The sequence below is a fragment of the Longimicrobium sp. genome (genome assembly GCF_035474595.1).
In the GTDB taxonomy this organism is placed as follows: Bacteria; Gemmatimonadota; Gemmatimonadetes; order Longimicrobiales; family Longimicrobiaceae; genus Longimicrobium.
In genome coordinates this window covers 114,977-227,198 of the sequence record NZ_DATIND010000155.1, presented here as the reverse complement: position 1 = coordinate 227,198, position 112,222 = coordinate 114,977, and the positions used below count along the sequence as shown (strand labels likewise).

Here is a 112,222-nt window from a genome sequence, read left to right as displayed (position 1 = left end):
GGTTCGTTGCTTCATACGAGATCCGGGAGAAGGATCGGTGCATCCGTCCAGCTCACGTGCTGCCGCGCCCACAGATCCTTCGGCCTGCAAGGTGTTGTGTTGGTGCAGGTTGCAGGGTGGCCGGCCTCAGGATGACGTCGGGTGGGTGCGGTGCGGATGCACGAGCTGATCTCCAGGATCTGGTATCATATCAGACGAAGAGGTCAGGAGATGGAGATCGGGAGCACACAGCGCATCGGTCAGCAGGCAGCGGCGAACGGATGGGGGATCCGTCGGAAGATGAAAACCCCGCGGCGGGACATCTTCATCCCCCTCCGATCCTGACGCTCCTATGCCGCCACGGGTGCGGGCGCGGCCTTGAGCGAGCGCTTCCACTCGAACCACCCCATCGTCGCCAGCACCAGGTAGACGGCGTAGAGAAAGGTCGTCGGGTACAGGCCCTTGTAGACGTACATGGCGATGGAGCCCACGTCCACGGCCACCCAGATCGCCCAGTTCTCCAGCACCTTGCGCGTCATCAGGTACTGCGCGATCAGGCTGGCGACGGCCAGGGCCGAATCGGCCCACGGGATCGCGGCCTGGGTGTACGTCCCCAGCACGTGCGAGAGCGCGGCGGTCGCGATGATGCCGATCCCGGTCAGCATCACCGCGGAGCGCGTGGAGATGCGGGTGACGTGCAGCTCCGTGTGGTTGGCGCCACCGTACAGCCAGTTCCACCACCCGTAGAAGGAGATGGCGAGGAAGTAGACCTGCAGCCCCATGTCGGCGTACAGCCTGACGCCGAAGAACACGTAGATGTAGAGGCTGACGCTGACGATGGCCGTGGGCCAGCTCCAGATCTTCTCGCGGACGCTGAGGTAGACGCTCACGATCCCGAACACGACCGCGATCCACTCCAGCGGCCCGCTCCCCGCCGCGGCCTTCAGGAAATCGACGAAGCTCATGCGGAAGCGGCCTCCGCGCCGGCGGCCCATTCGCGCCACCCGGCCGGGAGGTCGGCGGCCTCGTCGACGTCCGCCAGCGTCTCCAGCATCGCCACGGACGCGCCTGCGTCCCGGAGACGGGCGAGCGTCGCGTCCAGCACCCGCGGCGTGCTCCACGGCACCCCGTCGAAGATCCCGCCGATCATCTCGAGCATCCCCAGAAGGTAGTAGCCGCCGTCGCGGGCGGGCCCCAGCACGGCGTCGTGCGTATCCATCTCCTCGAACGCCCTCTGCAGGACGGAGCGGGAGAGGCCGGGGAGGTCGGAGCCGATGATGACGACGCGCCGGAACCCGGCCGCGAACGCCGCCTCGAACGCCGCCTGCATCCGCTCGCCCAGATCTCCCTCGGCCTGCGGGAGATACTCCGCCCCGCCGCCGAGCCACGCGCGCACCTCATTCCCCTCGTCCGCCGGGGTGAAGTGGATGCGCACCGCCACCACCGGCCCGAGCGCCCGCGCCTCCGCCGCCGCGTGCTGCGCCAGGCGCCGGTACACGCGCAGCGCCGCGTCCGCGCCGATCTCGGCCGCGAGCCGCGTCTTCACCCGCCCCGCCACCGGCGCCCGCACGAAGATCAGTACCGCGTTGGAGATGACTGTGCTCCGCGTTCGATCACCGTTGTCGAAGCGTGTCACTCGAGCATCAGACGCGCTCCGAGTGCGGCCTCGATCCTCGAAAGGGTGCCGGAATCGACCGATGCTGGCAAGACACGGGCGATCTGGGCTTTCAGCCAGCGGCTCCGGTCGCGCGCGCTGGCCCATCGCTCGCTGAAGGTGATCAGCCGGGCCGTGTCGATCACGGGCTGCTGCCAGCCTCCGGGCAGCACATCCCACCAGTCGGCCCGCTCCGGCACCACGTCCCACGTTTCCGGCAGGAACTGCAGGGTGTCCGCGTTCTCGGGCATCACGTCCCGGACGTCCAGGATAGGTACGACGAGCTGCCATCGCCGCTGTGCAGAATAGCGGTGCTGGGTAACCACCACACCATGCTCGAACTCGAATGCATCCGCCACCTCGCGCGTGAGCGCCACGATGCGTCCGCGAATGCTCACCGCATTCGCGGCGGCCGCTCCCGTTCCCATACCCAGCGCTTCCGCCGTGACGGCGCGGACAGCCGGCACCGCGCTGGTGTAGCTCGCGTCGGACCGCGCAAGCTCCGATGCATCCGCGAAGAGAAGACGCACGGGAGACACGAAGCAACCTGCCTGGCCAAGGTACTTCAACGTGCGGCTGCACTCCACGATCTCGTGAACGGGCGCGCCGAACGCACGTTCCTCGGACGATTTCGTGGTCATGTGCGCCAGAGTGCCGAACTCGGACGCGGAACAGCGATGGAGAAGGAAGTGAGGACGGCGCTTGGGATCGTCCCCGAAGCGCTGTTCCGGCGGGAGAGTGAACACGTGGCCTGCGGCCCGATCGTCACTGTCGCGGAAGAGCATCGGTCCTCGTCCGGAAAATGGGGTCGGAACAAAAGAAAGCCGGGGTCACAGGACCCCGGCTCTAGACCATTCGCCGGCGCGCGGTCAGGAAGCTGCTTTTCGGCGCCGCGCCTGGTAAGCGCGGCTGGCTTGCGCGGAAACTTCCTGCGCTGCGTAGAACGCCTGCGCCTCGGCGTCGGATACCTCGCGGTCTTCTCGCCTGAGCTTCGCCGCCATCCATCGATGACGCAGCCCTTCCAGGCCAAGGCGCTTGCGCATAATTCGCAGCATTGGTCCCTCCTCTCGATGCGCGCAGACTTGATTAAAGTCTACACTCCCTCCGCTTGTTCCGTCAAGCGGAAAGTAAACATGTCACCCGACGGGCGAGGCCATGTACGCAACGTAGGCCAGCATCGGGAGGACGACGACGAGCTGGACCGACGTCCACGTGATGGCGCGGCGCAGGTCGCGGCGGCGGAAGGCGCGCCATGCGGCGGCCGAGCAGACCAGCGGCAGCACCGGGTATCCCCAGAGCACCCACAGCACCGACCTGGGGACGAGCACGCCGTCGGCGCTGCCGGGCCCTGAGGCGATGAACGAGAACCCGGCCACGAGCAGCCAGGCGGCCAGCGAGGCGAGCGCCAGCGCCTGCGTGGCGACCAGCCAGAGCGCGGGCCCGGTGCGCGAAGCACGCGGCGGAGCGGCGGCGACGGTGTTCACGGGATCGGCGACGAATGCGGGTGAACGGCGGCGACGGGGAAAAAGTTCGCGACGCGCCGCGCGGCACGCAAGCGGTTCAGGCGTGGCAGCAAGAAGATGCGTGCCGCGCGAGGCACCGGCCTTGCGAACCCGGCCGCGGCGCGTACTGTGGGGCGGCGCTTCGCCCCCGACCCCGTCCCCCCTCGAGAGTGGTGCATGCAGGCGAACACGATCGGCCTTCCCATCGACGAGCTGGCGGCGCGGCTCGACCCCGCGCGGCTGGAGCGCGGCGTCGTCCTCGCGCCGTACACCACGTTCAAGATCGGCGGCCCGGCGGACCTGCTCTACCGCGCCCGCACGCCGGACGAGCTGGCCGGCGCGGTGCTGGCCGCGCGCGAGCTGGAGATCCCGTTCTTCCTCCTGGGCCTGGGCGCCAACATCCTGGTCGGCGACGGCGGCTTCCGCGGGCTGGTGATCCGCAACGAGGTGGAGGAGATCGAGTTCCTGGACGACGTGCGGGTGCGCGCCGGGTCGGGCGCGAAGACGTATCCCGACCTGATCCAGGCCACCGTCGGGCGCGGGCTGGGCGGGCTGCACCACTACGTGGGCATCCCCAGCACGGTGGGCGGGGCGATCTGGCAGAACCTGCACTTCCTGTCGCCGCCGCCCGAGCGCGAGCGGACGATGTTCATCGAGGAGGTGGTGGAGAGCGCGCGCATCCTGACCGAGGAGGGCGAGGTGCGCGAGGTGGGGCACGACTACTTCCAGTTCGGCTACGACTTCAGCGTGCTGCACGTGCGCCGCGACATCGTTCTCGACGTCACCTTCCGCCTGGAGCCGGCGGACGAGCACGAACTGCGCTCCGTGATCCGCGAGAACCTGCAGTGGCGCGACGACCGCCACCCGGACCTGTGGCTGTACCCCAGCGCCGGCTCCATCTTCCAGAAGCTCGAGGGCATCGGCGCCGGCCGGCTGGTCGACCAGTGCGGCCTGAAGGGCCACGTCCACGAAAGCGGCCGCGCCGGCATCTTCCATCGCCACGCCAACATCATCGTCAACTACGGCGGCGCGACCGCTCGCGATATCCGCGAGCTCATCGAGCTAGCCCAGACGACGGTCAGGCGCGAACTCGGCCACGAGCTGAAGCCCGAGATCGGGTTCATCGGCGAGTTCTGACCGATTCTCCAACAGAAAACGGCGCGCCACCCGGAAACCGGGCGGCGCGCCGTCTTTCACTCACGCGATGTGGCCTACGCCTCGACGCGCTCGACGTTCTCGGCGGCCGGGCCCTTGGCGCTGTCGACCAGGTCGAACGCCACCTTGTCGCCTTCGGCCAGGGAGCGGAAGCCGTTCCCCTTGATGGCCGAGTAGTGCACGAAGCAATCCTTGCCGCCGTCCTCGGGGGTGATGAACCCGAAGCCCTTGGCGTCGTTGAACCACTTCACGGTACCGGTGCTGCGCATGCGGTGCTCCCAGATGGTGCGGTGCGGCGTGGGACCCTGTCTGCCCCCCACGCATGGGCATTTACGCGCGCCCCAGGCCTGCGGGCGAAGAACGGATCAGGCCGCAAAACGACCCTTGTCGCTGGATCTGGATCGGTCGCGAAGTGTGATTCCGGAACTGGGATGGAGATGACGAGCGCGGTGGACGCGCGGTGTGGCTGCGGGTGCATCACGGGAAGTTCGGTCAACCTAATGACAGGTACTTAACCCGTCAAGCTTTTCGCATCCCCCTCCGCACCGTTTCTGCCGCAGCGTTCTGTATCCGACGAGCACCGGCGCCAACCGAGGAGATGAATCGCGCCTAATCGGTCTTTACCGTTGAGTCTTGGCGGTCGAACCAGTGGTTCGCGCCGCTTCGGCGGGCATGCTTTCGCGGGTGCCCGCCGGTTGTTATCTTTCGGAATGTGTTCGGTGGGTGCACCTAGCTGGCCTGCAGGTAGGCGCTGGCGGTGAGGTCGTAGATGGCGCCGCAGCCGCGGCGCTGGCACTGGTAGGTGCCCACCCGCTCGTCGCCGGGGTGCCCGGCCAGCGCGCCGATGATGGCGTCGGTCACGCGCATGGCGGGACGCGCGCCGCAGCGCGGGCAGGTGGCGGCGGGCCGCAGCAGGCGCGGCTCCTGCGGCTCGGGGGCGGGCGGCAGTGCAGGCGCGGCGGGCCGCCGCAGCACGCGGCGGACGACGCGGCGGGGGTGGACACCCGGTTCCGGCAGGGCCGGCACAGCGATCATGAACACCTCCCGAAGTACGGTGTTTGTCGGAGCAATTTGACAGGGTGAGCGCGCGCACTTAACACTTATCACAACATACACACCGCGGGTCCCGCGGTCAACGGTTTCTTCGGGTAAATTTCGGGTCCAATGCCAACGAACGACCGCAGGGCCATCGGCCACCGCATCCGCATCGCGCGCGAGCGGCGGGGGATGAGCCGCGACGAGCTGGCCGCGCGCGTGGGCGTGCACGCGGGCTCCATCGCGCGCTGGGAAACGGGGGGATCGGTGCCGCACGCGTTCACGCTGGAGCGCATCGCCGAGGCGTGCGGGAGCACCGCGGAGTGGATCCGCACGGGCCGCCGCGAAGAGGGCGAGGTCGCCGCGGCCGAGGCCGATCCGGGCGAGGACGCGGGCGACGTGTTCGCCTCGCTGGACGCGGTGGCGAAGTTCGTGGAGGGGATTGCGCCGCCCGGGCAGGAGCGGCTGCGCAAGACCGACGCGCTGGAGGGGCTGCGGCGGATGCTCACCGCGCGCGGGCTGCTTCCGGACTGGTGGTACAAGCTGAAGGAGCGGGTGGACCATGGCGAGCTGTGACGACGACGCGGTGCTGGCCTCCGCGTGCAGGCTGGTGGCGCGCGCGCGGGAAACGGTGGGCGCCTACGCGGGAACCCTTTCGCCCGCGCGCACCGACCAGGTGAGCGACCTGCTGGGCGCGGCGGGGTGCCACGTGGAGATCTTTCCCTTCCACTCCGACACGGTGGCCATGGTGCTGCCGCCGTGCGGCGGCGTGTACCCCATCTTCATCAACCGCTCGGCCGAGGAGACGGACCGCCTGTTCGCGCTGCGCCACGAGCTGGGGCACGTGCTGGCCGGCGACGTGGACGGGCCGGTGTTCCTGGCCGACGAGGGATACATGTCGCCCGCCGAGCGCACGGCGGACCTCTTCGCGCTGGCCGACCTGGTGCCCGGGTGGTGGGTCGCCGAGGTGCGGCGCGGGCGCACCGCGTGGCGCGAGGTGAAGCGGCAGATCGCGATGGCGGTCGCGCAGTACGCCGAAAACTGGCCCGCGCAGCGCTTCGGCGACCGCGCGGAGCTGCGGCTGAGGCTTTATCGGGAGTGCGGGATTTAGGAGAAGAAGTCCTAAGTCCCAAGTCCTAAGTCCTAAGTAGAAAACGAAGTCCCAGGTGACGGCTGGACGCCGTCCACCTGGGACTTGGCACTTAGGACTTAGGACTCAGGACTTCCGTTTACTTCACCAGTTGCAACCGCCGCGGCGGATTCGTCCCCCCGGCCCAGGTGCCCTCGGCGTAGACCTTTTCGCCCGCGTCGTCGGTGACGCGGAACCAGCGCACGCCGATGCCGTCGCCCACCAGCAGGCGCGCGGACGCGGGGAGCGGGAGGGGCGCACGGAAGGCGATGCGGAGGCGGCGGAGCGCGGCGGGGTCGCCGGCCAGGCGGTGCTCGATCAGCGCGTGCGCCACCATGGCCTCGGTGCAGAAGCCGTGCAGGATGGGGCGGCGGAAGCCGAACGGGCGCGCCGTCCACCCCCACAGGTGGATGGGGTTCCAGTCGCCCGAGACGGCGGCGTAGCGGCGGCCGGCGTCGCCGCGCAGGCGCCAGCGCGCGACCTCGTCCCACGCGGTGGGGGGCTCGCCGCGCGGGTCGCCCTCGTCGCGGCCGGTGGGGCGCGCGGCGTGGTGCGGCGCCTCTTCCTCCGTCCGTCCCCGCGCCAGGAAGACGGCGGTGCTCTGCGTGCAGAGTTGGCCGCTGGCGGTCCAGTTGCGCGCGGAAAGCGTCAGCCGGATCCCCTTCCGCACCCGCTCGGCGCGCTCCAGCTCCACCCGGCAGCGCAGCTGCTCGTCCGGCGCGATGGGGCGCAGGCTCACCAGCTCGCCCTCCACGTGCACCACGCCGGCGGCGGGAAGCGCGCGGTCCAGCCCGGCCAGCAGCTCCAGCGCCTGTGCCGTCTCCCACGTCGCCGGGAAGACGGGGGAGAGGACGGCGCCCGCGCCGCGCAACTTCGCGATGCCCTCGCCCGCGGTGGCGCGGAGGTAGCGCTCGTGCAGGCGCGGGTCCACGCCGCGCACCACGCGCTCGCTGGACGGCTTGCGGCGCGGCACGTCGGGCAGCGGCTCGCCCGCCCCGCCGCGCGTGACCACGCCGCGTGCGACCAGGCGCAGCATCGACCCGATTTGCTGGAGCCGCGGCATCGTCACCCCGCGGCGGCGGCGAGGAGCTGCACCGCGACCTGCCGCTCGCGCGGGCCGTCGAACTCGCAGAAGTACACGCCCTGCCATCGCCCCAGGACCAGTCGCCCCTCGCTCACGATCACCGTCACCGAAGGGCCGAAGAAGCTGGTCTTCAGGTGGCTGTCGCTGTTCCCCTCGCCGTGGCGATAGAAAGGCTCCTCGTGCGGGACCAGCCGCTCGAGCTTGGCGAGGAGATCGTGCCGCACGTCGGGGTTGGCGTTCTCGTTGATGGTGAGCCCCGCCGTGGTGTGCAGCGACTGCGCGACCAGCACGCCCTCGCGCACGCCGGAGCGCTCAAGCACCGACTGCAGGCGGTCGGTGATGTCGAGCATCTCGGCGCGGCGGCCGGTGCGCAGGCGGACGATCTCCATCTCCCCTACCGCCCGCGGTAGACGATGCGCCAGATGCGCCCGCCCGCGTCGTCGGTCAGGAAGAGCGCGCCGTCGGGGGCCACGGCCAGCCCCATCGGCCGGTGCGCGGGCTCGGCGGCGTTCCCCGCATTGGTGTCGGCGAAGGTCTCCGGCGTTCCCGCGTGGCCGCCCGTCATGGGAACGAAGGAGACGCGGAAGCCGGCCTGCGGGAGCGGCGCGCGGTTCCACGAACCGTGGAAGGCGATGAAGGCGCCGCCGCGGTAGCGCGCGGGGAACTGCGTGCCCGTGTAGAAGACCAGCGACTCCGGCGCCCAGTGGCCGGGGAAGGCCACGAGCGGCGCCTTGGCCTGCGCACAGCGGCCGGTCTCCGTCCCCCGTCCGCCGTATTCCGGCGCCAGCACGAGCTTGTGCTGGTCGACGTCGTAGAAGCAGTACGGCCAGCCGAAGTCGTCGCCCTGGTTCACGGCGAAGAACTCCTCGGCCGGGTTCTCGGCGCTTTTCCGGTCGTCGAACAGGTCGGGCCAGTTGTCGTGCAGCTGGTCGCGGCCGTGCTGCGTGGCGTACAGCTGTCCGCCCGGCGCGAAGGCCAGCCCCATGCCGTTGCGGATGCCGCGCGCCCAGTGCTGCCCGTCCCCCTGCCGCTGGTTGGGGCGGTTGGCGTCGAAGCGCCAGATGCCGGCGCGCTGCTCGGTCTCGGTGCACGGGTCGATGCCGCGCGAGCCGCGCTGGCGGTCGGCCTGCTGGCAGGCGTTGGTGCGCGAGCCCAGGTTCACGAACAGCCCTCCGCGGCCGTCGAGCGCCACGTTCTTGGCCGTGTGCCCGCCGGTGGGCAGCCCGGTGACGATGGTCTGCGGCTCCCCCGTGGGCGCCAGACGGCCCGGTGCCAGGCGCCAGCGCACCACGCCGTCGTTCGGCGCGAAGTACAGCCAGCCGCCGCTCACCGCCACGCCGGTGCCGCCCTGCGAGCCGAAGCTCTCGCGCTGGTCCGCCTTGCCGTCGCGGTTCGTGTCGCGCAGCGCCATCACCCCCCCGCCGCCGTTGCGGCCGCCGCCCACCGCCACGAACACGTCGCCGTTCGGGGCCACGGCGATGTGGCGGGGGCCGCCCTGCACGTCGGCGAACACCGTGGCGCAGAAGCCCGCGGGAAGCGTGAGGCCGCCGTTCCCCGCGTCGCACGCCTGCGCGGCGGCATCGGGGGATGCGGCGGGCTCCGACGGCTGCGCGCTGGCCGCCGGGGCGGGGGCGGCGGGCTTCGCGTCGGCCTCGCGGACGGACGGACGGTCGCCGCACGCGGCCAGCAGGGCGGCCAGCGCGAGCGGAACGATGGTGGTCGATCGAGTCATGTCCTCACCGGGGATTGGGCGTGGTGGTGGTGACGGACGGAACTGCAACAAGCGCGCGAACGCGCGGTCAGCCTTCCGCGCGGAGGAGGTTCAGCACGCCGGCCGCGGTCGGGCGGAAGCCGCATTCGCGGTAGAAGGCGTCCAGATGCGGCTCGTAGTCCACGTGCACCCACTCCACGCCGGCGGCGCGGGCGGCGTCCAGCGCGCTGCGCACCAGCCCGGTGCCGATCCCCCGCCGCTTGCGGTCGGGGGCTACGACGGTGTCGAGGATGAACGCGTGCGCGCCGCCGTCCCACGCCAGGTTCACGAACCCCACCAGCCGATGGCCGTCGTACGCGCACACCCACGCCAGGCTGCGGCGCAGCACGGGCGCCACGTCGTAGTCTCCGTACCCCTCCCACGCCGTCGCGAAGAGCGCGTTCAACGCCGCGCCGTCCACCGGCTCCGAAACGCGGAAGTCGATGCCCTCCATCGCCCTACTGCCGGACCAGCTTCAGCGTGGCGTTGGTGAAGCCGGAGCCGATCAGCGGGCCGGCCAGCGTGTCGGGGTTCTCCTGCGGCGTGAACTGCGCGTTGTACTGCAGGTCCGCGAACTCCGGCGCGCTGAGCCGCAGGCTCACGCGCGGATAGTCCCACGTGCCGGTGACGTCCGTGCGCACCGAGTCGGTGCCGGCGCGCACGGTGGCGGTGCCGGTGACCGCGCGCCGGTTCTGGTCCAGGTCCATGACCACGGAGTACGCGACGCTGTCGGCGCCCACCAGCTGCTTCGCCGTTCCCGCCCACTGGCCGGAGACGGAGAAGCCGCCGATGTCCAGCGGCTCCCGGCACGCGAGCGTCGTCAGCAGCACGGCGAGCGCCGCGGCAGGGAGCAGGGCCTTCTTCTTCATTCGATATCTCGATCCATCGGGAAATCACGCCATCCGCGCGCGAGCGGATGAGTGTACCGCCGCGCGCGCGCCCCAGCAAACCCATCTACATCTCCCATCCCCACTTGGGTCCGGATCCGCGAGGCAAGGCGCGGAGAAATCATCATCTCCCACCTCCCTGCCCTCCGTGTTCTCCGTGAGAGCTCGCCCGATCGAATTTTAGAGGAAGTATTCACGCAAACGGTTGACTATTCACTTATTTGGATATAGATTCGACCCAATGAATGGATTCTCTCGCGCCCGGGTCGGAGTGCTGGGCGCCTCGGGATACGCGGGCCGGGAGGCGATCCGGCTCCTGGCGAAGCACGGAAACGCGGACGTCGCCCTCGCGAGCTCGGAAAGCGAAGCGGGGGCGAAGCTGTCTGCCCTCGTTCGCGGCGCGCCGGAGCTGGCGCTGACGCGGATCGCCGATGCCGGCCTGGCCGCGTGCGACGCGGTGCTCTGCTGCCTCCCGCACGGCGAGGCCAGCCGGTGGACGGAAGCGGCGCTGGACGCGGGCGCGAAGGTGGTGGACCTGTCCAACGACCTGCGCGTGGTGACGGACGCGACGCCCGCATGGGCGCGCGAGGCGGTGTACGGGCTTCCCGAGCTGCACCGCGGCTGCATCGCCGGCGCGCGGGTGGTGGCCAACCCGGGGTGCTACCCCACCGCCGCCATCCTGGCCCTCGCGCCGCTGCTGCGCCGGGGACTGGTCGCCGGGCCGGTGATCGTGGACGCGGCGTCGGGGGTGAGCGGCGCCGGGCGGGCCCCGAAGCGCAACCTGATGTTCGCGGAGCTGGCGGAGGACTTCAGCGCGTACGGCGTGGGCAACGTGCACCGGCACCTGGCCGAGATGCGCGACCAGGCGGCGCGGCTGAACGGCGGGGCGACGCCGGAGCTCGTCTTCACCCCGCACCTGCTGCCGGTGAAGCGCGGGATCCTGGAGACGATCTACGTCCCGCTCGCCGCGCCGCTGGGCGAGCCGCTGCGCCCCTGGCTGGATGATTATGCGGGCGAGCCGTTCGTGGAGGTGAGGGCGGACCGCCTGCCCGCGCTGGCCGACGTGGTGGGAACCAACCTGGTCTCCATCGGCGTGCAGACGGTGGCGGGCGTGACGCAGCCCATGCTGATCGTGGTCGCCGCGATCGACAACCTGGTGAAGGGCGCCGCCGGGCAGGCCGTGCAGAACCTGAACCTGATGTTCGGCTTCGCCGAGACCGAGGGACTGACGTGAAGCCGGACGTGACGGTGGTGAAGGTGGGCGGCAACGAGGTGGACGACCCCTGCTGGGTCCAGCGCCTCGCCCGCGCGATCGCCGGACGCGGCGGCCACGTGGTGGTCGTCCACGGCGGCGGCAAGGAAGTGTCCACGCTGCAGCGCGCGATGGGCGCCGAGCCGGAGTGGAAGGACGGGCTGCGCGTCACCAGCCCGGAGGCCATGAAGGCGGTGTCGATGGTCCTCAGCGGGCTGGTGAACAAGCGCCTGGTCTCCGCCCTGGTCTCGGCGGGGGCGGAGGCGGTGGGGATCAGCGGCGAGGACGGCGGGCTGCTGCGCGCGCGGGTGGCCCGCGGCGGCGCGCTGGGGCGGATCGGCGAGGTGGAGCAGGTGCGCGTGGAGCTGCTGCGCGCGTGGCTGGGGCAGGGGCTCACCCCCGTGGTCTCGCCCGTCTCGCGCGGGCCCGGCGGCGAGCCGCTGAACGTGAACGCCGACGACGCGGCAGCCGCCGTGGCCGCGGCGATGGAGGCCACGGAGCTGCTCTTCGTCTCCAACGTTCCCGGGGTGATGGCGGGGAGCGCCACGCTGGAGACGGTCGGCGCCGACGAGGTGGAGGCGCTGATCGCGGACGGCACGGCGCAGGGGGGGATGGCGCCCAAGCTCCGCGCCGCCGCCCGCGCGGCCCAGACGGCCGGCGCGGTGCGGATCGGCGGGGTGGAGATGCTGAAGAACCACACGGCGGGCACGCGCATCTGCGCGGCCGCGGCACGAGAGGCCTGAGGATGACGACTGCCACGTTGGAAGCGACCGGCGCGCTGCTGGAGATCTACAAGCGCTCGGGGCCCGTGTTCACCGCGGGCGAGGGGTGCCGGCTGATCAGCGAGGACGGCGCGCGCTACCTGGACTTCACCGCGGGGATCGCGGTGAACGCGCTGGGCTACGGCTCGCCCGTGGTGGCCGACGCCATCCGCGAGGCGCTGGAGGCGGGGCTGGTGCACACCTCCAACCTCTTCCACACCCGCCCGGCCGCCGAGCTGGCCGAGTGGCTGGCCGGGCACTCGTTCGCCGACCGCGTGTTCTTCTGCAACAGCGGCGCCGAGGCCAACGAGGGCGCCTTCAAGTTCGCGCGCCGCTGGGCGGGCGTGCAGGGCGGCGAGCACAAGACCGAGATCGTGTCGTTCCACGGCTCGTTCCACGGGCGCACCATGGGCGCGCTGGCCGCCACCGACCGCCCCGCCTACCAGGCGCCGTTCCGGCCGCTGATGCCGGGCGTGCGCTTCGGCCAGGTGGGCGACACCGCCGGGGCCGACCAGCTGATCCGGCCCGACCGCACCGCGGCGGTCATCATCGAGCCGCTGCAGGCCGAGGGAGGGGTGCTTCCCGTTCCGCCCGCCTTCCTGAAGGCGCTGCGCTACCTGTGCGACGAGGCCGGCGCGCTGCTGATCTTCGACGAGGTGCAGGTGGGCCTCGGGCGGACGGGGATGCTGTGGGCGCACGAGCAGGCGGGGGTCACGCCGGACCTGATGACGGTGGCCAAGCCGCTGGCCGGCGGCCTCCCGATGGGCGCCGTGCTGATGACGGAGAAGGTCGCCGAGACGATCCAGCCGGGCGACCACGCGACGACCTTCGGCGGCGGGCCTCTCGTCGCCAGCGCCGCGCTGGCCACGGTGCGGACGATCGGCGAGCCGGCCTTCCTGGCCGAGGTGCAGCGCAAGGGCCACCTGCTGGCCAACCTGCTCCAGAAGCTGGTGCTGAATCACCCGACCAAGGTGACGGCGGTGCGGGGAACGGGGCTGATCTGGGGAGTGGAGATCGAGGGATCCGCGGGCGAGGTGGCCGCGCGGGCGCTGGACGCCGGGCTGCTGGTGTGCACGGCGGGGCCGAACGTGGTCCGCATCGTCCCCCCGCTGGTGATCGGCGATGCCGAGCTGGCGGAAGGCGTGGGAATTCTGGACGAGGTGCTCTAGATGCTGCTCGACACCTACGGGGATACCTCCGGCACCGCGGTCCTGGACCCGGTCGAAAAGAAGGCGCCGCGCTCGGGCGGGGTGGTGGTGCGCCCCGCGCGCGTGGCCGACATGCTCCAGGTGGAGCCGCTCATCAACGGCTTCGCCCGGCAGGACCTGATGCTCCCCAAGACGGTGGAGCAGCTTTCCCGCAACTTCCGCGAGTTCGTGGTCGCGGAGCTGGACGGCCGCATCCTGGGGTGCGCCGCGCTGCGCGTGTACACCCCGCAGCTGGCCGAGCTGGGCTCGCTGGCCGTCTCCGAGGCGGCGCAGGGCCTCGGCGTGGGGGCGAAGCTGGTCGCGGCCGTCGAGGTCGAGGCGGAGAAGCACGGGATCGGGACGGTGTTCGCGCTCACGCTGAAGGACATCTTCTTCCACAAGCAGGGCTACCGCACGGTGCCCAAGGAGATGTTCCCGCAGAAGGTGTGGTCGGACTGCCGCGCATGCCCCAAGCTGCACGCGTGCGACGAGATCGCGGTGGTGAAAGAACTGTAGTGCCAAGTGCCGAGTGCCAAGTGCCAAGTGGGTCTGGCGCGCGGCACGGGCATTCGGCCGGGACCGGACCACCAGGCACTTGGCACTAGGAACTTGGCACTGTTTCCAGGGAGACTGAGATGAACAACAACACCATCGTCCTGGCCTACTCGGGCGGGCTCGACACCTCGATCATCGTCCCCTGGCTGAAGGAGAACTACGGGGCCGAGGTGGTCTGCGTGGCGGCGGACGTGGGGCAGGGCGACGAGCTGAGCGGGCTGGAGGCGAAGGCGCTGGCCAGCGGCGCGAAGGCCTGCTACGTGGAGGACCTGCGCGAGGCGTTCCTCACCGAGTTCGTGTGGCCCACGCTGCGCGCCGGCGCCACCTACGGGCGCAAGTACCTGCTGGGCACCTCGATGGCGCGCCCCATCATCGCCCGCCGCCAGGTGGACGTGGCGAAGATGATCGGCTCGTCGGTCCTGGCGCACGGCTGCACCGGCAAGGGGAACGACCAGGTGCGCTTCGAGCTCACCTACGCCTCGCTGGCGCCGGAGATGAAGGTGATCGCCCCCTGGCGCGAGTGGGACATCCGCTCCCGCGAGGACGCGCTGGACTACGCGGCCGCGCACCAGGTGCCCGTGGCGGCCACCAAGGAGAAGATCTACTCCCGCGACCGCAACATCTGGCACGTGTCGCACGAGGGCGGCCCGCTCGAGGACCCGAATTTCGAGCCGACCGAGGACCTCTTCCTCCTCACCAAGGCGCCGTGGGACGCGCCGGCGCGGCCGGAGTACGTCACCATCACCTTCCACGCGGGCGACCCCGTGGCGGTGGACGGCGAGGCGCTGTCGCCGGTGGATCTGCTGGCGCGGCTGAACGAGATCGGCGGGCTGCACGGCGTGGGCCGCGTGGACCTGGTGGAAGACCGCATGGTGGGGATGAAGTCGCGCGGGATCTACGAGACCCCCGGCGGCACCCTTCTCTACCAGGCGCACAGCGAGCTGGAGCAGCTGGTGATGGACCGCCGCACGCTGGCGCTGAAGGACGCCATCGCCCCCCGCTACGCCGACCTCGTCTACGAGGGCCGCTGGTGGACCACCGAGCGCGAGGCCATGGACGCGCTGGTGAACGTCACGCAGCAGCGCGTGACCGGCGACGTGCGGCTGAAGCTGTACCGCGGCACGTCCAGCATCGCCGGGCGCACCAGCCCGTTCTCGCTGTACGACGAGCGCTTTGTCACCTTCGGCGAGGACGACGTCTACGACCAGGCCGACGCGGCGGGCTACATCCGCCTCTTCGCCCTGCCCATGCGCGTGGCGGCGCTCAAGGACCAGGAGCGCGCCCCGGCGCTGGTGCACGACCTGGCGGCGGACTGAGGAAACTGAGAAGTCCTAAGTCCTGAGTCCCAAGTCCCAAGTGAACTGCGTTGCTCAGGACTCAGGACTCAGGACTCAGGACTTAGGACTTGGCACTTGGCACTTAAGACTCAGGAATTGGGACTTTCCGTCAGCAGGTCCCGTTGCAGCTGATCTCGCAGGTGATGCGGTGCGAGGCGATGCACTCCACGACCGTGCACTGCGCGGAGTAGGCGGCAACGGTGCCGCGGAGCGCGGCGATCTCGGACGTCGTGGCGAAGGTGTCCACGCGCAGGGTGTCCAGGCTCAGCTTCTTCATGTCGGCTCCTCGAGGTCGAATGGGGTCGGGCGGGGCGCGTCAGGGACAGGCCGGCCCGTCGGTGCAGGGACAGGTCTCGAAGCAGCTGATCCAGCAGGTGCCGCCGTAGCTGTCGGGGCAGTGCAGGGTCGTGTCGATCTCCTCCTCGCGCGCGGCCACCGTGCCGCGGAGGGCGCGCATCGCGGACGCGGGGGAAAAGCTTTCGACGGCCAGGTCGTCCAGGCGGAGCTTCTTCATCGGGCTCTCCGTGCAGCTCGCGGGAAGGCGGTGGGAGGATGATGGATCGTAACAATTCGTCGGGAAATGCACAACGGCGCGAGACGCACGCGCCCGCGGTGGCTCTGGACCGAGTGGAGGGAACGATGACCGATACCGCGCTGCAGCTCGAAACGGGCACCGAAGCCCCGGCCATCCGCCTCTGGGGCGGGCGCTTCGCCGCCGAGCCCTCGGTGGAGATGGACCGGCTGAACCGCTCGCTTCCGGTGGACCACCGCCTCTGGCGCGAGGACATCGCCGGGAGCCAGGCGTGGGCCGGAGCCATCGCCTCGGCCGGGGTGCTCACGCACGCCGAGTGGCTGGCGCTGACCGCGGGGCTGGACCGCGTGGCCGCGCGCCTGGAGGCGTGGGGCGAGGACGAGTGGACGTCAGCGCCGGACGAAGACATCCACTCCCTGGTCGAGCGCCTGCTGTACGAGGAGGCGGGCGACGTAGCCGGGAAGCTGCACACCGGCCGCTCGCGCAACGACCAGGTGGCCACAGACTCGCGGCTCTGGGCCTTCGGCGCCGTCTCGCGGCTCGACACGCTGCTGCGCGACCTGCAGCGCGCCCTGCTGGAGCAGGCCGAGGCGCACCGGACCACCGTGATGCCCAGCTACACGCATCTCCAGCGCGCGCAGCCGGTCTCTGCCGCGCACTGGCTGCTGTCGCACGCGTGGCCGCTGGCGCGCGACCGCGAGCGGCTGGCGCAGGCGCGCGAGCGGGTGGCGGTGCTTCCACTGGGTTCCGGCGCCATCGCCGGGTGCCCGTTCCCGGTCGACCGCGTGCTGCTGAAGGAGACGCTGGGCTTCCACGCCGTCTCGGCCAACTCCATGGACGCCGTGGCCGACCGCGACTGGGTGGCCGAGCTCCTGTTCGTGATGGCGATGGTGGGGGTGCACCTCTCCCGGCTGGCCGAGGACCTGGTCCTCTTCTCGTCGGCCGAGTGGTCGTTCGTGAAGATGTCGGACCGCTTCAGCACCGGCTCGTCGCTGATGCCGCAGAAGCGCAACCCCGACGCGATGGAGCTGGCGCGCGGCAAGGCCGGCCGGCTGATCGGCGGGTTGACGGGGATCCTGGCCACGCTGAAGGGGCTCCCGTCGGGCTACAACAAGGACCTGCAGGAAGACAAGGACGCGCTGTTCAGCGCCTTCGACACCCTGGAGTCGCTCCTTCCCGCCGTCGCCGGAAGCGTGCGGACGATGGAGATCGACACCGCGCGCTGCCGCGCCGCGGTGGACGCGGCCATGCTGGCGACGGACCTGGCCGACTTCCTGGTGAAGCGCGGCGTTCCCTTCCGCGAGGCGCACGGCACGGTGGGCCGCCTGGTGCGCGCGGCCGAGGAGCTGGGGTGCGGGCTCGACGAGCTGGACGAGCGCTTCTTCACCCACCTGTCGCCGCACTTCGAGGGCGCGGACTTCGGGGCGCTCTTCTCCGCCGAGCAGGCGCTGGCCGCCCGCGCCGGCATCGGCGGCACCGCGCCGGACGCAGTCGGCGAGCAGATCTCCGGTCTCCGCGCGCTGCTGTAGATCATCCGGGTTCGGCGCACGAAAAGGGCCGGGAGAACCTCTCCCGGCCCTTTGCCGTGCTACGCGACAAGGCCGCAGCGGATCGGCCTCGGGCGCATCAGCAGCAGAACGTGCCGCTCTGGCAGCTCGCGGCGTCCGTCGGCGCCGGGCACGCGATGGGATTCGTCGGGCACCTCAGCACGGTTGCCATGTTCCCCTGCACCGTCCCCTTCTCCTGCGCGACGGTCTCGGTCGTGTAGGAATCCACCTGAATCTCTTCGAGCCGGAGCTTCTTCACGATACCCTCCAGGAACGGGTGTGGAACTCCGCGCGTGGAAACGGCGCGTGCTGCAAGCCTAGCGGCGTCCGTTTCCAAGCGCAAGATATCGTCCGGAAAGGTAATTTTCTTGATCTCTCACAGAGGGCACGGAGGCCACGGAGAAGTGCAATCTTCCTCCGCGGCCTCCGTGCCTTCCGTGGAGACTTTCCGTTGTCCCGATCTACTGCACGCAGTTGCCGTGCGGGTCAGGCTTCGGGTGGTCGACGACCGGGCGGTGGTCGAGGTTGGCGACGTGGGTGGCCAGGTCCGCCACGAAATTCGCCACCTGCGCCATGCGGCCATAGTCGATGTACTGCGGCTCGTCGGTCACCTGGTGGTAGTCCGCGTGCCCGCCGGTGGTGAAGAAGATGATGGGGATGCCGTAGCGCGCGTACTCGTAGTGGTCGCTGCGGCAGTAGATGTTCTGCGGGTGCCCGTTCGCGTCCATCGCGTAGTCGAAGTTGAGGCCGTGGTTCCCCGTGCGGTTCACCGTCTCCGCCAGGTCGCCCAGCTCCGTCGACAGCCGCCGCGAGCCGACGAGCTGCACGTATCCCGGCCCGCCGTGCAGCATCGCGCCGTCCTTGCTCGTCCCCGTCACGTCGTTCGCGCCGCCGCGCCCGATCATGTCCATGTTCAGCTGCGCCACGATGCTCTCGCGGGGCACGGTGGGGTGGTCGGTGTAGTATTCCGAGCCGAACAATCCCTCCTCCTCGCCCACGTGCCAGACGAACAGGAGCGAGCGCTTCGGCCGTGGCCGGCTGGCGAACCACTGCGCGATCTCCAGCACCCCCATCGACCCCGAACCGTCGTCGTCCGCGCCGTTGTAGATGCTGTCCACCCGCGCCGACGCGCCGCCGGTGCGCCGCCGGACCTGGGCCAGCGCGGCGTTCACCTGCGCCTGCTGCGCCTCGGTGAGGTGCGGATCGTCGTCGTCCGCGCCCTGCGCGCGGAAGAGGTGGTTCACGATGTACATCGAGTCGCTCGCCGTCGCCTCGCCCGAGGTGCCGATGTGGTCGTTGTGCGCGCCGATGGCCACGTACTCGCTCCGGAGCGCCGGGTCGCTCCCGCGCAGGATGGCCACCACGTTGCGCGCCGGCGCGGCGGTCGGCCGCTCGGCGAAGCGCGGGCTGCCGGTGACGGTGGCCCCCGCGGCGCCCGGCTGCAGCGTCTCGGGGTCGGCGCCCATCAGCAGCGCCGCCGCGCGCTTCGTGACGTACATGTACGACGGCAGCTCGGGGCCGGGCGCGCCCTGCATCAGCTGCAGCGGCTGGCGGTACAGCGCCAGCGACGCGGGGGTGAGGGCATCCATCCCCACGAACGCGATCCCCGCCGCGCGCCGGTAGCGCCGCGTCAGCTGGATGCGGTTCGCCGTCCCCGGCGGGTCGCCCGCGTACCCCGGGCCCATCCCGATCACCACCAGCTTCCCGGCCACGGCGGCCGAGTCGATCATGTGCGCCGAATCCGTCATCGTCCCGCCCCACACCGCCTGCGCGCCGTCGACCGAGCGCGCGCCGGGGCCGTTGTCGCGCGGCACGTAGTCGGTCCACGCACGCAGCGCGGTGCCGTTCACCCCGAAAGCGGCGCTCTCGTCGATCCCCCGCTCCACCAGGTGGATGTCCTGGAAGAACGTGCCGTTGTCGCCCGCGGGCTCCAGCCCCATCCGCCGCAGCTCGCCCGCGATGTACTCCACCCCCTTGGAGTTTCCGGGCGTGGCGATCAATCGCCCCTGCATCGAGTCGTCGGCGAAGATGTACAGCCGCGTCATCAGGTCCGCCGGTGTGATGGCGGGCGTGGTGGGCCGCGGCGCGTGGGTGCGCGGGCGCGCGAGCACGGCCCAGGGGTCCGCCATCTGCGCGCGCGCGGCAAGGGGTGTCGCGGCCAGCGCCAGGAGCGGAAGGAGCTTCGGCAGGGTGCGTTGCATGGGGATGGAAGATTCGAGGGTTGGGCGCCACGGCGGCGCGACTGGGGAATGGTCGCAACGGCGTACCCGTCCACCCGGCGAAAGATGCGGCGATGGGACGAACCGTTTCTTCGCGGTGCGAACGGCGGGTGCGGCGGGATGAATCGCAGTTAAGATGCGCATCGTCACCCAATCGTTGCGATGAATCGGATGCCGCTCTCCGCAACCCGTCCCCCGATCCGCACAGCCTCGCGCGGTTTGCGAGGCTTCCCGGGGTTGTTGCCGCGATTTCAGTCGCCGGTGTCGCCCGACCCGAAGTCCTTCGGGGGGATGAAGATGCCGAAGCCGCGCGGGCCTGAATCCTGCTCCCCCGTCCCACCGTGTGAACCTGATGACGAGGAGGCGCGAGATGGCACGGCATCCCTACGATCGAGACCACCGCCGCGGGTACGACGGGCACAGCTTCGGGCTGCGGGGCTACCAGATGGACCCGGGGTGGAACTGGGACGAGGGCGGCGACCCCAACTATCGCGGCGGCGAGTACCGCGGCAACCGCATGCAGGGCGACGGGCGGCACATCGCCGCGTACGGCGATCACCGCTTCTTCCACCAGACCGACCTGGGCGGCTACGGCGGGTTCGACGGGCGCTACGACCTGCCGGAAGGATGGTACGACGCCGACGGCTACTACCGCGAGGCGTACGAGCAGCGCGGCGCGCCCCCCGTGGCCGGGCACTGGGTCCCGCGGCCGCCGCCGCAGGGCGGCCCGCGGGGCGGCGGCGTGCGCTACGACCGCGAGTACCTGCGCCAGTACAACGCCTGCTCACCGGGGCTGGAGCACGGCGGGCCGCGGCGCTCCTGGGGCTTCAGCGAGGGCCCCGAGGCCCCGCCGATGCAGGGCCGGGACGCGCGCCACCGCCGCACCGAAGAGCGCCGCTACCCCGGCTATAACGAGGGCGGCTTCGCCGAGGGCAAGTACCCCGGCCCCGGCACCCGCCAGTCCATCCCCACGCAAAAGGGTGGACGGTAGATGAAGAAAGGCCCGCGACTCGATCCAAGTCGCGGGCCTTCTCTCTGGCGGACGATGAGCCGACGCGAGAAAAGACGTCATCCTGAGGCCGGCCACACTGTCCTCTTCCCCCGGACGATGCATGCAGGCCGAAGGATCCATACCGTCCTCGCACGTGAGCCTGTCGTTGGCGCGAACGGCAGGCTCACGCTCATGTTCCGGCGATAGATCCTTCGGCCTGCCGTCGATTGCGCGGCGACGGCTTCAGCATGGCCGGCCTCAGGATGACGATGGCAGGGCCGCAGTCCCGGAGGGACTTGGTGCTGTGGTTGCCCGCCAATTCATTGGCGGGTCAGCGGCGGCCGGCCTCATCGGTTTGCGCGCGACGAGCGGACTCCGGCGCGATCAGCCGTCACCCGACGATCAGTCGTCGCCCATCGTCCGCACCACGGCGGGCGTGGACGCGGCCACCTCTTCGCTGCGGAGAACGGTCGTTTCGCCCTGCTCGCGGCGGGTCTGGAGGAGGTTCTCCAGTTCGCGCTCGCGCAGGTTCAGCGTGTAGCCGGCGCCCACGATCCCCACGCGCAGGTAGCTGAGGGTGAGCGGCGTCCCCGTCTCGCACTCGTCGGCGTTGTCGAAGCGCACGCCGCGCCCGTCCACGAAGGTCACCGACCCGCGCCCGACGACCTCGCCCAGGTGCCCGCGCACCACCATGGCGGTGTCCTCGTCGATCCCCAGCCCCATCAGCTCGGCGTTGCGGGCGATGACCATGAACAGGCGCTGCAGCCGCCGCCGCTGCGTGAAGTGCGTGTCGATCACCGCGCGGAACCCCAGCAGCCCGAAGCCGGGGCCCAGGTGAAGGTCCTGCATCTGCCCGTACTGGTCGGGCTCGCCACCGGCCAGGATGGTCTCGGTGAGCGCCGCCGCCCCCGCGCTGGTGCCGCAGATCACCGCCCCCGCGGTGTACGCCTCGGCCAGCGCGCGCCCCACCTTCGATCCCCCCAGCGTGGTCACCAGGTGCACCTGGTCGCCGCCGCCCAGGAAGATGCCGTCGGCGTCGCGCAGCATCTCCGCCACCTTGGCGTCCTGCGCGCGGTCGCGGCTGTCCACGATGGGGAACTCCACGTGCGTGGCGCCCGCATCGGAAAAGTCCTTCATCCACGCGCGCGCGGACTTCAGCGGGTGCGCCGAGGCGGTGGTCAGCCCCACGATCCGCCCGCCGTCGCGCCCGCCGGCCAGCTCCACGAAGCGGCCGAACGCCTCGCCCGCCGGGTCGCAGGCGCCGCCGATCAGCACCAGCGTGCCGCCGTGCCGGTCGCTCCGCCGCCGGTTGGGCGTGTCCTCACCGCCGCCCGTGCCGTTGCTCCGCTGCCGCTCCATCACGCCTCAACCCCCGTCTCCAGTTCCTGCAGCGAGCGCACGGCCAGCGCCGCCGCCACCTGCGCCGCGGGCGAGGCCTGGCCGTCCAGCTCGCCCCCGTCTTCCGTAGACCCCGCAATCTCCATCACGATCCGCCCGTCGCGCACGAACGCCACCGCGTGCGCCACCCGCATGTCGCGATCCCGCAGGTCGTCGCGGGTGGAGAACACGGCCACGCGGCACCCCGCGTCGCGCGCCATGTCCTGCACCTCCCACTCCCTGGCCGGGCAGATGAAGACGCCGTCGCGCATCACCGCGTCGGCGGGGATGGCCACCAGCCGCCGCGCCAAGTCGTCCTCGCGGTAGCGCTCGGGAACGTCGCCCGGCTCCGCGTCCAGCACCACGGCGATGTGCGAGCGCGAGTACGGCAGCCCCGCGTTCAGGAGATAGGACGGCGCCAGGTCCACCACCAGCTCGTGCTGGCTCAATCCCCGCCGCACCATCTCGTCGCGCGCGCCCGCGCGGTCGCCGCCGCCGGCGATGCCGCACAGCACCGTCTGGTGCAGCGCCGGCACGTCGGGCGACTCGGCGAGCGATGCCAGCTCGGCGAGCGCGAAGTCCACCGCGGCGCGGTCCAGCTCCCCCGCGAAGCCGCGCTGCACCAGCTCCAGCGCCAGCGCGGCGGCGCGCATCCCCACCTCGGCGTGCAGGTGCTCGAAAACCACGGTGTACTCGCCGGGGCGGTCGCCGCCGCGGGCGCGGCCGTAGCCCACGTCGTGCCCGGCCATGGACTGCAGCTCCAGCCCCACGTGCTCGATGATGTGCGGCGCGTAGGTTCCCCGCCGCAGCCGCGTGACGAACCCGCCGCGCTCGCCGATGCTGCAGCGGTGCTCCCACAGCCCGGGAAGTGCGGCCACCAGCGCCTCGGTGAACCCCGCCACGTGCGCCGACGAGATCTCGTCGTACTCGCCCGGGTGCAGGTCGATGCGCGTGACCGGCCGGCGCGACCACAGGTTCGCGCCGCGCACGGAGCGCAGCGACAGCAGGCGGATCTCGGTGTACGGATCGGGACGGCTCATCGGCTTGAGATACGGGCGCGCGGGCGAGTGCGCAAAGGGTGGGCCTCTCCACGCCGGCCATCGACCGGATGGAAAGGGCGAATGGAATTCGCGGCAACAACGGCCCGAAGTCCGCCTTCGCGGACTCGACGCCGCACCATCGTGGCGGCTCCGGGGCGTTGCTGTCTCCTCGATGAGATCTCCCCTCCCCCGATACCGCCTCACCTCACTGAAACCTCGCCGCACCAAACTCCGTTCTTCTCATCTCCCTCGATCCGGGAGATGCGGGTCGAGGGGATGGGGGATGACGGAACAGTGTACGGCGTCCGAGGTTACGATGTATGCGCGATGGACGTCCGTCCTGCTGCATCTGGACGCCTCCCGTGCTCGCACGCAGATTGTCGACAGCGTTTCGCTTCACCGCCTCCCGGTGCCCGCCTTCCGGAGTATCCTGCCATGCCTTCACGCTCCATCAAGACCGTCCCGGTCGTGCTCGCGCTCGCGCTGCTTCCCGCCGCCCGCGCGGCGGCGCAGAACGACGTGGTGAACATCACCCGGCGCGCCAACCCGGCCGTCATCACCCTCCACGCCTTCAACACCTCGGGGCGCGAGATGAGCCTGGGGAGCGGCTTCTACCTCCCCGACGGCCGCATCGCCACCAACCGCCACGTGGTCGAGGGCGCCTCGCGCATCGAGGCGACGACGGCCGACGAGCGGCGCGTGGGCACCGCGCAGTATGCCGAGGCGGTGGGCGGCGTCACCGCCGACCTGGCCATCCTGCCGCGGATCAACACCCCGCCGGCCACCCTGCCGCTGGCGCGCGCCCTTCCCGAGGTGGGCGAGGCCATCGTGGTCATCGGCGCGCCCGAGGGGCTGTCGAACACGGTGTCCACCGGCATCGTCAGCGCCGTGCGGCGGGTGGAGGGGCGCACGTTGCTGCAGATCAGCGCGCCCATCAGCCACGGCTCGTCGGGCGGCCCCGTGCTGAACATGCGCGGCGAGGTGGTGGGCGTGAGCGTGGCCGTGCTGGCCGAGGGGCAGAACCTGAACTTCGCCGTCCCGGTCACCGAGCTCACGCGGCTCACCCAGAACACCCCCGGGCGCATCGCCTTCAACGGCGACCTGCGCTTCGGCGGCGGCGATACCGGCGGCCGCGGCACCACCGGCCGGCGCGACATCAGCGACCTGAACACCGCCTCGCTCCCGCGCATCACCACCGGGCAGTCGGCCGAGGGGCGGCTGACGGCCGCGGACTTCCGCCGGCCGGACGGCTCGTTCGCCGACGCCTACGTCTACACGGGCCGCGCCGGCGAGCGCATCACCGTCACGCTGACCTCCGACGACTTCGACACCTGGCTGGTGGTGGACGACCCCAACGGCCCGATGCGCGAGTACGACGACGACAGCGCCGGTGAGCTGAACTCCACGCTCACCGTCACCCTGCCGCACTCCGGGCAGTTCCTGATCGTGGCCAACTCGGCCACCGAGAACGCCACCGGGCGCTACCGGCTGACGGTGCGCGGCGCGGGCCGCGGCGACGTCGTGGCGGACGACGACGGGGGGCAGGGCGGCCGCGGCGGCTTCGAGGACATCGACATGAGCCGCGCCACCCGCATCACGGCGGGGCAGACGATGAGCGGGCGCCTGACCAGCGCCGACTTCCTGCTGAACGACAACACCTACGTTCACCCGTACGTGTACCAGGGCCGCGCGGGCGAGCGCATCACCGTCACGCTGCGCTCCAACTCGTTCGACTCGTGGCTGGTCGTCCGCGGCCCCGGCGGGTTCGACCAGCACAACGACGACGGCGCGGGCGGCAACGACTCGCAGCTCACGGTCACGCTCCCGCGCAGCGGCCCGTACCTGATCGCCGCCAACACGGTGGGGCAGCGCGACACCGGCCCGTACACCCTCTCGGTGCAGAGCGGCGGCGCCCGCCCCGCCCCGGGGCAGGACGACACCGGCGGGCGCGGCGTCGCCATCACCGACCTGGACTGGCGGCGGCTTCCCGCCATCCAGGCGGGGCAGTCGGTCGCCGGCCGCCTGAGCAGCACCGACGTGCTGCGCGACGACAACACGTACATGGACGGCTACGTGTACCAGGGCCGCGCCGGCGAGCGCATCACCATCACCCTGCAGTCCAGCGCCTTCGACGCGTGGCTGGTGGTGAACGACCCCAACGGCCCGCTGTACGAGCACGACGACGATTCGGGCGGCGGGAACAACTCCTCGCTGACGCTCACGCTGCCGCACTCGGGCCCGTACGTGATCGTGGCGAACTCGGTCTCGCAGGACACCGGCAACTACCTCCTCCGCATCCAGAGCAGCCGCCGGTAGCCCGCGCTCCGGCGCGGAGTACGAGTGTACGGAAGTACGGAATACGATGAACATCGCGCCCGCGGCCGCTCCGGCCGCGGGCGCGATGCTGTCTGCCACTCGGCACTCAGCACTCAGCACTCAGCACTCAGCACTCAGCACTCAGCACTTAGGACTTAGGACTTAGGACTTCCTGCCCCACTTCCGCACTTCCGTACTCCGGCGTGGTACACCCGTTGCTCTACCGCCAAGGCTTACCGACGGGTCAGGAGACAGAACAGACAATGGCATCCGCACCCCCGCTGCCGGCGGTCGACGAGCGCACCGTGGCCGCCGCCCGCGCCGCGCACGAGCTGCCCGTGCAGCGCTTCGTGCAGCCCGACGACGTGACCTGCGGCCCCACCTGCCTGCGGAAGGTCTACTCCTTCTACGGGCTGGACGTGGGGCTCGACGAGGTCATCGCCTCGCTCGAGCGCAACGAGGACGGCGGCACGCTTGCCGTGTTCCTCGGCATCTCCGCGCTGAAGCGGGGACTGCGCGCCCGCATCTACTCGTACGACCTGCGCATCTTCGACCCCACCTGGGCCCGGCTCCCGCACGCCCAGCTGGCGGAGAAGATCCACGCGCGCTTCCCGTACCTGAACGACGCCAAGCGCCTCCGCGCGGCGCAGGCCTATCTCCACTTCCTGGAGCTGGGCGGCGACCTGGCCTTCGAGGAGCTCACCCCGGCGCTGCTGAAGTCCATCATCGACCGCGAGCACCCGATCCTGGCGGGGCTGAGCGCCACCTATCTCTACCGCTACGCCCGCGAGCGCTGGGACCCCATGATCAACCGCCTGGTGGACGACGACGTGCGCGGCGAGCCCACCGGCCACTTCGTGGTGATCAGCGGCTACGAGCAGTGGGGGCGCCGCCTGATCGTCCTCGACCCCTTCGAGCAGATCCCCCCCGAACCGGGCGACGAGGAGAAGCTGGTGGTCGACGCCGACCGGCTGACCAACGCCATCCTGCTGGGCGACGTGACCTACGACGCGGTGCTTCTCGAGGTGTGGCCTGCGGAGGAGCCCCGCGCGTGAGCAGCCGCAGGCGGGTGCTGGTGGTGGTCTCGGACGCGCGCGACGCGGACGGGCTGCCGGGCGAGATGGTGGTGGACGCCGACCGCTACCTGGAAGGCGCGGGCGAGCTCTCCGATCCGCGCGCCACGGTGGTGAACCTCTGCCGCACCACGCGCTACGGGAGCCGCGGCTACTACGTCTCGCTGCTGGCCGACGCGCGCCGCCAGCAGGTGATCCCCACCGTCGACACCAGCGAGGGGCTGCACGAGCCGTACGGGCGCTTCCGCGCGCTCCAGGAGGCGGGCGTGGCCACGATCGACGCGGGGGAGATGAGCGTCCGCCGCCGCGAGCTGGGCCACGTCCACCCCATCCCCTCCGCCCGGCCGGGAGAGGGAGACGAGGAGCCGCGGCACCCCTTCCCCATTCCCGTGATCCGCGGCGGGGACGGGAGATGCCGCCCCGCCGCGCCCGAAGAGCTGGTGGAGACGCTGGTCTACCTGGGCACCTGCGCCGATCCCCGCTTCCAGCGCGCGGCGCTCGCCGTTTACCGCGAGTGGCCGGCGCCGGTGCTGCGGCTGCAGCTGGTGGAGGAAGACGAGGAGTGGAAGGTCACGCAGGTGGCCGCCGTCCCCCCGCACCACCTGGACGTCGACGAGAGAAAGCACCTGGTGCGCGCGCTGGCCGACGAGCAGCGCGTCCTCCGCCGCGGCCGCGAGGCGCCGCGCGAGACGGTGCGCGCCTCCATCGCCGTCCTCGTCGACCCGGGCGACCCGTTCAGCCCCTCGTCGCCCGAGACCATCGATCGGCTGGAGCGGGTGGCGTCGCGGCTGAACGTGCACGTGGCCCGCATCGGGCCGGGCGACATGCGCAAGCTGCCCGAGTACGACGCGCTCTTCATCCGCTCGCTCACCGGCGTCTCCGAGCCCGCCTTCCAGTTCGCCCTGCGGGCCGAGGCGCTGGACATGCCCGTGGTCGACGACCCGCAGTCCATCATCCGCTGCGGCAACAAGGTCTTCCTGGAAGAGCTGCTGCGCCGCGAGGGGATCCCCACGCCGCGCACCCTCATCGTCACCCAGACCACGCCGTGGGCCACGCTGCAGTCGCTCGGCCTCCCCTTCGTCATCAAGCTCCCCGACGGCTCCTTCTCCGCCGCGGTGCACAAGATCACCAGCCGCGACGAGTTCCGGCGCCGCTCGAAGGAGATGTTCGCGCGCTCGCCGCTCCTCATCGCCCAGGAGTTCCTTCCCACCGACTTCGACTGGCGGGTGACGGTGCTGGGCGGGCGGCTCCTCTTCGCCTCGCGCTACTTCATGGCGCGCGGGCACTGGCAGATCCGCACCGAGGTGAAGGGCACCGAGCGCTACGGAAAGGTCGAGGCCGTCCCCCGCGGCCAGGCCCCCGCCGCCGTGGTGGAGACCGCGCTCCGGGCCGCCTCGCTCATCGGCCGGGGGCTGTACGGGGTCGACTTGAAGGAGACGGAGCGCGGGCCGGTGGTGATCGAGATCAACGACAACCCCAACCTCGACGTCGGCTACGAGGACGCGGTGGACGGGAACGTCATCTACGAAGACATCGTGAGCTTCTTCGTGCAGCGCATCGAGGAGGGATCTCCGTCACCGGCGGCGAACGGGGATGGAGACGGAGCCGGGCTGGCTTCCATCCGCCGCCCCGTGCAGGTGAAGGCGCAGGGCGACGGCGGCGCCAGGGGATACCGCGCCTTCGAGGTGGCGGGGATGGAGCTGGAGTACCCCACAGTGGACCGCGACCTGAACGTCGTCTCCCTGGTCGAGCCCGCCTTCCGCATCCTGGCCGGGCGGGGAACGAGCGACGTGCACCTGGGCGCCCTGGGCTTCAGCAACGAGATCGCCGACCACGTCTTCGAGGTGAAGACCACCGCGCCCGTCCGCTCCCTGCGCCAGGCCGAGGAGGTGCTGTACGAGGGCGTGCAGCGCTTCACCGCCGTGCTCCGCGACGAGTTCGACGCGCGGCTGATGCCCACGGGGATGCACCCCTGGTTCGACCCGCGAAAGGGGCGGCTCTGGGCGCGCTCGGGCGGCCGCATCTACGGCACCTACGAGCGCCTGTTCGACGTCCGCACGCACGGCTGGATGAACGTGCAGGCGTCGCACCTCAACCTCCCCTTCGGCAGCGAGCGGGAGACGCTGGCGATGCACACGGCCGCGGCGCTCCTCATCCCCTACCTTCCCGCGCTGGCGGCCAGCACGCCCATGTTCGAGGGCGACCTGCGGCCGCACGCCGACTCGCGGCTGGCGTGGATCCTGGAGCACCAGGCGCGCATCCCCGAGAGCTGCGGCCAGCTCGTTCCCGAATACGTGGAGAGCTTCGGGGATTACCGGAAGAACGTCCTCGGCCCGATGTACGCCGCGCTCGACCGGCTCCCCGGCGACACCTCGGCCATCCGCCACGAGTTCCTGAACGCCCGCGGCGCCGTCTTCAAGTTCTCGCGCCGGGCGATGGAGGTGCGCGTGCTGGACACGCAGGAGTGCGTGCGGATGGACGCCGCCATCGCCGCCTTCGTCCGCGCCGCGCTGAAGGAGATGACCAGGCGGGTGCTGGCGGGGCGCATCGTCCTCCCCCCGCACGAGCTGCTGGTGGAGGACTTCCGCGCCACCATCCGCGACGGCAGCGCCGCCGTGGTGACCGCCCCGCACGTCCCCGTGGAGCGCGACGAGACCGGCCGCACCGACGTCCGCGCCGTCCTGCGCGAGCTCCTGGCCGTCGCGCGCAAGGGCGCGCGCAAGGACGAAGCGCCGTACCTGGAGCTCGTCGCCGGTGTCATCGAGCGCGGCTCCCTCTCCGAGTGCATCCGCTCCGCCCTGCGCCCGTACGAGGAAGGGCCGGACGAAGACTTCACCGAAGCCGCCCGCCGCATCTACATCGAGCTGATGGACTGCCTCGAGGCCAACGAGCCCTGGCGCGGCCGGGGGCTCTGAAATCGGACAAGAATGGACGAGCTTGACACGAAGCTCAACCTCCATCAAGTTTACTTCATCCGACCGCCGGTAGGCCGGCATGCATGCCCGGTCCCTCCCCAAACGTGACATCCCGGGGAGGGATCTCTGTTTTTTCCGCAACCGATCCGGATCAGTCAGAATCGCCCGCGGCGAGTCGTTCCGATGGCGAGCCGCCGCGCGGACCGCGTGACGGCCCGTCATCGCCCTTTCATCCGAATCACCTCCACCGCGGAGGTTCTCCCGATGCAGCAACGACTCGTCCGCATCCTCCCGCTCCTCCTGCTCGCCGCGGCGGTTCCGCCGGCGGCGCGTGCGCAGCAGGCCGCGGCCGACCTCACCGTCATCGTCGCCGACACCACCACGGGGCAGCCGATCGCGGGAGCGAGCGTCACCGCCGGCCGCGCGCGCGGCGAGACCAACGCCCGCGGCGAGGCCGTCTTCCGTGCCGTTCCCGCCGGGCCGGTCACGGTCGAGGCGCGGCGGCTGGGCTACCTTGCCGGCCGCACGCAGGCCACCGTGCAGCCCGGCGCGGCACAGACCGTCTCCGTGGCGCTGGGGCTGGACCCGGTGGTGCTGCGGCGGCTGAACGTCACGGCCGCCACGCTCCCGCGCTCGCCGCTCCTGCGCGACTTCTACATCCGCAAGGCCACCTGGGGAAGCGGCCGCTTCCTCACCCGCGACGACTTCGGCCCCGACGGGCGCGGGCGGATGTCCGACGCCATGCGCCGCATCCCCGGCGTGTACATCACCAGCGACGGCGGGCGGCCGCTGCTGCGCTTCGGCAAGAACGTCCCCGAGATCGTGGGCGGCGAGTGCGAGCCCATCTTCTACCTCGACGGCACCCGCTACGGCCCCGTGAACGACCTGGACCACGAGTTCCAGGGGCTGCTGATCGAGGGCGTGGAGATTTACAACGGCGCGCGCATCCCGCCGCAGTTCAACGGCGCCAACAGCGGGTGCGGGGTGGTGGTGGTCTGGACCCGGCGCACCCTCGCGTCGTAGGCGGAAACGGCGAACGGCGGGATGCGGGCGTGTTGGGCGCCGGGGCGCCCAAACGGGCTGCGCGCGCCGTAGGCAACGATACGGCTGTTGCCAACGGCGCCGGGCCCCCGGCGGGTTCGTCTCCGCCGGGGGCCCGTCTCGTCTTCCGAAGCATTCGCGCCGCCGCCCCGCCGGGTTCCCGGCCCTGCGGGCGCGCATCCCTCACGCAATGGGGCATTTACGCGCACCTCTCGCGTCCGGCGGTGGGCGAACGCGTCCGCGGCCCCTTCCCTCTGCGGCGTATAACGTTACATTCTGTCCCGGAGAGGTTCCCTAACCAGACGGTTTGTATAAGATTGTCTCCACGTCCGCGCACTTGCCCATCCGGTGTGGCGTAACAGGAACATTTCGCTTGCGCCCGGTTATCTTGCGCCGTACGCTTCCGGGATCTGTGCAACCGGCCCTGCCGACCCCGCCCGAACCCGACATGCAGCTCACCTCACGCAGCCGCACACGCAAACCGGCTCCCAACCGGCGGCAGCGCGTCCCTCCGGCCCTCACGCGCGGCATCGAGCGCGTGGACGCCATCTCCATTCTCGACGAAATCCCCGGCGACCTGGGCCTCGTGCTCTGGCGGTCGGTTCGCAACGTGCTGCTCTGGGCCGAGACTCCGCCCACGGGCCGCGCGTCGCTTTTCGCGGGTGACGCCGCCCGCACGCGCCAGCAGGAGCTGGGCGTGATGGACGCCGACCCCGAGCTGCAGGCCCCGCTCTCCATCTTCGCCGACCTCCTCCGCCACCCCGCGCGGGCCGACATGCTGCGCCTGGTGAACGCCTGCCGGCGCGTGGCCGTGTGGGCCGAGTGGCGCGGCGCGCTCCGCACCTCGCTCGAGTTCTCGCAGGCCGCCGCGCTGGTCTCGCCGGACTCGGCGTCGCTCGCGTACGCGGTCGGCCGCGTGGCCCGCCGCCTGGCCGACTACGACCGCGCGGAGAGCTGGTACACGCGCGCGGTGGTGCAGGCGCGCGAGAGCCGCGAGTGGCGCTCGTACGCGTCGGCGCTGGCGGGCATGGGCAACCTGCACATGCAGCGGGGCAACTACCCCGCCGCCAAGCGCGCGCACCTGCGCTGCCTGAACGCCGCCGAGCGCCACCACGTCCCCGACCTCGTCGGCGCCGCCTACCACAACCTGTTCAGCGCGGAAGTGGAAATGCAGGCGGGGCTGGAGGTCGACACCCTCGCAGCCCGCGCGCTGGAAGCATATGGATCGAACACCACGGCCATTCAGCGACTGGCGCACGACGTGGCGCACCACTGGAACCTTCGGGGTCAGTTCCAGGGCGCGTTGAATGTGGCGCTCGCATTGGAGCCGGTGGTAGACGACCCCTCCGTCCGACCCATCATTCAGAGTCTGATCGCCCGCGCCGCGGGGGGGGTTGGCGACCGGACGAAGTACGATGCCGCGGTCAGCCATGCGGATGAGCTGCTCAGCAACCCCGCCGTTCCCGAAGAGCTGGCGGCGCGCACGCTCCTGGGACTCGCGCATGGCGCGCTGAACCTGGGCGACATGCGCGCCGCGGCCGGTTATGCCGACGAGGCGGTGTCGATCGCCCGCAAGCGGGCGGAGGGGCGTGTCGTCCTTGAAGCCGAAGCCGTGCTCGAAGCGGCCACCCGGCATGCGGCCGCTCGGCGGATGGCAGCCACAGCAAAGGTGCCGGCGGCGCCCGCGCTCGCGGCCGATATTGTCCGGGTGCTCACCTCTGGCAAACTGGAGATGGTGGCCGCCTGAAGCGTCAGTGACCGCTGCCGATGGTTCCCCCGCTGCGGCTCGTCGTATCGGTGGCATCCCCGTCGCGGGCGGTGGTAGCCGGGGTCCGGCGGCTGGAATCCACGGAGGTCGGGCTCTGGCTGCAGGCAACGGCGCTGGCGAGGACAAGCGCGAACAGAACGGCGAACCGGATCTTCATCTGTACTTCCTGTAGTGATTTGGGGGAGGCGTCGCGGGAGATGACCGCGCATGCGGCGGAAACTATCCCCCAGATGGACGGAGAGGTCGGACATCAGCACCCGTAAATCGATATTTTCCCGCCACATTGGTCCATCTGCACCACTCTGGTGCTGCAGTTCATCCCGCAATTCCAGCTTTTCATCCCACTGAGCCATCCTTGAAGGCGTCTTAGGCCCGGACCGGTTCTCTCCGGGCTGGCGCGGACGCGGGTGCGCGCGGCAGCTTTTCGCCTTTCGCCGCGAGCTTCGCGCGCGCAGGACCAACCCTCCGCCCCCGCGACCATGTCCACCCGCCCTGGCACCGCTCCGAACGTCGCGCAGATCGAGGCCGCCTTCACCCGCAAGCGCGAGGAGCTGGGCGTCCGCGCCGCGTTCCCGCCGGAGGTGCTGGCCGCGGCCGAAGCAGCCGCGCGACGCGATCCATCGGGCGCGCCGGGGCGCGCGGACCTCACCGGCATCCCCTTCGTCACCATCGACCCGCCGGGGAGCCGCGACCTGGACCAGGCGCTGCGGCTGGAGCGCGCGGGCGACGGGTTCCGCGTCTGGTACGCCATCGCCGACGTGGGCTTCTGGGTGGAGCGCGGCGGCCCCATCGAGCGCGAGGCGTGGCTGCGCGGGGTGACCTTCTATGCGCCCGACTGCCGGCAGCCGCTGTACCCCTCGATGCTCAGCGAGGGCGCGGCCAGCCTGCTGCCGGACGCGGTGAAGCCCGCCTTCGTCTTCGCCTTCGAGCTGGACGCGCGCGCCGAGATCGTGTCGTGGACGATGGAGCGGGCGCTGGTGCGGAGCCGCGCGCAGCTCACCTACCAGCAGGCGCTGGAGCACGTGGAGGGCGGCGGGGCGAAGTTCCGCGGCCAGCCGTGGGCCGACTCGCTCACCACGCTGAAGGCGTTCGGCGAGCAGCGGCGCCAGCGCGAGGTGGAGCGCGGCGGCGTGTCGCTCCCCATCCTCACGCAGCACGTGGAGCGCGCGGCGGCCGCGCGGCTGGGCTACGAGCTGGAGTACGAGCAGCCCAGCGCGTCGGAGGACTGGAACTCGCACGTTTCCCTGCTCACCGGGCACGCGGCGGCACTGAGGATGGTCGAGGGGAAGGTCGGCCTCCTCCGCGTCCTTCCGCCCGCCGAGGAGGGCGCGATCGCCGCCTTCCGGCGCGCGGCGCGGGCGCTGCGCTTCCCCTGGCCGCCGACGATGTCGTACGCCGAGTTCATCCGCTCCATCGACCTGAAGAACCCGCTCGCGGCCCCGCTCGTCTGGCAGGCCAAGCGGGTGATGCGCGGCGCGGACTACCTCGCGTTCGACGGCGAGGTGCCCGCCGACGCCGAGCATCACGCGCTGGCGATGCTGTACGCGCACTGCACGGCCCCGCTCCGCCGTCTGGCCGACCGCTACGTGCTGGAGCTCGTCGCCGACCTGTCTGCCGGGCGCGCCCCGGACGCGGAGAACCGCGCGCGGCTTCCCGAGCTGGCCAGGGTGATGAACGAGACGGAGACGCGCGGCGGCAAGCTGGAGCGCGCCGTGGTCGACATCGCCGAGGCGTGGATGCTGAGCGGGCGCGTGGGCGAGAGCTTCGGGTCCACCGTGCTGGGGATGCACGACGGCAAGGTCGAGGTGCAGATCGAGGATCCCCCCGTGCGCGCCATCGCCGCGCGCGGCGAGCACACGAAGTGGCTGGACCTCGGCGAGCACGTGCAGGTGAAGCTGACCGACGTCTCCGTGGACGAGGGGGAGAGCCACTTCGAGGTGGTATAGCCGATCGCGACGCGCATCGACTTCCAGTGTGCGGCGTCCTCGCGACGACCTTGAGGTGATGCGGCGGAACCGGGGGAGAAAGCGACGCGGCGGCCGGAGGAAAATCCCCCGGCCGCCGTGCTTTTATCGTGATGGAGATCCGTCGCCCCGCTATCCCGCCGCGGGCTTCCCGCCCTCCTTCGAAGAGCCGCCGCCGAAGAGGCGCTTCGCGGCCGCGGCCAGGGCGATCACGCCGGCGACGATCGCCTTCTTGGCCGCGAGCAGCCCCAGCAGCAGCACCTTGAAGAAGCCCGCCTTGGCCGCCACCGTTCCCGCCACCAGCGCGCCGATGCCGTACGCCGCCACCTTGTCGCCGCCGGTGAAGTCGGCGTAGCGGTGGCCCTCGTTGAAGTCCACGAAGCCCAGCACGCCCTGCATGTCGCGCTCGATCTCCGGCAGCTGCGACATCCCGGCCACCGCGTTCAGCGAGAGCACGCCGCGGCGCCCCAGCACGCGCACGTCGTAGTTCAGCGCGTGCTCGCCATCCGCCGCGCCCACCTCGGCCAGCTCGCGCGCCCAGTACAGCTTGTGCGTGGCCACGTCGTAGCGCGGGCGCGCCGCCCACCCCACCAGGTCCAGCGTGGCGTATCCCTGCCGCGCGCGCTCGGCGTTGTCCTCGCGCGTCTCCTGCTGCATCTGCCGCAGCATCTCGTCGTAGTCGATCTTTTCCGCCTCGTCGTCCTTCACGTAGCCGTCGTCGCGGTACGTCACCACCACGCCCCACCCGGCGCTGTCCACCGGGCTCCGCGCGGGCACGATCATCCCGAGCGGGTGCGAGGTGCCGGGCGGGTTCCCCCATCCCTGCACGATCACCCGCTCGGCGTTCTCGCCGTCCAGGAAGCGGTAGCCCTCCGGCAGACGGATCGTGGCGATTCCGCCCGGCAGGCTGATGGTCCCGGTCTGGTAGTGCAGCGTGGCGTCGAACTCCGCGGGGGTGAACGAGTCCTGCGCGGCCGGCTGCGGCGGCGCCTGCCCGTGCAGCGCGGCGGGAACGAGAACGGCGGTGAGAAGGACAATGCTCCTGCGCATCGGGGTGGGCTCCGGTGGGATGGTGGGATGGACCGGCGGGAGGGAACCAGCAGTCGCTCCAAATTGTCCGTTCGTGACATTCTCCGCAATCCCCGCGATCGCCTCCGCGGGATGTCCGGTCCACCGCGAAGTTCGACACCGAAACGAAGCGGGGGGACGATGCGCATCTGCATCGTCCCCCGCTCCCGTTGCGTCCCGGCGAGGCTCAGTAGTACGGGTTGGCCCCGGAGTCGTGGTCGGTGACGTCGATGATCTCGTGGATCTCCGGCACCTCCTCCTTCACCATCCGCTCCACGCCCATCCGCAGCGTGGCGGCGCTGGCGCTGCATCCCTGGCACCCGCCGCTCATCCGCACCCAGATGGTGTCGTCGCTCACGTCCACCAGCTCCACCGCGCCGCCGTGCGCCGCGATGCGCGGGTTCACCAGCGTGTCCAGCACCCGCTGCACGCGGTCGGCCAGCGGGCCGCTGACCCCGGGGTTGCCGGAAAGCGTGGGCGGGGGGATGAAGCGCGGTTTCGGCGTGTCCACGCTGAACCCGCCGTCACCTTCGTTCCAGTCGATGGTGGCGCCGCTCAGCAGGTTGCTGGTGTCCAGGTTCAGCAGCACGCGGATGCCGTCCAGGTTGATGGCGATCTCCGTCTTCTGCTTGTCCTCGCGTTCCACCAGCGAGATGGCGTACTCGCGCTCCAGCGGGCTGCGCGGCTCGTCGCCGGCCGCCACGCCGATGCGCAGCGCGGGGTCGCGCACCACCTCGGCGTCCACCAGCGACTGGATCTTGGCGCGCGCGGTGTCGGTGAGCTCGATCATGTCGGTGCTTTCCACGGCCGCGGCGCGGCCGCCAGTCTCATGAAACCACGGGGTTGGGGCGTGTTCCGCGCCCGAGGCGCGGAACCGGGCTGCGCGCGCCGTAGGGCACGGTACCACTGTGCCCAACGGCGCCGGGCCGGCTGCGGCGAAACTGCCCGCCTCCGCCGTCCCGGCCCTGCGGGCGCGCATCCCTCACGCAGAGCCGGGAGCGCCGCGTCGAAGCCGCGCGGAACGGTTGCACGGCATACACCCCGCGTGCGGGTGCGTTCGGCCGTGGCGTGAAAGATATCGCGCGCCGCCCCCCAGCGGGAGCGGCGCGCGATTTCATCGTGCAATCGGCGGCGACGATCAGGGCTTTCTGCCCTTCCCGTGCCCCCGGCCGTTGTCGCCCGGCGCGGGAACGGAGGCGGGCGGGCCGCCGCCGTTGGCGCGCCCCCCGTGCGCCGCCGCGTTCGCCGGGCCGCGCACGTCCGGCGGGCCGCGGCGGGCGGCGGCGTTGCCGGAGTTCCCGCGCGTGTCGCCGGGAAGGCGGCGCAGCGCCTCGGGGCCGCGCGCCAGCGCCGCCGTCACCCGCTGCAGCGCCTGCTCCGATGCCACCCCTTCCCTCACCAGCTCCGTCAGCACGGCGATGGCCACGGCGCGGCGGTCGGGCGCCGCCTGGCGCGCCAGGCGGCCCAGCACGCCGGCATCCACCCCGGCCTCCACCGCGTCGGCTCCCACGCTCAGGTCCGCGGCGGTGAGCGCGGGCGCGGGCTGCTGGCCGCCCATGGCGCCGCGGGCGCGCTGCAGCGAAGTCAGCCGCCGCTCCACCGCCATGGCGATGCGGTCGTCCGGCACCCCCTTGGCGTGCCCCTCGGCCACCTTCGAGTCCAGCAGCGCCACCGGGATCCCCGCCTGCGCCGCGTGCTGCCGCGCCGCCTGGATCCGCTGCGCGGGCGTCTGGGCGCCCGCCCACGAGAGCGGCACCAGAAGCAGGGCGGCAGTAAGGATCAGGCGTCTCATCATCCAGGCTCCGAGGGATCCGGGCGTCCGCCCGTCTGCCCTGTACGACGAACAGATGTCCCGCCGCGTCACAACCTGATACGCATTCACGGGACCACCAGCACGGCCGAGGTCCCGCCGAACCCGTCGTCCACCGCGGGAACGCCCGGCGGGGTGAAGAAGGTCCCGTCCGCCGCCCGGAACCCGTAGTGGTGCGCGCCGGAATCCAGGCGGACGCTGGCCGTCCACTCGTCTCCCTCGGCCGTCATCGCCACCGGCTTCCACGCCGTGAAGTCGCCGATCACCGACGGCGCCTCGGGATAGTCCTTCCGCGGCAGCCGGAACACCGCCAGGCCGTTCGCCAGCGCCGGGAGATACGCCGGCGCGGCGGGCCCGGCCGGCCGCGGCGCCCGGCCGATGCGGTGGCTCACCTGCACCGTCCACGTGCGCCGCGGCGTGCTGAGGTAGACCGGGTCCATCGGCTCCTGCCGGATCCCCACCTCCAGCCGCGCATCTCCACAGCGGACGCTGCCGCCGACGCCGTACGCCAGCCGGGGAGACGGGAAGTCGGCGCCCGCCCACTCCCCCGCGTACGCCCAGCCGCCGTACCGCCCGCGCTCCACCTGCGCGGCCGCGCCCAGGTAGGGCCAGTCGCCGTCGCCCGCGTGCAGGAAGCGTCCCTCCGCGGTCAGCTCCACCCCCTCCGCCGCCGTGGCGATCAGCCGCGCCGACGACTCGCCGACCGCGCGCGAGCGGCCGGAGTCCACGCCCACGCCGGTGTTGTAGATCACCCCGCTGGCCAGCTCGCCGCGCAGCACGCCGCGCGCCCAGGTCAGCGTGGGCAGCGCCTCCAGCGTCACCCCGCCGCCCGACCTCACGCTGTCCGCCGCGCCGTAGCCGAAGACGTGCGCCCCCAGCGACGCCCCCGCCGTGAATTCTCCCCGGTCAACGCCCAGCCACGTTCCCGCGCCCGCCGCGCCCCACGCCGGCCCGTCGCCGCCGAGCGGGGTTCCCGCCTGGGCGTACAGCCAGCGCGCCGTGGCGCTGTCGCCGTACTCCACGCCGAGCGAGGCCACGGCGCCGCTCACGCGCGACGACACGGGGTCGCTCACGGCACGGCCGGCCGCGGCCTGCACCCACCACCCCTGCGCGGCCAGGGCGCAGGGGGGGAGCGAGGCGAGCAATGTGGTGAGGGGGATTGCGAAACGGCGGATCACGAAGCTCCGAGCGGGGGGAGCGAGATGCGGCTGTTGGTGCCTCCGAAGCTGTCGTCCACCTGCGGCGCGTTGGGATCGGGCATCCAGCGCTGCCCGTCGACCACGAAGGCGTAGTCGTGCACGCCGGGGCGCAGCGGCACCAGCGCGGTCCACTCGCCCGGCGCCGTCTCGCGCAGCGAAACCGCGGGCTTCCACCCGGTGAACGTTCCCGCGATGGCCACGGACCGGGCGTCCGGCACGCGGATGCGGAATTGGACGTACACCGGCGGCGCGTCCGGAGCGGCGGCCACGGCCGGGCCCACGCCGCGGAGCACCTCCGCCGGCCGCGCGTGCGGCCGCGCCAGCACCAGCGCGAGCAGCGCCACCATCGCGAACGCGAAGCCGTACGCCGGCCGCAGCATGAGCCGCACCGGCGTGGGCGACCAGAGCCAGCCGAGCAGCGCCGCGAGCGGGGAGCGGGCACGGCCGCGCGGCGCATCCGCCGGCAGCGCGGCCATCACCCGCGCCGTCAGGTCCGGCGCCGGCATCGCGCGCAGCCGCGCCGCCGCCGCGTCGATGCCCGTCGACAGGCGCACGGCTTCCGCGCGCTCCGCAGGGCTGAGCGCGTCCAGGGGCAGATCGCCATCCAGGAAGGCGTTGATTCGCTCGTTCATCGTCGTCGTGGCCGCCCCGTGGCGACGTGGGAACTCCCGATCAGCATCACGAAGCAGACGATTTGCGCCCCTGCCGCGTCACCGAAAAGGGGATGTGCGTACGAATCTAGCACCGCCGCCCGTTGAAATCCACGAGCCCGGATCGCCGTCCGCGCGGGGCGCGCGTAGCTTCACTCCCTCACGCATCTACCGATTACGGAAGTGATGGAAGACATGTTCCTGCAGGTGATCTCGGTCCTGGACGCGCTGCTGATCCTGGGCGCGTACTTCGGCTACCAGCGCGGGTGGCTGGGCAAGGAGCAGCGCCTCTACTCGGCCATGAACGCGCTCGGCGGCGCGATCCTCACGTGGGTGGCGCTGGCCGACGGCCGCTGGGGGTTTGTGCTGGTCGAGGGCGCATGGACGCTGCTGTCCATCCCCGCCCTCATCCGCCCGCCGAAACCCGCGCCCCGGTGAAGCACGGGCCAGCCGGCACGTCGTCCGCGATGCCGAACAGTGAGAAGCAGAGAGGCGCGGCACCCCGCCGGGGTGCCGCGCCCTGTCGATCGCTGCGCCGGGCGATGCCGCTACTGCATCACCGGCAGCGCCTTCCCGTTGCCGTTGCCGCCGCCGGAGTGGCCGGCGCCCAGCGGCACCTTGATGCAGGCGACGAAGTGGCCGCCGCCCTTGTCGGCCAGCGGCGGAACGATCTCCGCGCAGTCCTGGTCCTTCAGCGGGTGCTGGCAGCGCGGGTGGAAGGGGCACCCGCTGGGCGGGTTCGCCGGCGAGGGAACGTCACCCTCCAGCACGATGCGGCTGCGCTTGGCCCGCGGGTCGGGGATCGGCACCGCGGAAAGGAGCGCCTGCGTGTACGGCATCAGCGGGTTGCGGTACAGCTCGTCGCTGTCGCACAGCTCCACGATGCGCCCCAGGTACATCACCGCCACCCGGTCGGCGATGTGCTCCACCACGCTCAGGTCGTGGGCGATGAACAGGTAGCTGAGGCCGAACTGGTCCTGCAGGTCCTGCAGCAGGTTGATCACCTGCGCCTGCACCGACACGTCCAGCGCCGACACCGGCTCGTCGCACACGATCAGCTCCGGCTCCACCGCCAGCGCCCGCGCGATCCCCAGCCGCTGCCGCTGCCCGCCCGAGAACTCGTGCGGGTAGCGCACCGCGTGCTCCGGCCTCAGGCCCACCACCCGCAGCAGCTCGGCCACGCGGTCGGCCGCCTTCTGCCCCTTCGCCAGGTTGTGGATGGCCAGCACCTCGCGGATCATGTCGCCCACCGTCATCCGCGGGTTCAGCGAGCTGTACGGGTCCTGGAAGACGATCTGCGCCTTGCGCCGCAGCCGCCGCAGCTCGCCGCGGTCCATCTGGTAGATGTTCTTCCCCCCGAAGCTCGCCTCGCCCTCCGTCGGCTCGATCAGCTTCAGGATGGTGCGCCCGGTGGTGCTCTTGCCGCACCCCGACTCGCCCACCATCCCCAGCGTCTCGCCCTTGCGCAGGAAGAAGGAGACGCCGTCCACGGCCTTCACGTCGCCCACGTGGCGGTTGAACAAACCCTTGCGGATGGGGAAGTACTTCTTCAGCCGGCGCACGACCAGGAGCGCGTCGGGCGGCGGCTCCATCTCGTCGGGCGTCTGGCCGCGCAGGTCGCTGTCGCCCTTGGCCGGCGGCAGCTCGCGCCGCTCCGGCCGCTCGGGAACCAGGTCGATGCCGTCGCCCTGGCGGGTGTGCGCCTCGGCCGTGTGCGGATGCGTGACGCCCTCGCCCACCAGCCCCTCGGCGGGCGGGCGGCCCACCGGCGGGTCGCCGCCGGGGCCGCGGTTGCCGTCGCCCGCGCCCGCGCCGCCGGCGGGGGTGCGTCCCTCGGGCGTGCTCACGAGCCCACCTCCCCGGCTTCGCCCGCCACGGGCGTGTCGGCGCCGGTCCCCGTCACCGCGCCCGCGGGGGTGAAGCCGCCGCCCGCGCGCCGTACCTCCTCGCGCCTCTCGGGATACTTCACCAGCCAGCACTTGTTGCGTCGCCCGGGGCCGATCTCGAACAGCGGCGGCTCCTCGCGCTCCGTCTTCTCCCACCCGTACGGGCAGCGGTCGCGGAAGCGGCACCCCGCCGGCCAGTTCGTCGGCGACGGCACCACGCCCGGGATCACCGCCAGCCGCTCCACCTCCTCGCCCAGCTTGGGCATGGAGCGCAGCAGCCCCTCGGTGTAGGGGTTCTGGGGGTCGTGGAAGACGTCGTCCACCGGCCCCTCCTCGAACACCTGGCCGGCGTACATCACGATCACCCGGTCGCAGGTCTCGGCCACCACGCCCAGGTCGTGGGTGATCAGGATGATGCTCATCCCCAGCTCTTCCTGCAGCCGGTTCAGCAGCTCCAGGATCTGCGCCTGGATGGTCACGTCCAGCGCGGTCGTCGGCTCGTCGGCGATCAGCAGCTTGGGGTTGCATGCCAGCGCCATGGCGATCATCACCCGCTGCCGCATCCCGCCCGAGAGCTGGTGCGGGTACTCGTCCACCCGCTGGTGCGGGATGGGGATCCCCACCAGCTGCAGCATCTCGATGGCGCGGTCGCGCGCGTCGCGCTTGTTCAGGTTCTGGTGCAGCCGGAGCGACTCCACGATCTGCTCGCCCACCTTGAACACGGGGTTCAGCGAGGTCATGGGCTCCTGGAAGATCATGGCGATGTCGTTGCCGCGGATCTGGCGCATCCGCCGCTCCGGGGCCTTCACCAGGTCCTCCATCTCTCCCGCCTCGTTGCGGAAGAGGATGCGCGAATCCGGCTGGATCTGCCCCGGCGGCTGCGGGATCAGGCGCATGACGGAGAGCGAGGTCACGGACTTGCCGCTCCCGCTCTCGCCCACGATCCCCAGCGTCTCGCCCGGATTGACGTGGAAGCTCACCCCGTCCACCGCGCGCGCCAGCCCGGCGTCGGTCTTGAACCAGGTCCGCAGGTTCTCCACCTGCAGGATCGGCCCCGCCCCCGCCCCGGCCGGCCGCACCACCCGCGCTTCGTCGATCTGCGTCAAATCAGCCCCCACGCTTCATACGCCATCCATTCATCGGGCTCGGCAAGCCAGAGCCAGGCGACCTCGATCCAGAACCCGGGAATTGCCTCGCACGTAAGCCGCGCCGGCGATCCGGGCTCCACCGGCTCGTACGCCCCGGCCGACAGGCGGTACGCTTCGGCCGTGCGCAGCACCGGGTCGAGCAGCCAGTAGTCGCGAACACCCGCCCGCTCGTACTCCCGCAGCTTCTCGATGCGATCACGCGCGCGGCTCTCGGGGCTCACGACCTCGACGGCGAGATCGGCGGGTCCATTCAGAAACGTCCCCTGGATCCGGGAGATGTGCTCCGGTGCCACGTACGCCACGTCGGGCACGCGGCTGGACATTCCGGGCCCGAGCTTCATCTGGAACTCGCCGTGGAACACGCGGCCGCCGATCTTCCTGCGGCGCAGAAAGCCGCGGAGGACCGCGTAGATGAACCCCGAGACCGCGTCGTGCCGCTCGGAGACGGGGCTCATCGGCACCACCTGCCCATCCACCCATTCCGCATGCGTATCCTCGTCGAGCGTGGCGAGGAAATCCTCGAATGAGATGCTTCCCGGATGCTCCATCGCAGGCAGGCTCATGGCCGCCTCCCGTTCGTGCAGATCGATCGTGTCCATGGCCTCGGCATCGAGCGCCGCGGCTGCTTCCAATCCACCCACCTCGTTCGCCGTCACGTCCTGAGCCGCGGGTCCAGGGCATCGCGGAGACCGTCGCCCAGCAGGTAAAGGCGACCAGCGTTACCACTCTGCCATCTCGCCGGGGTTCGCGTGGAAGCTCACCCCGTCCACCGCGCGCGCCAGCCCGGCGTCGGTCGTGAACCAGGGCCGCAGGTTCTCCACCTTCAGGATCGGCCCCGCCCCCGCCCGGGCGCCGCGCCACCCGCGCTTCGCCGATCTGCGTCAAATCAGCCCCCACGCTTTGAACGCGCCCCATTCATCGGAGCCCTGTCGCCAGAGCCGCGCCACGCGGATCCGGAAGCCGCGGCGCGGACGTCCACGGTGCACCCCCCGGATACGGCATCAAGCCAGCCCCCACGCCTCGAATGCCTTCGCTTCGTCCGGCAGCTCCGCCCACAGCCACGCGGGATCGATCCAGATGCCGGGAAGAACCACGCTGCGCATGCGAGGCGGGTCGCCCGCGGGCACGGGCTCGTACGCGCCGCTGGCCGCCAGAGTGTGGACCTCCGCCGTGCGCCGCGCCGGGTCCACCCACCAGCACTCGGCCACCTCTTCCAGCGCGTACTCGCGGAGCTTCTCCTGCCTGTCTCCGGCCTGGCTCCCGGGGCCCACCACCTCCACCACCAGGTCGGCCGGCCCGTGCTCGAACCGCACGCCCCAGTGCTGCACGGTCGCGGGGCCCAGGTAGACCACGTCGGGCTCGCGGCGGCCGCCTTCCCGCTGCATCGGTTCCGGCGCGTGGAGCAGCACCCCTCCCAGCTTCTGGTGGTTGATCCAGCCGCGCAGCGCCGCCGCGAGGAAGGCGGTGATGCGCGCTCGCTCCTCCTCTAGCGCCGCAACCGCGCCCTCCGCGTCTCCGGCCTGCGTCAGATCAGCCCCCACTCCTCAAAGGCCGCCCACTCGTCGGGCGCCTCCGACCACAACCACGCGGGATCGATCCACAGCCCGGGCAGCACCACGCTGTTCAGGCGGGGAGGATCGCCCGGATCCACTCGCTCGTACACGCCGCCCGGCGAGAGCGCGTACACGTCCGCCGTCCTCTGCGCCGGGTCGATCAGCCAGTACTCCCGCACCCCCGCGGCCTCGTACTCGCGGAACTTCTCCCGGCGGTCGCGCGTGCGGCTCTCCGGGCTCACCACCTCGATCACCAGGTCGGCGGGCCCTTCCACGTAGCGCTCGCCCCACCGCGCCATCGTCGCCGGGCTCAGGTAGATCACGTCGGGCTCGCGCCCGCTGCGCGCCAGCTTCATCTGCGCGGGGGCGTGCAGCACGATCCCGCCCAGCCGCTTCCGGTTCGCGTACCCCCGGAGCGCGGCGAGAAGGAATGCCGTGATCGTCAGATGCTCCTTCGACGGCGGAGTCACCGGCACCACCTGCCCGTCCACCCATTCCGCATGCGTCCCCTCGTCCACCGTTGCGAGGAAGTCCTCGTACGAGATGCCGTTCGGGTACTGCAGCGCAGGCAGGCTCATGGCCGCTTCCTGTTCGTGCGATCGATCGTGTCCATGGCCTCGGCATCGAGCGCCGCGGCTGCTTCCAATCCACCCACCTCGTTCGCCGTCACGTCCTCAGCCGCGGGTCCAGGGCGTCGCGGAGGCCGTCGCCCAGCAGGTTGAAGGCGACCACCGTCACCACGATGGCGATGCCGGGGAAGGTGGCGATCCACCACGCGTTGATCAGCGCGTCGCGCCCGTCGCTGACCATGTTCCCCCAGCTGGGCGTGGGCGGCTGCACGCCCAGCCCCAGGAACGACAGCGACGCCTCGGTCAAAATCGTCTGCCCGATCCCCAGCGTGGCCGACACGATCACCGGCGCCATGGTGTTGGGGATCACGTGCCGGAAGATGATGCGCCAGTCGCCCATCCCCAGCGCCCGCGCGGCCTGCACGAACTCCCGTTCTCGCAGCGACAGCACTTCCCCTCGAACCAGACGCGCCGTTCCCATCCACCCCGTCAGCCCCAGGACGATGACCACCAGGTAGATGTTGGGCTCGAAGAGCGCGATCACCACGATCAGCAGCACTAGTCGCGGGAACGACAGCATCATGTCGGTGAAGCGCATGAGGATGCTGTCCACGATCCCGCCGAAGTACCCGGCGAAGGCGCCGATCAGCGTTCCCAGGGTGATGCTGATGGCGACGGCGATGAAGCCGATGGAGAGCGAGATCCGCGACCCGTACAGCACCCGCGAGAAGATGTCGCGCCCGAACTTGTCGGTGCCCATCAGGTGCTCGAGCGACGGGGCCAGGTAGCGCGACAGGATGATGTTCCCCTGCTCGGCCGGATCGTACGGCGCGATCAGCGGGGTGATGAGGGTGATGACGTACAGCAGGACCATCACCGCCAGCCCCGCCATCGCCAAACGGTTCTTCCTGAAGTGGCGCGCGGCGATGGACCACTGCCCGTCGCCGTGCAGCCGCCGCTGCTTGCGCGAGCGCACCGCCAGGTCGTAGAAGGCCCATCCCCACACCGCCGCGCCCAGCGCCACCAGCGCCACGATGGCCACCACGCCGTCCACCGGCATGCGGCGGCCGGTGAACACCGCGGCGATCTTGCCGCGCGCCAGGTAGGCCAGCGAGAGCGTGAAGGCCCAGGCGAAGAACAGCGTCATCCCGGCGATCCACTCGCCGCGGGCGAAGTGCCCCAGCCCGGGGACGACCGACATGGCCACCTGCGCGGGGGTGGCGGGCACGCGCCCGGTGCGCCCGGCGGCGGGGGTGGCCGTCTGCGCGATGGGCTCGGGCGGCATCTGCTCGGGAGTCACGGTCGCCGGCATGGGGCTACTCCGCGCGGATGCGGGGGTCGACCACCGCGTAGAGGACGTCGGAGACCAGGTTCCCCAGCACCACCATCGCCGCGATCACGAAGCTCGTGGCCATCACCATGGGGTAGTCGCGCTGCAGGATGGCGTCGACGATGGCGCGCCCCATCCCCGGCCACCCGAAGATCGTCTCCACCAGCACCGCGCCGGAAAGGAGGAAGGGAAGGTACAGCCCCAGCAGGGTGATGATGGGGATCAGCGCGTTCCTGAGCGCGTGCTTGAAGATGACCGTGCGCTCGGAGAGCCCCTTCGCCCGCGCGGTGCGGATGAAGTCCTGGTGGATGACCTCGAGCATGGAGCCGCGCATGTAGCGGGCGACGCCGGCCGCGTTCCCGATCCCCAGCGCCAGCGCGGGAAGGAAGAGGTGCTTGAAGCGGTCGGCGAACTTGCCGCCGGCGCTCATGTACTCGTATCCCACGCTGGTCATCCCGCTGGCGGGAAACTGCAGCCACCCGAAGTACGGCGCCCACCCGGGGTGCGCGCCCAGGATCTGGTTGGCCTTCATCGAGAAGAGCAGGATCAGCATCAGCGCGAACCAGAACGAGGGCATCGAATAGAAGAAGAGCGCCAGGAACGAGAGCACGTTGTCGGCCACCGAGTACTGCCGCACCGCCTGCACGATCCCGATCAGCATCCCCACCACGAAGATCAGCACCAGCGACAGCAGGGTCAGCTGCAGCGTGTTCCACAGCACCCCCGGCAGGATCTGGCTGATGGGCTGCTGCTGCCCGAACGAGTAGCCGAAGTTGCCGCGCAGGAAGCTCCACATCCACTTCAGGTACTGGATGTGGAGCGGCTGGTCGAGCCCCAGGTTGTGCCGCATCTGCTCGATCACCCGCGGGCTCACGTTCGGGTTCACGAACCTGGCCGTCGGGTCGCCCGGGGCGATGTGGATGATGAAGAAGATCAGCGTGAGGATCCCCAGCAGCAGCGGGATGGCCCCCAGGATCCGGCGCAGCAGGTACCCGATCATTCCTTCACCGCTTTCCCTTTGCCGTGTCGTTTCCGCCGCCCGCGGGCGCCGCTCCGCCCCGCGCCGGGCCCTGCAGGCTGCGCGGGATCCACCACTCCCACACGTTCTGGTACGCCCCGTAGGTGTTGATCCGCACCCCGCGGAGCCGGTTCCGCACCGCCGAGATGGCGTCGTAGTAATACAGCCAGGTATACGGCTGATCCTGCACGATTCGCTCCGCGGCGGCCCGCCAGAGCGGGTACGACTGCTCGTAGGTGGGCCTGGCCAGCGCCTCCTGCATCAGCCGCACCACCTCGGGGTTGTTGTACTGCACGATGTTGAACTGCGCCCCCGGCATGAACTCGGGGGTGATGTCGGGCGAGAGCTGCACGCCCCAGCTCCCCAGCGCCGCCTGGTACCTGTGCTCCGAGAGCGAGTTCTGGAAGGTGTTGAACTCCAGCGCGCGGAGCTGCGCGTCGACGCCCACCTTCTTCCACTGCTGCTGCACGATCTGGGTGACGTCGGCGCGGCGCGCGTTCCCCGAGTTGGTCTGCAGGGTAAAGGAAAGTGCGCGTCCGTCCCTGTCGCGGATGCCGTCGCCGTTGGTGTCCTTCCACCCCCGCGCGTCCAGGATGCTGTCGGCGCGCGCGGTGTCGTACGGGAGCGGGCGCACCGCCGGGTTGTCGCCCAGCCCCTTGAAGATGGGCGAGTAGGGCCCGGCGGCCGGCGTGGTCCAGTCCTGCATCTGCAGCGCCCGGATGATCCCCGGCACGTCGATGGCCAAACCCAGCGCGCGCCGCACCGCGGGGTCGGCGAAGGCGGGGTGCGCGCTGGGGAGGTAGGCGATGTATTCCCAGAAGCGCCCCTGCTCGCGCTCGATCCGGATCTGGTGCTGCGGGTCGCCCGCGCGGATCTGCGGCACCTGGTCGAAGCTGATCCCGCGCACCATGTCGGCGGTGCCGTTGCGCAGCTCCACCAGGCGCGTGGTGGGCTCGCCGATGATGCGGATGACGATGCGGTCCAGCCGGGGCTGCACCGGGAAGTACGGGTTGGGAACCAGGGTGATGCTCTCGCCGCGCCGCCACGCGCCCACCTTGAACGGTCCGCTCACCACCAGCCGGTTGGCCGGATCGTTCAGCGCCGGGTGCGTGCGGATGCTTCCCGGCGCCGCGTCCTGGTACACGTGCCGGGGGACGATGTTGGACGCGGTGGAGAACATCATGTCGGCGTAGCGGCGCTTGTAGTGGATCACCACGGTGCTGTCGTTCTCGGCCGTCACCGAGTCGATCTGCTCCACGTCGCCCTGGCGCGGCGACGCCACGGCGGGGTTGCCCATCATCTGGTAGGTGTACACGACGTCGGCCGCCGTCAGCGGCTGGCCGTCGCTCCACTTCAGCCCCGAGCGCAGGCGGAAGCGCATGGCGGTGGAGTCCGGGCCGGTGTACTCCCAGTGGTACGCCGCCGCCATGGGGTTGTCGTTGCTGGTGAGGTACTGGAGTCTCCCGTCGCGCCACTCGGGGCGGGTGAGCCCCATGTACATCACGTCCATCAGGTCGCTGTCCAGCGACGTCTGCCAGACCAGCGGCATGGGCTTCTCCATGTCGGCTGCCTCGACCAGCACGGCGGTGCCGCCGCGCTCGGGGGTGCCGCCGGGCTCCTGCGTGGTGTCGCGCTGGGCGGTGCCGCCGCCGCCGGAACGGTCACCGCCGCAGGCCGCGGCGAGCGCCGCCAGGAGGAGCGTGGCGGCGCGCGTAGTGAGGAGGGACCCGCCTGGGGTGTTCCGCATGGTCGTGTGGGGGTGGTGTGTGTGTCGGTTCGGGCCCTACCGTCCCGGGCGCCGCATCCGCGGGTCCAGGTACCACCGTGCCGCGCCCACCCAGTCGCCGCGGGCGTCGGGATGTACGTTGCGCAGCCGCTCGTGCACCCCCTCCAGACGCCGCGTGAAGAACAGGAAGGTGAACGGCTGGTCGTGCGAGATCTTGCGCTGATACTCGATCCACAGCGGCCTGGCCGCCGCGCGGTCGGCGATCTTGGGCAGCGTGTCCAGGTAGCGGTCGGTCTGCGGGTCGCAGTACCCCACCCACTGGAACGGCTCCTTCATCTTCCTGCACGAGAACAGGTCCGAGTCGTCGATACGGAACTCGGTCACCCACCCCACCACCGCGGCGTCGTAGTCGCGCGGCTCGCGCTGCAGCCGGTCGAGCAGCGACCCCCACTCCGCGAGGCGAGGCTGCACCGCGATCCCCACCGCCTTCAGCTGCGACTGCACGATCTCGGTGATGTCCTGCCGCTCGCGGTTGCCGCTGTTGGTATAGAGCGTGAAGGAGAACGGCTTCCCGTCCTTGTCCAGGATCCCGTCGCCGTTCGTGTCGCGCCATCCCGCCTCGGCGAGCAGGCGCTTCGCCCCCTCGGGGTCGTACTTCAGGTCCGCCCCCGCCTGGGGATCGTAGTTCCAGTAGAACGGGGGGACGGTGCTGTTGGCCAGCTGCCCGTATCCCCGGCGCACCCCCTGCACGATCGACTCGCGGTCGATGGCCATGGTCAGCGCGCGGCGGACGTTCACGTCCCTGAACAGCGGCTTGCGCTCGTTCCAAGAGATCACCGCGAACTGCCGGTCGGGGAAGGTGGCCAGGCGCGTGTTGGGGTTCTGCTCGATCTGCCCCGCCTGGTCGCTCGTGGGGGCGATGTAGTAGTCGATGTTCCCGTTCAGCAGCTCGGTGAGCAGCGTGGTGGGCTCGGGGATCGGGCGGAAGACGATGCGGTCGGCATACGGGCGCCCGCCCAGCTCGGCCGGCCAGCGGTCGTTGGCCTCGAACACCCAGCTCTGCCCCTCGGTGTGCGAGACGAACCGGAAGGGCCCGTTGCCGACGACGGCGCGGGTGGAGAAGGGCTGGTTGCGCATCTGCGCCGGCGCGACCCCCTTCAGGATGTGCTGCGGCGCCGGGGCGAACGAGCGCCACGGGTCCATGAAGTCGGCGTGCGGGGTCATCTTCACCTTGAAGGTGAACGAGTCCGGCACCGTCGCGTCGCCGTAGTGCGTCCAGAACGCCAGGTTGGGGAAGCCGGTGTCGGGGTTGCGGGCCAGGTCGTACGAGAACTTCACGTCGTACGCGGTGGTCTTCACCCCGTCCTGCCAGTAGATGTCGTTGCGCAGGTGGAAGGTGAGCTCGGTGGTGTCGGCGTTCACCTCCCAGCTCCGCGCCAGGTACGGCACCGGCTCCAGCTTCTCGTTGTAGGTGATGAGCGGGGTGAAGAGCACGAACTGCCGGACGTTGTCCGACGTCTGGTCGGTGGCCGTCAGCGGGTTCATGTCGGGGATCTCGCCGATCGCGGCCACCACGATGGTTCCCCCGCGGCGCTGGGCCTCGGGGACCTGCGCGTCGCGGTCCGCGGCGCCGCCTTTCGCCGCGCCGCTGCCCGCGTCCTGGCCACCCCCGCCGCACGCCGCCAGCAGCCCCACCGCCAGCGCGCCGGCGGCGCGCCTGTACACGTTCATCGGCATCGAAGTCTTTCCCTGCCTCGGTCCGTCCCGCGCCCTTGAGGGGGGACGGGCCCCGCACGGGGCCCGAACGTGCTACTTGCCTTTCCTGCTTGGAGTTCCGGGCATCAGCGGCGGCGGTCGGCGGGGATCCACCAGTCCTTCACGTTGGCCAGCTTGCTGCGCGCGTCCATGGTCACCCCCTGCACCCGCGGCCCCACTCCGGCCATGTCCTCGCTCCAGAACAGGAACGTCAGCGGCTGGTCCTGCTGGATGAGCTGGAAATACTGCTGCCAGGTCTGCTTCGCCTGCGCCGGGTCGGTCGACCTCAGCCCCCGCTCCATCAGCGCGTCCGCCTGCGGGTTGCAGTAGCCGGTGCGGTTGCTGGAGTTGGGCACCCGCGCCTGCGCGCAGGAGAAGAGCGGCGTGGGGTCCACCTTGAAGGTGTCGAGCGACCAGTTGGCGATCACCGCGTCGTAGTCGCGCGCCTTGTACTGGCGCAGCATGGTCTGGAACTCCTGCGCGCGCACCTCCACCTGCGCGCCCACCGCCTTCATCGCCTGCTGGATCACCTGCGCCATGTCCTGGTGCAGCCGGTTGGCGCTGTTCACCATCAGCACGAAGCGCAGCGGCTTCCCGTCCTTCTCCACGATCCCGTCGCCGTTCGTGTCGTGCCACCCGGCCTGTGCCAGCGCGGCCTTCGCCTGGTTGGGGTCGAACGGGAGTGCGGGGATCTCGCTGTACATGGGGCTCCACGAGGGCACCATCCCCACCGCGGGGACCGCGAAGCCGCGCATCAGCCCCTTGATGATGCTGGCGCGGTCGATCGCCATCCCCATGGCCCTGCGCACCGCGGGGTCGTTGAAGGGCGCGCGGGTGCCGTTCCACGCCACGTAGGTGAACTCGCGCGAGGGGAAGTGCTTCAGCGTGAGCCCCTGCTGCCCCTGCACCTGCACCGCCTGGTCGGGCTGCAGCGTCCACCCGATGACGTCGCTGTTCCCGTTCACCAGCTCGGTGACCATGGTGGTCGGCTCGGGGATGATGCGGAAGATGACGCGGTCCAGCTTCGGCCTGCCGCCCAGCGCCGCCGGGAAGGCGGGATTGGCCTCGAGCGTGAGCGTCTCGTTGGCCTTCCACGCGCCGAACTTGAAGGGTCCGCTCCCCACCGGCGCCCGGTTGTAGGCAGCCTGACCCAGTTGCGCCGGGGGGATGTCCTTCAACAGATGCTTCGGCACCGGCGCCCACCAGAAGTCGTCCAGCGCCTGGGCGTGCGGGGCGGTGAAGGTGAAGCGGACGGTGTAGGGGTCGACCACGGTCGCGCTCTTCACCAGCCCGAGGTACGCGGAGCCGATGAGCGAGGCGGTGGTGGTGTCCTTGGCCAGGTCGAAGGTGAACTTCACGTCCTCGGCGGTCACCGGCTGGCCGTCGTGCCACTTCACGTCGTTGCGGAGGTGGAAGACGACCGCGGTGTCGCTGAGCTCCCAGCTCTGCGCCAGCCAGGGCTGCGGGGCCAGCTTCGCGTCGTACTGGATGAGCGGCGTGAACAGCATGAAGCGGATCACGTCGTCGGTGGTGGAGTGCGTGTTCACCACCGGGTTGAAGGCCTGGAAGTCGCTGGTGACGGCGACCACGGCCATCCCCCCGGTCTGCGGCGGGCCGGCGTTCTCCCCCGCCTTTCCTCCACCCGCGTCGCCCCCGCCGCCGCAACCGGCCAGCAGCAGCGCGGCCGCGACGCACCTCCACGCATTCCGTGCGGGCATCTCCGCTCCCCCGTCCCGTTCCCGTTCGTCCGGCGGCACCGATGCCGCCCGTGCAAGCGGCGCCTACTGATGCCAAGTCCATGCCGCACCCGCGTACCGCCGGGCGGCGTCCTCCGCGCGGACGCGCTCGCCGCCGGTCAGCGCGCTCGCGGCGAGCTCACCGCCGAACGTCTCCGTCCACCCCGCCGCGAGCGCCGCGGTGAGCTCATCCCAGTCCGGAACTCGCCCCAGCACCTCCGCGAGCGTCGCCGGCGGCCCCGCGTCGTCGCGGTCGGCCGTGTCGAGCAGCAGGGTGGCGACGGTGGACTGGTCGTCTTCGATGGGAAGCGAGCCGTGCTGCAGGATCACCGTTCCCAGCCGCCGCTGCGCGCTGCCGACCAGCTTCCGCCCGGCGGCCACCACCTCGCCCTCCACCGGCTGGTCGAAGCAAGGCGCCAGCGAGGGAGCGGGCGCGCGCTCGGCCGTGACGGGCTGTAGCGCGGCGGCCACTCCCAGGCGGCGCAGCCCGGCGACCAGCGCGCGGTTGATGGCGTGGTAGGCGCGCTTCGGCCCGCCCAGCAGCGCCTCGGGCGCGGCGACGGAGTAGGTCAGCTCGCGGTCGTGCAGCACCGCGCGGCCGCCGGTGGGCCGCCGCACCACGTCGATCCCCCGTACGGCGAGCGCGTCCAGGTCGTAGCGGCCGCGCGCCGGCTGGTTGCGCCCCAGCGACAGGCAGGCGGGCGACCAGCGGTAGAAGCGCAGCACCGGCGCGCCTCCCTCGGCCACCGAGTGCGCCAGCGCCTCGTCGACCGCCATGTTCCACGCGCCGGCCGCAGGCGGGGTGTCGAGCAGCCGCCACCGCACGGCGGGAGCGTCGCTTCCATGGGGGTGCATGGAGTGCGAGGATAGACCTCGTGCGAGGCAGAGTCAAGGATCGGCGTCGCAAAACATGCGGATCGGGATCGCCCCCCCGCCGGCAACGCGAAACGCGCCGCCATCCCCGCGGGGGGACGGCGGCGCGTTTTCGGCAGATGGGTCGCGCTCGTGACCGGGACGGCTCAGCGCGCGGGGGACTCGGCCGCGGCGGGCTTCGCGTGGGACGCGCCGCGCACCTTCGGCTGCGAGAACCACATGCGCACGGCGATCAGCGCGAGAAAGATGGCGAACGCGCGCCTGAGCGCCATCGTCGACATCGTCAGCGAGAGCCGCGCGCCGAACCCCGCGCCGACGAACAGCCCGAGCGAGATCAGCAGCGCGGCGGTGACGTTCAGGTTCCCCGTCTTGTAGTACTCCCACGCGCCCAGCGCGCCGACCGGCAGGAGCAGCGCGGCGAGCGACGTTCCCGTGGCGGTCTGCGGCTGCATCCGCGCCAGGAAGATGAGCGCCGGCACGATCACCACCCCGCCCCCGATGCCGAACAGCCCGGAGAGCACGCCCGCTCCCAGCCCGATCGCCAGGAAGATCATCCACCCCATCTCAATCCCCCGATCGTGCCGTCTTGCGGCGCGCCGGGCGCTCGGCCGCGGTGGACTTCCGCGGGCGCCCGCCCTTTTTCCCGTTTTCGCGCGCCGCGGCGGCCTTGGCCTCGCTCTTCGCGCTCCCCAGCCATTTGGCGTACCACTCCTTTACGTTCAGCAGGTAGTACAGCAGCCCGGGAACGGAGATGTCGGCGTTGAGCTCTTCCCAACGGAGAGCTTCACCATGCCAGAAGGCGGGGTCGACCTCAGCGAGCTGCTCGGGGCTGGCTTCCTCGATGCCCTGCCCGAAGTGCTGCGGAAAGCCGAAGACGCAGCCGTTCTTCAACTCGAACATCACCAGCTTGCGCTCGGCATCGTACCACGCCTTCACCGCGCGCGGCTCGACGCGGTCCTCGTGTTCGCCGCGAGCCGTTGCCTCCTCGTACTGCGCGAGGATCTCTTCGTCAGTGAGATGCCACCCCATTCGTCTTCTTCCGCTTCTGGTCGAACGCCACCCAGGACGCGAGAAGCTGGTCCTGGTGTGTCTGCACGAGCCTTACCGCCCGGAGCATGTCCGGGCGCTTCATCCCGCAGTTTTTTCGCACGTTGCCGCTCCCGATGTTCACGATTACATAGGCTCCCGAGTACGCCACGTGGACGTGGGGCGGGTCATGCTCGGCCGCGTAGAATCCAAACGAAAAGCCGTCTACTCGCAGGATTACAGGCATGGGAGTATGCAACCGAACTGTTGGGTTTGTCAACCGCGGACGGCGCGGTGGCGGAGGCCCAACAATCTGCGTCGGCTGCAATCCGAACGGAAGTGACAGCGGTGGCGGCTTTCACGCGGGTTCTTTACGTCACCGGTAACCCGCTGCCTGCAGGGCGAAGAGCTCGGCGTAGCGGCCGCCCAGCGCCACCAGCTCCTCGTGCGTGCCGCGCTCCACCACGCGGCCGTGCTCCAGCACCAGGATGCGGTCGGCCATGCGCACCGTGCTGAAGCGGTGGGAGATGAGGATGGCCATCTTCCCCTCGGTCAGCTCGGAGAAGCGGTTGAACACCTCGAACTCGGCGCGGGCGTCGAGGGCGGCGGTGGGCTCGTCCAGGATCAGCAGCTGCGCGTCGCGCATGTAGGCGCGGCCGAGCGCCACCTTCTGCCACTGCCCGCCGGAAAGGTCCACGCCGCCCTCGAAGCGGCGGCCCAGCATGGTCTGGTAGCGCAGCGGCAGGTCCTCGATCACGTCGGCCGCCAGCGAGCGCCGCGCCGCCTCCTCGATGCGCTCGCGCACGCGGCCGCCGTCGCGCTCCAGCGCGGCGATGCGGCCCACGGCAATGTTCTCCTCGGCCACCATGTCGTAGCGCACGAAGTCCTGGAAGATGACGCCCACCTGGTCGTGCAGCTCGCGGGGGTCGTACGCCGCCAGCGGGCGCCCGTCGAGCAGGATCTCGCCGCGCGTGGGGTCGTACAGGCGGGTGAGGAGCTTGGTGAGCGTCGTCTTCCCGGCGCCGTTCTCCCCGACGAGCGCCAGCCGCTCCCTTGGCGCCACGCGGAAGCTGATTCCCCGCAGCACCCACGACGGATCGTCCTCCGGCGGCGGCTCCTGAGCGGCGCCATCTCCATCGCTCCCGTTCATCTCCGCGGCCCTGGCGGGGTAGCGGAACCACACGTCGCGGAACTCGAATCCCTGGCGGATGGGGCGCGGGAAGGGGAGCGCGTCGGCCGGGCGGGCGATGGTGGGGCGCATCCCGAAGAAGACGAACAGGTCGTCCAGATACAGCGCCTGCTCGTAGAGGTCGCTGAAGGACAGGAGCATGCGCTGGATGACGTCGCGCGAGCGCGAGAACGAGCCGGAAAGCAGCGTCAATTCGCCCAGGGTGATGCGGCGCTGGATGGTGCGGACGACGATGGCCGCGTACGCCGCGTAGTAGCCCAGCGTGGAGACGAGCGAAAGCCCGGTGCTGGCCAAGTTGCGGCGGATGGCCAGCCTGCGGTTGGCCTCGTAGAAGCGGTCGGAAAGGTCGCGGTACTGCTCGATCAGCCAGCCGCTGAGGCCGAAGAGCTTCACCTCCTTGGCGGTGCTGTCGGTGGCCGCCACGAAGCGGTAGTAGTCCAGCTTGCGGCGCTCGGGCGTCCACTGGTACAGCAGCGAGTAGCCCAGCGCGGCGAAGTGCGTCTCGCCCAGGAACGACGGGAGCACGGCGATGATGAGCAGCCCGAACAGGAGGGGGGAGAAGGCCAGCAGCGTGCCGGTGAGCGTGAGCAGCGTTACCGCGTCCTGCGCCAGGCTCAGGAGCTGGTTCAGCAGGGCGATGCGGCCCACTGTCTGCCGGCGCGCGCGCTCCAGCCGGTCGTAGAAGTCGGGATCCTCGAAGTGCTGCAGGTCCAGCTCGGCGGCGTGCTCCATCAGCCGCACGCTCAGGCGGTTGCTGAACAGGTCGCCGAGCAGCGACTCCAGCAGCGTGCCGGTGCGCGCGGCGACCTCGCCCAGCGCGACGATGCCGAACTCCAGCCCCAGCAGCGTGGCCACGTGCCCCCACTGCGGCTGTCCGATGCGCGTCGCGGCCACCACGGTGTCGACGATCAGCTTGCCCACCCAGAGCGTGGCGATGGGAACGAAGGCGCGCAGCAGCCGCAGCGCGCAGATCCCCACCACCATCCCCCGGTGCGTGCGCCACACCATCCGCAGGAACGGCGGAAGGTTGCGGGTGACCCGCAGGCGCTCGCGCCAGGTGGGCCCCTTCTCCATCGGCGAGCGGGGGCGCCGGCCGCGCATCATTCTCTCTGCCATGGCATGAGAGTAACCCTGCGCCCGGCGCCGCGCACATCGGCGGAGCGAGGTCGGCCATCAACTCTGGCTCGAAGTTCGTACCTCTGTATACCTTTCTTCTTCAATCCCGGCTTAAGAGGAGTCTGGCGGTATGACGTTTCCGAAAGATGACGGGCCCTCTCGCGGCGAATTGATCCTCTACCAGACCGAGGACGGCAGGAGTCGCGTCGAGTGTCACCTGGATGGCGAGTCATTGTGGCTGAGCCAGGCCGCCATGGCCGAGTTGCACCAGACCTCGCCACAAAACATAAACATCCACTTGAGAAGCCTGTATGCCGCCGGTGAAATCGTCGAATCGGCAACTCGTAAGGAATACTTACAAGTTCAATTCGAGGGGACCCGGCAGGTTACCCGGACCATCAAGCACTACAACCTGGATGCTATCCTGGCGGTGGGATCCGCGTACGCTCGTCGCGGGATGTCCAGTTCCGCCGGTGGGCCACGGAACGACTGCGCGAATATCTGGTGAAGGGCTTCACCATGGACGACGAGCGGTTGAAGAATCCGCCCGTTGAAGGATTTGCGACACTCGACTACTTCGACGAGCTACTCGATCGCATTCGCGACATACGCGCGAGCGAGCGCAGGCTGTACCTGCGGGTCCGAGACATCTTCGCGCTGGCTGCCGACTACGAACCCTCACGACCCGAAACCACGCAGTTCTTTCAGGTGATCCAGAACAAGCTCCACTAGGCGGCAACGGGCAAGACGGCGGCGGAGCTGATCGCGGAACGAGCCGACCACACGCAGCCCAACATGGGGCTCACGACATGGAAGGGCGACGTCTTACGCAAGGCTGACGTAACGGTCGCCAAGAACTATCTGGACGAAGATGAGATCGGCGAGTTGAACCGCATCGTGGTGATGTGGCTCGACTTTGCCGAGGACCAGGCACGGCGGCGGCGCCAGGTTTTCCTGCGCGACTGGGAAACGCGGCTGGACGATTTTCTCCGGTTCAACGACCGTGACGTGCTTGAGAACGCAGGAGCAGTGAGCAAAGCCGAAGCGGACGAGCGTGCGGCGAGGGAATACGAAGAATCCGCCGCAAAACGGCGTTTGCTGCTGGAGGACGAGGGTGCGCGCGCGAATATCGCCGCGCTCGAAGGCGTTTCGAAGCGTGCAAGGCGACGGCGACCGGACGTGTAGGGTCACAGGAGCAGAGGGGGCAAGCAGGCACGGGATGGCGCGAGCCTGGTCGCGGGATGGGCGGCCCCGGGAGAGAAACGGGGATGTGGCAGGGCATCCCCGCACTGGAACAAACCGGCGGCGCGCGGTAGTATTGCGGGATCTCCATCTACAGACCCCATCTCCGGTCCCGATGCTGAACGCTCTTCCGAAGGAGGCGGAGGCGGTCGACCTTCGCCTGCTGGACGCGCTGATCCACGAGGTCGAGACCGTGTTCCGCGGCAAGCGCGAGACGGTGCGCCTGTCGCTGGCGGCGCTGCTGGCGCGCGGGCACCTCCTGTTCGAGGACATCCCCGGCGTGGGGAAGACGACGCTGGCACGCGCGCTGACCGCCGCGCTGGGGCTGGAGTTCCGCCGCGTGCAGTTCACCAGCGACCTGCTGCCGTCGGACGTGCTGGGCGTGTCGATCTACAACCCGCGCACGCACGAGTTCGAGACGCGCCCCGGGCCCATCTTCACCCACGTGGTGCTGGCGGACGAGATCAACCGCGCGCCGCCGCGCACGCAGAGCGGACTGCTCGAGGCCATGCAGGAGGGGCGCGTGACCATCGACGAGCGGAGCTACGACCTTCCCCGCCCGTTCCTGGTGATGGCCACGCAGAACCCGCTGGAGCAGCACGGCACCTATCCCCTTCCCGAGAGCCAGCTCGACCGCTTCCTGATGCGGATCTCCATCGGCTATCCGGATGCGGACGAGGAGCGGAGCGTGCTGCTGCAGTCGGTGGGCATCGATGATCCCGTGGAGCGGGTGCGGCCCGTTCTGGACGCGGGGATGGTGCTGGCGCTGCAGGCGCGGGTGGAGCGGGTGCACGCCGACGCCAGCATCGTGGACGACCTGATGGCCATCGTGCACGCCACCCGCGCCGAGCCGCGGCTGCGCGCGGGCGCCAGCACCCGCGCGGCCATCGGCCTGTTCCGCGCGGCGCGCGGCTACGCGCTGGTGGACGGACGCGACTTCCTGGCGCCCGACGACGTGCGGCGGCTGGTGGTGCCCTGCCTGGCGCACCGCCTCCTTCCCGTCGGCGCGTCGAGCCCCACGGGCGAGGCGTACGACGAGGCGGTGGCGGTGCTGGAGGCGATCATGGACGCGCTGCCGGTTCCGCTGTAGCGGGCTCGCCGCGCCAGGAGGTGGGCGGCAGCAGGTCCTCCATTTCCCGCGGGCCGCGGTACCAGGCGCGAGGGCCGCGCGCGCCGACCTTTCCTTCCAGCACGTAGCCGCCGCGCGACCGGTCGAACACGAAGCGCGACAGCTGCGTTCCGCCGCCGCCGACGTACAGCGTGCTGGCCTGCACCAGGATGGCGGGCGGGCGAGTGGAATCCTCGCGCACGATCCAGAACGCGGCTGCTGCCGGCTGGTTGCTCCGAAAGAGCGCATAGCTCTCGGCGCCGTCGCGTACCACCACCCGCCACTCGGGTGGATCGATGTCCCAGTCCACGTGGCCGTGTTCGTCCAGCCCCACGTCGGCGCTCAACTCCACCCGCTCGGCCACACCGTCGCCGTCCACGTCCACGGTGATGCTGTCGAACACGGTGAAATAGCCGTCGGGGAGCCGGGTCGCGCGGACGACGGAGTCGGCGAGAGGAGACGCAGCGGCGGGGGGAGACGGTGCGCGGTCCGGCGCGCCGCCGACTTCGGGAACGCGTGCGCAGGCGGCGAGCACCGCGAAGGCGATCAGGGGGACGGGTCGCATCATGGCTCCAGGAATGAAGAATGGGGATGGAGATGCCGAACGGATGGATTCCAGCGCGGGCGCCGACCGACGACGCGAGCGGCCGAACGGTGCACCCGGCGACCGCATAGTAGAGATCTGATGGAGTCTCTCACCAGTGCCTCGTCGCGACAGCGCTTCTCGCGCCAGGCGGAGAGCATCCGCCGGTGGTTCCGGCCGCCGCGGCGGCTGCGCTTTTCGCGCGCGGGCGGGGTGTTCACCTGCGGCACGCTGCTGCTGGGCTTCGCGGCCGTCGGCACCGGCAACAACCTGCTCTACCTCGTCCTCGGGGCGATGCTCGGCTTCATCACCCTGAGCGGGTGGCTGAGCGAGCAGATGATCCGCCGCGTGGAGGTGCGCCGCCGGCCGCCGCGCGGGCTCACCGCCGGGCACCCCGCGCGCATCGCCTACGAGGTGCGCAACGACAAGCGGCGCCTCCCCTCGCTCGCGGTCGAAGTCGGGGAAGCCGCGCTCCCCGGGCGCGCTTGGGTGCCGTCGGTGGAGCCGGGGGCCACGGCGGTCGCGCGCGCGGAAGTCGTCTTCACCACGCGCGGCGTGTTCCCGCTGGAGACGGTGACGCTGGCGACGTCGTTCCCCTTCGGGCTGTTCCGCAAGGAGCGCGACGTGGAGATCCCCGGCGAGGCCGTGGTCTGGCCGCGCCACGACCTGCCCGTGCGCGAGCCGCGCCCCGCGGGCGAGCGGGTGCGCCGCGCGGGCGAGAGCTTCGCCGGGGCGGCGGGGGCGCGCGGCGAGTACCGCGGGCTGCGCCCCTATCGCGCCGGCGACGACCCGCGCGACGTGCACTGGCGGACGACGGCGCGGCGTGGCGAGCCGGTGATCCGCGAGTACGAGCGCGACCGCTCGCGCGCGCTCTGGATCTGCCTGGACCTGCGCGCCGAGCCGGGCGGGCTGGCCGAAAGCGCGGTGGAGATCGCCGCCTCGCTGGCGGGCGCGGCGTCGCGCCGTGGCGAGCCGTTCGCGCTGGCGACGGCGGATGCGCGCGTGAGCCCGGGGACCGGCGCGGCGCAGCTGGAGCGCGTGCTGGACGCGCTGGCCCGCGCCCGCATCCGCGCGGACGCGCCCGCGCCGAACCCGCCCGTCCCCGCGGGCGAATGCGTGCTGGTGACCGCGCGGGCGGGCGGCCGCGGGCGCTGGGGCGACGTGTACGCGGCCGAGCGGGAGGGGCGGTGAAGCTGGCGCGGCTGCACCGGCGGCTGGTGAGCGCCATGGCGCTGGCCTCGCTCGCGGCGTACGCGGCGGGCGGCAGCGTCACCCTTTCCGTCGCGGCGGCGGCCGCGGCGCTGGCCATCTCGTTCGCGTGGCTGCCGGGACCGCGCGCCGGCGCGTGGATCGAGCGGGCCACGCGCGCTGGCATCCTGCTCCTCTTCGCTTGGCTCGTCTACGGCGCCTTCGTGCTGCGGCTGGACTTCATGCCGGGCGTCATCGCCATGCTGCTGTTCCTGATCGGCGGCGAGGCGCTGCGGCCGCTGGAGGCGCACAACGACATGCGCCTGTACTCGCTCACCTTCGCCCTGCTGATCGCCGCGACCGCGTACTACCCGGGGCTGGGTTTCGGCGCGGGGTTCGTGGCCTACGTGGCGCTTTCGGTGCTGGCGATGATGGTGGGCCACCTCCGCCGCGAGTCCGAGCGCTTCCGCGGCGGCGCGCCGGTGCGGGTGGGACGCGGCTTCCTGTGGACCACCGCGGCGCTCTCGGGGGTTACGCTGGCGATGAGCGCCTCGGTGTTCGTCCTCTTCCCCCGCCTGCCGCGCACCTGGAACGTGCAGGGGCGGCGCGGCGCGGGCGCGGGGGAGATGGCGGGCTTCAGCGACCGCGTCTCCATCGGCGAGTTCGGCGGCCGCATCGCCAGCAACCCCGAGGTGATGTTCCGCGTGGAGTTCCCCGACCGACCGCCGGCCGACGCCGGAGGGATCCACTGGCGCGGCCGCTCCTTCAACGCCTTCGACGGGAACACCTGGTCGCGCTCCGCCGGCTTCTTCGCGTCGGACATGCCGCCGATGGAGTACGCGCGGCGCTGGGGCGGGCCGTTCCGGCGGATGCGCATCTTCGGCGGGCCGCCGGGCGCCGACGTCCTTTTCGGGCCCCAGCCGGTCCTGGGCGTCGCCCCGCGCTCGGCCATCCACGTCTACCGCGGCGGGGCGAACGACGTCTTCTTCTCCGGCTCCGACAACCCCGTCTACACCGTCACCACCACCGCCGCGCGGCCCACGGACGAGGAGCTGCGGATGGCGACGGAGCCCGACGGGCCGATGCTGCGCCCGTATCTCCAGCTTCCCGCGCTCGATCCGCGCGTCCGGCGGCTGGCGGACTCGCTGGCGGCGGGGCGGACGGCGCGCATCGACCAGGTGCGCGCGATCGAAGCGTGGCTGCACGACACCTTCCGCTACACGCTCGACCTGCCCTCGTCCGCGTCGGACGCGTCGATCGAGGGCTTCCTCTTCCGGCGGCGGGCCGGGCACTGCGAGTACTTCTCCACCGCGCTGGCGGTGCTGCTGCGGACGCGCGGGATCCCCGCGCGCAACGTGAACGGCTTCCTGGGCGGCGAGTGGAACCAGAACGGGCGCTACCTTGCGGTCACCGGAAACCACGCGCACTCGTGGGTGGAGGTCTGGTTCCCGGAGTGGGGATGGGTGCCGTTCGACGCCACCCCGCCGGACCGCGGCGAGCTGGTGGCGCGGGGAACGGAGGGGTCGTGGCTGTGGCCCGCGCGGCTGTGGATGGACGGGATGGAGTACCGCTGGTACAAGTGGGTGATCGACTACAACATGGAGCGCCAGATTTCCGTCTTCCGCGGCATCGGGTCCATGTTCTCGCGCGACGACCGCCCGGCCACCGCCCCCGGGCGCCGTGCGCCGATCCGGATCTCCGGACGGTGGGTGCTGGTGATCGCGGGCGCGGGCGTGCTCGTCCTCCTGCTGCGCGCCCGGGGCCGGCGCCGCCGCCGCCTCGCGCCCGAGTCGCGCACCTATCTGGCCCTGCGCCGGGCGTACGCGCGGGCGGGGTGGATCGGGGAGACGGGAGATGGGCCGCTCGCCTTCGCCCGGACGCTGGCGCGCGAGGAGGCGCCGGGCGCGGACGATGCCGCCCGCGCGGTGGACCTGTATCTCCGCGCCCGCTTCGGCGAGCAGGCGGACGACACCGCGCGCGCCGAGCTCGCCGCCTCCGCCGCCCGCGCGAAATCCGCCGTCCGCCGCGCCGGCAAGCGCCGCAAGCCGGCGGGAGTGTGAGAATTACGCTCGATCGGCCGGTTTCATGATGGAACGTCGTCCATCACGAAGAACCCAGGTGCCTCCGCCGGAGCGGGAGCACCCGGGTTTCGCGTACGAGGTAGAGGAAGGGCCTGGGCTGCGTCTGCGCGAGACGCTTCAGCGCGGGCCAGTGCCGCACCACCGTCGAGATGATCTTGCAGGAGCCCTGGATGGTGTCGTTCAGAAAGAACGTGCCCATCCCCAGCTGGGCGATCACCGCGCGCTCGTGCGGCCGCTTCAGGATCTTACGGTCGGACCCCAGATAGCACCAGCCGCGCTCGCCCGCGTGCCTGAGCACGGCCTCGTCCGGCGTTCCGCGGTCCAGCACATCGCAGACGTGGAACGCGTTCTCCCCCAACTCCTGGCGCAGTGCGCGCGCCAGGCGCTGGGGCATGTTCTCGTCGAAGAGCAGGACTACGCCGCCTTCAGCCACCGGTGGAACCGGAGCGCGTCTTCGACCTGCGCGGGCTTCAGCTCGTAGAGCCACGCCACGCGTTCCAGCGCCATCTTGCCGTGCGTGGCCCGCTCCGCGGTGAAAGCGTCGCAGAGCGTCCCCGTGCGGATGCCCGTGTCCTCGATCACCGGCGCGCCGAAGCCGATGCGCGGGTCGACCACGACGCCGCCGCGGCGTCCCATCGGCCACCAGCGCGACGCCACGTCGTCGGTGCCGAACTCGAGCTGGTCCAGGTACGGCTTCACGAGCTGCGGGATGGCGTGCTGCCCATGCCCGCGCAGCTCGATCAGCGCCTCCGTCCCGTCCGCCTCCTCGACGGCGGCGTACAGGAAGCTGCCAGGGTCGAGGTACACCTGCCGCAGCGCGAACGGATGGTCGGTCGCGAACAGCCGCGCGGCGACACTCGCCGCCTCCCTGATCGTGCTCCAGCCCACCCGCGCGTCATGGAACGCGCGGACGTACAGCAGCTCGACCAGTTCCACGAAGGTGAGCGTCCGCTCGCCCTCGACCACCGGCAGCTCGGTGCGGATGAGCGGAGGATGGCCGGTCTTTCCGCCCGTGCGCTGCCGCGTGTACCCGAAGGCCCAGCGGCGCACCGTCTCCGGCTTCTCGTGCAGGAGCGCCGCGGCTTCGGGCGGCGTGTAGATCCCCGTGTTGAACCGCATCATCCACCTCCCCGCATCCTGTCCGCCGCTGCGATTTCGATGCGGGAAAGGTAAACGGATCCGCGTCCGTGCACAATGTCCACCAGTGGCCGCTTTCACGCGCGACTACGCCGCCAGCGGCGGAACACATCGGACGGAGATCACACTCGCTTGAACTCGCTTCCGGGCGCCCACTGCGGCAGGCCGGGCGCCGAGGCGGCGGCCCACGCGGTGCGCAACATCACCCGCCCCTGCTGCACCGCGCCGGCATAGTCGAAGTCCGGACGGTAGGCGTCGCTGGGCTGGTGGTAGTGCTGCGTGTTGAACTCGTCGTAGCGCTCCATCCCCCACCCCTCCGGGCGGCCGACGTAGCGCAGCCCGTGGTCCATCGCCAGCGCGGGAACGCCGGAGCGGGCGAACGGGAAGTGGTCCTGCCGGAAGAACATCCCCTGCTCGGGGTGCTGCTCGGGCGCCACCTCCATCCCCTCCGCCGCGGCGGCGGCGCGCACCAGGGCGCCCAGGTCGCTGCGGTCGGTGCCGAGCGGCGCGATGTCCTCCGTCGGCCCCCACAGGTTGGCGCCGTCCACGTTCAGCACGGCCGCGGTGGTGCCCAGCGGATAGAGCGGATGCCGCACGTACCATTCGGCCCCCAGCAGCCCGCTCTCCTCGGCGGTGGTGCTCACGACCAGGAACGGGCGCGGCGGCCGCTCCGGCGCGGACGCCAGCGCCTCGGCCACGGCCAGCAGGAGCGCCACGCCGCTCGCGTTGTCGTAGGCGCCGTGGTACACCAGCCGCTCGCCACCATCGCCGGTGCGGACGCCCAGGTGGTCGTAGTGCGCGGAGAGGATCACCACCTCGTTCAGCCGCGCCGCGTCGCTTCCGGGGATGAAGCCGACCACGTTCGCCGTCGCCACCTCGCGCAGGTCGCTGGCGACGCGGGCGCGGACGCGGATCCCCGTCGGCACCGGGCGGAAGTCCTTTCGCTCGGACGCGGCGACGAGCGCGTCCAGATCCTTATCGGCCGCCTGCAGCGCGCGGCGGATGGCCGGCTGCGAGATCCATCCGCGCACGCCCAGCGGGAACTCGGGGTCGCCGGCCAGGTCGAACTGCTCGCCGGTGTTGGAGGTGCGCACCACGTTCCAGCCGTAGCCGGCGGACTCGTCGGTGTGCACCAGCAGCACCCCGGCCGCCCCGCGCCGCGACGCCTCCTCGTACTTGTACGTCCACCGCCCGTAATACGTCAGCGCCTTCCCGCCGAAGAAACCGGGCGTGGCCTCGGTACCCGGATCGTTCACGCGCACCAGCAGCACCTTGCCGCGCACGTCCACGTCCTTGAAGTCGTCCCACCCGTACTCCGGCGCGGTGATCCCGTATCCCACCCACACCAGCTCCGCGTCGACGCCGACTTCGGGCTGGGGGATGCCCGCCTCCAGCACGTAATCGTCCCTGTACGCCGGGTCGATGGGGCCAGCGGGGGTATCGAGGGTGAGATGGGGATGCGGGTCCATCCCCACCATCGGCACGGGCTGCAGCCACGAGTGATTGACGGGCTCGCACCCCATCCGCTCCAGCTGCGCCGCGATGTACTCCATGGCCAGCGTGCCGCCGCGCGTGCCGGGGGCGCGCCCCTCGAGCAGCGGGTGCGAGAGGAAGCGGAGGTGCGCGTCCACCGCCTTCTCGCGGAGCGCGCCGAGGGCGGCCCGGAGCGCGGCGTCGTTGGGATCGGTCATCGGTCGTCAGTCCAATAGATGAAAGAGGCCGCCGGGGAGCGCGCGGGCGCGGCCCTCCGCCGCCAGGTAGCCGAGGATCGCGGTGAGCGACCCCTCCGCCGCCAGCCGCAGCCGCGGGTCCAGTTCCGCGCCGTACACCGCGTCGATCAGGTCACCGGTGCGCGACGGGCCCGCGGCCCGCAATGCGCGGACCACCTGCGCGATCCGCTCCTCGCGGTGGCGCCGGTAGCGCGCGACCGCCTCCGCCGGGTCGGCGATGTCCGGCCCGTGGGCGGGATGGAGGATGGAGGGAGCAAGGGAGGCGATGCGCTCCAGCGAGCGGAGGTACGCGGCCAGATCGCCCTCCGGTGGCGAGACGAGCGTGGTGTCCAGCCCGCCCATGAAGGTGTCGCCGACGAAGAGCGCGCCCGATCCGGAGTGATGGAAAGCGACGTGCTCCGGCGCGTGCCCCGGCGTGGGGACGACGTGGAGCGCGCCCGCGTCCGTCTCGATCTCATCGCCCTCTTCCAGCCAGCGGGAGATGAGATCGCCCTCCGGGTTGAGATGCGACCCGCGCGCGATCATCACCGGCGCGCCCGTTGCCGCGGCCAGCGCGGGGGCCGCCGCGGTGTGGTCGGAATGCGAGTGGGTGAGGAGGATGGCGGTGGGAGATGCGCCGCCCAGCGCGTCCAGGATGGCGCGGAGATGGGCGGGATCGTCCGGGCCGGGGTCGATCACCGCGGGGCGATCGCGGCCGACGATGTAGGTGCGCGTCCCATCCAGCGTCATCGCGCCGGGATTGGGAGCGAGCAGGCTGCGGATCGCCGCCGTCATCGCCGCACCAGGATCGCGCGGACGGGGGATGCGTCCGCCTCCATGAAGCGCAGCGGCAGCGCGACGAGTTCGTACTCCCCCGGATCTACATCGTCCAGCAGCAGGTTTTCGATGATGGCGACGCCCGCGCCGAGGAGGACGCGATGCACCGGCAGGTCGTGCGCGTTCACCAGATCGGGTGAGGGTGCGTCCGTCCCCACCAGCCGCACGCCGCGATCGACGAGGAGCCGCGCCGCATCCTCCGTCAGCGCGGGCCACGACGACGGGAACGCGTCCGGATCGCCCCACGCGCCCGTCCGCAGCAGCAACCGCTCGCAGTCGCTGGGGAGCTGCGCCTCGATCCACTCCGCTCCGATCGCGCCGGCGGCGGACGCGTCGAGCACGTGCGCGGGGCCGATGAACGCGTCCAGCGGCACCTCGCCGATGCGCGCGCCGTCCTCGAGCACGTGGTACGGGCCGTCGGCGTGGGTGCCGGTGTGCGCGCTCAGGCACAGCTCGGCGACGTTGGCGCCATCGTCCGCCACCCGCGCCGCCCATTCCACGCGGCACGGCGGATCGCCCGGCCACACCGGCATCCCCGCGCGCACCGGGCGGGTCACGTCGTGGATCTGCATCTACCGAATCGTGAGGCTGGATCGTAGCACAAAAGAAGCGCTCTGCCCGCCTGGCTGGGCCCCCTCCCCGGCCCCTCCGCCCGCTCCGCGGGGAGGGGAGAACTCATTGCGGAGAGATGCCTTCGGCGCGCCGGGAAGCGAGGTGGCAGTCCCGGAGGGACTTCGTGCTTTTGTTGCCCGGGAATTCCATTCCCGGTGCCTCCGGCCATCACCACACCAGCCCGGCCAGCACGCGCGGGGTGAACAGCGAGCCGACGGGGCTCACGTCGCCGGTGACGCGGATGACGGCGTCGGCGAGGGCGGGGCGGGCGGTGAAGCGGCGGGCCACGGCGCCCAGCAGCCGCGGGCGCGAGACGAACGCCTCGACGATGCGCTGCATCCGCTCGCCGGGGCCGAACGCGGCGCGGCGGGCGCGCTCGTACGGCGCCAGCGCGGACGCCGAAGTGTCGCCCGCGCGGAGGGCGGCGTGCGCGGCGTCGGCGGCCAGCTCTCCGCCGCGGAGGGCGCGGTAGATGCCCTGGCCGGTGAACGGATCGTAGTATCCGGCCGCGTCGCCCACCAGCAGCGCGCCATCCGCCACGGCGCTGCGGATGGGGCAGTCGAACGGGCCCGTGGCGATCACCTCGTCGACCCTGCGCAGCTGCGGAAAGCCGTATCGAACGAGCGCCGCGTCGAAGTAGCCGCCCGGATCGCCGGCGACCTCTTTCGACCGCTCCTCCGGGACCACGACCGTCACGTTCGCCAAGCCGCCACCGACGGGGGCGATGCCGAGGCAGGCGCCGCGACCGCTCACGTGCACCTCACCGCGCGCGGGGGCGCCGTCGAAGCCCGCCACGTGCGCGGTGAGCGCCAGCTTGCGCAGCTTCGGGCGGCGGGCGAGCAGACCCAGGCGGCGGAGGACGACGGAGCGCAGCCCGTCCGCGCCGACGACGAGGCGCGCGGCGATCTCCCACTCGCCACCGTCTCCGTGCGCGCGGACGCCGGTGACGCGGCCGTGCGCGTCGCGCAGGAGGCCGGTGACGCGCAGGCCGGTGCGCGCCTCGGCGCCGCGCGATTCGGCGTGGCGCAGGAGGATGTCGTCCAGCACCTCGCGCGGGATGCCGACGCCGTGCACCGCGCCGGGGAAGCACCCGTCGAACGAGCGGCCGCCGAGCGCTCCGATGCGCCAGCCGTCCAGCCGCGCGGGGCCGGCGGCCCGTACCGCGTCCCAGGCGCCCAGGCGGCGGAGCGCGGCGACGCCGGCGGGGTTCACGCACTCCGCGCACGGCTTGCGGCGCGGGAAGCGGGCGCGGTCCAGCACCAGCACGTCGTGGCCGGCACTCGCCAGCCACGCGGCCGTCGCCGATCCCGCCGGCCCGCCGCCCACCACCACGACCTCGCGTGCTTCGCGCGGAATGCTCATCTCCCCCTTCGTTCGTCCATCGGCTGGATCGCTCCGCCGCAAATCCAAGGGCGGCTAAGCCGCGGCCTCGCGCCATTCTCGACTATCCGCCCCCTACTCCTTCTCCACCACCAGCGCGACACGAAACGGGAAGTGCGCGTGGACCATCGCCTTCGCGAAACCCGCGCGGGCCGCCAGCGCGCGCAGCTCGTCCGGGGTGAAGGAGCGGCGGACGGAGAGCGGGCCGTCGTGGCGCGTGACCGGGTGCGTGCGCCAGACCGTGGCCGCCAGCAGTCTCGCCCCAAGCAATGCCGTCCGCGAGCGGGCCAGGTCGTTCACCACCAGGCCGATGCGCGACACGCGATGCATCTCCCGCAGCACGCGCACGCAGTCGCGCTCGTCGTCGAAGTGGTGCAGCGCGGTGGAGATCAGCGCGACGTCGAACGAGTCGTCCGCGTACGGCAGCTTCAGCGCGTCCGCCGTCTCCACCGTGACGGCGGGCTCGGCGGCGGTGTGCGCGCGCGCCATCTCCAGCGTGGTCGCGTGGTTGTCCGTGGCCACGATGCGCACCGCGACATCCTCCGCGCGTGCCCACTTCGCGATCTCCAGCGGGATGTCGCCGGAGCCGGTGGCCACGTCGAGGATGCGGTACCCGGCGCGCGGGTGGCGGCGGACGAGATCGCCGAGGTGATGGAGAACGACGCGCGTGCCGCCGAGCCAGCGGTTCACCCGCCGCAGGTCCTCCAAGGACTTCGACAGCTCGGTGTGGTCCTGCGCGGGCTCGTCCATCAGCTCCGCGCCCGCCATCCGCGGCAGCGCGCTCACGCCAGCGCCTCGCGCACGCGCCGCGCGGGCTCCTCCATCGCCTCGCCCAGCGCCGCCTCGTCCAGCGTCAGCACGCGGCCGTCGCGGTAGAGCACGCGGCCGCGCACCGCCGTCATCACCACGTCCGTACCCCGCGCGGCGTGGAAAAGCGCCGCCACGGGGTCGTGCACCGGCCGCACGTGCGGCGCCGCGAGCGAGACGGCGCAGAGGTCGGCGTCCTTCCCCGGCTCCAGCGTGCCGATCCGCTCCTCCATCCCCAGCGCCCGCGCGCCGTCGATCGTCACCAGCCGCAGCAGGTCCGCGGGGGAGAGGAAGTCGTACGAAGCCAGCCGTCCGCGGTGCAGGAGCGAGGCGATGCGGGCCTCCTCCAGCAGGTCCAGCCGGTTGTTGCTGCCGACGGAATCCGTCCCCAGCCCCACGCGTACGCCGGCCTCGCGCAGCTCGGGATAGGGGGCGATGCCGTGGCCCAGCTTCGCGTTCGCCACCGGGCAGTGCGCGACGGCGCAGTCGTTGTCCACCAGCCGCACCACGTCGTCGAACTCCAGCAGCACGCAGTGGATGAGGAGCGGGCGCGCGGCCAGGACGCCCAGCCGGTCCAGCATCTCCACCGTGGTCCGCCCGCGCGGGGGCGTGGCGATCTCCCGCGCGCGCAGCCCCGGCGCGAAGTCGCCCTCGCCGCGCGTCACCAGCTCGCGCTCGGGGATGGACTCGCCGGCGTGGATGGCGATGGGGAGACGTTCGTCGAGCGCGTATCTCCCCGCGGCGGCGAAGAGCGCGTCGGAGACGGTGTAGGGCGCGTGCGGGGAGATGCCGATCCGCACCAGCTCCGTCTCCTCTCCGCGCAGGCGATCGACGGCCATGCGGAGATCGGCCATCGACTCGTCGCAGACCCGCGGATCGGGGCCGAAGACCTCGCGGTAGACGACGCCGCGCATCCCCGCCTCCTTCAGCGCGCCCACCGACGCGGCGGACGATTCCGTCGCCGCCAGCGTGGTCATCCCCGCGCGCAGGCACTCCACCATCGTCCACCGCGCGGCTACGTCGTAATCCCCATCCTCCAGCGCCGCGCGCTTGGTCCCCACCAGCCGCAGGATCCAGTCGCGGAAGCGCAGGTCCTCCAGCGCGCCGCGGAAGAGGGCGAGCTCGGGGTGGGCGTGCACGTTCACCAGCCCGGGGAGGAGCGCCGCATCCCCCAGCTCCACGATCTCCGCGCCGTCGGGCGGCTCGATGGCCGCGCGCGGGCCCACGGCGGCGATGCGGCCGTCCGTCCCCACCATCACCGCCCCGTCGCGCACCGGCTCCGTGGCCACGGGAAGCACCCACGCCGCCCGGTAGATCGTCACTCGCTCCGGCATCCACCCGTCCCGTTTTCGTGTCGTCCTGTGCGCTCCGGCGTCTGCAATTCTAAGGCGCGAGGATGGAAGGTGCGAAAGTGCGAGAGTGCGAAGGTGCGAGAGTGAAAGGAGAAAGACGGGCTCACGCGGAGCCGCGGAGGCGCGGAGATGTGGGCCATGGACCTCCGCGTCTCCGCGTCTCCGCGTGAGATCCAGCGATGCCGGGGACGCGGAGAAACGAAGCCGCCGCCCCGGAGGATCCCGGAGCGGCGGCCGCGTTCGCCATCACCCGTCAGCCGAAATGCCTCACGGCGTGGCGGCGCACGGCGAGGGCAGGTTCCGCGACTGGCACTCCGACAGCGGCACCTGGAAGGCCGCGATGCGGATGTGGCTGGGCAGGTCCAGCGGCAGGTCCGCCAGACGCCCGAAGCGCCGCGCGTCGATCCACCGGTGCCCGCCCTCGAACAGCAGCGAGTACCGGCGCTGCTTCAGCAGCTCGGTGATGAACGCCGCGTCGGTCGCCGGCTGGGCGATGGGCGCCAGCCCGCCCGAGGTGGTGCGGATGAAGTTCAGGTCCGCCATCGCCCCCGGCTTGTCGTTGGTGAACCAGCGCGCCTCGGCCCGCAGCAGGATCAGCTCCTCGTTGCGGATGATGGGCACCGGCGAGGCGTTGCTGGCGTAGATGGTGAACGCCTTGTCGCTCTTCACCCCCGAGAGCGAGCGCTCGTCCACCGTGGTGACCTTGGCCAGCACCCGGTTGTCGAGCGTGGCGTCGGGCTTGTGCTCGGCGTCGGCCACCACCGACGGATGGGCGAAGATCACGTCGCTCCCCGCCAGGTCGTTGGGCGCGTCGGAGCCGCTCCCGTAGGTGTTGTACGCGCCCACGCTGAGCGAGTCGGCGGTGTTCAGGAACGACGCGTTCAGGTCGGTGAGCGCGGTGGCGTACTGCTGCGTGTACACGTCGACCCGGGCCTTCAGCGCGCGGTTGAAGGTGATGAACGACGCGGGCGTGGAGAAGCGCGCGAACCCCGAGCTCATGATGAACGGGAACGACGCGCCGCCCGCCTGCAGGTCGGTGCGCCCCGCGTCGAGCAGCGACACGATGTGCGCGAACACCGCGCTCTTGCTGGCGATGGGTGCCAGGTCGCTCCCCAGCGGCTGGTCCACCTCGATCGGCGCGCCGTTCACGTCACGGGTGTTGATGACCAGCAGGAAGTCGTACGCCTGCATGGTCTTCACGAACCCGCGCACGGCCGCCTTCTCGGCGTCGCTCATCCCCTCCACCTTGTCCAGCGCGTGCAGGATGATGTTGCCCAGGCGGATGTCGGCGTAGCGCGCGGTCCACAGCCCGGCGCCGAACGCGCCGCTGTTGGTCACCGGCCCCACCAGCAGCTCGGAAACGTAGCGCGGGTCCGACACGTCCAGCGTGTACGACTCGCGCCCCACGATCCCCAGCATGGAGATGTAGCCGGTGCGCCCGGTCATGTCGGACTTGGCGCCCAGCAGCATCCCCACGGCCGCGGCCTTGATCCCGGCCGGGGTGGGGTTGGTCTCCAGCTGCTCGATGCTGGGGTTGTTGTACTCGGGAACGTCCAGGTCGCTGGCGCTGCACGCCGCCAGGGCCAGGGCCGCTCCGAGCAGGCCGGCCCCCGCCGCGGCGCGCCCGCGGAAGTTCAGGAAGGTCATGGCTCAGAGCCCCAGGTTGATGGTGAGCCAGAAGCTGCGGCTGGGCGGGAACGGCGCCACGTCCACGCTGCGCGCGATCTGCTGGTTGCCGAAGTTGCTGACCTCGGGGTCCAGCCCCGAGTAGCCGGTCCAGGTGACCAGGTTGCGGCCCGAGAGCGTGAGCCTGGCGTTGTGCACGGTACCCGGCATCCGGCCCAGCACCGACGCCGGCAGCTCCCACGACAGCGACACCTCGCGCAGCTTCACGTAGCTGGCGTCCTCGATGTACTGCTGCGTGTACACGCCGAAGCCGCTGATGCGCTCCAGCCCCGAGCAGTGCGGGTTGCAGTCGGGCACCGCGCGCGGCGTGGACACCCCCGCGGGAAGCGCGAAGTCCGGCGAGTTGCTGACCGCGTCGTACAGCAGGCGGGTGAGGTTGATCACGTTCCCCCCGTGCTGCCAGTCCAGCAGCCCGTACAGGCTGAAGGCGCCGGCGCGCAGCTCGTTGCTGAAGCCCATCCGCCACTTGGGCGTGGCGTCGCCCAGCTGCTCCTCGATGGGCACGCCGTCCTCGTCCAGCCCGTTGCGCCCCACGATCTGGGTGGCCGAGTGCCCCTCCTCGATGCGGAACACGCCCAGCGCGGTGGACCCGAAGGCCCCGGTGGTGAAGGCCGGCACCGGCAGGCTCTCGATGGTGCTCTTGTTGGTGTAGAAGGTGGTGCGCGAGTTCCAGCTGAAGCCGCCGCGGTCGATGGGCGTGGCGTTCAGCGCCAGCTCCAGGCCGCGGTTGCTCAGCTCGCCGCCGTTGAAGATCTGCGTGGTGAAGCCGGTGGACGGGGCCAGCGTGCGGCGCAGCAGCATGTCGGTGATGCGCTTCTGGTACACCGTGGCCTCGAGCTGCGCGCGCCCCTCCAGCAGCGTCACGTCCACGCCGCCCTCGATCTCGCGCTGGCGCTCGGGACGGATGTCGGGGTCGCCCGCCGTGGTGCCCAGCACGATCCCGCCGATCTCCTTGTTGTTCGCGCCGCCGATGCTGGTGGTGGCGTCGAGCACCGTGAACTTGTTGCCGTACAGCGGCTGGTTCCCGCTCTCGCCGAAGGCCACGCGCAGCTTCAGGTCGTCCATCCACCCGGTGAGGTTGGGGAACCGGTAGCTGGCGCTGGCCTTGGGGTAGGTGAAGTAGTGGCCGGGGTCGCCGTTGGCGCTGCTGCGGTCGGCGCGCAGGCTGCCGGTCAGCAGCAGGCGGTTGTCCAGCGCCAGCATCTCTTCCTGCAGGTACACGCCGAAGTCGCGCACCCGCTCGCGCGTCTGGAAGATGCTGGAGCTGGGGCCGGAGTTGATGTTCCCCTGCCCGGCCACCAGGTCGCGCGTGACCACGCGGTGCGTGTTCAGGTCGCGGTCCTCGTACTGGAAGCCGGCCGAGCTGGTGACCTGGAATCCCGCGTGCGGGGTCCAGGTGTGCACCAGGTTGGCGTTGCCGTTCAGGTTCAGGTTGTGGCTGTTGGCCAGGATCGACGCGCCGGGCTGGGCGTCGCGCGCCTCGAACTGCAGCGACACCGGAAAGAGCAGCCCGTTGTCCTGGTTGAAGTAGTCCACCCCGCCGGTGCCCAGCAGCTTCAGCGACGAGTGCTCGCCGCGCGTGAGGTCGGCGCGCAGCGTGCCCGAGGTGATCATGCGCCACACCGACTCGTCGTTCGACGCCAGCGCCGCCGTCTGCAGCGGGTTGCTGGTGCCGAACGGGTTGTTGGGGAAGGTGGCGCCCGCCTGGCGCAGGTCCACGAAGTTGGGCGTGCCGGTGAGCGCCACGTAGTAGCTCACGCCGGCGTTGTCGTTGTTGGTGAGCCCGCGGTCGGCGCTGGTGTGCAGCAGGTTGGTGTTCAGCGACACCTGCAGCCGCTGCCCCAGCGCCTGGTCCAGGTTCAGGCGCACCGACTGCTTCTGGAACCCGGTGTTGTCGATGATCCCCGGGTTGTTCTGCAGCAGCCCCGACAGGTAGTAGCGCGTGTTCACGTTGCCGCCGCTCACGCTGGCCGAGGTCTCGGTTCCCAGCGGCTTGTGGCCGGCCAGCAGGCGCTCCTGGTCGAAGGTGGCGATGGGGGTGCCGTCGGCGTTGAAGAACGCCGCCGCGTTGTTGCCGAAGGCCGCCACCGCCTCGTCGCGGGTGAACGAGCGCGAGCCCAGCGTGTTGGAGACCGTGCTGACGCCGAAGCGCTGCGAGAACGACACCGAGGTGCGCCCGTCGCGGCCGCGGCGCGTGGTCACGATGATCACGCCGTTGCTGGCCTTGGAGCCGTAGATGGCCGCCGCCGAGGCGCCCTTCAGGATCTCGATGCTGGCGATGTCCTCGGGGTTCAGGTCCGAGATGCGGTTGGTGGGCGCGTCCTGGACGCTGGCGCTGTCACCCGGCAGCGCCTGCGTGACGGCGTTCTGCCCCGAGGGGATGGAAACGTCGCTCACTACCACGCCGTCGATCACCCACAGCGGGGTCGATCCGCCGTTGATGGTGTTCACGCCGCGCATGTTGATCTGCACGCCGCCGCCGGGGGCGCCGGAGTTGGTGGCGATCTGCGCGCCGGGCACCTTTCCCTGCAGCGCCTTGTCCACCGTCTGCGCGGGGGTGCGCTCCACCAGGTCCTGCCCCGACACGGTGGCCACGGCGTTGGCCAGGTTGCGCCGTGCCACGCTGGTGGCCTGGCCGGTGACCACCACCTGGTCCAGGCGCAGCACGTCGGTGGCCAGGCGGAAGGTGGCGGTCGCCTGCGCCGCGGGAACCACCAGGTCCTGCGTGCCGTAGCCGATCAGCGAGGCGCGCAGCCGCACCTCGCCGGCAGGCACGCTCAGGCGAAAGGCGCCGCCGGGGCCGGTGTTCACCCCCTGCGTGGTGCCGGCGATGTTCACGCGCGCGCCCTGCAGGCCGGTGCCGGTGGCCGCGGCCACCACGGTACCGCTGATCTCGCGCTGCTGCTGGGCCGCCGCGGGGTTCTCCCGCAGCGCCAGCGCGGTGGCGAGAACGAGCAACCACGTTCGCTTCCTCATGCTCCTGCTCCGGTTGGAATGGGGTTCGGAGTTGCGGACGGACAGAGTGCCGGTGGGTGCCCTCCTTGCCGGGCGTGATCGGGAGCTTCGATCTGGTGGACGTTCGTTCGGACGGAGCCGCCGGTGGGCGGCCGCGGATCGCGGAGCGTGGGGCCGGCGGGGTGAAGCGGGGTGCGGGTCGCCGGATCTGTGCTGGTCTGGGATTCGTAAGTTGTTACGGTCCCGTTGAGGGCGCAAGCCTGCCGGCCCCCGCTTCCCGCCGCAATGAACGCATGTTTCCCGGTGCTACGCGAGCCGTAGCAGCGCCGCTTTTCAGGCGGAGGAAACGCCGGCGCGTGTGCGTGTTTCCACCCCTTCCCGAGAACGCCCCGGGGCGAGGCGCACTGACACCGCGTGTCTCCAGCCGTCCGTATGGCGCCACGGAATGCGTGAGTACGACGGCAAATCGCCCGCCCGCGACGACCGCTCCCCTTGCCCCGGCGGATGCGGCGCGGCATCGTTGCACCGCGATCCCGATCGCACCGCCGCGCCCTTCGGCTCCTCCACGCGGCGGCTTCCCATCTCCCTCCGGGCAGCGTCCCGTCTCCCGTCTTCTTCCTGCGTTTTTCGATGGACAAATCCGTGGGCAGCCTGGTGGCCTTCATCGGCGCCGTCACGCAGATGGGCGGGTCGGTGCTGCTGGCCGCCTTCTTCCTGCTCCTGCGCGGGCAGGCGCGGCGGCGCCCGTACTTCCGCGCCTGGAGCCTGGCGTGGGTGTGGATGTCGGCCGCGCTGTTCGCCGTCTTCCTCCTCTACCGCATGGGGTGGGCGCCCGGGGGCGCGGCCGCGCGCGCCGGCTGGATGGCGTACCAGCTGGCCAAGCTCCTCTTCCTGTCCTCGCTGCTGGCCGGCGCGCTGGCGTACGCCGCCGCCGTGCGCCCCGCGGCGGTGCTGCGGGTGGCCGTGCCCGCGTCGCTGGCGTACGCGGCGGGGTCGGTCTTCGTCTCGTCGGGGCTGAACCGCGTGGTGGCGCTGCAGGGGCCGGTGGCCGCGGTGGTGCTGGGGTGCTGCGCGTGGCTCCTGCTGCGCCTCCCCCGCTCGCGCTCGTCGCTGGGAAGCCGGGCCACGGGAACGGTGTTCGCGCTGATGAGCGCGCTGTGGGCGTTCTACGCGGCCGCCTTCCCGTTCTGGGACAGCTCCGGCGCGGAGTTGGGCGGGGTGGCCGGGTTCATCGTGCGCTACAACTCGTACCTGGACCTGCTGCTGCAGATGCTGCTGGGGTACGGGATGGTGGTGCTGCTGATGGAAGACACCCGGCGCGAGACCGACGCCGCGCACCACGAGCTGGCGGTGGCGCACGACCAGCTGAAGCGGGTGGCGCTGCACGACTCGCTCACCGGCGCGCTGAACCGCCGCGCGTGGAGCGAGGGGGTGGGGATGGAGGCGGTGCGCGCCTCGTTCGGCGCGGCGGTGATGCTGGACCTGGACAACCTGAAGACGGTGAACGACGTGCACGGCCACGCCGCGGGCGACGAGCTGCTGCGCCGCACCGCCGAGGTGCTGCGCGCGGCGATCCGCCCCACCGACCGGCTCTTCCGCTGGGGCGGCGACGAGTTCCTGGTGCTGATGGCGGGCTCGCGCGCCGCCGACGCCCGCCGGAGGATCGAGGAGACGGTGGCGGGCGCCGGCGCGGGGATGGAGGACGACGACCCGCGGCGGCTGATGATGAGCGTGGGCGCGGCCGAGTTCGCCGGCGGCGAGGCGCTGGACGAGGCCATCCGCCGCGCCGACGCGGCGATGTACGAAGAGAAGTCGCGCCGCCGGGGCGCCCTGGCCGCGCGGCGCCACCCATCCGCGGACGCGGCTTGAGGCCGGGCGCCCGCATCGCCATCTTCCCCGCTCTTCCCGCGATTTCCCCCACCCTGCGGATCCGGCGCCCGTGACGATGACGACGATGGATGCCGCCCGCGAGCTGCGCCGGGCGCTGCGCGAGCTGGTGCGGCTGCAGCAGCTGCGCGAGCGCGACCGGACCAGCGCGTACGGCGTGACGGTGAGCGGCGCGCACGTGCTGGAGGTGCTGGCCGAGCGCGGCGCCCTGTCGCTGAACGCGCTCTCGGCCGAGCTGTTCGTGGACAAGAGCACCGCCTGCCGCACCGTGGGCCTGCTGGAGGACCGCGGCCTGGTCGCGCGCCTGGCCGACAGCCGCGACGGCCGCGCCATCCGCGTGGAGCTGACGGACGACGGCCGCGTGCTGGAGGCGCGCCTGCGCCAGGACGCCGTCTGGGAAGCGGAGGCCCTCCTCTCCGCCCTCCCCGCGGAAGATGCTGACGGCGCGCTCCGCCTGATCCGCGAGCTGACGCGCACCTCCGCCGCCCACGCGGGCGCCGCGCTGGCGGAGTAGCCCCGGGTTCACCGGATAACCCGGTGTCAGGCCGCTGGTCAAAATGTCTCGACAGCCGCAGTAATCCCTCCCTCGGGCTGTCGTGTGCGGGATCGCTCGTTCCCCCGGCCCGGGTGGCGAGCCGCCGGGTAGCCGGCCAGGCCGTTGACCCGCGAGGCCGGACCGGGTAGCTTCAAACATGAAATTTCATGAACACCCGGAGCTCACGTGATCAACCTGAAGGACATCCACTCGCTTTCCGACTTTCAGCGGAACGCGCGGAGCTACGTGGAGCATCTGAAAGTGACCGGCCGTCCCCAGGTTTTGACGGTACACGGGCAGGCCGAGCTCGTGGTCCAGCACGCCGACGCGTACCAGAAGCTCCTCGATCTGGCGGCCAACGCCGCGGCCATCGTGGGCATCCAGCGGGGTTTGCAGGGGATGTACGAGGGAACCGGCGAAGATGCCGAGGATGCGTTCGCCTCTCTCGAACGTGAGCTCGGGATCTCGGAGCAGGCGTAGTGTTCCGGGTCAGAATCGAGGTCGAGGCCAAGAACAATCTCCGGAAGCACTATCAGAACCTTCGCTCGCGCAACCCCGGCTCGGAGTACCCGAACCAGTGGTACTACGGGATCCGATCCGCCATACGGGATCTTGTCGTGTCGGCCCAGCAGTGCGGTCTGGCGTACGAAGACCGGTTCTTCGCCGAAACCATCCGTCAGCGACTCTTCGATTCGTACAAGATCCTCTTCGCGATCCGGGAAGATACCGTCCACGTGCTCCACATACGCCACCAGGCTCAGGATCCGGAGGATCTGATCGCCTGAAGAGCGCGGCCAGACGGTTGCAGGCCGAAGGATCGATACTCTGCTCGCACGTCCGCCGGGATACACGCTCATCTCTGCTTGCGTGGCCCCGGCGCGTCCGATCGTGAACCTTTCCCAAGACGCTGTCGCAGTCACCTCTCCCAGCAGTTTGGGAGAGGTCGAAAAAAGGAGCGAGCCGAGACGGCGGTTTGTCTCGGCTCGCTCCTTTTTTCGGGTGAGGGCCACACAGCCGCGCCGCACCGATCACCTCGTCTTCCGATCGCCCTTCTTTTTATGACGCTGGGCGGGGTGCGGCGCGGAAGCACGAACCCATCTCCGGATCAGGCTTTACAGCAGCCCGCGGCGCTTCACGTCGAGGTAGCGGTTCACGACGGTGGGGACGGCGTCGGTCGGGCGGGCGTCGGCGATGAGGACGCCGCTGCGCTGCATGGACGTGAGCGCGGCGGCGCGGGCCTGCAGCAGCTCCTCCGCGGCGGCGCGGCGGTAGACGTCGGCCTCGCTCCGCGCGGGGACCTGCGCGGTCGCCTCCAGGTCCGGGTTGCGCAGGGCCACGGCGATGGGGAGATGGCGCGAGGCCGCCTTCCCCAGGTGCGCGACCAGCGCGGACGAGGCCTGCGCGTCGATGATGTCGGTGAAGACGACGAGCAGCGACCTGCGCCTCAGCTGCTTCGCCAGATAGGTGAACGCGGCGGGATAGTTGGGCTCCACCATCCGCGCGTGCACGCCCCCCAGCGCCTCGGCCAGCGTGCTGATGCTGCCGCGCGACGGCGGGATGTACTGCTGCACCCGGTCGGCGAACACCAGCAGCCCCACCTGGTCGCCGTGCAGCGAGGCCACGTCGGCCAGCAGGAGCGCGGCGGTCAGCGCGTAGTCCAGCCGCTCGCGGTCGCCCACCTTCTCCGTCATCAGCCGCCCCGCGTCCACCAGGATCACCACGTTCTGGCGGCGCTCCACCTCGTACTGGCGCACGATCAGCTTGGAGCGCCGCGCCGTGGCCTTCCAGTCGATGGTGCGCGGATCGTCGCCGCGCGAGTACTCGCGCAGCGACTCGAAGCTGCCGCCCTCGCCGCGCTGACGCACGGGGCGGAAGCCGGCCTCGCGCAGGCGGTTGTGCAGCCCCAGCAGACGGTAGCGCCGCACCTCCAGCATCCCCGGCATCACCCGCAGCGGGTCCGCGCGTTCCACGCGCCGCTGCCGCCAGGCCAGGCCGAGCGGGCCCAGGACGCGCACGTGCACGTCGCCGTACTCCACGTCGCCACGGCGCTCGGCCAGGACGGGGAAGCCGATCTCCGCGTCGCGGCCGGGGCGGACCACGGCCTCGCGCACCCAGTCGCCCTCGCGGACCAGGATGTCGGGAAGGTCGTCGGTCAGGCGGACGCGCGCGGCAACCCGGCCGCGGTTCTCCACCACCAGCATGTCGCGCGCGGTGGCGCCCAGCCCGATGCGCTGCGGCGCCCGCCGCTCGATGCGCAGCCGCGCCGCGGGCGTCCACAGCGCGTCCAGCGCGAACAGCGCCAGCAGCATGGCGTCGGCGGCGAAGGCGGCCGCCGCGCCCACCAGGAAAAGCGGGGAGAGCAGCGCCAGCAGGAGCAGGAACCGGCGGGAGGGAAGAACGTTCAACACGCGGCGCGGCGGCGGGGAATCGGGATCGGGATCACCGAAAAGCTTTCAGGACGGGGGGATGGAGAAAACTCGGTCGATGAGAACCTTCGACGCAATGGGGAGGCATCCTGCCCGCCTGGCTGGCCTCTTCCCCCGGCCCCTCCGCCCGCTCCGCGGGGGAGGGGAGAACTCGGCGTGGAATCTAGCGCCGGCTGTCGATTCGAATCTCCCGATCCCCATCTCCCGTCACGCCGGCGGCGGTCCCGGCTGCTGCGTGGCCAGGCGCGGCGCGGGGATGGACTGGAGGAGGCCGCGGAGGCGGTCGTCCACGCGCTGGCCCTCGACCTCGGCCTCGGGGGTGAGCACCACGCGGTGGCGCAGCACCGGGCCGGCCAGCGACTTCACGTCGTCCGGGGTGACGAAGTCGCGGCCGGAGAGCAGGGCCTCGGCGCGCGCGGCCAGGAACAGCGCCACCCCCGCGCGCGGGCTGGCCCCCAGCGCGAAGCTCGGCTCCTCGCGGGTCGCGCGGACGATGCGGGTGATGTAGTCGCGCACCACGGGCTCCACGTGCACCGCCGCCACCGACTGCCGCAGCCGCACCAGGTCGCCCGAGGAGAGGACCGGCTGCACGCCGTAGGTGTCGGGCCGGTCGGCGCTGAAGCCGCCGGCGTAGCGGTCCAGGATGGCGCGCTCGGCGTCGGCGGCGGGGTAGTCGACCGTGATCTTCAGCAGGAAGCGGTCGAGCTGCGCCTCGGGGAGCGGGTAGGTGCCCTCGTACTCCACCGGGTTCTGCGAGGCGAACACGGTAAAGCCCACCGGGAGCGGGCGCGTCTTCCCGTCGACCGTCACCTGCCGCTCCTGCATGGCCTCGAGGAGCGCGGCCTGCGTCTTGGCGGGGGCGCGGTTGATCTCGTCCGCCAGCAGCAGGTCGGCGAAGATGGGACCAGGGTGGTAGACGAACTCCTTCTTCAGCTCGTCCAGCACGTTCACGCCCACCAGGTCCGTCGGCATCAGGTCCGGGGTGAACTGCACGCGCCCGAAGCGCAGGTCCAGCGCCAGCGCCAGCGAGCGGATGGCCAGCGTCTTGGCCGTTCCCGGCACGCCCTCGATCAGCGCGTGCCCGCCGGCCAGGAGCGCCACCATCATCTGCCGCAGCATGGCGTACTGCCCCAGCACCACGCCGTCCAGCCGCTCCAGCACCTCGTGCGCGCGGCCCGCCTCGGCCGGGGGGGTGCCCATCAGGGTGCTCACGTTCGCGAAACCTCGTCCAGGTAGCGGTCCACGTCGCGGGAAAGCGCCACCAGGTCGGCGCTCCGCCCCTTCCTCCACTCCGCCTCCAGCACCCGCGCCGCCTCGCCCGCCGTGGGGTGGCTGGACAGGCGCCGCAGCAGCTCGGCCTCGGCGGCCGGCGTGTGCGGCGTGCGCCGGCCCAGCCGCCGCGCCATTCCCGCCAGCAGCAGGCGGCGCGCGGTGTCGCGGGCGCCCGCCTGCCGGTACGCGCCGGCCAGCGCCTCCACGTGCTCCAGCGGCGAGCGCCGGCGCGCGGGGGGCGACGGCAGCGGCCGCCCGAAGCGGCGCCCCACCAGCAGCAGCACGCCCAGGATGGCGGCCATCACCTGCAGCGCCGCGTGCCCGGCACGCTCGCTGGCCAGGAAGCGCGCGGTGCCGCGGACCACGCTGCCGCCGCTCTTGAAGCCGTGGTGGTACTCGTCGAACCAGAGGGTGCGCCCCCCCGCCGCGTCCACCGCGGTGCGCGCGAAGAGCTCGGCTGCGTGGCTGGACTTCAGCCGCGTGTTGGTGAGCGGGAGCGCGTCGGCCCAAGCGATCACCCGCCCGCGCCCCAGCCGGTAGTCGATCACCACCGGATACCCGCCGGAGCTGGCCAGCACCTTCGCGTTCCGCATCCCCGGCGTGCCGCTCTCGAAGCCGAAGCGGAAGCCGTCCACCGTGGTGACCCCTTCCGTCAGCGGCCCCGGCTCGGCGGTGGCGACGGCGCCCTCGCCGGCCACGCCGCCCGCGATGTACGTGGTGGCGATCCCCAGCGAGTCGCCCACCTCGTCCTCGCCCATCCCGGCGGCATAGAGGAGCGTGCCGCCGCCGCGCACCCACGCCGCCAGCCCGTGCAGCTCGCCCGGCGAGGGGTTGGCCGACGGCGCCAGCAGCACCAGCGGGCCCGCCAGCGAGTCGGCGTCCACGTACGCCTGCAGGCGGCGGTCGGAGGGGATCTTCAGCTCCACCAGCACGTCGCGGAGCGCGCGGGTGCCGTGGGGCGTGGCGAGGTAGGTGGAGGCGCGGCGGTCCGATCCCCCCGGCCCCGCCCCCGACCCGCCGCCCGCGAGCAGGGTGAGGAGAACCACCCCCACCAGGATGGCGACGAGGATCAGCACGTCGCGGCGGCTATTCACCGGCGGTTCCCTCGGCCACGGCGGCGCGCAACCGCTCCCACCCGTCCATGTCCAGCGCGCGCCCGCCGAAGGCCACCGGCTCGAACACGCCCAGGAATGTGCCCAGCGCGTGCGAGGCCCGGGCGTTGCCGCGCGCCTCGATGCGGTAGTCGCCCGGCGTCTTGCTGGCATCGAAGCGGACGACGCTGAGCGCGTCAAGCCGCAGCAGCAGCGCCTGGTAGAGCGCGGCGGCGGCCTCGCGCAGCTTTCCCTCGGCGGCCAGGCGCGCGGCCTCGGCCTCCCAGTCGGTGGCGGTGCGCGGCTTCGACAGCTTCCCGCTCTTCGCCGCGGGCTCCTCGTCGCGGGCGCGGCGGACGGCCTTCCACACCAGGTACGCGATGGCCGCGGCCACGGCCAGCGTGAGCCCGCCCACGATGGTCCAGTACAGCGGCGGCGAGGTGTTGCGCAGGTTGGCGACCGACCCCATCCACCGGCCGATGCGCTCGAAGAAGCGGCCCACCTGCTGCCAGAACCACTCGCCGAAGCCGTGGCGCTCCTCGAACTCGGGCCGCTGGTACACGGTGGCGACCGCCTTCCGCACGTCGGCGGCGGTGGGGAGCGGCGCGGGCACGGCTACGCCCTCCGCGCGGCGGGGCGCGCGGCGGGGCGCGCGGCGCGGCCGGGGGCGGCCGGGCAGGTGCGGCGGCGAGGGGTCACGGGTGGCGGTGCGGACGGCGCGGGAACGCGGGGGCCGGGCGCGCGAACGGTGCGGCGCACGGGGGGGCGGAAGCTATGCGGGGGCGCGGAGCGTGTCAATTCGCATCCAAAGGAGCGGCCGGAGGATGGTGACGCCCGGCCGCCGCTCGATGATGGCGTCGGCTCACCCCCAGCGGGGGATGGGGCGGCCGGCGGGGACGGGCGCGGGAACGACGTCTTCGACTGGCGCGCCGGGGAGGGCGTTCAGCGCCTCGGTCATCATCTGCACGTCGAGCGCTTCGGTGCGCACGCGGCGGTCGTAGTACAGCAGCACCTTGCACCCCAGCCAGAAGGGCACGATCAGCGTGTTGGACAGCCCGGACAGCACCTGCCCGCTGATGTAGACGGCCTTCCCCGCGGTGGTTTCGGGGCCCAGGATGAGGGCGCCGAGCGAGAAGCCCATCGACATGGCGTAGCTGGGGAGCGACTGCAGCATGAACACCACGAAGCCGATCACCAGCACCTCCAGCCAGCCGCCGGAGATCAGCTGCCAGGAGCGGGAGATGGCCTGGAGGGGCCCGCGCCGCTCCAGCACCACCGCGGGGATGACGGCGAAGAGCGACGCCAGCATCACGATCATCCCGATCATGAACGCGAAGAAGCCCAGGAAAGCCAGGATCCAGACGAGCAGGAGGGCCGCGCCCAGCGGAAGCACCTGCTCGGCCCCGCGCCGGATCGCCTGGCCGGTGCTCACCGGCTGCCCGGTGTAGGCGCGCGAGAACTGCCAGGTCACGCCGCCCACAATCACAACCAGGCTGATCAGGACCAGCGGCACCAGCACGGCCAGGATGAGAACGGGCGCGTTGTCGCCGGTGAGCGCGCCCGCCGCCGCCATCGCGCCCACCACGGCAACGATGGGGAGTTGCGGGAGGAGCGCGGTCAGGAAGAGCGAGGTGAAGTTGCGCCGGTAGATGCCGAACGCGCCGTCCAGGATCTCGCCGATGCCGAGCGGGCGAAGCTGGGAGAATGCCATGAAAGTGGGACTCGCGGATGGGTGGGCGAAACCGCCGCCGGAGAGGCTCTGGAAGCTAGACAGGCGCTCCGGACCGGTCAAGCGCGGGAAACGGATGACGTGGGGCAGTGCACCTCACCGGAATATTGCCTTTCGCGCCAATCGATCTAAAGTATACGGACGCTCTCTCTCGCCGTGATACTTCCGCTGAGAGGCAACATGGGACGACATCGAAGGGCTCTGCTGGTCGCGGCGATGCTGCTGGCCGCCAGTGGCTGCGAACAACCAGGCCGGGGAATCACGATGACGGCACCGCCACCGAAGCCACTGCGGCTCGCGACGCCGACGCAGGGCTATCACCTGGATGCGGCGGCGCGGGCGAAGGTGCCGCCGGGAATCGACGCGTCCGCGCTGGAACGGCTGCTGGCGAGCGTGGTTCCGGAGCGGCGCGATGAGATCCTGGCGTACTTCCAGGTGCCGCCGGACCGCCCGGACCGCGGCTACCTGATGCGCATCGACGATCCCGAGCTGCAGGCGATCCTTGAAGAGGTTTGGGCGCCAATGTGGGACCACGCCGGCGCCACGGATGCCCAGCTCGCCGAGCACGCATTCCCGTTTCCCGGACGCGAGATCGCGCTTGCACGCCGCGCCGCCGCGCGCGACACCGCCCGTCATTGATTCGAAGTCCAGCACTTGATCTCCGGCGTAGCGAGGAACTATGAGAGGCACGCGACTTCTCGCATTTGTTACGGGTCTATTCGCATGCTGGGGAAGTGCGGCAGCGCAGGGATTGCCCCCGCTGCCACTGGGGGGATACTACATCAGCTGCCCCTCCGGCCTGAATGGGACCTTCTACCTCTGGGCCTATCTGCCCTACAAGGGCCACGAATGGGAGACGGCGTGGTATGCCACCTCGATGGCACGGCCGCTCCCCGGACTTGCGTGGTACGCGCCGGTCGGCAGGGCCGACCTCGTTTCCACCGACGGAAAGGCCAAGTGGACCAACGCCCAGGTCCAGGTGCAGTGCTGGATCTACAACGACGGCAGAATCATCGCGTATCACTTCGACCCGTACCGATACAGCGGCACAGTGACCGAATGCGCCTCCGGCGGAGGCAGCCCCGGCGGAACCGGGTTCACCGACGTCGGCATGGACCCGGGCTATGATCCGTACGGCACGTTCGACTCCGGCGGAGGCTCGTGCGACGGCTCAGCCGGAACCTCGGGAGATAGTGGCGGCGGGGTAGTTTGCCACACCGAATACATCTACATCGAGATCTCGTATGACGGCGGAATCACCTGGCAGACATGGTGGGAAGGAGAGGCAAAAGTATGCGAGTAACCACCTGCCGACCGGGGAATCAGCCAATGCAGAAATGCCGAAACGTCGTCATGGCTGGATTTGCCATGCTCCTCCTTGCGGCGTCGAGCGTTGTCCTGAACGCGCAGGGAGCGGCATCGCCGCCTGAGGGCAGGAGGCCACGAGTACCCGTCACGGTGGTGCTTCAGGACACCGCCGCACCGGCGGCCGGTTTTCGCATCATCCGCCGGGTGGACCAGCTCCCGCGGGACGTGATCCTGCTGACCGGTTCGGCCGATGCGGAAACGCTCTCTGAGGCTGTGCGCAACCTGCTGATGGTGCGGATGGCCGGCGGCGACACGGCCGTCACGGCGGGAGAGGTTCGCGTCCGGCGAGCCGCACCATCGCATGCGACGGTGCGGCCGTATCCGTGGGCAGAGCGGGTGCTGCGCGACCTCCACGCGGCACCGCCGCAGGAGGTCGCGGGAATCGGCTTGGCCAGGGCCGTTCAGATCTGGTTCCCGCCGCAGCACCACCGCGCGGCACCCTAGCGGCCCGGGAGATCAGCGATCACCGGATCGTCACGGGCACGGAGTCGCTGGCGGCGCCGGGGATGGGCTGGTGGGAGGCGTCGGACCAGTAGAGGCGGACGTTCGCGGCGCCGGCGGGGAGGCGCGGCAGGGTCCAGCGGTAGCGCGTGCCGCCGGCCGGCTGCACGTCCGCGGTCCCCGGCATCAGCTCGGTGGCGCCGATGCGGGCGTGCACGTGGCGGCCGGCAGCGGGGTCGGAGCCGTCGGGGCGCAGCGTGGTGCGCGCGTTGAAGGTGACCACCATCGGCTGGTCCACGTCGGCGCCGGGGCGCGGGTCCTCGATGGTGATGCGCGGCGCGCGGTCGACCCTGGTCGCATCCGCGCCGCCGCCGCGGAACAGAAAGAACACGGCCAGCACGATCGCGATCGCCGCGACGGCGCCGTAGACCCTGTCGGTGGTGGAGAGGCGCCCGCCCGAATCTCTGTCCGTCATCCCCAATCTCTTTCTTCCCGAAGCACTTGCGTCACGAGCGCGGGGAAGATGCGGCCCGGCCGGGCGGCGCGCGAGGGGGCATCTCCCCACAGGTTGCCGCGGGCGCGCGCGGGGGGTTAGCTTCGGGCCATGCGCCGCATCGTCCAGCTCCTGTTCCTGCTCGCCTTCGCCCTCACCCGGGCGGCGGCCGCGCAGTGCCCCATGGCCCCCCCGGCCGCGGACGGCGCGGAGCGCGCGATGCATCACGGCGCCGCGCACGACGCGATGCACGGCCCCGCGCATCGCCCCGCGTCCCATCATTCCGACGAGCCCGCGCACCGCGCCGACTGCGGCGTGGTGATGCAGTGCGGCCTCGCGGCCGTCTCGTCCGGCACCACGGTGGACGCGCCCGTCCCGATCGACCCGGCCGCGGCGCCCGCCCAGGCGTCCGATCTCTACGCATCTCCCTGCATCGCAACGCTCTCCCCTCCTCCGCGAGGCGCGATCCCGGCCTGATCGTGCGCCCGTGACCCGGGCGCGGAAACCGTGGATTTCGCACCAACGAGAGTGGAGATGAGGATCGAGAAGCTGGCCGCGGCCCTGCTGTTCGGGGCCGCCGCCGCCGCACCCGCGCGCAGTTCCGCGCAGGTGCGGCCGGACACGTCGCACGCCGCCCACGCGCACCCGCCGGCGGACACCGCGCACGCGGCGATGCATCCCCCCGCGCCCGCGGACACGACGCACGCGGCGGGGAACGCCCACGCGGGGCACGACATGGGCGCGATGCCGGGGATGCAGATGCCCCGCGACACGCTCCCCACGCCGATGCAGCACGCGGGGCTGCACGACGCCATGAGCGGCCGCCGCCACGCGGGGATGAAGCACGAGATGCTGATGCGGCAGCTGGGCGGCGGCTGGCAGCTCCTGGGGATGGCGCAGGCGTTCGCCATGACGACGGGAGCCGCGCCGGGCGACGCGGACAGCCCGCTGCACGAGACGGAATCGTACCTCACCCAGCCCGCGGTGATGGTGAACGTGCTGAGCCCGGGCGCCACGCTCGCCCTGCGGACCACGCTGAACCTGGAGGCGCTCACCCAGCCGCGGGGCGAGATCACCTACGGCGGGTGGGGCGAGGGATTCATCGACCGGCGCCACCCGCACACCTTCCTGCACGAGGCGATGGTGAGCCTCAATCTGTGGAACGTCGCGGGCGGCGCCTTCTCCCTCTCCGCCGGGAAGGGGTTCGCGCCGTACGGGACCGACGACCCCATGTCGCGCCCGGTGGCGAAGTATCCCACCAACCACCACCTTTCGCAGATCCTGGAGCGCTGGACACTGAACGGCCAGTGGCTCTCCGGCCCGTGGAGCGTGGAGGCGGGCGTGTTCGGCGGGCAGGAGCCCGACGGGCCGTGGGACGTGGGGAACATCACCTCCTTCGGCAACTCGTTCTCCGGCCGCGTGACCCGCCGCTTCGGGGGGACGGGGACCACCGCGCCGTGGGAGCTCTCCGCGTCGTTCGGCAGCGTGGGCGAGAGCCACGAGGGGACGACGGAGCGCACCGCACTGTACAACGCCAGCATCCGCCACTCCGGGTCGCACTCGTTCGGCGGGATCTACGCCATGGCCGAGGCGTCGGTGAGCGACCCGGCGCACGGCGGCGGCTTCTTCTCCGTGCTGGGCGAGACGCAGGTGCGCATCGCGCGGCACCGCCCGTACTACCGCGTGGAGCTGGCCACGCGGCCGGAGTACGCGCGGCTGGGCGCCGTGGGGTCGGACGCGTTCTTCCGCTACGACCACGACACCGAGCCGGTGGGCGCCAGCCGCTGGCTGATCAGCTCGCTGGGCTACGAGTACGACCTGTCCGGCGGCGGCGTGGCCACGCGCCCGTTCGTGGAGGTGCAGCGGAACCACGTGGCCCGCCAGCGCGGCGCCGTCCCCTCGGTGCTGCTGGAGCCGGGGGACTTCTGGGCCGTGTCCGCCGGCTTCCGCCTCTTCTTCGGCGGCGGGCCCATGCGGATGGGGAGCTACGGCGCGCTGGACGACATGACCCTGATGCACCACCCGCTCGGCGGGATGGATTCCATGGCCGGGATGACCGACTCGCACTGATGCCCCGCTCGCTCGCCCCCTTCCGCGCGGCCGCCGCGGCCGCGCTCCTGTCCGCCACGCTGGTGCGCCCCGCCCCCGCGGCGGCGCACACGCGGCTCCAGTCGTCCCGCCCCGCGGACCACGCCGCGGTGGGCGACACGCTGCGCACTCTCCATCTCCGGTTCAGCGAGGCCGTCGCCCCGGCGATGTCCGTGCTGGAGCTGCGGCTGGGCGATTCGGTCGTCGCGCGCGGGGCGATGCGCGGCGATCCGGCGGACGCGAACGCGCTCGATTTCGCCCTCCCCGGCCGCCTCTCGCCCGGCGGCTACGTGGCGAGCTGGCGCGCGGCGTCGGCGGACGGGCACGTGGTCCGCGGCACCCTGGCGTTCACGGTCGAGGCGGCGGAGCCCGCGCCGGCCATCGCCGCGGCATCCGGGTTCGCGCCGCGGGGCGACGTCGCGCCGGGTGACGGGCAGCCCTCGGCGGACGCGGGGGCGATGGAGGACGAGGGGGATTCGGATGCCGCGGCGCCGCTCCCGGTGGCGGTGCGGTGGATGGAGTTCCTGGCGCTGCTGGGGATGATCGGCTCCGTGTCCTTCCATCTCCTCGTCATCCGCCGGCTGCGGGGCGGGGAGATGGAGAAGGTGGCGGACCGCGCGGAGTACGGCGTGTGGTACCTGGCCGCCGCCGCCGCCGCGCTCTCGCTGCTGACGCTGCTCGCGCGGCTCTGGCTGCAGAGCGTGGCCCTGAACGGCGCCGCCGACGCCTTCGACGGGGAGATGCTGAACGCGCTGCTCACCGGCACCGTGTGGGGGAGCGGGTGGATCCTGCAGGCGCTGGCGACGGTGGCGTTCTTCCTGGGATTGATGGTGGCGCGGGCGCCGCACGGGCGATCGGTGGGGTGGATGGGCTCCGCGGTGGCCGCGCTCCTCCTGGCCGCCGTCCCCGCGCTCAGCGGCCACGCGGCTGCGGAGGAGCGGCTGACCGCGCTGGCGATCGCGTCGGACTGGCTGCACGTGCTGGGCGCCGGCGTCTGGCTGGGAACCTTGGCGGCGGTAATGCTGGCCGGCCTCCCCGCCGCCGCCTTTGCCGGCGAGGGGAAGGCGACGGCGGACTTCGCGCGCATCGTGGCGGTGTTCTCGCCGGTGGCGCTCGCGGGGGCGGGGCTGGCGGGCGCGACGGGGGTGGTCAACTCGCTCTTCCACATCACCGCCATCCCGGACCTGTGGCGCACCGGGTACGGGGTGATGCTGCTGGCCAAGCTGGCGCTGCTGGCCATCGTCGGCGCGATCGGCTTCTACAACTGGCGCTTCGTCCTCCCCACGCTGCAAGCCTCCGAATCGCCCTCGCGGCTGCGGCGCACGGCCGGGGCGGAGCTCGCCGCCGGCCTCCTCGTCGTCCTCGTGACGGCGATCCTCGTCGCGCTCCCGCCTCCCTGAGTCTCCCTCTTCTACCGAAATCCAGCGATGCCAGGAGAACGGGCCGAATCGAGGCAGCAAGAAACGGACGTCATCCTGAGGCCGGCCACGCCGCAACCTGCGTACACACAATAAGTTGCAGGCCGAAGGATCGATAATCGCCCTGCACGTGAGCCGGTAAGACGCACCCAGGGCTCGGATGCGTCTCCCCCGACTCACGTGCGACACCGGCTATGGATCCTTCGGCCTGCAAATGCTTGTGTGGACTCGGATGATAGTGTGGCCGCCTCAGGATGACGTCTTTTGTGTACGATTTGATGCCAGTGCCGCGCCGATGCAGGATGGCAGCGACTCGCAGCCTGCGCAGCAGCCTTTCCGTCTTCACCCGCCCTTCCGCATTGCGGCGCCGCAAAACCGTCGGCATCATCCCCGGCTCGCAGCCGTCCGTTCCCGCACAGCCGTGGCCCTGATGCACAAGCGGATCATCGCCGGAATCCTGGCGCTCGCCCTGGCATGCGGCGCGCCGGCCGCGCGCGCGCAGATCGTCACGCGGCCGCACCTGGACTGGCGGACGGTGCGCACGGAACACTTCACCGTGCACTACCCGGTGGAGATGGAGGCGTGGACGCTGGACCTGGTGCCGCGCCTCGAGGCCATCCACGCCGAGGTCGCCGCGATGGTGGGCTACGCGCCCGCCGCGCGCGTCACCATCGTCGTCGAGGACCCCTCCGCCGCGGCCAACGGCTTCGCCTTCCCCTTCCTGGACGAGCCGGCCATCGCCCTGTGGCCCACACCGGCGGACCCGCGCTCGGCCCTCGGCAGCACCCGCGACCCGGCCGAGCAGCTGGCGGTGCACGAGTTCGCCCACATCGCCCACCTCGCCCGCCCGCCGCGCAACCCGCGCCAGCGCCTGTTCGTCCGCCTGGCGCCGGTGAAGCTGGGGCCCCTGGCCGTGAAGGCGCCGCGCTGGCTGAGCGAGGGATACGCAACGTACGTGGAGGGAAAGCTGACCGGGAGCGGGCGGCCGTACAGCGTGGTCCGCGCGGCCGTGCTGCGGCAGTGGGCGCTGGAGGGAAAGCTGCCGCGCTACGAGCAGCTGAGCGCCGCGCAGGGGTACTACGGCGGGTCGATGGCGTACCTGGCCGGGTCGGCGTTCCTGGAGTGGCTCGTCCAGCAGCGCGGCGAGCCCAGCCTGCCCAACCTGTGGCGGCGGATGAGCGCGCGGCGCGACCGGACCTTCGACGCGGCGTTCGCGGGCGTGTACGGCGGCACCCCGGCGGAGATGTACGGCCGCTTCACCGTGGACGTGACCGAGCGCGCGCTGCAGGCCCGCAACGCGCTTCGCACCGCCGGCCTCGCCGTCGGCGACACCGTGCAGCGGCTGAACTGGGGAACGGGCGACCCCGCCGTTTCGCGCGACGGGCGGTTCATGGCCATCGTCCTCCGCGGCGCCACGCCGGCCGCGTCGCGCGTGGTCGTCTGGAGCACCGCGGACGCGCGCGTAGACTCGGCGGCGCAGGCGCGGGCGGACAGCGCGCTCCTGGCGCACGACCCCGAGGACGTGCCGGACATCCCGGGCCGCCACCCGGGGAAGCGCGCGCTGGCCACGCTCTTTCCCGTGAACGGCCGCCCGCACGACGCGCCGCGCTTCCTCCCCGACGGCAGCGGCATCCTGCTCACCCGCAACGAGCCGCTTGGCGACGGCGCCGTCCGCCCGGACCTGTTCGTGTGGGACTGGCGAAGGAAGACGCTGCGCCGCGTCACCCGCGGCGCGTCGCTGCGCTGGCCGGACCCGGCGCCGGATGGGCGCACGGCCGCCGCCGTCCAGTGCACGGGCGGCATCTGCGGCGTGGTGACGGTGGACCTGGCCACCGGCGCGGTCCGCACCCTGGTGGCCGCGCGGCCGAACCGCGTCTACTACCGCCCGCGCTGGTCGCCGGACGGGCGCGGCATCGCCGTGGCCGTGCAGGAGGGGCGGCGCTGGGCGATGGTGATGGTGGACGCCGCGACCGGCGCCGAGCGCCGCATCGGCCCCGACGACGGCGCCAGCCGCTACGACGCCGCCTTCCTCCCCGGCGGCCGCGCGCTGGTCGAGGTCTCCGAGCGTGGCGGGATCGCCAACGTGGAGACGCTGGACCTGGCGACGGGGGAGACGCGCACGCTCACCCGCGTCACCGGCGCGGCGGCGGCGCCGGAGCCGCAGGACAGCGGCCGCGTCTTCTACCTCGCCCTGCACGCGCGGGGGATGGACCTGATGCGCATCCCGCTGGCGGGCGCCGCGGCGGGGCCGCTGGTCGCGCTGGACACCACGCTGGTCCCCGCCGCGCCGCGCGTCGCCGTCAGCGAGCCTGACACGCTCGGGCGCGGACCGCTGCCGCCATCGCACGCATACGGGCTGGGGCCGCGGCGCAACCGGCTGTTTCCCACTGCGGTGGTGGATGCGGACGGCGGATCGGCGGGGCTGGTGCTGCTGAACGCCGATCCCGTCGGCCGCCTGAGCGCCCTCCTCCGCGCCGCCGGCGGGGACGCGGGGATGCCGCGGGGCGCGGCGCTCAATCTCGTCTACCGCCGCTGGATTCCGTCCGTCGGGCTGGACCTGTTCGGGATGCGGCATCGCCCGTCGCAGCTCCGCAGGTCGCTCGTCTCCGCCGCGGATTCGCTGGACGCGGACTACGCCGGGGCGACGCTGTTCGCCGAGCAGCCGTGGGGCGGGTCGGCGCTGCGGCGGCGGCTGCGCGGCGGCGTATCCGCGGGGGCGCTGGACCTGCGCGGCGGGGGGACGTCCGCGCGAACGCTGGCCTTCGCGGAGGCGCAGGGCGGGCTCACGCAGTCGCGCGGCGCGCAGGCGCTCTCCCTCTCCGCCGCGATGAACGGCACGGTGGGGCGCACGGGCGGCGAGTCGTGGGCGCGCGGGCTGGGCTCCGTCGCGGCAGGGGTGGGGCTCTTCGGGCTGAACGCGCGCGGGCAGCTGACCTACGGGCGCGTGTCGGGCGATGCGCCGGCGTGGGAGCGGTTCGTGGCCGGCGGCGCGCGCGGGCAGCTCTTCGACGAGGCCATCCTGTCACAGCGCATCCCGCTCCCCGCCGCGCGCTTCGGCATCGTTCAGGGAAGGGAGATGCGGATGTTCCGGGTGAGCACCGATCTCGGCCTGCTGACGCCGTACCTGGCCGGCGTGGGCGCGGGCGGGGGATGGTGGGACGGCTGGTACCGCGTCGCCGGCGCCGAGGCCGCGTTCGACACGCCGCCGCTGAACGTGCTCCGCATCCCCTCCGTGCGGCTGATGGCGGGCGCCGGCTACCCGCTCGACGCCCCCGACCGCCACAAGCTCCGCCTCTACGCCACGATCGGCTATCGGCCATAGTGACGGAGATTCACGTCCAAATCCCCGCTGACGTCATCCTGAGTCGTCCCCGCGCTGCGCGCGTCCAGGGAGGATGAAAGGAGACTCGGTCGTGAGGTCGATGCCGCGGAATGAGCCGAACAGCCTCGCGCAGTTTGCGAGGCTTCCCGTGGTTGTTGCTGCGACTTTAGTCGCCGGTGAGGGGGCCAGCCCGCGAACTTTCCATTCAGGCCGGCCACGCCGCAACCCGAATCGACACAAGCGGTTGCAGGCCGAAGGATCCATAGCCCGTCCAGCACGTCAGCATGAGTTCGCCGCGAGTCTCTTACCCGATCCGTTCGGACGATGACAAAAAACGACGAAACCGCAGCCGCCATCTCCGGCAGGCTGCGGTTTCGTCTTTGGCATCAACCGAATGCCCGGCGCGCATCCCCGGCTCACGTGCGATCATGCTATGGATCCTTCGGCCTGCAACCGCCTGCGTGGATGCAGCTTGCAGCGTGGTCGGCCTCAGGATGACGTCTTTGTGCGTGGTTCCTGAGACACAGGTGAACGCCCGATCTCAGGACGCAGAAAACCGCAGCCCGCCGTCTCCGGCGGGCTGCGGTTTCTCGTTGCGATCATCCCCCGGTCAGCGAATGGTGCGCAGCTGCCAGCGGGTGAGCGCCTCCCAGTCGTCGTACAGGTTCAGGCTGGGGCGCGCCATCACGCGGGCGCGGATCTCCCGCGCCTGCGCGCGGTCGCCGACCGCCGCGTAGCACTGCGCCAGCCCGCTCAGCACCATCGCCGACTCCTGGTCTGCCGCGCTGAGGTCGGTGAGCGCCTGGGCGCAGCGGCCGCCGGACAGGAGCGCGTATCCGTTCACCACGTGCATGTCGGCCAGCATCTCCGCGCCGCCGTCACGCCGCGCCGCCTGCTCGAACAGGCCGGCGTAGTACACCGCCGAGTCCGCCTTCCCCGCCATCGACCACGCCATCGAGGCCGACGCGTTGCCGTACGGCGAAGCCAGCGCGGGGTCGCCCAGGTTGCCGCTGATCTCGCGCGAGTGGCCCAGCGCGCCGGCGGCCAGCGCCATGCGCAGGTGCATCGCCGCGGCCAGGTCGGGGCGGCCGGCGCGGGCGGCCTCGTCCATCAGCGCCCGCATGGCCAGCCCGGCGTTGCGTTCGTCGCCGTCGTACAGCCAGCTCACGGCCATGGCGTCCATCAGCTGCAGCCGCGCGTCGGCGGTGGGCGCGGTGCGGATGCCCTCGGCCAGGATGGCGCGCGCCTCGGCGCCGCGCCCGTTGCGCTGCGCGTCGGCCGCGCGTGCGTCCACCGAGCCGGCCGCGCCGATGCGGTAGGCCACGCGCGGTGAAGCGGCGGTACGGTTGGAGACGATGGAGGCGGTCGGCTGGGCGCGCTGCTGCCCGGAGGCGGCTTGAGCGCCGAGCGCGAGAGTGGCCGCCGCGAGGGCGACCGGGAGGGATTTTCGGTTCATGGCTCCTCCTCGGGGTCCGGTGGGGGACCCGTTCGGGTGGAGGGCGACGGCAGGCAGGGTGCGGGGGCGTTGCGACGTCGCCGGACCGGGCCGGGAAAAGAGGCCGGCTCCCAGCCTTCAATCTCGCGGCAACGCACCGGAATAGCAACCTTCTGTCCCAATCGTCACGGGCGATGAACACTTCGGACGGTTCCACGCCGGTGCCTGCTACGACGTCACACCCGGTTGCCGCAGGAGCCGCAAGACCCGGGCTCTCACACGAAAAATGCGACTGAAGTCGCGGCTACAACGGCGCGCATTCCGCCTACGCGGACTTCGGATCGTCGTATGACCGGTCGCCGCTTGCGCCCGCGCGGAAGGGCGCCCATCCTCATCCGCATACTGTATACGATTCACCGGGTGATGGGGATGAATCGCCCATCACTCGCCCTGCTCCCGCTCGCCCGGAGGATGGACCCGTGCGCACGCTCCGCCCGCGCATCGCCCTCGTCACCCTTGCCGCCGCGCTCGCCGCCGGGCCCGCGGCCGCGCAGCGCGACTCCGCCAGCGCGTCGCCGCGGCCGGGCGAGGTGCCGCAGCTCCCCGCGTCACCGAATCCCCAGCCAGCGGCGGATACGACCACCTTCGCGGCGCTGCGCTGGCGCAACATCGGCCCGGACCGCGGCGGGCGGACGCAGGCCGTGGCCGGGAGCCGCGCGCGGCCGCTGGAGTACTGGTTCGGCGCCACCGGCGGCGGGGTGTGGAAGACCACCGACGGCGGCACCACGTGGAAGCCGATGACCGACCGCGCGCTCGCCAGCTCGTCGGTCGGCGCCGTCGCCGTCTGCGAGGCCAACCCCGACGTGGTCTACGTGGGGATGGGCGAGACGGAGCTGCGCGGCAACATCATGCAGGGCGATGGGGTGTGGAAGACGACGGACGGCGGGAAGACGTGGACGCACGTGGGGCTCGAGCAGACGCAGGCCATCGCCCGCATCCGCATCCACCCCACCGACTGCGACCGCGCCTGGGTGGCCGCGCTGGGGCATCCGTACGCGCCGAACCCCGAGCGCGGCGTCTACCGCACCGCGGACGGCGGGCGGACGTGGGCGAAGACGCTCTTCCGCAACGATCGGTCGGGCGCCGTGGACCTCGTCCTCACCCCCGGCCGGCCGGACACGATGTTCGCCGCGCTCTGGGAGGTGAGCCGCACCTCGTGGTCGCTCTCCAGCGGCGGCCCCGGGAGCGGCCTCTTCCGCTCGACCGACGGCGGGGCGACGTGGACGGAGATCACGCGCAATGCCGGCCTCCCCGCCGGCACCGTGGGCAAGATCGGCGTCGCGGTGAGCGGCGCGCGGCCGGAGCGCGTGTGGGCGATCGTGGAGGCGCAGGACGGCGGCGTCTTCCGCAGCGACGACGCGGGCGCCACGTGGACGCGGGTGAACGACGAGCGGAAGCTGCGCCAGCGCGCCTTTTACTACACCCGCATCTACGCCGACCCGCGCGACACGGCCACCGTGTACGTGCTGAACGTCGGCTTCCAGAAGTCCACCGACGGAGGGAAGACCTTCCGCCCGGTGAAGGTGCCGCACGGCGACAACCACGACCTGTGGGTCGCGCCCGACGACCCACGCCGGATGATCGAGGGGAACGACGGCGGCGCCAACGTGAGCTGGAACGGCGGCGAGACGTGGACCGAGCAGGACTATCCCACCGCGCAGCTCTACCACGTCGTCACCACGGGCCACTACCCGTATCACGTCTGCGGCGCGCAGCAGGACAACACCACCGTGTGCGTGCCCAGCAACGGCACCGGGCGCGAGTTCTACGCGGTGGGCGGCGGCGAGAGCGGCTACATCGCCGCGCGGCCGGACCAGCCGGACGTGTTCTACGCCGGGAGCTATGGCGGGCTGATGACGCGCTTCGACCGGCGCACGGGCGAGCGGCGGGCCATCAACATCTGGCCCGAGAACCCGATGGGGTACTCGTCGGGCGACATCCGCGAGCGCTTCCAGTGGACTTTTCCCATCGTCCTCGCGCCCCGGAACCCGCGCGTGCTCTACGCCGGCAGCCAGCACCTGTGGCGCTCGGCGGACGAGGGGCAGAGCTGGACCCGCATCTCCCCCGACCTGACCCGCCACGCGCCCGAGACGCTGGGCCCCAGCGGCGGCCCCATCACCCTGGACCAGACCGGGGTGGAGACGTACGCCACGATCTTCACCATCGCCCCGTCCCCCCGCGACTCGATGGTGATCTGGACGGGGAGTGATGACGGCAGGGTGCAGGTGACACGCGACGGCGGGGCCACGTGGACCGACGTGACGCCGCCGGGGCTGGGCGACTTCGCGCGCATCTCGCTGGTCGAGGCCAGCCCGCACGCCGCGGGAAAGGCGTACGTGGCCGCCAACCGCTACCAGATGGACGACCTGGCGCCGTACGCGTACCGGACCGAGGACTTCGGGCGCACGTGGACGAAGATCACGACGGGGATCGCGAATGGCGACTTCCTGCGTGCGGTGCGCGAGGACCCGCGGCGCCCGGGGCTGCTGTTCGCGGGGACGGAGCACGGCGTGTACGTGTCGTGGGACGACGGCGCGCACTGGCGCACGCTGCGGCAGGGGCTGCCGGACGTGCAGGTGGCCGACCTCACCGTGCGCGACAACGACCTGGTGCTGGCCACGCACGGGCGCTCGTTCTACGTGATGGACGACATCTCGCCGCTGCGGCAGGCCGTGTCGCCGGACGCGCCGTCGACGCCGCGCCTCTTCCGCCCGGCGGACGCGGTGCGCACCGGGCGCGGGCTGGTGGTCTACTACGCCCTTCCGCGCCGCGCCGAGCGGGTGACGCTGGACTTCCTGGACGCGCAGGGGCGGGTGATCCGCAGCTTCAGCGGCACCCCGGCCGACAGCGCGCGCGCCGCCCGCCCCCCCGGCGGCCCGCGCGAGGACGATGACGACGACGAGGCGCCCGCGCGGCCGCCGGAGCCCAAGCTGGCGGTGAAGGCGGGGCTGAACCGCTTCACCTGGGACCTGCGCTACCCGGGCGCCGAGGACTTCCCCGGGCTCATCCTCTGGTCGGCGCGGCTGGTCGGCCCGCGCGCCACGCCCGGCGCCTACCGCGCACGGCTGACGGTGGACGGGCGCGAGGTGGGGACGGAAAGCTTCACCGTGGTCACCGACCCGCGCGTCCGCGTGACCCCGGCCGACCAGCAGGCGCAGTTCGCGCTGGCGATGCGGGTGCGCGACCGGACCACGGACGCCAACCGCGGCGTGCTGCTGGTGCGCGGCATCCGCGACCAGGTGAACGAGCGGCTGGCGCACACGCAGGACGCCGCCGTCCGCGCCGCGGCGGACTCGCTGCTCGGCAAGCTCGCGGCGATCGAGGACTCGCTGTACAACCCGCGCCTGCGCAGCAGCCAGGACCCGCTGAACTACCCGATCCGGCTGAACAACAAGATGGCCGCGCTGCTGGGCGTGATCGAGAGCGCCGAGAGCGCGCCGACGCGGCAGACGTACACGGTGTTCGATGACCTGTCGCGCCGCATCGACGCGCAGCTGGCCGCGCTGAACGCCGTCGTCGCCAGCGACCTGCCGCGCCTGAACGCGCTCCTCCGCGCCCGGCGTCTCCCCGAAGTCCGCCCCGAGCCGCAGCGCCCGGCTCCCACGCCTCCACCGGCGCCCAATCGCGGCGAGGAGGAGGACGAGGACGAGGGGTAGCCGGCATCGCCAACGGCAGGCATCACACACGGAGGCACGGAGACGCAGAGTCTGCATCTCCGTGCCTCCGTGTGAATCCCTCTTTTCTATCGGTCCGCGCGAAGGCGGAGGAAGTCGGCGATGCCCTCGATGTGCGCCTCGGCGAGGCGGTCCAGGAAGCCGGGGTCGCGCAGCGCCGCCTCCTGCTCGGGGATCGGCATGTACAGCGACTCCGTCAGGCAGCTCGGCATCCACGTGGGCCGCACCAGCGCCAGGTTACCCCACTTGGCGCCCAGGTCGGGGATCATCGTCACCGCCGCGATCCGGCGGTCCAGCGTGCTCGCGAGGCCGGCCGAGTTGGGCTGGAACCAGTAGGTGCTGGTCCCGTGGTCGCGGAACGGGTTCGCCTCTTCCCCGAACGCGTTGTTGTGCACGGAGAGGAGGAGATCCGCGTTCTCCCGCACCGCCTGCTCCGGCCGCGCCGCGAGGTCCACCGACACGTCCGCCGTGCGCGTCAGGCTCACGACGGCCCCCGCCGCCCGCAGCCGCTCCGCCAGACGGAGGCCGATGGCCAGGTTCGCATCCTTCTCCATGAACCCCGTCGGCCCGATGGTGCCCGCGGGCGGATGCCCGGGGTCGACGACGATGTGGATGCCGCGCAGCGGGTTGGCCGCGTCGATGCGCGGCGGGCGGCGGATGCGCACCACCAGCGTGCCGTCGCGGTCGTAGAACGCCTTGTACCCCCACAGCCAGCGCGACAGCGCCACGTCCACCCGCAGCTCTCCCGGCGCGGAGGCGTCCTGCGTGGCGCCCGCCACGAAGTCGTCCGTCGCCACCCGCAGCTCCGCCGCGCCCGGCTGGCCGTAGACGGTCACGTGCACGCCCGCGCTGTCCGTCGTCACCAGGAAGGGCGCGAAGGCGGCGGGGATGCGCAGCTCCGGCGCTGCCCCGGCCGCCAGCGTGATCGGCCCTCCGATCGCCGGGACCCGCGCCGCGTCGGCGGACGGGCGGACGTTCACCGTGTCGATCCAGGCGACGGTGGTGTCCAGCCGCACGCGGTACTGCGCGCGCCGCCGCTCCAGCAGCTGCAGCCGCGTCCCCCGCGGGAAGAACCAGCGGTACGTCCCCGCCGGCGTCGGCCGCGCGTACACCGCGTCCGAACCCGTCGCCAGCGTGTCGCCGCCGCGGGCGACCGTACCGGTGCGCGGCGTGGCGAACACCTCCGACTCGGCCGGCGCGGCAGGGCGCGCGGCGGCCGAGTCCGTGGCCGGCCCCGCCTCGGTGGCGGTGTCGGAGGTGGCGCGCGGCGCGGCCGCGGCCAGGCGGTACTGGTAGACGGCGTCCGCGCGCTGGCCGTTGCGGAACGCGGAGAGCGTCCAGCGTCCGTCCGCGGGAACGGGGAGGTAGGCCAGGAACGCCCCGTTCGGCGCCACCGGCACCTGCGCGCCGTTGATCGCCAGCGCCGCGCCCCCCGTCCCCACCGTGCCGTACAGGAAGGTCGAGTCTCGCCGCGGCCTGGCCTGCCCCGACTCCGGCGCGATGAGGCGGATGGCGAGCGGCGCGTCGACCGCGGGGATCGGCGGCAGCCCGGAGGTCAGCGGCACGTACGGAAGCGGCGCGGGCGGCCCCGAGGGCGCCGGCCCCGTGGCGGGTGGCGTAGGCTTGCAGGCGGCCGCGAGCGCCAGCACGGCGAGCAGCGTCGATGGACGGAAGACGGTCAACAGCGGATCTCCTGCTCCGAAAGTCCGAATCGCCGCGCCCGCGGACAGGCGGGCGCGGCGATCAGGTGGGGGTGCAAGCGCGGTGCCTCCCGCCCGCATCTCCCCATCTCCAACCCCTTCTTGTTCGATGCACCGAAGCCAGGGACGTCATCCTGAGGCCGACCACGCCGCAACCCGAATCCGCACAAAAACTTGCAGGCCGAAGGATCCATAGCCCGCCGGCACGTGAGACGGGGAGACGCGCCGAGCGGACTGGCCCCCCTCACCGGCGACTGAAGTTGCAGCAACAACTACGGGAAGCCTCGCAAACTACGCGAGGCTCATCCGCTCACGCCGCGGCACCGGCGCTCACGGCCAAGCCGATTGGTACTCGCGCCATCCAGCAACTCGTGTTCATCCACGCACAAAAGCAGCGGTGCCGCGCCCGAAACCGGGCGCGGCACCGCTGTTCATCGTACTTCCGTACTTCCGTACTCTCGTACTTCCGTGGCTCCGTGGAGCCGGAAGCTTACAGCCCGGCGCCCAGCGTGGTGTTGGTCACCGCGCGGTACACGTTCAGGCGGCCGTTGCCGAACTTGGTGTCCACGCCGGCGGTGCCCAGGTCGTCGGCGGTGCTCTGCAGGCGGGTGCGCAGCGCGCTGCCACGCAGGCCCGTCTTCGAGGCGACCGCGGCGGCGGCACCCGTCACCTGCGGGGTGGACATCGAGGTGCCCTGCATGTAGGCGTAGCTGCCGCCGGCCAGCGGGCCGCTGTAGGTGCGGCCGCCCTGGTAGCCCGCCACGATCGCGCTGAAGATGCAGCCGTCCTCGGTGGTGTTGCTGTAGCAGTACCCGCCGGGGGCGCTGATGTCCAGCCCGCTGCCGTACTGCGAGTACGCCGCCAGCGCGTCCTGCCAGGTGGTGGCCGACACCGAGATGGCGTTGGCATCGCAGGCCGGGCAGCCCACCTTGCTGGTGCCGCTGTTGCCGGCGGCCACGATCACCAGGACGTTCTTGCTGGTGGCGTAGCTGATGGCGCTCTTCTCACCCTGGCTCTCGGTGGTCCCGCCCAGCGACAGGTTCATCGCCACCATGTTCGGCTGGTCGGCCGCGGCGCGGATGGCGTTGATGATCGACGAGCTGTAGCAGCCCACGGGGCCGCAGACGCGCTGCACGTACACCTTCACGTTCGGCCCCGCGCCGGTGATGCCGGCCACGCCCACCGTGGTGCCGGCCATGGTGCCGGTGGTGTGCGTCCCGTGGCCCTCGTCGGGGGTGTCGAACGGCGTGAAGTCGCTGCAGGTGGCGCTGCCGTTGCCCGCCGCGGCCTGGCTGTACCAGTCGCAGCCGGCGATCAGGCGGCCGGTGAACTCGGGGTGGTTGAAGTCAACGCCGGTGTCGATCGAGCTGATCACCACCGGGCTGCCGCCCGCCGCGATCCCCTCGATGGCGTCCATGTCGGCGTCGAGCTTGCTGGCGTAGCTGGCCGGGATGGAGCCGGTGTTGCCGTTCGGGTCGTTGTAGAACGACATGTTCAGCCCGCCCGGGTTGAAGAAGGCCCACAGGCGGCTGTCGATGGCGTCCACGTGGCGGATGTAGTTGGGCTCGGCCCACTCCACCTGCGGGTCGGCGGCCAGGCGGGCCGCGGCGGCGCGCTCCTGCCCGTTCTCGACCGACACGATCTGGAAGGCGTGCTTGTAGCCCTCCTGCTGGATCGGCGTGCCCAGCATGCGGGCGGCCGCCACCGTGTTCGTCCCGTCCTTGAACTTCACCAGCACCTGCCCGGGCACCACCGGGTCCACCGACGCCGAGGCGTTGGCGTTCTGCGGGATCAGCGTCTGGTTCGACGGAGTCGCGGGCGTGTCGGAGCAGGCGGCCAGCGCGGCGACGGCGAGCACGCCGACGGCCGTGTTGCGGATGCGGTACATCGACTCTCCTGGGGCAATCCGGTGGGTGTCGTGAACGGGGCGGCCCTGGTGCACGGTGCGGGGCACGCTCCGGGCGGGGGGACGATCGTTCGATTGAGTGCGGCCCCCTTTAAGGCAACGCCAGTGCCACTCGCCGACACGGCACAAAACCCGCATGAACACTGGATTTCTGAATTTTCAGCAGCTTTTTTCACCGCTCTGAAACACATCGCGCCGCACCCTTCTGGTGCACACATCCGCGCAAGCTGGTATTTACAAAGCAACTATCTGTTCCCGAAAACACATTTGTTCCCATCCGCGAATCTGCATAACTATGCGGACGGATGAAAGGTGGAGGTCGGGTGTCTCCCTTTCACTGCGCTCCGGGCGGGGGCTGCGCGCGCGGCAGGCAACGGTCCGACCGTTGCCAACTGCGACGGGCAAGAAAAAGTGCGGAAGTGCGTGAGTGCGGAAGTGCGTTTGCTTTCGTGCGGGTGCCGCGCTCGTGCGAATATCCGACGCACTCACGCACTCCCAAGCAAAAGCCCCCGGAAGCTTCCGCTCCCGGGGGCTTTCGCCACCCACTCTCACCCATCTCCGGAGCGCCCCCCACCCAGAGCACGCTCCGTCTCCCCCGTCCATCCAACCCGTCCCATCAAGGCTCACCCACCCGCCTCATCCTCTTAGCATATCCCGTTCCACAGCAGCGGGTTGTGGGCGAGATCCGGACCAGACCGACATTCTTCCGGCGTGCGCGAATCCGTCACCATACCGTCTCCAGACCGTCACCGAACCGTCTTCACCGCTCGCGCCCGCCGTGCATCCGGACCTCGCCCTCCATCCCGCGGCTCCCGGCGATGGGCGGGAGCGGCAGCTCGGGGAAGCGGAGCTTCCCCTCGCTGAAGCTGGCCCCGCGCAGCGCCACCGACAGCGCCTCGTCGATGGTGCCCACCGGGTGGATCTCCATCTGGTCCAGCACCTCGCGCGGCAGGTCCTCCAGGTCCGCCTCGTTCTCCCGCGGGAGAAGGATGGTGCGGATCCCGGCGCGCCACGCGCCCAGCAGCTTCTCCTTCACCCCGCCGATGGGCAGCACCCGCCCGGTCAGCGTCACCTCGCCGGTCATCGACACGTCGGCCCGCACCGGGGTGCCGGAGAGGACGGACACCAGCGCCGTGCTCAGCGCCACGCCCGCGCTCGGCCCGTCCTTGGGAATGGCGCCCGCGGGAACGTGGATGTGGATCTCCGAGCCCCACGCCTTGCGCGGGTCGATCCCGTAGCGCACCGCGTTGGCGCGGGCGTAGGTCAGCGCCGCGCGCGCGCTTTCCTTCATCACGTCGCCCAGCTGCCCGGTCAGCACCAGGTTGCCGAAGCCGGCGTGCTGCGCCTCGCCCTCGGCCGCCGCGGCCGATGCGCTCTGCATCGTCCGCTGCTGCGCCGACACCTCGATGAACATGATGTCGCCGCCGGTGGGGGTGTAGTACATCCCCGTGGCCACGCCCACCTGGTCCTCGCCGTTCGCCCGCTCGGGGTGCACGCGGGTGCGCCCCAGCAGCTCCTTCACCACCTCGCCGTCCACCTTCACCTGCTCCACCGTGCCGCTGGCGATGCGCCGGGCGGCCTTGCGGGCCAGCTTGCCCACCTCGCGCTCCAGCTGGCGCACGCCGGCCTCGCGGGTGTACTCGCTGATCACCGCCTGCAGCGCCTCGTCGCTCACCTCCAGCTCGCCCTCGGCCAGCCCGGCCTCGTGCAGCTGGCGGGGGATGAGGTAGCGCAGCGCGATCTGCTTCTTCTCCATCTCGGTGTAGCCGCGGAACTCCACCGCCTCCATGCGGTCGTACAGCGGCGCCGGGATGTTCTGCGCGTAGTTGGCCGTGGCGATGAACAGCACCTCGCTCAGGTCGAACGGCACGCCCAGGTAGTGGTCGGTGAACTCGTGGTTCTGCGCCGGGTCCAGCACCTCCAGCAGCGCGCTGCTGGGGTCGCCCTGGTAGCTCACCCCCAGCTTGTCGACCTCGTCCAGCAGGATCACCGGGTTGCGGCTCTTGGCCTGCTTCAGCGCCTGCACGATGCGCCCCGGCATGGCGCCCACGTAGGTGCGCCGGTGGCCGCGGATGTCGGCCTCGTCGCGCACGCCGCCCAGCGCGATGCGCACGTACTTGCGCCCCAGCGCCCGGGCGATGGACTTGGCGATGGAGGTCTTTCCCACCCCCGGGGGCCCGGCGAAGAGCAGGATGGGCCCCTTGGCGGTGGCCCGCGCCTTGGCCTCGCGCACCTGCTTCTCCAGCTCGCTCTCCTCGGGCTCCTCCGCCGGCACCTCGACCTCGGCCGCGGCAGGCGCGGTGGCGACGGGCTCGCCGCGGAAGGCGGCGGCGATCGGGTCCTCGCGGATGGGCTCGCCGGGCTCGCGGGCGGCCTCGTCGATGGCGGCCAGCGTTCCGGCCTCGGCCGCGGCCTCCTCCTTCACCTCGGCCTCGGCGCGGCGGGCGGCCAGCTGGCGCACGGCCAGGAACTCCAGCACGCGGTCCTTCACGTCCTCCAGCCCGTAGTGGTCCTCGTTGAGGATCTCCTCGCCACGGTTCAGGTCCAGCTGGTCCTCGGTGCGCAGGTTCCACGGGAGGTCGGTGATCCACTCCAGGTAGGTGCGGATGACCTGGTACTCGGCGCTCTGCGGGTTGGTGCGCTCCAGCCGCGCCAGCTCGCGCATGGCCTCTTCGTGCCCGGTCTCGGAGAGGTCCAGCGACTCCAGCTTCTCGCGCAGCTCCTCGATCTCGCGCCCCTCGTCCTCCTCGCCCAGCTCGCGCTGGATGGCCTTCATCTGCTCGCGCAGCAGCATCTCGCGCTGCCGTTCGCCCAGCTCTTCCTGCACCTGCTGCTGGATCTCCTCCTGCGCCTCGATCAGCGCCAGCTGGCGCTGCACGATGAGCAGCAGCGAGCGCAGGCGCTCCTCCACGCTGAGGACTTCGAGCAGCTTCTGCTTGGCCTCGGTGTTCATCTCCACGTAGAACGCCACCAGGTCGGCGAACTGGCCGGGCTCCTGGATGCCGTCCATGAACTGCTGCAGCATCTCGGGCGGAATGCCGCGGCGCTTGCCCAGCTCGGCCGCGCGGTCGCGCAGCTCGCGGTACAGGGCGATGAAGGCCGGGTCCTCGGCGTTCACCGGGGCCAGGTCGCTCATCTCGCGCACGTGGGCCGAAAGGCCGCCGGGCCCCTCCAGGTACTGGAGCGCCATGGCGCGGTGCTCGCCGTGGATCAGCAGCTGCACGCCGCCGCCCCCGCGCTGCACCTGCGCGATGCGCACCACCGTGCCCACCAGGTAGAGGTTGTCGGCCTCGACCTCGTCACGGTTCTCCTTCTGGGCCACGGCCAGCATCCGGCGGTCGCCCGCCAGCGCGGCCTCGATGGCCTGCAGCGTTCCGGGGCGCCCGGCCGAGATCGGCACCGCGGTTCCCGGGAACACCACCGTCTCCCGCAGGGGGAGAACGGGAAGCGTCGTTCGCTCGCTCATCGATCTATTCCTTTCATCGGTGCCGGCCCGGAAGGGGCCGGCTGCTGGGGACCGCTCCAAGGCATTTCCTTTGCCACGAATCCGGACCCCGCAAAACCTTCGATCTCATCCTCTAAACACGCCTCCAATATACACTTAGGCGCAAGTACCGTTCGACTGCCGAAACGTCTGGCATCCGGTCGTTCAGGCATGTACTAATGGCGGAACGGCAGACCTGCGCCGCCAGACGCGGGGAGATGATCCGCAACCTACGTCCGCGTCCCGCTTCGCGCACGCCATCGACGCCAGCCAAGGCTTTCCGGAGCGGCCGACCCGGAGAAAAGAAAGATTCTGGCGCGGGTTCCGTCCCCGCTTTATCCTGCCCTCCGCCTTGCCCCTCCATGCATCTTCCCATCATACCCCAGGAGAAGAACAATGAGCACGCCGACCATCTCCGCGATCATCTGCCCCGGCTGCGGCACCCGCAATGCCCCCGACGCCTTCACCTGCTCCTCGTGCGGACGGGTGCTGGACGACATCCGGCCCGGTTCCGCCGCCGGAGCGGCGAGCGCCACCGCCGGTCCCGACGTGGTGTCCCCGGAGCGGTACTCGCAGCAGGCGCCGCTGCTGCGGTCGCTGGGGGCGGTAGTGATCGTGCTGGGGGTAGTGGGCGCGTTGTGGATCGTGGTGAAGTTCGGGACCATGCCCGCGACCATGTACGACACCTTCACGGGCGGCGGCGGGCGGCAGGCGAACCCCATTGCCTGGGCAATCGCGCTGGCTACCGTGCTGAACTCCGTGGTCGTCGGGTCGATGTGCATCGGCATCGCGGTGGCGATCGAGAACACCGCGGCCATCCGCCACCGCCTGGAGACGCAGGCCTGATCGTCCGGTGACACAATGCGTGGCCGGCCCCGTTTCCATTCGAGACGGGGCCGGTTTCTTTCGTGTTCCGTAGATGAATCGCCGGGTGTGAGGATTGGATCCCCTTCGCACACTCGGTAAGTGAGCGCGAAACTGCCTCACCGGCGACGCTTCACGCGCGCGGGAGGGATGACGTATATTCCCGCACGCGACGGCGCGCTCCGCGCTCCACCCTCCACTCCGGCGGCGAGAATGGGGACGATCACCTCCACGTTGCGCGCGGCCCTCCCGCTGGCCCTGCTGCTGGCGCCGCTCCCCTCCGCCGCGCAGTCGGGGGACTGTCCCGCGGCGCTGCGATTCGTGGCCGATCGCGTGAGCGGGGATTACGCGGGTTTCGAGACCAAGGTCACGCCGGAGACGCGCCCCTCGCTCGACTCCGCCACCGCCGCCGCCGAGCGCGATGCCGCGGGGGCCGCCACGGAGGCGGCGTGCCTGGGCGTGGTGAGCCGCTGGCTCGGCTGGTTCCGCGACGGGCATCTCTCCATCTCCTCCACCGCTCCCCGCGACGCGGGCGACACCGCGGCGGCAGCCATCCGCGCGCGCTTCGCCGGGTGGGAGCGCATGGATGTCACCGGAGACGCGGTCCGCACCGGGACGCGGGACCCGCTGGAAGGCGTGTGGGAGTCGGCGGACGGGCGCTACCGGCTGGCCGTCCTCCCGCACGGAAGCGACGGCGAGTTGGCTGCGGTGGTGCTGCGCGCGGACAGCGTCTGGTGGACGCCGGGCCAGGTGAAGGCCGTCTACCGCCCCGCCGGCGAGGGAGCGTACGAGACCCGCTTCTTCCTCCGCGACCACTCCGAGCAGCGCTTCACCTCGCACCTCGCGCGCGGGCTGCTGGTGGGCCCGGTGAACGCCTTCACCCTGCGCCAGGTCTCCCCCGCGCCCGCGGACGCGCTCGCGCCGGCCGAGTACGCAGCCACGCTGAACACCGCCTTCGCCGCGCGCCAGGTGGAGCCGGGAACGGTGCTGCTGCAGATCCCCAATTTCGACAACTCGCGCTCGGCTACCATCGACAGCCTGTTCGCCGCCTCCGCGCCGCTTCTGCGGAACGCGCGGACGCTGATCGTGGACCTCCGCGGCAACGGCGGCGGCTCGGACTACAACTATCGCCATCTCCTCCCCCTGCTCTACACGCGCCCCATCGTCACCGTCGGCGCGCAGGCGCGGGCGACGCCGGGGAACGTGGCGGCATACGAGGCGCTGCTGACCGACAGCGGCGTGCCCGACGGGGTGAAGGGGTCCATCCGCAACAGCATCGCGGAGATGCGGCGCTACCTGGGCGGATGGACGCCCCGGCGCGAGAGCACCACGCGGTTCCGCCGGCCGCTCCCCCATCCCGAACGCGTCGCGGTGATCGTGGACGGCGGATGCGCCAGCACCTGCGAGCAGTTCGTCCTGGCCGCGCGGCAGAGCGCGAAGACCACGCTCTTCGGCGCGCGGACGGCGGGGGTGCTGGACTTCGCCAACGTCATCTCCGTCCCCGTCCCCGGCACGCGGCTGGTGCTGCACCAGCCCACCTCGCGCTCCGGCCGCCTTCCCGCCGACCCGGTAGACCCGCTGGGGATCGCCCCCGCCGTCCCCATTCCCCCCGGCGAGCTCTTCCCGGTGGACTGGGTGCGGCGCTGGCTGGCGGCGCATCCGTCGCCGGGGCGATGAGGAGGATGCGGATTGCCGCGCATCTCCCTTCCCGCTAAGGTTCAGGCCTGTCCAACCTTTTCAACGGCAGAGCCTTGACCGACCCGCGCCCGCAGTCCGCGGCCAGCGCCGCGCGCCGCGCCACCGACCATCCGAACCGCTTCGTCATCCCCGCCGACGCGCTCCCGCCGGGGTTCGCGGAGAAGGTGACCGACGACACGCTCATCCCCGCCCCGGCGCGCCCGGCGGCCACCGTGGTGCTGGTGCGCGACGCGGCCGGCGGCATCGAGGCGCTCCTCCTGCGCCGCCACCGCCGCAGCGGCTTCGCGGCCGACGCGTGGGTGTTCCCCGGCGGCGTGGTGGACGCGCGCGACCGCAGCGGCGAGGTGGCCGACCGGATGGACGGGCCCGCGCCGGAGGACTGGGCGCGGCGGCTGGGGATGGACGACCCGGCCGAGGCGGTGGGATACGTCGCCGCGGCCATCCGCGAGGCGTTCGAGGAGACGGGGATCCTGCTGGCGAAGCCCGACAACGTCGGCGCGCCGCGCCAGGCCGCCACCCACGGCCTGGAAGTCGCCCGGCGCGCGCTGCTGAACGACGTCATCGGGCTGCGCGACATGGCCGTGGGCAACGGCCTGCGCCTGTCGGGCGGCGAGCTGGTGTACATCGCCCACTGGATCACCCCGCTCCCCGAGCCGCGGCGCTACGACACGCGCTTCTTCGCCGCGCGCGTGCCGGCCGACGCCGTGTGCGACGTGCACGACCTGGAGATGACCGACTCCGTCTGGCTCCGCCCCGCCGACGCGGTCGAGCGCTTCCGCGCGGGGGAGATGAAGCTGCTCCCGCCCACCGTCCACACCCTCCAGCGCCTGGCCGAGCACCCCACGTGGGACGGGCTGCGCGCCGCGCTGGAGCACGCGCCGGTCCCCTCCATCACCCCGCGCATGGAGCCGCACCCCGAGGGCGTGGCCATCGTCGTCCCGGAGTCGGACGGATAGACGCAGCCGGCTCCGCACCGGCGGCTGAAGCCGCAGCAACGACTACGGGAAGCGTCGCAAACTGCGCGAGGCTGTTCGGCTTGGGGCAGGCTGCGGCTTCCGAAGGAGCTTGAGACGGCATCGTTTCGGGAGTCGATACATGGCGCGAGCGAGGTTTCCCCGGCGCACCGAGGCGGCCTTGCTCGCGGTCCATCTACATCTCCCTCCCGATGTTTCGGCCCCCGCTTGACGCCTCCGGCGGGCCCGGGTAGCGTTGTCGGTGTCCCCTCCAACCCAGAAGGACTTCTCGATGACGCACCGCCCCGCCACCCTCGGCGCCCTCCGCGAGTCCGGCTACCGGACCCGCAGCGTGAAGCAGGAGCTGCGCGAGAACCTGATCTGCCGCCTGCGCGCCGGGCAGCCGCTCTTTCCCGGCATCGTGGGCTACGAGGACACGGTGGTGCCGGCGATCGTGAACGCCGTGCTGGCGCGGCAGAACTTCATCCTCCTGGGGCTGCGCGGGCAGGCCAAGAGCCGCATCCTGCGCCAGCTGGTGGAGCTGCTGGACGACGAGATCCCCGTGCTGGCCGGCAGCGAGGTGAACGACGATCCGTTCGCCCCCATCTCGCGCTTCGGCAAGCTGCAGGTGATGGAGCACGGCGACGACACGCCGGTGGAGTGGGTCCCCCGCGACCGGCGCTACGTGGAGAAGCTGGCCACCCCCGACGTGACCGTGGCCGACCTGATCGGCGACATGGACCCCATCCGCGCCGCGCGGGGCGGGCACCTGCTGTCCGACGAGCTGACCATCAACTTCGGGCTGATGCCCCGCGCCAACCGCGGCATCTTCGCCATCAACGAGCTTCCCGACCTCTCGGGCAAGGTGCAGGTCGGCCTGTTCAACGTGCTGCAGGAGGGCGACGTCCAGATCAAGGGCTTCCCCGTGCGCCTGCCGCTGGACGTGATGATGGTGTTCAGCGCGAACCCCGAGGACTACACCGCGCGCGGCAAGATCATCACGCCGCTGAAGGACCGCATCGGCGCCGAGATCCAGACGCACTATCCGAAGACCCCCGAGGAGGGGATGGAGATCACCGCGCAGGAGGCGTGGACGGTGCGCGACGGGGTGCCGGTGGCGGTGCCGCCGTTCATCGCCGAGCTGATCGAACGGGTGGCGTTCCTGGCGCGCGACGACAAGCGCGTGGACCGCCGCAGCGGCGTCAGCCAGCGCATGCCCATCTCGGTGATGGAAACGGCCGTCTCCAACGCCGAGCGCCGCGCGCTCTCCGCCAGCGAGCCCCGCATCGTCCCGCGCGTGGCCGACGTGTACTCGGCGCTCCCGTCCATCACCGGGAAGATGGAGCTGGAGTACGAGGGCGAGCTGCAGGGCGCCGACACCATCGCCCGCGACCTGATCGCCGCCGCCGCGCGCGACATCTTCGACCGCGTGTGGGACGTGGACATGCTCGACTCCGTGATCGAGCACTTCGACCGCGGCGGCGTGCTGCAGATCAGCGACGGCGCGTCGGCCGAGGCGTGCCTGGCGGGGCTGCAGGGCGTGCCCGGCCTGGTGGAGGCGCTCCGCGACGCCGACATGTTCCAGCCCGACGACATGGGCCAGTCGGTGGCCGCCGCCGAGCTGCTGCTGGAGGGCCTTGCCGCGCACCGCAAGATCAGCCGCGCCGACACCGGCACCTACTCGCGCGCCAAGCCCGAGCGCCCGGCCAAGGGCAAGGGCGGCGGGGGGTTCACCTTCGGCTCGAGCGACATGTTCTGAGCGCGTAGGTCACGGCCGGGGCGGCCCGCCGCCCCGGCCGGCCCGCCAGATACCTCCTCACCCGCCCACGGCGCTGTACCATGCCCACGCTTGCTTCACCCGCCAGGTCGGCCCCTCTCTCGCACCGCCGCCAACACGAAATCGTCCGGGGCCCCGGCGCGGTGTGGTCGAGATGCCGGCCGGTGCCGCTCTGTGCCGTCCGCCACGTCGCCGGCGCGGCGGATGCGGCCGCATGAGCAGCCACACCGGGCGAGCCCGCTCATCTTCGTCCGCCCCCGCTGAGGAGCGGAAGGGCGCCGACCGTAAGGTCGAGCAGGGCTTGACCGACGTGGTGAACTTCTTCGGGCGGATGTTGCGGACGCCCTGCGACTTCCTCTTCCGGCCCCGACGCTTTCGCGCGGCAGTGGTAGGAACGCAAGTCGGGGCGCCTCCGCCACCCCTGGCCGATGACTATACGGCGCCCCTCAGCTACCTGGTGGTGAGCGCAGCGATCTGCAGCATCTACGGATATGCGGCGGCCACGTCGGGCGCGGGCTCGCAGCTTTTGCTGAAGAGTCCGCTGTTCCACCCCTTCGTGGAGGCGCTCACGTTCGTATGGAAGCGCGTGGTGGCTCTGAAGGCGGGGGAGATCGTGTTGCTGCTCACGCCCATGGCGCTGCTGGCGGTGATGTTCTCGCTGGCCTTCGCCACGGCGTGCCGCCTTTTCCGGCTGCGCCACGATCGGTCTACCCTGCTCTCCATCACGGCGTACCTGTTCGGCACCTACCTCTTGCTTCACTCGCTGCTGTTCTCGTACACGCTCCTTGCGGGCGTGCTCTGGAACGCCCGGTCCGCGTGGTGGCTGTCGGCATGCCTCCTGGCGGTACATGTTCCCATCGGCCTGCTCGTGGTGGTGGCCTTTGCGCGCTACCTTCAACTGCTGAAGGCGCACCTCGGCACGAGTGCGCGAAAGACGATGGGGGTCACCATAGTGGCGCTGTTGCTGTTCACGTTCTGCTTTGGCCCGATGGCCTTCGTGGTTTTCCCCCTGGTCGTCAGGCTGTGAGGACCGGCGGCCGCGGCACGATCGGCTGAATTGAAACCTGCTCGCCCGTCCGGCCGTATCACCATCCGACGGAACCAACGGCGATACCCAACAGGAGCGACCCATGTTTGGACTCATCATTGTCGGCGCGTCCGTGGCCGCGGCGGCGTTCGGATACATCCAGGCGCGCCTCTTCACGCGCAAGAAGCTGGCGTTCGTCGATGCCGCGCAGAGCGGCGCGGCGCCCGTGCTGGCCGGGGTCGGCGCGGCGGTGGTGGGCGGCGTGGCGGTGGCGCTCCTCCCCTTCTTCGGCGCACCAACGGCCCTGCTCTTCGGGCTGGGCGTGGGCGCGGGCGTGGCCTCCGGCCAGTCCGACATCAAGCACCGGCGCCTGAAGGCGTAGCCTCGCCGGGATAGAACACGCGAACGCCGCCTCTCCATCAGCGGAGAGGCGGCGTTCGTCGTTGCTTCAACTCTCGGAGAAGATTGGTCTCATGCAGTTGGGGGACGACGATTCGCGCGTCGATATTACTGCCCGCGGGCGAGGCGCCGTGCTTCCTTCCGCGCCAGGCGCTCGCGGCGGCGCGCGTCGCCGGAGCCCTCGCCGGCCAGGCGGTACTCCAGGTCCACGCCGCCCATGATCGCGATCCCGCCGATGCGCAGCACGGGCGCGTTCGGGTCGGCGGGCGGGTCCACGCTGCCGCGGTGGCTGAACCCGCCCATCAGCGCCATCCCGTTGGTCTCCACGTGCACCCCCGGCGGCACGATCAGCTGCACGCCGCCCATCATGGCGAAGCAGGTGATCTCCGTCACCCCCGGCCCGAAGCGCGCCTCGCGGAAGTCCAGCTCGGCGCCGCCCATCACCGTGATCACGTGCAGGTGCCGCGGCGGCGTCCACACGCCCTTCCGCTCCGCGCCGCCCATCACCGCCAGGATCACCTGCTTGTCGGCCACCGCGCCGGGCGCCGCCGCCGCCACGGCGGTGGACGCGGACGCGCCGCCCCCCGGCGTCTCCACCGGCAGGTCGGCGACCAGCTCCTGCAGCGCGACGAGCGTGGTGGCGGCATAGGCCTTCGTCAGCCGCTCCTCCAGCCCCTCGTCGGTCAGGTTCTCGGCCGCGTAGTGGTTGCAGAGCTGGTCCACGATGCGCTGCCGCGTCTGCTCCAGCGGCACGGGCCTGGGTGTTGGGTCGGTCATGGCGGTGTTGAACGAGATC

General features: G+C 71.5%; 101 protein-coding genes and 1 pseudogene. 41 read left to right on the top strand and 61 right to left on the bottom strand.

The genetic code is table 11. The annotated features are described in order from the left end of the window. Positions 1 to 329: 329 nt before the first annotated feature. The 5 genes from pnuC to VLK66_RS27355 form a co-directional block, all read right to left on the bottom strand. Positions 330 to 944, bottom strand: a complete 615-nt coding sequence (gene pnuC / locus VLK66_RS27375) for a nicotinamide riboside transporter PnuC (protein WP_325312698.1) — start codon at positions 942 to 944, stop codon at positions 330 to 332. Beyond that, positions 941 to 1,549: a TIGR04282 family arsenosugar biosynthesis glycosyltransferase gene (locus VLK66_RS27370; protein ID WP_325312697.1), complete on the bottom strand. Its 609-nt coding sequence runs from the start codon at positions 1,547 to 1,549 to the stop codon at positions 941 to 943. The genes pnuC and VLK66_RS27370 overlap by 4 nt, the downstream gene beginning before the upstream one ends. A gap of 62 nt (positions 1,550 to 1,611) precedes the next feature. Then, positions 1,612 to 2,418: a hypothetical protein gene (locus tag VLK66_RS27365; protein WP_325312696.1), complete on the bottom strand. Its 807-nt coding sequence runs from the start codon at positions 2,416 to 2,418 to the stop codon at positions 1,612 to 1,614. An 84-nt stretch (positions 2,419 to 2,502) separates the two neighbouring features. Beyond that, positions 2,503 to 2,688 carry a hypothetical protein gene (locus tag VLK66_RS27360; protein ID WP_325312695.1) on the bottom strand — a complete coding sequence of 62 codons (186 nt, stop codon included), beginning with the start codon at positions 2,686 to 2,688 and terminating at the stop codon, positions 2,503 to 2,505. A gap of 81 nt (positions 2,689 to 2,769) precedes the next feature. Beyond that, positions 2,770 to 3,117: a hypothetical protein gene (locus tag VLK66_RS27355; RefSeq protein WP_325312694.1), complete on the bottom strand. Its 348-nt coding sequence runs from the start codon at positions 3,115 to 3,117 to the stop codon at positions 2,770 to 2,772. 195 nt (positions 3,118 to 3,312) lie between these two features. On the opposite strand from VLK66_RS27355, the gene murB reads away from it, so the two are divergent. Further along, the gene (gene murB, locus VLK66_RS27350) at positions 3,313 to 4,272 is read left to right on the top strand and encodes a UDP-N-acetylmuramate dehydrogenase (RefSeq protein WP_325312693.1); all 960 of its coding nucleotides are present in this window, start codon (positions 3,313 to 3,315) and stop codon (positions 4,270 to 4,272) included. A 74-nt stretch (positions 4,273 to 4,346) separates the two neighbouring features. Here murB and VLK66_RS27345 read toward each other — a convergent pair whose 3' ends face one another. Then, complete coding sequence (locus tag VLK66_RS27345) at positions 4,347 to 4,559, bottom strand: cold-shock protein (protein WP_325312692.1); 213 nt, start codon at positions 4,557 to 4,559, stop codon at positions 4,347 to 4,349. 460 nt (positions 4,560 to 5,019) lie between these two features. Continuing rightward, positions 5,020 to 5,325: a hypothetical protein gene (locus VLK66_RS27340; protein WP_325312691.1), complete on the bottom strand. Its 306-nt coding sequence runs from the start codon at positions 5,323 to 5,325 to the stop codon at positions 5,020 to 5,022. A 129-nt stretch (positions 5,326 to 5,454) separates the two neighbouring features. On the opposite strand from VLK66_RS27340, the gene VLK66_RS27335 reads away from it, so the two are divergent. Next, positions 5,455 to 5,901 (top strand): helix-turn-helix transcriptional regulator, encoded by a 447-nt coding sequence (locus tag VLK66_RS27335; RefSeq protein WP_325312690.1) that lies wholly within the window; start codon positions 5,455 to 5,457, stop codon positions 5,899 to 5,901. Then, on the top strand, positions 5,888 to 6,436 hold the full coding sequence (locus VLK66_RS27330) for an ImmA/IrrE family metallo-endopeptidase (RefSeq protein ID WP_325312689.1): 549 nt from the start codon (positions 5,888 to 5,890) through the stop codon (positions 6,434 to 6,436). Before VLK66_RS27335 ends, VLK66_RS27330 begins: the two co-directional genes overlap by 14 nt. A 118-nt stretch (positions 6,437 to 6,554) precedes the next feature. On the opposite strand, the gene VLK66_RS27325 is transcribed toward VLK66_RS27330, so the two are convergent. The 5 genes from VLK66_RS27325 to VLK66_RS27305 form a co-directional block, all read right to left on the bottom strand. Continuing rightward, positions 6,555 to 7,490, bottom strand: coding sequence for a MaoC/PaaZ C-terminal domain-containing protein (locus VLK66_RS27325; RefSeq protein ID WP_325312688.1), 936 nt, complete (start codon positions 7,488 to 7,490; stop codon positions 6,555 to 6,557). A gap of 29 nt (positions 7,491 to 7,519) precedes the next feature. Beyond that, positions 7,520 to 7,927 carry a secondary thiamine-phosphate synthase enzyme YjbQ gene (locus tag VLK66_RS27320; protein WP_325312687.1) on the bottom strand — a complete coding sequence of 136 codons (408 nt, stop codon included), beginning with the start codon at positions 7,925 to 7,927 and terminating at the stop codon, positions 7,520 to 7,522. A 5-nt stretch (positions 7,928 to 7,932) separates the two neighbouring features. After that, positions 7,933 to 9,270 (bottom strand): PQQ-dependent sugar dehydrogenase, encoded by a 1,338-nt coding sequence (locus VLK66_RS27315; protein WP_325312686.1) that lies wholly within the window; start codon positions 9,268 to 9,270, stop codon positions 7,933 to 7,935. 67 nt (positions 9,271 to 9,337) lie between these two features. After that, positions 9,338 to 9,742, bottom strand: coding sequence for a GNAT family N-acetyltransferase (locus VLK66_RS27310; RefSeq protein ID WP_325312685.1), 405 nt, complete (start codon positions 9,740 to 9,742; stop codon positions 9,338 to 9,340). A 4-nt stretch (positions 9,743 to 9,746) separates the two neighbouring features. Beyond that, positions 9,747 to 10,157: a hypothetical protein gene (locus VLK66_RS27305; RefSeq protein ID WP_325312684.1), complete on the bottom strand. Its 411-nt coding sequence runs from the start codon at positions 10,155 to 10,157 to the stop codon at positions 9,747 to 9,749. Between the two features lie 259 nt (positions 10,158 to 10,416). On the opposite strand from VLK66_RS27305, the gene argC reads away from it, so the two are divergent. From argC to VLK66_RS27280, 5 genes are all read left to right on the top strand, one after another. After that, positions 10,417 to 11,409 (top strand): N-acetyl-gamma-glutamyl-phosphate reductase, encoded by a 993-nt coding sequence (argC, locus tag VLK66_RS27300; protein ID WP_325312683.1) that lies wholly within the window; start codon positions 10,417 to 10,419, stop codon positions 11,407 to 11,409. Then, positions 11,406 to 12,170, top strand: a complete 765-nt coding sequence (argB, locus tag VLK66_RS27295) for an acetylglutamate kinase (protein ID WP_325312682.1) — start codon at positions 11,406 to 11,408, stop codon at positions 12,168 to 12,170. Before argC ends, argB begins: the two co-directional genes overlap by 4 nt. A 2-nt stretch (positions 12,171 to 12,172) precedes the next feature. Further along, entirely contained in the window at positions 12,173 to 13,357 is a 1,185-nt protein-coding gene (locus VLK66_RS27290) for an acetylornithine/succinylornithine family transaminase (RefSeq protein WP_325312681.1), read from the top strand. Next, positions 13,358 to 13,891, top strand: a complete 534-nt coding sequence (locus VLK66_RS27285; protein WP_325312680.1) for an N-acetyltransferase — start codon at positions 13,358 to 13,360, stop codon at positions 13,889 to 13,891. 119 nt (positions 13,892 to 14,010) lie between these two features. Next, positions 14,011 to 15,246: an argininosuccinate synthase gene (locus tag VLK66_RS27280; RefSeq protein WP_325312679.1), complete on the top strand. Its 1,236-nt coding sequence runs from the start codon at positions 14,011 to 14,013 to the stop codon at positions 15,244 to 15,246. Between the two features lie 130 nt (positions 15,247 to 15,376). On the opposite strand, the gene VLK66_RS27275 is transcribed toward VLK66_RS27280, so the two are convergent. Together VLK66_RS27275 and VLK66_RS27270 are read right to left on the bottom strand one after the other, a co-directional pair. Further along, positions 15,377 to 15,544: a hypothetical protein gene (locus VLK66_RS27275; protein ID WP_325312678.1), complete on the bottom strand. Its 168-nt coding sequence runs from the start codon at positions 15,542 to 15,544 to the stop codon at positions 15,377 to 15,379. A gap of 39 nt (positions 15,545 to 15,583) precedes the next feature. Further along, the gene (locus VLK66_RS27270) at positions 15,584 to 15,781 is read right to left on the bottom strand and encodes a hypothetical protein (protein ID WP_325312677.1); all 198 of its coding nucleotides are present in this window, start codon (positions 15,779 to 15,781) and stop codon (positions 15,584 to 15,586) included. 125 nt (positions 15,782 to 15,906) lie between these two features. Between VLK66_RS27270 and argH the strand changes: the two genes are divergently transcribed. Then, positions 15,907 to 17,328, top strand: coding sequence for an argininosuccinate lyase (argH, locus tag VLK66_RS27265; RefSeq protein ID WP_325312676.1), 1,422 nt, complete (start codon positions 15,907 to 15,909; stop codon positions 17,326 to 17,328). A gap of 97 nt (positions 17,329 to 17,425) precedes the next feature. Here argH and VLK66_RS27260 read toward each other — a convergent pair whose 3' ends face one another. Further along, positions 17,426 to 17,605, bottom strand: coding sequence for a hypothetical protein (locus tag VLK66_RS27260; RefSeq protein ID WP_325312675.1), 180 nt, complete (start codon positions 17,603 to 17,605; stop codon positions 17,426 to 17,428). Positions 17,606 to 17,807: 202 nt separating this feature from the next. Next, positions 17,808 to 19,547 (bottom strand): M28 family peptidase, encoded by a 1,740-nt coding sequence (locus VLK66_RS27255; protein ID WP_325312674.1) that lies wholly within the window; start codon positions 19,545 to 19,547, stop codon positions 17,808 to 17,810. A gap of 388 nt (positions 19,548 to 19,935) precedes the next feature. Between VLK66_RS27255 and VLK66_RS27250 the strand changes: the two genes are divergently transcribed. Next, a complete protein-coding gene (locus tag VLK66_RS27250; RefSeq protein WP_325312673.1) occupies positions 19,936 to 20,556 on the top strand; it encodes a hypothetical protein in 621 nt (206 codons plus the stop codon). A 402-nt stretch (positions 20,557 to 20,958) separates the two neighbouring features. Here VLK66_RS27250 and VLK66_RS27245 read toward each other — a convergent pair whose 3' ends face one another. Both VLK66_RS27245 and VLK66_RS27240 read right to left on the bottom strand, forming a co-directional pair. Continuing rightward, a complete protein-coding gene (locus VLK66_RS27245; RefSeq protein ID WP_325312672.1) occupies positions 20,959 to 21,915 on the bottom strand; it encodes a cyanophycinase in 957 nt (318 codons plus the stop codon). After that, entirely contained in the window at positions 21,915 to 22,973 is a 1,059-nt protein-coding gene (locus VLK66_RS27240; RefSeq protein ID WP_325312671.1) for a cyanophycin synthetase family protein, read from the bottom strand. Before VLK66_RS27240 ends, VLK66_RS27245 begins: the two co-directional genes overlap by 1 nt. A 435-nt stretch (positions 22,974 to 23,408) precedes the next feature. On the opposite strand from VLK66_RS27240, the gene VLK66_RS27235 reads away from it, so the two are divergent. The 5 genes from VLK66_RS27235 (at position 23,409) to VLK66_RS27215 (ending at position 32,065) form a co-directional block, all read left to right on the top strand. After that, positions 23,409 to 25,289, top strand: coding sequence for a trypsin-like peptidase domain-containing protein (locus tag VLK66_RS27235; protein WP_325312670.1), 1,881 nt, complete (start codon positions 23,409 to 23,411; stop codon positions 25,287 to 25,289). A gap of 263 nt (positions 25,290 to 25,552) precedes the next feature. Beyond that, on the top strand, positions 25,553 to 26,344 hold the full coding sequence (locus VLK66_RS27230) for a hypothetical protein (RefSeq protein WP_325312669.1): 792 nt from the start codon (positions 25,553 to 25,555) through the stop codon (positions 26,342 to 26,344). Further along, complete coding sequence (locus tag VLK66_RS27225; RefSeq protein WP_325312668.1) at positions 26,341 to 29,277, top strand: glutamate-cysteine ligase family protein; 2,937 nt, start codon at positions 26,341 to 26,343, stop codon at positions 29,275 to 29,277. The genes VLK66_RS27230 and VLK66_RS27225 overlap by 4 nt, the downstream gene beginning before the upstream one ends. A gap of 264 nt (positions 29,278 to 29,541) precedes the next feature. Then, entirely contained in the window at positions 29,542 to 30,300 is a 759-nt protein-coding gene (locus tag VLK66_RS27220) for a carboxypeptidase-like regulatory domain-containing protein (protein ID WP_325312667.1), read from the top strand. A gap of 466 nt (positions 30,301 to 30,766) precedes the next feature. Further along, the gene (locus tag VLK66_RS27215) at positions 30,767 to 32,065 is read left to right on the top strand and encodes a tetratricopeptide repeat protein (protein ID WP_325312666.1); all 1,299 of its coding nucleotides are present in this window, start codon (positions 30,767 to 30,769) and stop codon (positions 32,063 to 32,065) included. Positions 32,066 to 32,069: 4 nt separating this feature from the next. On the opposite strand, the gene VLK66_RS27210 is transcribed toward VLK66_RS27215, so the two are convergent. Next, a complete protein-coding gene (locus VLK66_RS27210) occupies positions 32,070 to 32,243 on the bottom strand; it encodes a hypothetical protein (RefSeq protein WP_325312665.1) in 174 nt (57 codons plus the stop codon). A 322-nt stretch (positions 32,244 to 32,565) separates the two neighbouring features. Here VLK66_RS27210 and VLK66_RS27205 point away from each other — a divergent pair, with 322 nt between their 5' ends. Further along, positions 32,566 to 34,032 carry an RNB domain-containing ribonuclease gene (locus VLK66_RS27205; protein ID WP_325312664.1) on the top strand — a complete coding sequence of 489 codons (1,467 nt, stop codon included), beginning with the start codon at positions 32,566 to 32,568 and terminating at the stop codon, positions 34,030 to 34,032. A gap of 150 nt (positions 34,033 to 34,182) precedes the next feature. Here the strand turns inward: VLK66_RS27205 and VLK66_RS27200 are convergent, their stop codons facing one another. From VLK66_RS27200 to VLK66_RS27180, 5 genes are all read right to left on the bottom strand, one after another. After that, positions 34,183 to 35,100, bottom strand: coding sequence for a DUF2167 domain-containing protein (locus tag VLK66_RS27200; protein WP_325312663.1), 918 nt, complete (start codon positions 35,098 to 35,100; stop codon positions 34,183 to 34,185). A 205-nt stretch (positions 35,101 to 35,305) separates the two neighbouring features. After that, positions 35,306 to 35,908, bottom strand: coding sequence for a NifU family protein (locus VLK66_RS27195; protein ID WP_325312662.1), 603 nt, complete (start codon positions 35,906 to 35,908; stop codon positions 35,306 to 35,308). 348 nt (positions 35,909 to 36,256) lie between these two features. Beyond that, positions 36,257 to 36,913, bottom strand: coding sequence for a hypothetical protein (locus tag VLK66_RS27190; RefSeq protein WP_325312661.1), 657 nt, complete (start codon positions 36,911 to 36,913; stop codon positions 36,257 to 36,259). An 83-nt stretch (positions 36,914 to 36,996) separates the two neighbouring features. Continuing rightward, positions 36,997 to 38,106 carry a glycogen-binding domain-containing protein gene (locus tag VLK66_RS27185; protein WP_325312660.1) on the bottom strand — a complete coding sequence of 370 codons (1,110 nt, stop codon included), beginning with the start codon at positions 38,104 to 38,106 and terminating at the stop codon, positions 36,997 to 36,999. Continuing rightward, positions 38,103 to 38,759, bottom strand: coding sequence for a glycogen-binding domain-containing protein (locus tag VLK66_RS27180; RefSeq protein WP_325312659.1), 657 nt, complete (start codon positions 38,757 to 38,759; stop codon positions 38,103 to 38,105). The genes VLK66_RS27185 and VLK66_RS27180 overlap by 4 nt, the downstream gene beginning before the upstream one ends. A gap of 204 nt (positions 38,760 to 38,963) precedes the next feature. Here VLK66_RS27180 and VLK66_RS27175 point away from each other — a divergent pair, with 204 nt between their 5' ends. Beyond that, entirely contained in the window at positions 38,964 to 39,215 is a 252-nt protein-coding gene (locus VLK66_RS27175) for a CBU_0592 family membrane protein (protein WP_325312658.1), read from the top strand. Between the two features lie 110 nt (positions 39,216 to 39,325). Here VLK66_RS27175 and VLK66_RS27170 read toward each other — a convergent pair whose 3' ends face one another. The 15 genes from VLK66_RS27170 to VLK66_RS27100 all read right to left on the bottom strand — a co-directional run bounded on the left by VLK66_RS27170 (position 39,326) and on the right by VLK66_RS27100 (position 55,702). Beyond that, the gene (locus tag VLK66_RS27170; protein ID WP_349260556.1) at positions 39,326 to 40,369 is read right to left on the bottom strand and encodes a dipeptide ABC transporter ATP-binding protein; all 1,044 of its coding nucleotides are present in this window, start codon (positions 40,367 to 40,369) and stop codon (positions 39,326 to 39,328) included. 251 nt (positions 40,370 to 40,620) lie between these two features. Next, on the bottom strand, positions 40,621 to 41,742 hold the full coding sequence (locus VLK66_RS27165) for an ABC transporter ATP-binding protein (protein WP_349260555.1): 1,122 nt from the start codon (positions 41,740 to 41,742) through the stop codon (positions 40,621 to 40,623). 23 nt (positions 41,743 to 41,765) lie between these two features. Then, entirely contained in the window at positions 41,766 to 42,467 is a 702-nt protein-coding gene (locus VLK66_RS27160) for a Uma2 family endonuclease (RefSeq protein WP_325312655.1), read from the bottom strand. 345 nt (positions 42,468 to 42,812) lie between these two features. Further along, positions 42,813 to 43,352, bottom strand: coding sequence for a Uma2 family endonuclease (locus VLK66_RS27155; protein WP_325312654.1), 540 nt, complete (start codon positions 43,350 to 43,352; stop codon positions 42,813 to 42,815). After that, the gene (locus VLK66_RS27150; protein ID WP_325312653.1) at positions 43,337 to 43,942 is read right to left on the bottom strand and encodes a Uma2 family endonuclease; all 606 of its coding nucleotides are present in this window, start codon (positions 43,940 to 43,942) and stop codon (positions 43,337 to 43,339) included. Before VLK66_RS27150 ends, VLK66_RS27155 begins: the two co-directional genes overlap by 16 nt. An 88-nt stretch (positions 43,943 to 44,030) precedes the next feature. Then, positions 44,031 to 45,245, bottom strand: a complete 1,215-nt coding sequence (gene opp4C / locus VLK66_RS27145) for an oligopeptide ABC transporter permease (protein WP_325312652.1) — start codon at positions 45,243 to 45,245, stop codon at positions 44,031 to 44,033. Positions 45,246 to 45,249: 4 nt separating this feature from the next. After that, positions 45,250 to 46,263: an ABC transporter permease gene (locus VLK66_RS27140; RefSeq protein ID WP_325312651.1), complete on the bottom strand. Its 1,014-nt coding sequence runs from the start codon at positions 46,261 to 46,263 to the stop codon at positions 45,250 to 45,252. 4 nt (positions 46,264 to 46,267) lie between these two features. Next, the gene (locus VLK66_RS27135; protein ID WP_325312650.1) at positions 46,268 to 48,028 is read right to left on the bottom strand and encodes an ABC transporter substrate-binding protein; all 1,761 of its coding nucleotides are present in this window, start codon (positions 48,026 to 48,028) and stop codon (positions 46,268 to 46,270) included. A 36-nt stretch (positions 48,029 to 48,064) separates the two neighbouring features. Next, positions 48,065 to 49,744 (bottom strand): ABC transporter substrate-binding protein, encoded by a 1,680-nt coding sequence (locus VLK66_RS27130; RefSeq protein WP_325312649.1) that lies wholly within the window; start codon positions 49,742 to 49,744, stop codon positions 48,065 to 48,067. Between the two features lie 104 nt (positions 49,745 to 49,848). Further along, on the bottom strand, positions 49,849 to 51,480 hold the full coding sequence (locus VLK66_RS27125) for an ABC transporter substrate-binding protein (RefSeq protein ID WP_325312648.1): 1,632 nt from the start codon (positions 51,478 to 51,480) through the stop codon (positions 49,849 to 49,851). A 63-nt stretch (positions 51,481 to 51,543) separates the two neighbouring features. Then, positions 51,544 to 52,353, bottom strand: a complete 810-nt coding sequence (locus VLK66_RS27120) for a lipoate--protein ligase family protein (protein WP_325312647.1) — start codon at positions 52,351 to 52,353, stop codon at positions 51,544 to 51,546. A gap of 164 nt (positions 52,354 to 52,517) precedes the next feature. Continuing rightward, a complete protein-coding gene (locus VLK66_RS27115) occupies positions 52,518 to 52,925 on the bottom strand; it encodes a sulfite exporter TauE/SafE family protein (protein WP_325312646.1) in 408 nt (135 codons plus the stop codon). Positions 52,926 to 52,935: 10 nt separating this feature from the next. Next, positions 52,936 to 53,400, bottom strand: a complete 465-nt coding sequence (locus VLK66_RS27110) for a DUF2442 domain-containing protein (RefSeq protein ID WP_325312645.1) — start codon at positions 53,398 to 53,400, stop codon at positions 52,936 to 52,938. Continuing rightward, positions 53,381 to 53,644, bottom strand: coding sequence for a DUF4160 domain-containing protein (locus VLK66_RS27105; protein WP_325312644.1), 264 nt, complete (start codon positions 53,642 to 53,644; stop codon positions 53,381 to 53,383). The genes VLK66_RS27110 and VLK66_RS27105 overlap by 20 nt, the downstream gene beginning before the upstream one ends. Before the next feature lie 129 nt (positions 53,645 to 53,773). Next, positions 53,774 to 55,702: an ABC transporter ATP-binding protein gene (locus tag VLK66_RS27100; protein WP_325312643.1), complete on the bottom strand. Its 1,929-nt coding sequence runs from the start codon at positions 55,700 to 55,702 to the stop codon at positions 53,774 to 53,776. Positions 55,703 to 55,832: 130 nt separating this feature from the next. Between VLK66_RS27100 and VLK66_RS27090 the strand changes: the two are divergent. Both VLK66_RS27090 and VLK66_RS27085 read left to right on the top strand, forming a co-directional pair. Next, positions 55,833 to 56,887 (top strand): annotated as a pseudogene (locus VLK66_RS27090) (virulence RhuM family protein). A gap of 172 nt (positions 56,888 to 57,059) precedes the next feature. Continuing rightward, positions 57,060 to 58,034: a MoxR family ATPase gene (locus tag VLK66_RS27085; RefSeq protein WP_325312641.1), complete on the top strand. Its 975-nt coding sequence runs from the start codon at positions 57,060 to 57,062 to the stop codon at positions 58,032 to 58,034. Here the strand turns inward: VLK66_RS27085 and VLK66_RS27080 are convergent. Next, a complete protein-coding gene (locus VLK66_RS27080) occupies positions 58,006 to 58,617 on the bottom strand; it encodes a hypothetical protein (protein WP_325312640.1) in 612 nt (203 codons plus the stop codon). The genes VLK66_RS27085 and VLK66_RS27080 overlap by 29 nt on opposite strands. 120 nt (positions 58,618 to 58,737) lie before the next feature. Between VLK66_RS27080 and VLK66_RS27075 the strand changes: the two genes are divergently transcribed. Both VLK66_RS27075 and VLK66_RS27070 read left to right on the top strand, forming a co-directional pair. Then, positions 58,738 to 59,826 carry a DUF58 domain-containing protein gene (locus tag VLK66_RS27075; protein ID WP_325312639.1) on the top strand — a complete coding sequence of 363 codons (1,089 nt, stop codon included), beginning with the start codon at positions 58,738 to 58,740 and terminating at the stop codon, positions 59,824 to 59,826. Continuing rightward, positions 59,823 to 61,883: a DUF3488 and transglutaminase-like domain-containing protein gene (locus VLK66_RS27070; RefSeq protein ID WP_325312638.1), complete on the top strand. Its 2,061-nt coding sequence runs from the start codon at positions 59,823 to 59,825 to the stop codon at positions 61,881 to 61,883. The genes VLK66_RS27075 and VLK66_RS27070 overlap by 4 nt, the downstream gene beginning before the upstream one ends. 43 nt (positions 61,884 to 61,926) lie before the next feature. Here VLK66_RS27070 and VLK66_RS27065 read toward each other — a convergent pair whose 3' ends face one another. The 10 genes from VLK66_RS27065 to VLK66_RS27020 form a co-directional block, all read right to left on the bottom strand. Beyond that, positions 61,927 to 62,337, bottom strand: coding sequence for a DUF5615 family PIN-like protein (locus tag VLK66_RS27065; RefSeq protein WP_325312637.1), 411 nt, complete (start codon positions 62,335 to 62,337; stop codon positions 61,927 to 61,929). Then, positions 62,319 to 63,026, bottom strand: a complete 708-nt coding sequence (locus tag VLK66_RS27060) for a hypothetical protein (protein WP_325312636.1) — start codon at positions 63,024 to 63,026, stop codon at positions 62,319 to 62,321. Before VLK66_RS27060 ends, VLK66_RS27065 begins: the two co-directional genes overlap by 19 nt. A 137-nt stretch (positions 63,027 to 63,163) precedes the next feature. Further along, a complete protein-coding gene (locus VLK66_RS27055) occupies positions 63,164 to 64,732 on the bottom strand; it encodes a M20/M25/M40 family metallo-hydrolase (protein WP_325312635.1) in 1,569 nt (522 codons plus the stop codon). 6 nt (positions 64,733 to 64,738) lie between these two features. Further along, on the bottom strand, positions 64,739 to 65,545 hold the full coding sequence (locus tag VLK66_RS27050) for an MBL fold metallo-hydrolase (protein WP_325312634.1): 807 nt from the start codon (positions 65,543 to 65,545) through the stop codon (positions 64,739 to 64,741). Then, entirely contained in the window at positions 65,542 to 66,159 is a 618-nt protein-coding gene (locus VLK66_RS27045; protein WP_325312633.1) for a cyclase family protein, read from the bottom strand. Before VLK66_RS27045 ends, VLK66_RS27050 begins: the two co-directional genes overlap by 4 nt. Before the next feature lie 208 nt (positions 66,160 to 66,367). Next, complete coding sequence (locus VLK66_RS27040; protein ID WP_325312632.1) at positions 66,368 to 67,561, bottom strand: NAD(P)/FAD-dependent oxidoreductase; 1,194 nt, start codon at positions 67,559 to 67,561, stop codon at positions 66,368 to 66,370. 93 nt (positions 67,562 to 67,654) lie between these two features. Beyond that, entirely contained in the window at positions 67,655 to 68,365 is a 711-nt protein-coding gene (locus VLK66_RS27035; RefSeq protein WP_325312631.1) for a methyltransferase domain-containing protein, read from the bottom strand. Continuing rightward, a complete protein-coding gene (locus VLK66_RS27030) occupies positions 68,362 to 69,720 on the bottom strand; it encodes an amidohydrolase family protein (RefSeq protein ID WP_325312630.1) in 1,359 nt (452 codons plus the stop codon). The genes VLK66_RS27035 and VLK66_RS27030 overlap by 4 nt, the downstream gene beginning before the upstream one ends. 285 nt (positions 69,721 to 70,005) lie before the next feature. Beyond that, entirely contained in the window at positions 70,006 to 71,385 is a 1,380-nt protein-coding gene (locus VLK66_RS27025) for a RagB/SusD family nutrient uptake outer membrane protein (RefSeq protein WP_325312629.1), read from the bottom strand. Positions 71,386 to 71,388: 3 nt separating this feature from the next. Next, positions 71,389 to 74,400 (bottom strand): SusC/RagA family TonB-linked outer membrane protein, encoded by a 3,012-nt coding sequence (locus tag VLK66_RS27020; RefSeq protein ID WP_325312628.1) that lies wholly within the window; start codon positions 74,398 to 74,400, stop codon positions 71,389 to 71,391. Positions 74,401 to 75,009: 609 nt separating this feature from the next. On the opposite strand from VLK66_RS27020, the gene VLK66_RS27015 reads away from it, so the two are divergent. The 4 genes from VLK66_RS27015 to VLK66_RS27000 all read left to right on the top strand — a co-directional run bounded on the left by VLK66_RS27015 (position 75,010) and on the right by VLK66_RS27000 (position 77,586). Further along, a complete protein-coding gene (locus tag VLK66_RS27015) occupies positions 75,010 to 76,248 on the top strand; it encodes a GGDEF domain-containing protein (RefSeq protein WP_325312627.1) in 1,239 nt (412 codons plus the stop codon). A 76-nt stretch (positions 76,249 to 76,324) separates the two neighbouring features. After that, a complete protein-coding gene (locus VLK66_RS27010; protein WP_325312714.1) occupies positions 76,325 to 76,780 on the top strand; it encodes a MarR family winged helix-turn-helix transcriptional regulator in 456 nt (151 codons plus the stop codon). Positions 76,781 to 76,987: 207 nt separating this feature from the next. Further along, positions 76,988 to 77,281, top strand: coding sequence for a type II toxin-antitoxin system Phd/YefM family antitoxin (locus VLK66_RS27005; RefSeq protein WP_325312626.1), 294 nt, complete (start codon positions 76,988 to 76,990; stop codon positions 77,279 to 77,281). After that, positions 77,281 to 77,586, top strand: coding sequence for a hypothetical protein (locus VLK66_RS27000; RefSeq protein ID WP_325312625.1), 306 nt, complete (start codon positions 77,281 to 77,283; stop codon positions 77,584 to 77,586). Before VLK66_RS27005 ends, VLK66_RS27000 begins: the two co-directional genes overlap by 1 nt. 327 nt (positions 77,587 to 77,913) lie before the next feature. On the opposite strand, the gene VLK66_RS26995 is transcribed toward VLK66_RS27000, so the two are convergent. The 5 genes from VLK66_RS26995 to VLK66_RS26975 all read right to left on the bottom strand — a co-directional run bounded on the left by VLK66_RS26995 (position 77,914) and on the right by VLK66_RS26975 (position 83,301). Next, positions 77,914 to 79,206 carry a DUF58 domain-containing protein gene (locus VLK66_RS26995; protein WP_325312624.1) on the bottom strand — a complete coding sequence of 431 codons (1,293 nt, stop codon included), beginning with the start codon at positions 79,204 to 79,206 and terminating at the stop codon, positions 77,914 to 77,916. A gap of 228 nt (positions 79,207 to 79,434) precedes the next feature. Beyond that, a complete protein-coding gene (locus VLK66_RS26990; RefSeq protein WP_414676543.1) occupies positions 79,435 to 80,427 on the bottom strand; it encodes an AAA family ATPase in 993 nt (330 codons plus the stop codon). Positions 80,428 to 80,435: 8 nt separating this feature from the next. Further along, positions 80,436 to 81,593 (bottom strand): DUF4350 domain-containing protein, encoded by a 1,158-nt coding sequence (locus VLK66_RS26985; RefSeq protein ID WP_325312622.1) that lies wholly within the window; start codon positions 81,591 to 81,593, stop codon positions 80,436 to 80,438. Then, positions 81,586 to 82,203, bottom strand: coding sequence for a DUF4129 domain-containing protein (locus VLK66_RS26980; protein ID WP_325312621.1), 618 nt, complete (start codon positions 82,201 to 82,203; stop codon positions 81,586 to 81,588). The genes VLK66_RS26985 and VLK66_RS26980 overlap by 8 nt, the downstream gene beginning before the upstream one ends. A 249-nt stretch (positions 82,204 to 82,452) precedes the next feature. Continuing rightward, entirely contained in the window at positions 82,453 to 83,301 is an 849-nt protein-coding gene (locus VLK66_RS26975) for a DUF7544 domain-containing protein (protein ID WP_325312620.1), read from the bottom strand. A gap of 234 nt (positions 83,302 to 83,535) precedes the next feature. Here VLK66_RS26975 and VLK66_RS26970 point away from each other — a divergent pair, with 234 nt between their 5' ends. From VLK66_RS26970 to VLK66_RS26960, 3 genes are all read left to right on the top strand, one after another. Beyond that, positions 83,536 to 83,958, top strand: coding sequence for a hypothetical protein (locus VLK66_RS26970; RefSeq protein ID WP_325312619.1), 423 nt, complete (start codon positions 83,536 to 83,538; stop codon positions 83,956 to 83,958). Between the two features lie 112 nt (positions 83,959 to 84,070). Beyond that, complete coding sequence (locus VLK66_RS26965) at positions 84,071 to 84,622, top strand: hypothetical protein (protein WP_325312618.1); 552 nt, start codon at positions 84,071 to 84,073, stop codon at positions 84,620 to 84,622. 50 nt (positions 84,623 to 84,672) lie between these two features. Then, complete coding sequence (locus VLK66_RS26960; protein ID WP_325312617.1) at positions 84,673 to 85,131, top strand: hypothetical protein; 459 nt, start codon at positions 84,673 to 84,675, stop codon at positions 85,129 to 85,131. 19 nt (positions 85,132 to 85,150) lie between these two features. Here VLK66_RS26960 and VLK66_RS26955 read toward each other — a convergent pair whose 3' ends face one another. Continuing rightward, a complete protein-coding gene (locus VLK66_RS26955) occupies positions 85,151 to 85,603 on the bottom strand; it encodes a hypothetical protein (protein WP_325312616.1) in 453 nt (150 codons plus the stop codon). Between the two features lie 129 nt (positions 85,604 to 85,732). Between VLK66_RS26955 and VLK66_RS26950 the strand changes: the two genes are divergently transcribed. The 5 genes from VLK66_RS26950 to VLK66_RS26930 all read left to right on the top strand — a co-directional run bounded on the left by VLK66_RS26950 (position 85,733) and on the right by VLK66_RS26930 (position 92,449). Next, a complete protein-coding gene (locus tag VLK66_RS26950; protein WP_325312615.1) occupies positions 85,733 to 86,098 on the top strand; it encodes a hypothetical protein in 366 nt (121 codons plus the stop codon). A gap of 57 nt (positions 86,099 to 86,155) precedes the next feature. Further along, entirely contained in the window at positions 86,156 to 87,691 is a 1,536-nt protein-coding gene (locus tag VLK66_RS26945) for a hypothetical protein (protein WP_325312614.1), read from the top strand. Then, on the top strand, positions 87,691 to 89,109 hold the full coding sequence (locus tag VLK66_RS26940; protein WP_325312613.1) for a copper resistance CopC/CopD family protein: 1,419 nt from the start codon (positions 87,691 to 87,693) through the stop codon (positions 89,107 to 89,109). The genes VLK66_RS26945 and VLK66_RS26940 overlap by 1 nt, the downstream gene beginning before the upstream one ends. 320 nt (positions 89,110 to 89,429) lie before the next feature. Beyond that, on the top strand, positions 89,430 to 89,558 hold the full coding sequence (locus VLK66_RS26935) for a hypothetical protein (protein WP_325312612.1): 129 nt from the start codon (positions 89,430 to 89,432) through the stop codon (positions 89,556 to 89,558). Beyond that, positions 89,558 to 92,449 carry a hypothetical protein gene (locus tag VLK66_RS26930; RefSeq protein ID WP_325312611.1) on the top strand — a complete coding sequence of 964 codons (2,892 nt, stop codon included), beginning with the start codon at positions 89,558 to 89,560 and terminating at the stop codon, positions 92,447 to 92,449. The genes VLK66_RS26935 and VLK66_RS26930 overlap by 1 nt, the downstream gene beginning before the upstream one ends. Before the next feature lie 610 nt (positions 92,450 to 93,059). On the opposite strand, the gene VLK66_RS26925 is transcribed toward VLK66_RS26930, so the two are convergent. Next, entirely contained in the window at positions 93,060 to 93,905 is an 846-nt protein-coding gene (locus VLK66_RS26925) for a hypothetical protein (protein WP_325312610.1), read from the bottom strand. Positions 93,906 to 94,363: 458 nt separating this feature from the next. On the opposite strand from VLK66_RS26925, the gene VLK66_RS26920 reads away from it, so the two are divergent. Beyond that, positions 94,364 to 97,600: a VPS10 domain-containing protein gene (locus VLK66_RS26920; protein ID WP_325312609.1), complete on the top strand. Its 3,237-nt coding sequence runs from the start codon at positions 94,364 to 94,366 to the stop codon at positions 97,598 to 97,600. An 86-nt stretch (positions 97,601 to 97,686) separates the two neighbouring features. On the opposite strand, the gene VLK66_RS26915 is transcribed toward VLK66_RS26920, so the two are convergent. Continuing rightward, positions 97,687 to 99,300, bottom strand: coding sequence for an N-acetylmuramoyl-L-alanine amidase (locus tag VLK66_RS26915; RefSeq protein ID WP_325312608.1), 1,614 nt, complete (start codon positions 99,298 to 99,300; stop codon positions 97,687 to 97,689). 508 nt (positions 99,301 to 99,808) lie between these two features. Next, positions 99,809 to 101,206, bottom strand: coding sequence for a S8 family peptidase (locus VLK66_RS26910; protein ID WP_325312607.1), 1,398 nt, complete (start codon positions 101,204 to 101,206; stop codon positions 99,809 to 99,811). 21 nt (positions 101,207 to 101,227) lie between these two features. On the opposite strand from VLK66_RS26910, the gene VLK66_RS26905 reads away from it, so the two are divergent. After that, positions 101,228 to 101,533, top strand: a complete 306-nt coding sequence (locus VLK66_RS26905) for a hypothetical protein (RefSeq protein WP_325312606.1) — start codon at positions 101,228 to 101,230, stop codon at positions 101,531 to 101,533. Between the two features lie 451 nt (positions 101,534 to 101,984). Here the strand turns inward: VLK66_RS26905 and lon are convergent, their stop codons facing one another. Beyond that, positions 101,985 to 104,690, bottom strand: a complete 2,706-nt coding sequence (gene lon / locus VLK66_RS26900) for an endopeptidase La (RefSeq protein WP_325312605.1) — start codon at positions 104,688 to 104,690, stop codon at positions 101,985 to 101,987. Between the two features lie 414 nt (positions 104,691 to 105,104). On the opposite strand from lon, the gene VLK66_RS26895 reads away from it, so the two are divergent. The 6 genes from VLK66_RS26895 to VLK66_RS26870 all read left to right on the top strand — a co-directional run bounded on the left by VLK66_RS26895 (position 105,105) and on the right by VLK66_RS26870 (position 111,409). Continuing rightward, positions 105,105 to 105,554 (top strand): hypothetical protein, encoded by a 450-nt coding sequence (locus VLK66_RS26895; RefSeq protein WP_325312604.1) that lies wholly within the window; start codon positions 105,105 to 105,107, stop codon positions 105,552 to 105,554. Between the two features lie 231 nt (positions 105,555 to 105,785). Then, positions 105,786 to 107,249, top strand: a complete 1,464-nt coding sequence (locus VLK66_RS26890; RefSeq protein WP_325312603.1) for a S41 family peptidase — start codon at positions 105,786 to 105,788, stop codon at positions 107,247 to 107,249. Positions 107,250 to 107,323: 74 nt separating this feature from the next. Next, positions 107,324 to 108,226: an NUDIX hydrolase gene (locus tag VLK66_RS26885; RefSeq protein ID WP_325312602.1), complete on the top strand. Its 903-nt coding sequence runs from the start codon at positions 107,324 to 107,326 to the stop codon at positions 108,224 to 108,226. A gap of 289 nt (positions 108,227 to 108,515) precedes the next feature. Then, positions 108,516 to 109,982 carry a sigma 54-interacting transcriptional regulator gene (locus VLK66_RS26880; protein WP_325312601.1) on the top strand — a complete coding sequence of 489 codons (1,467 nt, stop codon included), beginning with the start codon at positions 108,516 to 108,518 and terminating at the stop codon, positions 109,980 to 109,982. Positions 109,983 to 110,214: 232 nt separating this feature from the next. After that, positions 110,215 to 111,027 carry a hypothetical protein gene (locus VLK66_RS26875; protein WP_325312600.1) on the top strand — a complete coding sequence of 271 codons (813 nt, stop codon included), beginning with the start codon at positions 110,215 to 110,217 and terminating at the stop codon, positions 111,025 to 111,027. 103 nt (positions 111,028 to 111,130) lie between these two features. Further along, the gene (locus VLK66_RS26870; RefSeq protein WP_325312599.1) at positions 111,131 to 111,409 is read left to right on the top strand and encodes a hypothetical protein; all 279 of its coding nucleotides are present in this window, start codon (positions 111,131 to 111,133) and stop codon (positions 111,407 to 111,409) included. 125 nt (positions 111,410 to 111,534) lie between these two features. On the opposite strand, the gene VLK66_RS26865 is transcribed toward VLK66_RS26870, so the two are convergent. Further along, the gene (locus VLK66_RS26865) at positions 111,535 to 112,203 is read right to left on the bottom strand and encodes a DUF1707 SHOCT-like domain-containing protein (protein ID WP_325312598.1); all 669 of its coding nucleotides are present in this window, start codon (positions 112,201 to 112,203) and stop codon (positions 111,535 to 111,537) included. Positions 112,204 to 112,222 lie beyond the last annotated feature (19 nt).

Excerpts from the sequence above, each read along its gene's own strand:
- pnuC (WP_325312698.1), bottom strand. The coding sequence starts at position 944 with ATGAGCTTCGTCGATTTCCTGAAGGCCGCGGCGGGGAGCGGGCCGCTG.
- VLK66_RS27365 (WP_325312696.1), bottom strand. The coding sequence starts at position 2,418 with ATGCTCTTCCGCGACAGTGACGATCGGGCCGCAGGCCACGTGTTCACT.
- VLK66_RS27360 (WP_325312695.1), bottom strand. The coding sequence starts at position 2,688 with ATGCTGCGAATTATGCGCAAGCGCCTTGGCCTGGAAGGGCTGCGTCAT.
- murB (WP_325312693.1), top strand. The coding sequence starts at position 3,313 with ATGCAGGCGAACACGATCGGCCTTCCCATCGACGAGCTGGCGGCGCGG.
- VLK66_RS27345 (WP_325312692.1), bottom strand. The coding sequence starts at position 4,559 with ATGCGCAGCACCGGTACCGTGAAGTGGTTCAACGACGCCAAGGGCTTC.
- VLK66_RS27340 (WP_325312691.1), bottom strand. The coding sequence starts at position 5,325 with ATGATCGCTGTGCCGGCCCTGCCGGAACCGGGTGTCCACCCCCGCCGC.
- VLK66_RS27335 (WP_325312690.1), top strand. The coding sequence starts at position 5,455 with ATGCCAACGAACGACCGCAGGGCCATCGGCCACCGCATCCGCATCGCG.
- VLK66_RS27330 (WP_325312689.1), top strand. The coding sequence starts at position 5,888 with ATGGCGAGCTGTGACGACGACGCGGTGCTGGCCTCCGCGTGCAGGCTG.
- VLK66_RS27325 (WP_325312688.1), bottom strand. The coding sequence starts at position 7,490 with ATGCTGCGCCTGGTCGCACGCGGCGTGGTCACGCGCGGCGGGGCGGGC.
- VLK66_RS27320 (WP_325312687.1), bottom strand. The coding sequence starts at position 7,927 with ATGGAGATCGTCCGCCTGCGCACCGGCCGCCGCGCCGAGATGCTCGAC.
- VLK66_RS27315 (WP_325312686.1), bottom strand. The coding sequence starts at position 9,270 with ATGACTCGATCGACCACCATCGTTCCGCTCGCGCTGGCCGCCCTGCTG.
- VLK66_RS27310 (WP_325312685.1), bottom strand. The coding sequence starts at position 9,742 with ATGGAGGGCATCGACTTCCGCGTTTCGGAGCCGGTGGACGGCGCGGCG.
- VLK66_RS27305 (WP_325312684.1), bottom strand. The coding sequence starts at position 10,157 with ATGAAGAAGAAGGCCCTGCTCCCTGCCGCGGCGCTCGCCGTGCTGCTG.
- argC (WP_325312683.1), top strand. The coding sequence starts at position 10,417 with ATGAATGGATTCTCTCGCGCCCGGGTCGGAGTGCTGGGCGCCTCGGGA.
- VLK66_RS27290 (WP_325312681.1), top strand. The coding sequence starts at position 12,173 with ATGACGACTGCCACGTTGGAAGCGACCGGCGCGCTGCTGGAGATCTAC.
- VLK66_RS27285 (WP_325312680.1), top strand. The coding sequence starts at position 13,358 with ATGCTGCTCGACACCTACGGGGATACCTCCGGCACCGCGGTCCTGGAC.
- VLK66_RS27280 (WP_325312679.1), top strand. The coding sequence starts at position 14,011 with ATGAACAACAACACCATCGTCCTGGCCTACTCGGGCGGGCTCGACACC.
- VLK66_RS27275 (WP_325312678.1), bottom strand. The coding sequence starts at position 15,544 with ATGAAGAAGCTGAGCCTGGACACCCTGCGCGTGGACACCTTCGCCACG.
- VLK66_RS27270 (WP_325312677.1), bottom strand. The coding sequence starts at position 15,781 with ATGAAGAAGCTCCGCCTGGACGACCTGGCCGTCGAAAGCTTTTCCCCC.
- argH (WP_325312676.1), top strand. The coding sequence starts at position 15,907 with ATGACCGATACCGCGCTGCAGCTCGAAACGGGCACCGAAGCCCCGGCC.
- VLK66_RS27255 (WP_325312674.1), bottom strand. The coding sequence starts at position 19,547 with ATGCAACGCACCCTGCCGAAGCTCCTTCCGCTCCTGGCGCTGGCCGCG.
- VLK66_RS27250 (WP_325312673.1), top strand. The coding sequence starts at position 19,936 with ATGGCACGGCATCCCTACGATCGAGACCACCGCCGCGGGTACGACGGG.
- VLK66_RS27245 (WP_325312672.1), bottom strand. The coding sequence starts at position 21,915 with ATGGAGCGGCAGCGGAGCAACGGCACGGGCGGCGGTGAGGACACGCCC.
- VLK66_RS27240 (WP_325312671.1), bottom strand. The coding sequence starts at position 22,973 with ATGAGCCGTCCCGATCCGTACACCGAGATCCGCCTGCTGTCGCTGCGC.
- VLK66_RS27235 (WP_325312670.1), top strand. The coding sequence starts at position 23,409 with ATGCCTTCACGCTCCATCAAGACCGTCCCGGTCGTGCTCGCGCTCGCG.
- VLK66_RS27230 (WP_325312669.1), top strand. The coding sequence starts at position 25,553 with ATGGCATCCGCACCCCCGCTGCCGGCGGTCGACGAGCGCACCGTGGCC.
- VLK66_RS27220 (WP_325312667.1), top strand. The coding sequence starts at position 29,542 with ATGCAGCAACGACTCGTCCGCATCCTCCCGCTCCTCCTGCTCGCCGCG.
- VLK66_RS27215 (WP_325312666.1), top strand. The coding sequence starts at position 30,767 with ATGCAGCTCACCTCACGCAGCCGCACACGCAAACCGGCTCCCAACCGG.
- VLK66_RS27210 (WP_325312665.1), bottom strand. The coding sequence starts at position 32,243 with ATGAAGATCCGGTTCGCCGTTCTGTTCGCGCTTGTCCTCGCCAGCGCC.
- VLK66_RS27205 (WP_325312664.1), top strand. The coding sequence starts at position 32,566 with ATGTCCACCCGCCCTGGCACCGCTCCGAACGTCGCGCAGATCGAGGCC.
- VLK66_RS27200 (WP_325312663.1), bottom strand. The coding sequence starts at position 35,100 with ATGCGCAGGAGCATTGTCCTTCTCACCGCCGTTCTCGTTCCCGCCGCG.
- VLK66_RS27195 (WP_325312662.1), bottom strand. The coding sequence starts at position 35,908 with ATGATCGAGCTCACCGACACCGCGCGCGCCAAGATCCAGTCGCTGGTG.
- VLK66_RS27190 (WP_325312661.1), bottom strand. The coding sequence starts at position 36,913 with ATGATGAGACGCCTGATCCTTACTGCCGCCCTGCTTCTGGTGCCGCTC.
- VLK66_RS27180 (WP_325312659.1), bottom strand. The coding sequence starts at position 38,759 with ATGAACGAGCGAATCAACGCCTTCCTGGATGGCGATCTGCCCCTGGAC.
- VLK66_RS27175 (WP_325312658.1), top strand. The coding sequence starts at position 38,964 with ATGGAAGACATGTTCCTGCAGGTGATCTCGGTCCTGGACGCGCTGCTG.
- VLK66_RS27170 (WP_349260556.1), bottom strand. The coding sequence starts at position 40,369 with ATGGAGCCGCCGCCCGACGCGCTCCTGGTCGTGCGCCGGCTGAAGAAG.
- VLK66_RS27150 (WP_325312653.1), bottom strand. The coding sequence starts at position 43,942 with ATGAGCCTGCCTGCGCTGCAGTACCCGAACGGCATCTCGTACGAGGAC.
- opp4C (WP_325312652.1), bottom strand. The coding sequence starts at position 45,245 with ATGCCGGCGACCGTGACTCCCGAGCAGATGCCGCCCGAGCCCATCGCG.
- VLK66_RS27140 (WP_325312651.1), bottom strand. The coding sequence starts at position 46,263 with ATGATCGGGTACCTGCTGCGCCGGATCCTGGGGGCCATCCCGCTGCTG.
- VLK66_RS27135 (WP_325312650.1), bottom strand. The coding sequence starts at position 48,028 with ATGCGGAACACCCCAGGCGGGTCCCTCCTCACTACGCGCGCCGCCACG.
- VLK66_RS27130 (WP_325312649.1), bottom strand. The coding sequence starts at position 49,744 with ATGCCGATGAACGTGTACAGGCGCGCCGCCGGCGCGCTGGCGGTGGGG.
- VLK66_RS27125 (WP_325312648.1), bottom strand. The coding sequence starts at position 51,480 with ATGCCCGCACGGAATGCGTGGAGGTGCGTCGCGGCCGCGCTGCTGCTG.
- VLK66_RS27120 (WP_325312647.1), bottom strand. The coding sequence starts at position 52,353 with ATGCACCCCCATGGAAGCGACGCTCCCGCCGTGCGGTGGCGGCTGCTC.
- VLK66_RS27115 (WP_325312646.1), bottom strand. The coding sequence starts at position 52,925 with ATGATCTTCCTGGCGATCGGGCTGGGAGCGGGCGTGCTCTCCGGGCTG.
- VLK66_RS27110 (WP_325312645.1), bottom strand. The coding sequence starts at position 53,400 with ATGGGGTGGCATCTCACTGACGAAGAGATCCTCGCGCAGTACGAGGAG.
- VLK66_RS27105 (WP_325312644.1), bottom strand. The coding sequence starts at position 53,644 with ATGCCTGTAATCCTGCGAGTAGACGGCTTTTCGTTTGGATTCTACGCG.
- VLK66_RS27100 (WP_325312643.1), bottom strand. The coding sequence starts at position 55,702 with ATGGCAGAGAGAATGATGCGCGGCCGGCGCCCCCGCTCGCCGATGGAG.
- VLK66_RS27085 (WP_325312641.1), top strand. The coding sequence starts at position 57,060 with ATGCTGAACGCTCTTCCGAAGGAGGCGGAGGCGGTCGACCTTCGCCTG.
- VLK66_RS27080 (WP_325312640.1), bottom strand. The coding sequence starts at position 58,617 with ATGCGACCCGTCCCCCTGATCGCCTTCGCGGTGCTCGCCGCCTGCGCA.
- VLK66_RS27075 (WP_325312639.1), top strand. The coding sequence starts at position 58,738 with ATGGAGTCTCTCACCAGTGCCTCGTCGCGACAGCGCTTCTCGCGCCAG.
- VLK66_RS27060 (WP_325312636.1), bottom strand. The coding sequence starts at position 63,026 with ATGATGCGGTTCAACACGGGGATCTACACGCCGCCCGAAGCCGCGGCG.
- VLK66_RS27055 (WP_325312635.1), bottom strand. The coding sequence starts at position 64,732 with ATGACCGATCCCAACGACGCCGCGCTCCGGGCCGCCCTCGGCGCGCTC.
- VLK66_RS27050 (WP_325312634.1), bottom strand. The coding sequence starts at position 65,545 with ATGACGGCGGCGATCCGCAGCCTGCTCGCTCCCAATCCCGGCGCGATG.
- VLK66_RS27045 (WP_325312633.1), bottom strand. The coding sequence starts at position 66,159 with ATGCAGATCCACGACGTGACCCGCCCGGTGCGCGCGGGGATGCCGGTG.
- VLK66_RS27040 (WP_325312632.1), bottom strand. The coding sequence starts at position 67,561 with ATGAGCATTCCGCGCGAAGCACGCGAGGTCGTGGTGGTGGGCGGCGGG.
- VLK66_RS27030 (WP_325312630.1), bottom strand. The coding sequence starts at position 69,720 with ATGCCGGAGCGAGTGACGATCTACCGGGCGGCGTGGGTGCTTCCCGTG.
- VLK66_RS27025 (WP_325312629.1), bottom strand. The coding sequence starts at position 71,385 with ATGACCTTCCTGAACTTCCGCGGGCGCGCCGCGGCGGGGGCCGGCCTG.
- VLK66_RS27020 (WP_325312628.1), bottom strand. The coding sequence starts at position 74,400 with ATGAGGAAGCGAACGTGGTTGCTCGTTCTCGCCACCGCGCTGGCGCTG.
- VLK66_RS27015 (WP_325312627.1), top strand. The coding sequence starts at position 75,010 with ATGGACAAATCCGTGGGCAGCCTGGTGGCCTTCATCGGCGCCGTCACG.
- VLK66_RS27010 (WP_325312714.1), top strand. The coding sequence starts at position 76,325 with ATGACGACGATGGATGCCGCCCGCGAGCTGCGCCGGGCGCTGCGCGAG.
- VLK66_RS26990 (WP_414676543.1), bottom strand. The coding sequence starts at position 80,427 with ATGGGCACCCCCCCGGCCGAGGCGGGCCGCGCGCACGAGGTGCTGGAG.
- VLK66_RS26975 (WP_325312620.1), bottom strand. The coding sequence starts at position 83,301 with ATGGCATTCTCCCAGCTTCGCCCGCTCGGCATCGGCGAGATCCTGGAC.
- VLK66_RS26970 (WP_325312619.1), top strand. The coding sequence starts at position 83,536 with ATGCTGCTGGCCGCCAGTGGCTGCGAACAACCAGGCCGGGGAATCACG.
- VLK66_RS26960 (WP_325312617.1), top strand. The coding sequence starts at position 84,673 with ATGGCTGGATTTGCCATGCTCCTCCTTGCGGCGTCGAGCGTTGTCCTG.
- VLK66_RS26955 (WP_325312616.1), bottom strand. The coding sequence starts at position 85,603 with ATGACGGACAGAGATTCGGGCGGGCGCCTCTCCACCACCGACAGGGTC.
- VLK66_RS26950 (WP_325312615.1), top strand. The coding sequence starts at position 85,733 with ATGCGCCGCATCGTCCAGCTCCTGTTCCTGCTCGCCTTCGCCCTCACC.
- VLK66_RS26945 (WP_325312614.1), top strand. The coding sequence starts at position 86,156 with ATGAGGATCGAGAAGCTGGCCGCGGCCCTGCTGTTCGGGGCCGCCGCC.
- VLK66_RS26940 (WP_325312613.1), top strand. The coding sequence starts at position 87,691 with ATGCCCCGCTCGCTCGCCCCCTTCCGCGCGGCCGCCGCGGCCGCGCTC.
- VLK66_RS26935 (WP_325312612.1), top strand. The coding sequence starts at position 89,430 with ATGGCAGCGACTCGCAGCCTGCGCAGCAGCCTTTCCGTCTTCACCCGC.
- VLK66_RS26930 (WP_325312611.1), top strand. The coding sequence starts at position 89,558 with ATGCACAAGCGGATCATCGCCGGAATCCTGGCGCTCGCCCTGGCATGC.
- VLK66_RS26925 (WP_325312610.1), bottom strand. The coding sequence starts at position 93,905 with ATGAACCGAAAATCCCTCCCGGTCGCCCTCGCGGCGGCCACTCTCGCG.
- VLK66_RS26910 (WP_325312607.1), bottom strand. The coding sequence starts at position 101,206 with ATGTACCGCATCCGCAACACGGCCGTCGGCGTGCTCGCCGTCGCCGCG.
- lon (WP_325312605.1), bottom strand. The coding sequence starts at position 104,690 with ATGAGCGAGCGAACGACGCTTCCCGTTCTCCCCCTGCGGGAGACGGTG.
- VLK66_RS26895 (WP_325312604.1), top strand. The coding sequence starts at position 105,105 with ATGAGCACGCCGACCATCTCCGCGATCATCTGCCCCGGCTGCGGCACC.
- VLK66_RS26890 (WP_325312603.1), top strand. The coding sequence starts at position 105,786 with ATGGGGACGATCACCTCCACGTTGCGCGCGGCCCTCCCGCTGGCCCTG.
- VLK66_RS26880 (WP_325312601.1), top strand. The coding sequence starts at position 108,516 with ATGACGCACCGCCCCGCCACCCTCGGCGCCCTCCGCGAGTCCGGCTAC.
- VLK66_RS26875 (WP_325312600.1), top strand. The coding sequence starts at position 110,215 with ATGAGCAGCCACACCGGGCGAGCCCGCTCATCTTCGTCCGCCCCCGCT.
- VLK66_RS26870 (WP_325312599.1), top strand. The coding sequence starts at position 111,131 with ATGTTTGGACTCATCATTGTCGGCGCGTCCGTGGCCGCGGCGGCGTTC.
- VLK66_RS26865 (WP_325312598.1), bottom strand. The coding sequence starts at position 112,203 with ATGACCGACCCAACACCCAGGCCCGTGCCGCTGGAGCAGACGCGGCAG.